This window comes from Mycoplasma crocodyli MP145, assembly GCF_000025845.1.
In the GTDB taxonomy this organism is placed as follows: Bacteria; Bacillota_I; Bacilli_A; order Mycoplasmatales; family Metamycoplasmataceae; genus Mycoplasmopsis; species Mycoplasmopsis crocodyli.
In genome coordinates this window covers 692,059-807,401 of record NC_014014.1, presented here as the reverse complement: position 1 = coordinate 807,401, position 115,343 = coordinate 692,059, and the positions used below count along the sequence as shown (strand labels likewise).

The 115,343-nt window shown below is 27.8% G+C and carries 95 protein-coding genes, 11 tRNA genes and 1 riboswitch (1 of these 107 running past the window's edge); of the genes, 55 read left to right on the top strand and 51 right to left on the bottom strand.

Going from position 1 to position 115,343, the window contains the following annotated elements; genetic code table 4:
* Nucleotides 1-3,463, top strand: partial view of a beta-N-acetylglucosaminidase domain-containing protein gene (locus MCRO_RS04000; protein WP_013054286.1) — the 3' portion only. 2,420 nt of this gene lie to the left of the window's left edge; only the last 3,463 of its 5,883 coding nucleotides appear in the window; its start codon lies beyond the left edge, outside the window; its stop codon occupies nt 3,461-3,463.
* Between the two features lie 60 nt (nt 3,464-3,523).
* Nucleotides 3,524-4,138, top strand: a complete 615-nt coding sequence (rnhB, locus tag MCRO_RS03505) for a ribonuclease HII (RefSeq protein ID WP_013054202.1) — start codon at nt 3,524-3,526, stop codon at nt 4,136-4,138.
* Nucleotides 4,139-4,151: 13 nt separating this feature from the next.
* Here the strand turns inward: rnhB and MCRO_RS03500 are convergent, their stop codons facing one another.
* Together MCRO_RS03500 and MCRO_RS03495 are read right to left on the bottom strand one after the other, a co-directional pair.
* A complete protein-coding gene (locus MCRO_RS03500; RefSeq protein ID WP_013054492.1) occupies nt 4,152-4,676 on the bottom strand; it encodes a hypothetical protein in 525 nt (174 codons plus the stop codon).
* Nucleotides 4,677-4,687: 11 nt separating this feature from the next.
* A complete protein-coding gene (locus MCRO_RS03495) occupies nt 4,688-5,587 on the bottom strand; it encodes an esterase (RefSeq protein WP_013054756.1) in 900 nt (299 codons plus the stop codon).
* A gap of 128 nt (nt 5,588-5,715) precedes the next feature.
* Between MCRO_RS03495 and MCRO_RS03490 the strand changes: the two genes are divergently transcribed.
* From MCRO_RS03490 to MCRO_RS03480, 3 genes are read left to right on the top strand one after another with little or no spacing between them, the layout of a single operon-like run.
* Nucleotides 5,716-6,513 (top strand): energy-coupling factor transporter ATPase, encoded by a 798-nt coding sequence (locus MCRO_RS03490; protein WP_013054387.1) that lies wholly within the window; start codon nt 5,716-5,718, stop codon nt 6,511-6,513.
* Nucleotides 6,504-7,415 carry an energy-coupling factor transporter ATPase gene (locus MCRO_RS03485; protein ID WP_013054176.1) on the top strand — a complete coding sequence of 304 codons (912 nt, stop codon included), beginning with the start codon at nt 6,504-6,506 and terminating at the stop codon, nt 7,413-7,415. Before MCRO_RS03490 ends, MCRO_RS03485 begins: the two co-directional genes overlap by 10 nt.
* 1 nt (nt 7,416) lies before the next feature.
* Entirely contained in the window at nt 7,417-8,322 is a 906-nt protein-coding gene (locus MCRO_RS03480) for an energy-coupling factor transporter transmembrane component T family protein (protein ID WP_013054640.1), read from the top strand.
* 88 nt (nt 8,323-8,410) lie between these two features.
* Here MCRO_RS03480 and tig read toward each other — a convergent pair whose 3' ends face one another.
* From tig to MCRO_RS03430, 10 genes are all read right to left on the bottom strand, one after another.
* Nucleotides 8,411-9,856 carry a trigger factor gene (gene tig / locus MCRO_RS03475; protein ID WP_013054682.1) on the bottom strand — a complete coding sequence of 482 codons (1,446 nt, stop codon included), beginning with the start codon at nt 9,854-9,856 and terminating at the stop codon, nt 8,411-8,413.
* 59 nt (nt 9,857-9,915) lie between these two features.
* Complete coding sequence (locus MCRO_RS03470; RefSeq protein WP_041594138.1) at nt 9,916-10,914, bottom strand: NAD(P)H-dependent glycerol-3-phosphate dehydrogenase; 999 nt, start codon at nt 10,912-10,914, stop codon at nt 9,916-9,918.
* 64 nt (nt 10,915-10,978) lie between these two features.
* Nucleotides 10,979-11,053: transfer RNA gene (locus MCRO_RS03465), tRNA-Trp, on the bottom strand.
* An 18-nt stretch (nt 11,054-11,071) separates the two neighbouring features.
* Nucleotides 11,072-11,293 (bottom strand): phosphopantetheine-binding protein, encoded by a 222-nt coding sequence (locus tag MCRO_RS03460; protein WP_013054322.1) that lies wholly within the window; start codon nt 11,291-11,293, stop codon nt 11,072-11,074.
* Between the two features lie 7 nt (nt 11,294-11,300).
* Entirely contained in the window at nt 11,301-11,705 is a 405-nt protein-coding gene (locus MCRO_RS03455) for an MHO_1590 family protein (protein ID WP_013054613.1), read from the bottom strand.
* The gene (locus tag MCRO_RS03450; protein ID WP_148207931.1) at nt 11,698-12,741 is read right to left on the bottom strand and encodes a hypothetical protein; all 1,044 of its coding nucleotides are present in this window, start codon (nt 12,739-12,741) and stop codon (nt 11,698-11,700) included. The genes MCRO_RS03455 and MCRO_RS03450 overlap by 8 nt, the downstream gene beginning before the upstream one ends.
* A 67-nt stretch (nt 12,742-12,808) precedes the next feature.
* On the bottom strand, nt 12,809-13,207 hold the full coding sequence (locus MCRO_RS03445; RefSeq protein WP_013054247.1) for an MG284/MPN403 family protein: 399 nt from the start codon (nt 13,205-13,207) through the stop codon (nt 12,809-12,811).
* A 119-nt stretch (nt 13,208-13,326) separates the two neighbouring features.
* Nucleotides 13,327-14,763 carry a proline--tRNA ligase gene (proS, locus tag MCRO_RS03440; RefSeq protein ID WP_013054353.1) on the bottom strand — a complete coding sequence of 479 codons (1,437 nt, stop codon included), beginning with the start codon at nt 14,761-14,763 and terminating at the stop codon, nt 13,327-13,329.
* A 150-nt stretch (nt 14,764-14,913) separates the two neighbouring features.
* Nucleotides 14,914-14,988: transfer RNA gene (locus tag MCRO_RS03435), tRNA-Gln, on the bottom strand.
* A gap of 5 nt (nt 14,989-14,993) precedes the next feature.
* Nucleotides 14,994-15,077: transfer RNA gene (locus MCRO_RS03430), tRNA-Tyr, on the bottom strand.
* A 446-nt stretch (nt 15,078-15,523) separates the two neighbouring features.
* On the opposite strand from MCRO_RS03430, the gene pyrH reads away from it, so the two are divergent.
* Both pyrH and frr read left to right on the top strand, forming a co-directional pair.
* Nucleotides 15,524-16,240 carry a UMP kinase gene (gene pyrH, locus MCRO_RS03425; RefSeq protein ID WP_013054744.1) on the top strand — a complete coding sequence of 239 codons (717 nt, stop codon included), beginning with the start codon at nt 15,524-15,526 and terminating at the stop codon, nt 16,238-16,240.
* Complete coding sequence (gene frr / locus MCRO_RS03420) at nt 16,240-16,791, top strand: ribosome recycling factor (protein ID WP_013054787.1); 552 nt, start codon at nt 16,240-16,242, stop codon at nt 16,789-16,791. Before pyrH ends, frr begins: the two co-directional genes overlap by 1 nt.
* Before the next feature lie 72 nt (nt 16,792-16,863).
* Here the strand turns inward: frr and MCRO_RS04245 are convergent, their stop codons facing one another.
* Both MCRO_RS04245 and tpiA read right to left on the bottom strand, forming a co-directional pair.
* Nucleotides 16,864-16,986 carry a hypothetical protein gene (locus MCRO_RS04245; RefSeq protein ID WP_013054779.1) on the bottom strand — a complete coding sequence of 41 codons (123 nt, stop codon included), beginning with the start codon at nt 16,984-16,986 and terminating at the stop codon, nt 16,864-16,866.
* A gap of 121 nt (nt 16,987-17,107) precedes the next feature.
* A complete protein-coding gene (gene tpiA, locus MCRO_RS03415; protein WP_041594083.1) occupies nt 17,108-17,842 on the bottom strand; it encodes a triose-phosphate isomerase in 735 nt (244 codons plus the stop codon).
* Nucleotides 17,843-17,975: 133 nt separating this feature from the next.
* Here tpiA and MCRO_RS03410 point away from each other — a divergent pair, with 133 nt between their 5' ends.
* The 4 genes from MCRO_RS03410 to MCRO_RS03395 all read left to right on the top strand — a co-directional run bounded on the left by MCRO_RS03410 (nt 17,976) and on the right by MCRO_RS03395 (nt 23,012).
* Nucleotides 17,976-19,241, top strand: a complete 1,266-nt coding sequence (locus tag MCRO_RS03410; protein WP_041594082.1) for a DUF2179 domain-containing protein — start codon at nt 17,976-17,978, stop codon at nt 19,239-19,241.
* A 173-nt stretch (nt 19,242-19,414) separates the two neighbouring features.
* Entirely contained in the window at nt 19,415-21,064 is a 1,650-nt protein-coding gene (locus MCRO_RS03405; protein ID WP_013054364.1) for a ribonuclease J, read from the top strand.
* An 18-nt stretch (nt 21,065-21,082) separates the two neighbouring features.
* Nucleotides 21,083-22,663, top strand: coding sequence for a hypothetical protein (locus MCRO_RS03400; protein WP_041594081.1), 1,581 nt, complete (start codon nt 21,083-21,085; stop codon nt 22,661-22,663).
* On the top strand, nt 22,656-23,012 hold the full coding sequence (locus MCRO_RS03395; RefSeq protein WP_013054502.1) for a thioredoxin family protein: 357 nt from the start codon (nt 22,656-22,658) through the stop codon (nt 23,010-23,012). The genes MCRO_RS03400 and MCRO_RS03395 overlap by 8 nt, the downstream gene beginning before the upstream one ends.
* A gap of 29 nt (nt 23,013-23,041) precedes the next feature.
* Here the strand turns inward: MCRO_RS03395 and ligA are convergent, their stop codons facing one another.
* The 6 genes from ligA to MCRO_RS03365 all read right to left on the bottom strand — a co-directional run bounded on the left by ligA (nt 23,042) and on the right by MCRO_RS03365 (nt 30,941).
* Nucleotides 23,042-25,015, bottom strand: a complete 1,974-nt coding sequence (gene ligA / locus MCRO_RS03390; protein WP_013054694.1) for an NAD-dependent DNA ligase LigA — start codon at nt 25,013-25,015, stop codon at nt 23,042-23,044.
* Between the two features lie 59 nt (nt 25,016-25,074).
* A tRNA-His gene (locus tag MCRO_RS03385) sits at nt 25,075-25,150 on the bottom strand.
* Between the two features lie 96 nt (nt 25,151-25,246).
* Complete coding sequence (locus MCRO_RS03380) at nt 25,247-27,589, bottom strand: putative immunoglobulin-blocking virulence protein (RefSeq protein WP_013054653.1); 2,343 nt, start codon at nt 27,587-27,589, stop codon at nt 25,247-25,249.
* A gap of 939 nt (nt 27,590-28,528) precedes the next feature.
* Complete coding sequence (gene der, locus MCRO_RS03375; RefSeq protein ID WP_013054295.1) at nt 28,529-29,833, bottom strand: ribosome biogenesis GTPase Der; 1,305 nt, start codon at nt 29,831-29,833, stop codon at nt 28,529-28,531.
* Nucleotides 29,823-30,506 carry a (d)CMP kinase gene (cmk, locus tag MCRO_RS03370; protein ID WP_013054541.1) on the bottom strand — a complete coding sequence of 228 codons (684 nt, stop codon included), beginning with the start codon at nt 30,504-30,506 and terminating at the stop codon, nt 29,823-29,825. Before cmk ends, der begins: the two co-directional genes overlap by 11 nt.
* A 36-nt stretch (nt 30,507-30,542) precedes the next feature.
* Nucleotides 30,543-30,941, bottom strand: a complete 399-nt coding sequence (locus tag MCRO_RS03365; RefSeq protein ID WP_041594080.1) for a hypothetical protein — start codon at nt 30,939-30,941, stop codon at nt 30,543-30,545.
* A gap of 43 nt (nt 30,942-30,984) precedes the next feature.
* Between MCRO_RS03365 and ftsY the strand changes: the two genes are divergently transcribed.
* The 4 genes from ftsY to MCRO_RS03345 all read left to right on the top strand — a co-directional run bounded on the left by ftsY (nt 30,985) and on the right by MCRO_RS03345 (nt 38,131).
* On the top strand, nt 30,985-32,037 hold the full coding sequence (ftsY, locus tag MCRO_RS03360; protein WP_013054632.1) for a signal recognition particle-docking protein FtsY: 1,053 nt from the start codon (nt 30,985-30,987) through the stop codon (nt 32,035-32,037).
* On the top strand, nt 32,027-32,260 hold the full coding sequence (locus MCRO_RS03355; RefSeq protein ID WP_013054377.1) for a sigma factor-like helix-turn-helix DNA-binding protein: 234 nt from the start codon (nt 32,027-32,029) through the stop codon (nt 32,258-32,260). Before ftsY ends, MCRO_RS03355 begins: the two co-directional genes overlap by 11 nt.
* A gap of 194 nt (nt 32,261-32,454) precedes the next feature.
* Nucleotides 32,455-36,009 carry a coiled-coil domain-containing protein gene (locus tag MCRO_RS03350; RefSeq protein ID WP_013054477.1) on the top strand — a complete coding sequence of 1,185 codons (3,555 nt, stop codon included), beginning with the start codon at nt 32,455-32,457 and terminating at the stop codon, nt 36,007-36,009.
* A 181-nt stretch (nt 36,010-36,190) separates the two neighbouring features.
* On the top strand, nt 36,191-38,131 hold the full coding sequence (locus MCRO_RS03345) for a DNA topoisomerase subunit B (RefSeq protein WP_013054194.1): 1,941 nt from the start codon (nt 36,191-36,193) through the stop codon (nt 38,129-38,131).
* A 183-nt stretch (nt 38,132-38,314) separates the two neighbouring features.
* Here MCRO_RS03345 and MCRO_RS03340 read toward each other — a convergent pair whose 3' ends face one another.
* The gene (locus MCRO_RS03340; RefSeq protein WP_013054152.1) at nt 38,315-39,070 is read right to left on the bottom strand and encodes a type I phosphomannose isomerase catalytic subunit; all 756 of its coding nucleotides are present in this window, start codon (nt 39,068-39,070) and stop codon (nt 38,315-38,317) included.
* 157 nt (nt 39,071-39,227) lie between these two features.
* On the opposite strand from MCRO_RS03340, the gene rpmB reads away from it, so the two are divergent.
* Together rpmB and MCRO_RS03330 are read left to right on the top strand one after the other, a co-directional pair.
* Nucleotides 39,228-39,419 (top strand): 50S ribosomal protein L28, encoded by a 192-nt coding sequence (rpmB, locus tag MCRO_RS03335; protein WP_013054373.1) that lies wholly within the window; start codon nt 39,228-39,230, stop codon nt 39,417-39,419.
* A gap of 274 nt (nt 39,420-39,693) precedes the next feature.
* Entirely contained in the window at nt 39,694-43,686 is a 3,993-nt protein-coding gene (locus tag MCRO_RS03330; RefSeq protein WP_013054291.1) for a discoidin domain-containing protein, read from the top strand.
* Nucleotides 43,687-43,729: 43 nt separating this feature from the next.
* On the opposite strand, the gene MCRO_RS03325 is transcribed toward MCRO_RS03330, so the two are convergent.
* The 10 genes from MCRO_RS03325 to MCRO_RS03280 all read right to left on the bottom strand — a co-directional run bounded on the left by MCRO_RS03325 (nt 43,730) and on the right by MCRO_RS03280 (nt 56,099).
* Nucleotides 43,730-44,716, bottom strand: coding sequence for a 2-hydroxyacid dehydrogenase (locus tag MCRO_RS03325; RefSeq protein ID WP_013054136.1), 987 nt, complete (start codon nt 44,714-44,716; stop codon nt 43,730-43,732).
* Nucleotides 44,717-44,738: 22 nt separating this feature from the next.
* Nucleotides 44,739-45,968, bottom strand: coding sequence for an AEC family transporter (locus MCRO_RS03320; RefSeq protein WP_238523090.1), 1,230 nt, complete (start codon nt 45,966-45,968; stop codon nt 44,739-44,741).
* A 130-nt stretch (nt 45,969-46,098) separates the two neighbouring features.
* Nucleotides 46,099-47,028, bottom strand: coding sequence for an NAD(P)/FAD-dependent oxidoreductase (locus tag MCRO_RS03315; RefSeq protein ID WP_013054189.1), 930 nt, complete (start codon nt 47,026-47,028; stop codon nt 46,099-46,101).
* Between the two features lie 10 nt (nt 47,029-47,038).
* The gene (gene lgt, locus MCRO_RS03310) at nt 47,039-48,025 is read right to left on the bottom strand and encodes a prolipoprotein diacylglyceryl transferase (protein ID WP_013054589.1); all 987 of its coding nucleotides are present in this window, start codon (nt 48,023-48,025) and stop codon (nt 47,039-47,041) included.
* The gene (hprK, locus tag MCRO_RS03305) at nt 48,025-48,951 is read right to left on the bottom strand and encodes an HPr(Ser) kinase/phosphatase (RefSeq protein WP_013054699.1); all 927 of its coding nucleotides are present in this window, start codon (nt 48,949-48,951) and stop codon (nt 48,025-48,027) included. Before hprK ends, lgt begins: the two co-directional genes overlap by 1 nt.
* 49 nt (nt 48,952-49,000) lie before the next feature.
* A complete protein-coding gene (gene uvrA, locus MCRO_RS03300; RefSeq protein ID WP_013054396.1) occupies nt 49,001-51,856 on the bottom strand; it encodes an excinuclease ABC subunit UvrA in 2,856 nt (951 codons plus the stop codon).
* 10 nt (nt 51,857-51,866) lie between these two features.
* Nucleotides 51,867-52,382 (bottom strand): hypothetical protein, encoded by a 516-nt coding sequence (locus MCRO_RS03295; RefSeq protein ID WP_013054491.1) that lies wholly within the window; start codon nt 52,380-52,382, stop codon nt 51,867-51,869.
* 73 nt (nt 52,383-52,455) lie between these two features.
* The gene (gene uvrB / locus MCRO_RS03290) at nt 52,456-54,429 is read right to left on the bottom strand and encodes an excinuclease ABC subunit UvrB (RefSeq protein WP_013054472.1); all 1,974 of its coding nucleotides are present in this window, start codon (nt 54,427-54,429) and stop codon (nt 52,456-52,458) included.
* Between the two features lie 116 nt (nt 54,430-54,545).
* A complete protein-coding gene (locus MCRO_RS03285) occupies nt 54,546-55,430 on the bottom strand; it encodes a hypothetical protein (protein WP_013054782.1) in 885 nt (294 codons plus the stop codon).
* 3 nt (nt 55,431-55,433) lie between these two features.
* Nucleotides 55,434-56,099, bottom strand: a complete 666-nt coding sequence (locus tag MCRO_RS03280) for a hypothetical protein (protein WP_013054313.1) — start codon at nt 56,097-56,099, stop codon at nt 55,434-55,436.
* A gap of 142 nt (nt 56,100-56,241) precedes the next feature.
* Here MCRO_RS03280 and MCRO_RS03275 point away from each other — a divergent pair, with 142 nt between their 5' ends.
* Both MCRO_RS03275 and MCRO_RS03270 read left to right on the top strand, forming a co-directional pair.
* Complete coding sequence (locus MCRO_RS03275; RefSeq protein ID WP_013054273.1) at nt 56,242-56,607, top strand: YigZ family protein; 366 nt, start codon at nt 56,242-56,244, stop codon at nt 56,605-56,607.
* Between the two features lies 1 nt (nt 56,608).
* Nucleotides 56,609-57,979: a M17 family metallopeptidase gene (locus MCRO_RS03270; protein WP_013054519.1), complete on the top strand. Its 1,371-nt coding sequence runs from the start codon at nt 56,609-56,611 to the stop codon at nt 57,977-57,979.
* Between the two features lie 84 nt (nt 57,980-58,063).
* Here the strand turns inward: MCRO_RS03270 and MCRO_RS03265 are convergent, their stop codons facing one another.
* The 4 genes from MCRO_RS03265 to MCRO_RS03250 all read right to left on the bottom strand — a co-directional run bounded on the left by MCRO_RS03265 (nt 58,064) and on the right by MCRO_RS03250 (nt 65,648).
* A complete protein-coding gene (locus MCRO_RS03265) occupies nt 58,064-60,778 on the bottom strand; it encodes a DUF262 domain-containing protein (RefSeq protein ID WP_041594079.1) in 2,715 nt (904 codons plus the stop codon).
* Complete coding sequence (locus tag MCRO_RS04260; protein WP_337998351.1) at nt 60,762-61,253, bottom strand: cytosine methyltransferase; 492 nt, start codon at nt 61,251-61,253, stop codon at nt 60,762-60,764. Before MCRO_RS04260 ends, MCRO_RS03265 begins: the two co-directional genes overlap by 17 nt.
* A 349-nt stretch (nt 61,254-61,602) precedes the next feature.
* A complete protein-coding gene (locus tag MCRO_RS03255; protein WP_013054602.1) occupies nt 61,603-62,910 on the bottom strand; it encodes a class I SAM-dependent RNA methyltransferase in 1,308 nt (435 codons plus the stop codon).
* The gene (locus MCRO_RS03250) at nt 62,910-65,648 is read right to left on the bottom strand and encodes a DNA topoisomerase IV subunit A (RefSeq protein ID WP_013054201.1); all 2,739 of its coding nucleotides are present in this window, start codon (nt 65,646-65,648) and stop codon (nt 62,910-62,912) included. The genes MCRO_RS03255 and MCRO_RS03250 overlap by 1 nt, the downstream gene beginning before the upstream one ends.
* A gap of 153 nt (nt 65,649-65,801) precedes the next feature.
* Between MCRO_RS03250 and MCRO_RS03245 the strand changes: the two genes are divergently transcribed.
* On the top strand, nt 65,802-66,101 hold the full coding sequence (locus MCRO_RS03245; RefSeq protein WP_337998354.1) for an HU family DNA-binding protein: 300 nt from the start codon (nt 65,802-65,804) through the stop codon (nt 66,099-66,101).
* Here the strand turns inward: MCRO_RS03245 and recU are convergent.
* From recU to MCRO_RS03230, 3 genes are all read right to left on the bottom strand, one after another.
* Nucleotides 66,091-66,594, bottom strand: a complete 504-nt coding sequence (recU, locus tag MCRO_RS03240; protein ID WP_013054768.1) for a Holliday junction resolvase RecU — start codon at nt 66,592-66,594, stop codon at nt 66,091-66,093. The genes MCRO_RS03245 and recU overlap by 11 nt on opposite strands.
* A gap of 64 nt (nt 66,595-66,658) precedes the next feature.
* Nucleotides 66,659-67,315, bottom strand: a complete 657-nt coding sequence (locus MCRO_RS03235) for a chromate transporter (RefSeq protein ID WP_013054444.1) — start codon at nt 67,313-67,315, stop codon at nt 66,659-66,661.
* Nucleotides 67,315-67,932, bottom strand: coding sequence for a chromate transporter (locus MCRO_RS03230; protein ID WP_041594136.1), 618 nt, complete (start codon nt 67,930-67,932; stop codon nt 67,315-67,317). The genes MCRO_RS03235 and MCRO_RS03230 overlap by 1 nt, the downstream gene beginning before the upstream one ends.
* A gap of 69 nt (nt 67,933-68,001) precedes the next feature.
* Here MCRO_RS03230 and MCRO_RS03995 point away from each other — a divergent pair, with 69 nt between their 5' ends.
* Complete coding sequence (locus MCRO_RS03995) at nt 68,002-68,973, top strand: DNA-methyltransferase (protein ID WP_013054288.1); 972 nt, start codon at nt 68,002-68,004, stop codon at nt 68,971-68,973.
* Nucleotides 68,974-69,047: 74 nt separating this feature from the next.
* Here the strand turns inward: MCRO_RS03995 and MCRO_RS03215 are convergent, their stop codons facing one another.
* Both MCRO_RS03215 and MCRO_RS03210 read right to left on the bottom strand, forming a co-directional pair.
* Nucleotides 69,048-69,812, bottom strand: coding sequence for a hypothetical protein (locus MCRO_RS03215; RefSeq protein WP_013054707.1), 765 nt, complete (start codon nt 69,810-69,812; stop codon nt 69,048-69,050).
* Nucleotides 69,813-69,814: 2 nt separating this feature from the next.
* On the bottom strand, nt 69,815-70,903 hold the full coding sequence (locus MCRO_RS03210; RefSeq protein WP_013054785.1) for a zinc-binding metallopeptidase family protein: 1,089 nt from the start codon (nt 70,901-70,903) through the stop codon (nt 69,815-69,817).
* Nucleotides 70,904-70,967: 64 nt separating this feature from the next.
* On the opposite strand from MCRO_RS03210, the gene MCRO_RS03205 reads away from it, so the two are divergent.
* The 5 genes from MCRO_RS03205 (at nt 70,968) to MCRO_RS03185 (ending at nt 76,068) form a co-directional block, all read left to right on the top strand.
* Nucleotides 70,968-71,044: transfer RNA gene (locus tag MCRO_RS03205), tRNA-Arg, on the top strand.
* A 111-nt stretch (nt 71,045-71,155) separates the two neighbouring features.
* Nucleotides 71,156-72,364, top strand: a complete 1,209-nt coding sequence (locus tag MCRO_RS03200; protein ID WP_013054668.1) for an arginine deiminase family protein — start codon at nt 71,156-71,158, stop codon at nt 72,362-72,364.
* A 63-nt stretch (nt 72,365-72,427) separates the two neighbouring features.
* Nucleotides 72,428-73,471, top strand: a complete 1,044-nt coding sequence (gene argF / locus MCRO_RS03195) for an ornithine carbamoyltransferase (protein ID WP_013054749.1) — start codon at nt 72,428-72,430, stop codon at nt 73,469-73,471.
* Nucleotide 73,472: 1 nt separating this feature from the next.
* Nucleotides 73,473-74,402: a carbamate kinase gene (arcC, locus tag MCRO_RS03190; RefSeq protein WP_013054496.1), complete on the top strand. Its 930-nt coding sequence runs from the start codon at nt 73,473-73,475 to the stop codon at nt 74,400-74,402.
* A 1-nt stretch (nt 74,403) separates the two neighbouring features.
* Nucleotides 74,404-76,068, top strand: a complete 1,665-nt coding sequence (locus MCRO_RS03185) for an APC family permease (protein ID WP_013054631.1) — start codon at nt 74,404-74,406, stop codon at nt 76,066-76,068.
* 59 nt (nt 76,069-76,127) lie between these two features.
* Here MCRO_RS03185 and MCRO_RS03180 read toward each other — a convergent pair whose 3' ends face one another.
* Both MCRO_RS03180 and argS read right to left on the bottom strand, forming a co-directional pair.
* On the bottom strand, nt 76,128-76,793 hold the full coding sequence (locus MCRO_RS03180) for a hypothetical protein (protein ID WP_013054458.1): 666 nt from the start codon (nt 76,791-76,793) through the stop codon (nt 76,128-76,130).
* Between the two features lie 96 nt (nt 76,794-76,889).
* Nucleotides 76,890-78,524, bottom strand: coding sequence for an arginine--tRNA ligase (gene argS / locus MCRO_RS03175; protein ID WP_013054733.1), 1,635 nt, complete (start codon nt 78,522-78,524; stop codon nt 76,890-76,892).
* A 70-nt stretch (nt 78,525-78,594) separates the two neighbouring features.
* Here argS and MCRO_RS03170 point away from each other — a divergent pair.
* The 9 genes from MCRO_RS03170 to MCRO_RS03130 all read left to right on the top strand — a co-directional run bounded on the left by MCRO_RS03170 (nt 78,595) and on the right by MCRO_RS03130 (nt 91,222).
* Nucleotides 78,595-78,671 (top strand) — tRNA-Arg (locus MCRO_RS03170).
* Between the two features lie 354 nt (nt 78,672-79,025).
* A riboswitch (Lysine riboswitch) is annotated at nt 79,026-79,194 on the top strand.
* A gap of 78 nt (nt 79,195-79,272) precedes the next feature.
* Nucleotides 79,273-81,114, top strand: a complete 1,842-nt coding sequence (pepF, locus tag MCRO_RS03165; RefSeq protein ID WP_013054465.1) for an oligoendopeptidase F — start codon at nt 79,273-79,275, stop codon at nt 81,112-81,114.
* Nucleotides 81,115-81,123: 9 nt separating this feature from the next.
* Complete coding sequence (locus MCRO_RS03160; protein ID WP_013054572.1) at nt 81,124-83,946, top strand: OppA family ABC transporter substrate-binding lipoprotein; 2,823 nt, start codon at nt 81,124-81,126, stop codon at nt 83,944-83,946.
* Nucleotides 83,947-84,035: 89 nt separating this feature from the next.
* Entirely contained in the window at nt 84,036-85,172 is a 1,137-nt protein-coding gene (locus tag MCRO_RS03155) for an ABC transporter permease (protein WP_013054260.1), read from the top strand.
* Between the two features lie 14 nt (nt 85,173-85,186).
* Entirely contained in the window at nt 85,187-86,509 is a 1,323-nt protein-coding gene (locus tag MCRO_RS03150; RefSeq protein ID WP_013054400.1) for an ABC transporter permease, read from the top strand.
* Nucleotides 86,510-86,518: 9 nt separating this feature from the next.
* Entirely contained in the window at nt 86,519-87,583 is a 1,065-nt protein-coding gene (locus MCRO_RS03145) for an ABC transporter ATP-binding protein (RefSeq protein WP_013054230.1), read from the top strand.
* Complete coding sequence (locus tag MCRO_RS04240; protein ID WP_013054151.1) at nt 87,570-90,041, top strand: ATP-binding cassette domain-containing protein; 2,472 nt, start codon at nt 87,570-87,572, stop codon at nt 90,039-90,041. The genes MCRO_RS03145 and MCRO_RS04240 overlap by 14 nt, the downstream gene beginning before the upstream one ends.
* Entirely contained in the window at nt 90,041-90,493 is a 453-nt protein-coding gene (locus MCRO_RS03135) for a hypothetical protein (RefSeq protein WP_041594077.1), read from the top strand. The genes MCRO_RS04240 and MCRO_RS03135 overlap by 1 nt, the downstream gene beginning before the upstream one ends.
* A gap of 42 nt (nt 90,494-90,535) precedes the next feature.
* Nucleotides 90,536-91,222 carry a 16S rRNA pseudouridine(516) synthase gene (locus tag MCRO_RS03130; protein WP_013054479.1) on the top strand — a complete coding sequence of 229 codons (687 nt, stop codon included), beginning with the start codon at nt 90,536-90,538 and terminating at the stop codon, nt 91,220-91,222.
* Here MCRO_RS03130 and MCRO_RS03125 read toward each other — a convergent pair.
* The 3 genes from MCRO_RS03125 to mip (MCRO_RS03115) all read right to left on the bottom strand — a co-directional run bounded on the left by MCRO_RS03125 (nt 91,219) and on the right by mip (MCRO_RS03115) (nt 96,396).
* Complete coding sequence (locus tag MCRO_RS03125; protein WP_013054571.1) at nt 91,219-91,551, bottom strand: hypothetical protein; 333 nt, start codon at nt 91,549-91,551, stop codon at nt 91,219-91,221. The two genes, MCRO_RS03130 and MCRO_RS03125, sit on opposite strands and share 4 nt — an antisense overlap.
* Before the next feature lie 113 nt (nt 91,552-91,664).
* Entirely contained in the window at nt 91,665-93,896 is a 2,232-nt protein-coding gene (mip, locus tag MCRO_RS03120; RefSeq protein WP_238523089.1) for an Ig-specific serine endopeptidase MIP, read from the bottom strand.
* A gap of 190 nt (nt 93,897-94,086) precedes the next feature.
* Nucleotides 94,087-96,396 (bottom strand): Ig-specific serine endopeptidase MIP, encoded by a 2,310-nt coding sequence (mip, locus tag MCRO_RS03115; protein WP_013054156.1) that lies wholly within the window; start codon nt 96,394-96,396, stop codon nt 94,087-94,089.
* 206 nt (nt 96,397-96,602) lie between these two features.
* On the opposite strand from mip (MCRO_RS03115), the gene MCRO_RS03110 reads away from it, so the two are divergent.
* The 5 genes from MCRO_RS03110 to MCRO_RS03090 all read left to right on the top strand — a co-directional run bounded on the left by MCRO_RS03110 (nt 96,603) and on the right by MCRO_RS03090 (nt 97,069).
* Nucleotides 96,603-96,677: transfer RNA gene (locus MCRO_RS03110), tRNA-Asn, on the top strand.
* Between the two features lie 5 nt (nt 96,678-96,682).
* Nucleotides 96,683-96,758, top strand: a tRNA-Glu gene (locus MCRO_RS03105).
* 7 nt (nt 96,759-96,765) lie between these two features.
* A tRNA-Val gene (locus tag MCRO_RS03100) sits at nt 96,766-96,841 on the top strand.
* A 1-nt stretch (nt 96,842) separates the two neighbouring features.
* Nucleotides 96,843-96,918 (top strand) — tRNA-Thr (locus MCRO_RS03095).
* A gap of 66 nt (nt 96,919-96,984) precedes the next feature.
* Nucleotides 96,985-97,069, top strand: a tRNA-Leu gene (locus MCRO_RS03090).
* A 174-nt stretch (nt 97,070-97,243) separates the two neighbouring features.
* Here MCRO_RS03090 and MCRO_RS03085 read toward each other — a convergent pair.
* The gene (locus MCRO_RS03085; protein WP_041594076.1) at nt 97,244-97,693 is read right to left on the bottom strand and encodes a hypothetical protein; all 450 of its coding nucleotides are present in this window, start codon (nt 97,691-97,693) and stop codon (nt 97,244-97,246) included.
* A gap of 4 nt (nt 97,694-97,697) precedes the next feature.
* Here MCRO_RS03085 and MCRO_RS04145 point away from each other — a divergent pair, with 4 nt between their 5' ends.
* Nucleotides 97,698-97,847 carry a hypothetical protein gene (locus MCRO_RS04145; RefSeq protein WP_158300405.1) on the top strand — a complete coding sequence of 50 codons (150 nt, stop codon included), beginning with the start codon at nt 97,698-97,700 and terminating at the stop codon, nt 97,845-97,847.
* Between the two features lie 72 nt (nt 97,848-97,919).
* On the opposite strand, the gene MCRO_RS03080 is transcribed toward MCRO_RS04145, so the two are convergent.
* The 4 genes from MCRO_RS03080 to MCRO_RS03065 form a co-directional block, all read right to left on the bottom strand.
* Nucleotides 97,920-98,555, bottom strand: coding sequence for a thermonuclease family protein (locus MCRO_RS03080; RefSeq protein ID WP_013054688.1), 636 nt, complete (start codon nt 98,553-98,555; stop codon nt 97,920-97,922).
* Between the two features lie 72 nt (nt 98,556-98,627).
* Nucleotides 98,628-99,491 (bottom strand): class II fructose-1,6-bisphosphate aldolase, encoded by an 864-nt coding sequence (gene fba, locus MCRO_RS03075; RefSeq protein WP_013054451.1) that lies wholly within the window; start codon nt 99,489-99,491, stop codon nt 98,628-98,630.
* Nucleotides 99,492-99,507: 16 nt separating this feature from the next.
* Entirely contained in the window at nt 99,508-99,765 is a 258-nt protein-coding gene (rpoE, locus tag MCRO_RS03070; protein WP_013054530.1) for a DNA-directed RNA polymerase subunit delta, read from the bottom strand.
* A 353-nt stretch (nt 99,766-100,118) separates the two neighbouring features.
* Nucleotides 100,119-101,729, bottom strand: a complete 1,611-nt coding sequence (locus MCRO_RS03065; protein WP_013054566.1) for an amino acid permease — start codon at nt 101,727-101,729, stop codon at nt 100,119-100,121.
* A gap of 195 nt (nt 101,730-101,924) precedes the next feature.
* Here MCRO_RS03065 and MCRO_RS03060 point away from each other — a divergent pair, with 195 nt between their 5' ends.
* The 11 genes from MCRO_RS03060 to rpmA all read left to right on the top strand — a co-directional run bounded on the left by MCRO_RS03060 (nt 101,925) and on the right by rpmA (nt 110,619).
* The gene (locus tag MCRO_RS03060; RefSeq protein WP_013054774.1) at nt 101,925-103,151 is read left to right on the top strand and encodes a class I tRNA ligase family protein; all 1,227 of its coding nucleotides are present in this window, start codon (nt 101,925-101,927) and stop codon (nt 103,149-103,151) included.
* Between the two features lie 74 nt (nt 103,152-103,225).
* Nucleotides 103,226-103,927 carry a 23S rRNA (guanosine(2251)-2'-O)-methyltransferase RlmB gene (rlmB, locus tag MCRO_RS03055; protein WP_013054648.1) on the top strand — a complete coding sequence of 234 codons (702 nt, stop codon included), beginning with the start codon at nt 103,226-103,228 and terminating at the stop codon, nt 103,925-103,927.
* A 3-nt stretch (nt 103,928-103,930) separates the two neighbouring features.
* Complete coding sequence (locus MCRO_RS03050; RefSeq protein WP_013054753.1) at nt 103,931-104,527, top strand: sigma-70 RNA polymerase sigma factor region 4 domain-containing protein; 597 nt, start codon at nt 103,931-103,933, stop codon at nt 104,525-104,527.
* Between the two features lie 105 nt (nt 104,528-104,632).
* A complete protein-coding gene (locus MCRO_RS03045) occupies nt 104,633-106,483 on the top strand; it encodes a ribonuclease J (protein ID WP_337998350.1) in 1,851 nt (616 codons plus the stop codon).
* A gap of 120 nt (nt 106,484-106,603) precedes the next feature.
* Nucleotides 106,604-107,197: a 50S ribosomal protein L11 gene (gene rplK / locus MCRO_RS03040; protein ID WP_013054529.1), complete on the top strand. Its 594-nt coding sequence runs from the start codon at nt 106,604-106,606 to the stop codon at nt 107,195-107,197.
* A gap of 2 nt (nt 107,198-107,199) precedes the next feature.
* Nucleotides 107,200-107,892 (top strand): 50S ribosomal protein L1, encoded by a 693-nt coding sequence (rplA, locus tag MCRO_RS03035; protein WP_013054464.1) that lies wholly within the window; start codon nt 107,200-107,202, stop codon nt 107,890-107,892.
* Nucleotides 107,893-107,939: 47 nt separating this feature from the next.
* Nucleotides 107,940-108,410: a peptide-methionine (S)-S-oxide reductase MsrA gene (msrA, locus tag MCRO_RS03030; protein ID WP_013054371.1), complete on the top strand. Its 471-nt coding sequence runs from the start codon at nt 107,940-107,942 to the stop codon at nt 108,408-108,410.
* 53 nt (nt 108,411-108,463) lie between these two features.
* Nucleotides 108,464-109,603, top strand: a complete 1,140-nt coding sequence (locus tag MCRO_RS03025; protein ID WP_013054429.1) for a YitT family protein — start codon at nt 108,464-108,466, stop codon at nt 109,601-109,603.
* A gap of 60 nt (nt 109,604-109,663) precedes the next feature.
* Nucleotides 109,664-109,906 (top strand): hypothetical protein, encoded by a 243-nt coding sequence (locus MCRO_RS03020; RefSeq protein ID WP_013054793.1) that lies wholly within the window; start codon nt 109,664-109,666, stop codon nt 109,904-109,906.
* A 135-nt stretch (nt 109,907-110,041) separates the two neighbouring features.
* Complete coding sequence (gene rplU / locus MCRO_RS03015; RefSeq protein ID WP_013054253.1) at nt 110,042-110,341, top strand: 50S ribosomal protein L21; 300 nt, start codon at nt 110,042-110,044, stop codon at nt 110,339-110,341.
* A gap of 5 nt (nt 110,342-110,346) precedes the next feature.
* The gene (gene rpmA / locus MCRO_RS03010; RefSeq protein ID WP_013054482.1) at nt 110,347-110,619 is read left to right on the top strand and encodes a 50S ribosomal protein L27; all 273 of its coding nucleotides are present in this window, start codon (nt 110,347-110,349) and stop codon (nt 110,617-110,619) included.
* Nucleotides 110,620-110,665: 46 nt separating this feature from the next.
* Here the strand turns inward: rpmA and MCRO_RS03005 are convergent, their stop codons facing one another.
* Nucleotides 110,666-111,409, bottom strand: a complete 744-nt coding sequence (locus MCRO_RS03005; protein ID WP_013054659.1) for a DNA-processing protein DprA — start codon at nt 111,407-111,409, stop codon at nt 110,666-110,668.
* 193 nt (nt 111,410-111,602) lie between these two features.
* Between MCRO_RS03005 and MCRO_RS03000 the strand changes: the two genes are divergently transcribed.
* The 3 genes from MCRO_RS03000 to MCRO_RS02990 all read left to right on the top strand — a co-directional run bounded on the left by MCRO_RS03000 (nt 111,603) and on the right by MCRO_RS02990 (nt 115,034).
* Nucleotides 111,603-112,652: a zinc-dependent alcohol dehydrogenase gene (locus MCRO_RS03000; RefSeq protein ID WP_013054676.1), complete on the top strand. Its 1,050-nt coding sequence runs from the start codon at nt 111,603-111,605 to the stop codon at nt 112,650-112,652.
* Between the two features lie 374 nt (nt 112,653-113,026).
* A complete protein-coding gene (locus MCRO_RS02995; protein WP_013054731.1) occupies nt 113,027-114,064 on the top strand; it encodes an NAD(P)-dependent oxidoreductase in 1,038 nt (345 codons plus the stop codon).
* A 19-nt stretch (nt 114,065-114,083) separates the two neighbouring features.
* Nucleotides 114,084-115,034 carry an aquaporin gene (locus MCRO_RS02990; protein WP_013054627.1) on the top strand — a complete coding sequence of 317 codons (951 nt, stop codon included), beginning with the start codon at nt 114,084-114,086 and terminating at the stop codon, nt 115,032-115,034.
* Nucleotides 115,035-115,343 lie beyond the last annotated feature (309 nt).

Genomic DNA, 115,343 nt, shown 5'->3' with positions numbered 1-115,343 from the left:
AATGACCTTACCAGAAGGTTGAACTAAATATAGTGGAGAATTAACTAATATTTATGATGATGATGAAAATTCTAGTTGTTGATTAAAGACTAAAAATGATAAGTTTTTGGAAAATGATGCAATCACTTTGGAACTTAATTCGGCATCTGCAATTGGTTTATTTAAAGTAAAACTTGGAAAAACAAACAAAGATGGAGATAGATTTAAAAAATTTGCACTGGAATACTCAACAAGCACAGAATTAGCAAATGCAAAATGAGAAACATTAAAAACTTACACAGATGGAGAAACGGAAGTAGAATTTGATGCTTCATCTAAAAAATTAACTAATGTTAAATATATAAGAGTTAGATCAACCGAAGCTGGTGTTACTTGAGTATCATTTAGAAATATATCAGTTTATAAACCACAAGAAATTAGTCCGACACCTACGATTTCATCTGTAACCACTGGTCCATCAAATGAAGTTATTCAAATTGCTGATTCAGAAAAATCAAAAGTATTTGATAAAAATAATTCTACATATGCACACTTTAAAACAGGTCAATATGCATCGGGCCACGCTGATAGAGATTGAACAACAATCGATGCAGCAATAGGCGTTGAACTTGCAAACATGTCTGAAATAGGAAAAATCGATATTCTAATGGGAAGAAATGATTCTGATGGTGATTATATGCAAGGTGCAGATTTGCAAATTTCAGAAAATAACACAACTTGAACTACATTAAAACACTTTGATAATACTAGACATATCATTTATGAATCTGATAGAAGTAAACCTAAACAAAAAGCAAAGTACATAAGAATAGTTTCAACAAAAAGACACAAGAATTGAATTGCAATTCGTGAATTTAAGGTTGAAGGATATAGTCAACAAGTATTTAACACGGTTCTAGAAACCAATAAAACACAAACTGGTTATATGGTTAGAGCAAATTACAATGTTAAAACAGGTGTTTTTGAAGCAATACCAGTTACTGGATTAGTTCTAAAACCTAATGAATATATAACGGTTGATTTATTAAGAAATTCAGAACTTAAAGAAGTATTGTTCGAAGCAACAAACAAAGAAAAACTAACAATTGAACTTTCTCAAAATAATTTAGTTTTTGACAATTTACCAACCGACTTAGCAACGACACATAAAGATGCAAGATATTTGAGAATAATAAACAAAGGTTCTGATGATGTTTCTTTTGACTTATCAAAATTAAGTGTTACAGCTCATCAATTCCAAGGTCCTAGTGTTGTTTCTACAAATATGGGAAATGAAGCTGGAGATGATAAAAAATGAAAATTATTCGATAATAATATCAACACCGGAATGAAGTTAAATAATACTCAAACAAAAGGACAATATACAATAATTGATTTAGGTAAAGAAACAAACATGAAGAACCTTAAGTTAATTATTAATGATTCAAATCCTGATTATATTCGTGATGCTGAAGTTTATATAAGTGCTACAAATTCAACAACTGATACAGATTGAGAAAAAGTAATTACTATTGGAGACGGTGTTGATAATGAACAAAGTGATAAAGATATTATGAACAGTTTTCCAGATCATGAAGTGTCATATAATACTATAAGCAAGTCAAATATAAACAAAACAGTAAGATATATAAAGATTAAAATTACTGCAAATTATGCACACAGATGAAGTCAAATTAACGAAATTATTTGAAACTATGATGAATCTAAAAAAGATTTTTTACGTGAATATACACTTGAAGATAATAATAAAGATTTCGTAAGCGATTCATTAGATTCAAGAGGTCATACTTTTGATGCATTAATTGATCAAGACTTAAATACAAACTATATTTCAGAAAAAGAAACTGGTACATTAAATTATATAGTATCAACTAAAGAACAAACTGAAGCAAACTACATAAGAATAGTTTCACAAGCAAATAAAAACGCAAAAGTTAGCGCCATTTTATACGACGAAACAACAAAAGTAAAATCAACCGTTGAACTAGGTAAATTACTACAATCTGTAAATGATTTTATTGTTCCAACAGGTAAGAAACTATTAGAAGTTAAATTTGATTGAACTGGAGAAAAATTAAATATTTCCGACCTTGTCTTATTTAAGAAAACAGGTGTTACTACACAAGATAAAAGCACTCTAACAACGTTAAAAGATTCGGTAAAAGCAAAATTGAATGAACCAAAAATCGTTCCTGAAGATAAAGCGAAAATGACAGAGCTAGTCAATGCTGCTGAAGAATTAATAGCTAACAATAATGCTGGTGAAGCTTCAATTACATCAATAACAAAAACTCTTGAATACTATAATACAATTCCAACAGACCAATTATTAGGAGATAAGAAAACATTAGAAGATTTATTAACTTCTAATTCAAGTGTTTTTACAAAAGAAGCTGATTATACAAAAGAAAGTTTTAAAAATGTTAAGAAATTAAAAGAGCAAATCGAAACAACAAAAGATGATGCTAATTTAAGAGCCAAAGATGTTGCAAAATTAGCGAGTGAATTTTCAGCTGCATTACCTAAATTAGTTGTTGATTTAACACAAAAAGATAGAGCAATTAATTCATATAATAATTTATTAGACTTAGATATGGATGCTTTATATTATGTAAAAGAAAAAACATTGCTTGAAAATAAGGCTAAAGTATTAAAAGGTTTAATTGAAACTAGTGAAGTTAAACCTTCTTCAGAATATGTGACTTTATTGAATGAAATAAAAGCTATTAAAACAAAAGAGCAATTTAAAGCTGATTTTGATGCTAACAAAAAAGAATATCCTGAAGCACTTTCAACAACACAAGAAGATATTGATAAGATTCAACAAAGTGATATAACAGTTGATAATTCAAAAATTCCTTCTATGTTTGAAATTAAAATAACAGAATTAATTAAAGATAAAGAACATAAAAAAGTAATTGTTAAATATGACCTTTTTGATAAAGAACACCAAGAACTTAAGGCATCTTATGTAAAAACAATAAATTTCGATCCTGCTGTTATTAAAAAAGAAGAAGAAATAAAAACAGAAACTAAGAAGGTTGAAATTACTCTAAATGGTGTCAATAAACCTGATTATGATAAAAAATCACCTTCTGAAATAAAGAAACAAGATATTAAATTAAGTAATGTTGATTCTTCTAAATATACAACAAAGATTTTAGATGTAACACCAGATGATATAACAGGGACATTAAAAGTTAGATATGAATTAACTTTAAAAGAAGATCCTTCTATTAAACTAGCTGAAACAGTTTCATTAGCAGGATTTAAAAAGCTAACTAGTGGTGGAGTTATAAGTCCTGTAAATCCTGATCCGGGAATTACACCTGTTCCTCAAAAACCAGAAGTTAAAAACAATAAAACAAGAAATGCTTGATTAATAAGTATTTCTATTATAACAGGATTGGGATTACTAGCGGTGGTTGCATTCTTGATATTTAGAAAGAAAAAACAAGCGTAATAAATAATTTAAAATATAATTTGTTCTAAGGAGCAAATTATATTTTAAATAAGGGGTAAAATGTTAGATTATGAAATAAAGAATTTAAAACGATTTGAAAAGATTTTAGGTATGGATGAAGCAGGTAGGGGAGCTTTAGCCGGGCCTTTAGTTGTAGCGGGTGTGATTTTTCCTGCTAATTATAAAAATGATGAGATTAATGATTCCAAAAAATTAACTTCCAAGCAAAGAGAAAATCTTTTCTTTAAAATTCAAGAAGATGCAATTGCATATGAAATTATTGAATTGAGTAATTTTGAAGTTGATGAATTAAATCCAAAAAAAGCAAGTATTGTTGGAATGGAAAAAATAGCTAATTTATTAGCTGATAAATATGATGTTGTAATTACTGATTTTGAGAAATTGAATTTACAAGACAAGAAACAAATTAATTTAGTTAAAGGTGATACAATTTCAATTTCTGTAGCAGCAGCAAGTATTTTAGCTAAGCATTATAGAGATCAAGTTATGCGTAAATTGCACTTAAAATATCCTATGTTTTCTTGGGACAAAAATAAGGGATATGGAACTAAATTACATCTTGAAGGATTAAGAAAAAACGGAGTATCTCCATTTCATAGATTATCATATAAGCCTGTTAAACAGGCTATTATGGAAAATAATGCTATTAAATAATAACTAGATAATTTTAAATTTGTTCTTCAGTAACGAATTTACAACTAAGTTTTAAGTCCTTAGGACAGGTTAAGAATTGTTGATCATCACTAAAATTAGTATAAGCCATTGTACTATATTTTCTAGTATATTCATCTTTTCCAAGAAGTTTTAAAGATAAAAGAGGAAGATTTAAAATCTTTCTTTTTTCCTTTTCCTCTTCAATGTTTACATATGGATATATCTCAATTTTAAAATTTAAAAGTATATTAGTCTTAAGCATTTCAATTTCATCAGGACTAAAAAATTCATTAATATAAGCAAAAATTAATTCACATCTTTTTAATTTTCCTTCTTCATTTTGAGATGAGTAATCCTTTTCATCTTTAAGATTATTATCTAAATATTCAAAAAATAACTTCTTATCGAAATAATTTTTTTGATCTTTTTTAAATGCTTCAAGAAAAAGAGATATTGGTTGCAATTCTTCAATAACTCCGAAATAATATTTAAACTCTTCTCCACATTCAATGCATTTAGCAGTAACTTTTGATGCCATTTTTACCTTCTTTATTTAGTAATACTATTTACTAAAAGTCCTTCTTCTTCACTTTGGTCATTAACGTTTGATTTGTATTCAGAATCTAAAGACGAAATTAAACCGTTGAATAAAAAACGTTTTTTCCCTATAATTCTTTTGTTAAAAAACAAATAGAAATCACGTGTGTTATATCAAATTGGGCTATGTCCTGTTCCAATTATATAAACAGGCGCTTCAATTTGATAAGCATATTCAACAAATTTTTCTGTATTAATCACCTTGTCAAAAGCACCCACAATTAATGTTGATTTTTTAACAAGTGAAACATAATCATCGTTCAAAGAAAGCAGTTTTTCTTGATCGAGAACATTTTCTTTAATTAAGTTTGCTCACACACTTTTTTCATCAGAAAAAGGTGCAATTCAAGGTTCTCTTTTTTGAAAAAAATCCAAACCTTTTTTGATACCTTTGTTTAATGTTGTTTTGATTTTACCTTTTGGTTCAACAGTAATGCTACTAAAAAGTTTTACCACTTTTGATTCGGCTAAGTTAGGATGTATAGTTGCTAAAAAAAAGATGTGTTCAAGTTTATTAATTTTTCCAACTTTACAAGCAACACCCCCGCTCATTGAGTGAGCAATTAGAAAATTGTGTTTTGTTTTTACTTTATTTATAACATAGTTTGTAATTTCAATTCAAAGATCCATCTTTACATCTTCATGTTTTATTTTGTTAAGTTCTAAAAAATACTTGCTACCAGGTAAATTAATTCCTATTATATTAAATTTGTTTTTATATTCTGATATAGGAACAATGAAATCAGAACTAGAATTAATTCCGTGTATAGCAATTAGAGTGGAATCAGACTTGTTATCTTGAACAAAAAGTGGTATTTTTCAATTTTTATACTTAATTATTTTTAAATTCATAATTTAATTATAAACATATTATTTTTGTATTAAATCAAATATTTAAGTTAGTTGTGCAAAAAAACAATGTGTGTATTTAATTTTATTTATTCTTTAAATATTTTAGTATTTTAAATATAATAATAAACATGGTTAAAGTAGATAATATAACATTTTCATACAATGAAAGTTCAAAACCCGCACTTAGTGAGGTTTCTTTTGAAATTGAACATGGTCAATATGTAGCTGTTTTAGGACATAATGGTTCTGGAAAAAGTACGCTTTCAAAATTGCTTGTTGCACTAGTAAAACCTAATTCAGGAACATTATCAATTGATGATGTTGTTTATTCAAAAGAAACGATAAAGGATATAAGAAAAAAAATAGGGATTATTTTTCAAAATCCTGATAACCAATTTATTGGTGCAAGTGTTGAGGATGATATTGCTTTCGGTCTTGAAAACAAATGTGTTCCAAGATCTGAAATAGGAAAAAAAATAGAAGAATATGCAACAAAAGTTGGAATGATTGATTATCTTGATAGAGAACCTGAATTCCTTAGTGGTGGTCAAAAACAACGTGTAGCTATTGCATCTGTTCTTGCTCTTGATCCACAAATTATGATTTTTGATGAAGTAACTTCTATGTTAGATCCAAAAGGAAAAGATAGAATTTTAAGTATTATAAGAGAAATTCAAAAAACAAGAACAAAGACTTTAATTTCAATTACTCACGACATGGATGAAGCGATTCTAGCTGATTATTGTTTAGTTTTTAGCGAAGGTAAACTAATAGCAAAAGGATCTCCGCTTGAAATATTGAAAAATAAAAAAATAATTGATATTGCAAAAATTGATTCACCATTCATTTACAAATTGAGTGAAAAAATAAAAGGAATTGATCCAACTTATAATGAAGATGAATTATTGGAGGCTTTATGAAAATAATTGTTAGAGAATTAAGTCATATTTTTAACAAAAAAACTCCAATGGTTTTTAAAGCTCTTAATAATGTTAATGTTACAATTGAACAAGGTGAGTATATTGGAATAATTGGACAAACAGGTTCTGGAAAGACAACTTTTATAGAGCACTTAAACGCCTTGCTTTTACCTGAAGATGGAACAATTGAGTGAATTTTTAGAAATGAAAAAACAAACAAAAAAACAAAAGAAGTCGAAGTATATCTTGATAAAATAACTGTTAAAAAATCAAGAAAAAAGAAAGTTAAAAATGTTAAAGATATAAGAAAAAGAGTTGGAACAGTTTTCCAATTCGCTGAGTATCAATTGTTTAAAGCCACTATTGAAGAAGATATTATGTTTGGTCCAATGTCTTTTGGTGTTACAAAAGCAGAAGCTAAGGAAAGAGCAAAAAAATATATTGAAATAGTTGGACTTGATGAATCATACCTTGAAAGAAGTCCGTTTGCACTAAGTGGTGGTCAAAAAAGAAGAGTAGCTTTAGCGGGGATTTTAGCCATGGAACTTGATTTTCTAGTCGTTGATGAACCAACAGCAGGACTTGATCCAGTTGGTGTTGTGGAAATTCTAGAAATATTCAAGAAACTCCATGATATGGGAAAAACAGTTATTAATGTTACTCATGATTTAGATAATATTTTAGCTTACTCAAAAAGAGTTCTTCTTTTTAAAGACGGTCAAATTATTAAAGATGGCGAAACTTATCCAATTTTAAAAGATACAAAGTTTTTACTTGATAATAATCTTCAACCCCCTAAGTTGCTACATTTTGTAAGTAAATTAGAAGAAAAAGGATTAGAAGTTCCTAAAGTTATAAACATTCAAGAACTTGCCGATTTTCTTAATCAATGAAGGGAGGGTAAATAATATGAAAAGTGTTTTTGGTAGATATCTTCCAGGTAATTCATTACTTTATAGAATGGATCCAAGACTAAAAGTGGTGATTACTTTGTTATATATAATATTCGTATTTTTAGCTCATTATTTTATTGATTTATTGATAATTATAGTTCCTCTTTGAATTGGTTATATTATTACAACTAAAAGAGTTCTTCCGCTTATAAAACTTATAAAATTTCCGTTATTTATTTCGCTTGTGATTTTATTAGTTAATATTTACTCGCTTAAATATGGTGAAAACTTAAATCCTAATGCAGCGTTTGGTTATGATAAAATAATAACAGAGTTTCCTGAATTTAGGCTCATCATTTGACCTAAATACGGATATGCTTTGACTTATGAGGCTATAAACAAGGCTATTGCACTATTTTTTAGAATATATACAATGATTCTTATAACAACTCTTTTAACAAATACTACTAAGCCAATATTACTTACAAAGGCACTTGAAGATTTAATGTTTCCATTAAAACTTCTCTTTGTACCGGTTCATATAGTCGCTATGATTATTTCGATTGCTCTTAGATTTATTCCTACATTACTTGATGAGGCAAACAGAATTATGAAGGCTCAATCTTCAAGAGGCGTTGACTTTAAAAATGGTAAAATGAAGGAAAAAATAATTGCTTTTACTACATTAATTATTCCGTTATTTGTTTCATCATTTGCTAAAGCAGAAGATTTGTCTTATGCCATGGAAACAAGAGGATATGATCCATATGCAAAAAGATCTAAATATCGTAAGTTAACTTTTGGTTTAAAAGACGTGATAATTTCTTTGTTTATTCTTCTTCTTATAACTTTCTTAATAATAAATATTTACAATGTAAATTCTTACTTGCCAAGTTGATATATAAAAACATTGGTTGTATAACAATAAAATACCAACAAGTTTGGTATTTTATTTAAACAATTTTTTAAAAGCAATAAAAAAACAAGCGTTTGAGCTTGTTTTAAAACAACTATTTTTCTGCTTTTGCCTTAGTTGTTGTAGCCTTTTTTGTTGCTGGTTTTTTATCAACAGCAGGTTCTTTTTCTGCCTTTTCTTTTGCTATTTCTTTAAGACCTTTTGCTTCAAATTCATCTAAATCTTTTGTTGCTTTTTCAATATTTTTGTGTAACTCAGGGTTAACGATTTTTAATGTTGCATCAATAAATTGTTCTTCTTGAAGAGAAGATTTAACAACTTCTTCATTAATTTGAGCTTTAACTATTTCAACAGGTAAGTTGTATTTTTTAGAAATTTTATCAAATTCCTTTTCAATATCTTCTGTTTTTGGTTCTGTTGAATACTTTTTGAATAATTCAGAAATTACATATTGAGATTTAACTTCTTTTTCAGCACTCTTTCTTAATTCGGCCATAATATCTTCTTCAGTTGCTTTTGTAACTTCTAAATATTCAGCTCTTTTAAGACCGTTTTGTTTTAATGATTCATTAAAATCTTTGTTTAATTCATCAACTCTTTTTGTATATAAAATCTCATTTAATTTAATATCAAATTTATTGATAACTTCTTCAATCAAATGATCGATAAATGATGTTTTAGCTTTTCTAATTAAGTCTCTTCTAACAGAAGCACCTAAGTAATCTTTCAATTGTTTCATTGTTGATACGCCTGGTAAATTAAATGTTGATATTATTTCTTCTTTTAATTCTGGAACATCTTTCGTTTTAACTTCGTGTATTACGATTTCAAAAATTGTTTCTTTGTTTCTATATTGTTTTACGTAATATGTATCTGGGAAAGTAACTTTAATTTCGCCTTTTCATCCGGCTTTTTTACCAACAAGTTGATCTTCAAAACCTGGTATGAATTGTTTTGAACCAAGTGTTAATTCAAATTTTTCTGCTTCACCACCTTCAAATGCTTCATTATTAATAAATCCTTTGAAGTCTATAACTACTACATCACCTAATGCAGCTGCTTCTTTTTTTGTTTTGAAAGCTGAAAATTTAGCAGCCATTTCGTGAATTTCGTTTTCAACTAATTTTTCACTAAATTTTGTGAATTCAGAATTAACTTTAATTCCTTTTACATCTAAATTGTCGAAGTTAGGAAGCATTGGAAACTCATATTCCATTTCTAATTCTTCAAAAGATAGTTTAATAACATTGATATGAGGTTCATAAAAAATATTTTTAGATTCTTTTTCTGCTAACTTATAAGCTTGTTCTCTATTCGCTCTAATTGCTTGTTGTAACCCTCTTTCCATAACATCTTGGTTTGAGATGTGTTTATCTAAAACGTGTTGTGGAATATTAGCACCAATTCTAAAACCAGGTATTTTTATTGTTTTAGCAATGTTTAGTCTTGTAGTACTTATTATTTTACTTCAGTCTTCTTTTGACACAACAACTGGAACAACAACCACTTGTTTATCTTTATCTATTCTTATTTTTGACATTATTCTCCTTAAAATAGTATATGTTCTATTTTATCAAAATAAATAAAAAAATACAATAATTAATTGTACTCTTCTATAAAATCTAAAACCTTATATGGATTCTTTTTGTTAAATAAAACATCAATTATACTTTTTAAAAAAGGAGTAATCAATTCATGTTTTTCAATAATTTTTGAAAGAATTTTAGCCGTATAATATCCTTCAATAGTTTTGCTTTCTTTCTCTAAAGCCGCCTTTAAACCATATTCTGAAATTTTGTAACCAAAGCTATAATTTCTACTTTTTGATGATGAGCAAGTTAGAAAAATATCTCCAATTCCTGCTAGTTCATAGCCAATTGAGTCTTTTGAATTGGGATAAACTTTTTTATAAACTTGATAAATTTCTTTTACTCCAATCGATAAAACTGCGGCATGCGTGTTTTTACTTGGTAAGAAAAAGTTTATCATTCCTAATCCAATAGCAAGAACGTTTTTTAAAGCAGCAAATAATTCACTTCCTTTTTCTTCCTCGTTAATAACAAGTCTAAAAGTATCGTTACTAAAAATTCTAGTTACTTTTGCCAGATAATTAACATCAATACCTATAACATTAATCATTGTTAGTAAGTTTTCAAAAACTTCAACTGCAAATGATGGACCAATTAGAGTAGCAAAATTTTTAACATTTCTTCTAAATTTTTTGATAATTAGTTCTGAAAAAAGAAGTTCACTATCTTCATCTATTCCTTTTACAACGTTGATTAAGTCAACCTTTTTTGTTTTTAATTCTTCTTGTAATTTTTTCAAAATTGATCTAATAGATTGAGATGGAACAGCTAAAACAACTACATCAGCATCTTTCAATGCTTCACTTAAATCGTTTGTAGCTTTAATATTTTCAGGATTATTAAAGAGTTTACTTCCAAAATATTTGGTATTTTTGCCTTTATTAATATCGCTAATTTCCAATTCATTTATACCGTACATGCTGACTTGGTGATTGTTTTTTGAAACCACAGTAGCCAAAGCAGATGCTCATGCCCCGGTTCCAATAAAACAAATTTTACTTTTATGCATACTCATAACTACTCCTTATTATTTATAATTATATGTATTTAATTCATTTTTTTAATAAAAAAAATGGCAGGAGTAGCAGGATTCGAACCCACAACACACGGGGTTGAAGCCCGTTGTTCTACCGTTGAACTATACTCCTAAGCCATATAATTATATATTAAGATTTTAATTTTTCAATCAATATAACTATTTCTTTTACTGACTTTATTTTGTTTAATTCTTCATCGGGAATAGATATATTAAATTCCTTTTCAGCATCTATAATTAAGTCTGCTAAATCAAGTGAATCTATATTTAAATCTTCTAACTTAGAATTTATATCAACTTTCTTTTTAGAAAGATTTTCTAATTTTTTAATAATTGTATCTTGAATTTTCATGTATTAATTATAGTTCATCAACTGAAAAATAATATTTTTTTCTTTGAATATTGCCTTCTTTAGTTTTTAACTCAACTCAAATGTTTAATATGGTTTTTGATTCATTAAATTTGTAATCATATTTTAATTGACCTTCGCCAACCCTTAAACGTTTAATTGTTTGTTGTATGAAGTATGCTATTATATTTTCATTAAAAATATTTTTATCGTTTTCGAAAACTATAAAATCATCAAACATTTCTACTTTTCAATCAGGAAAAAAGTTATCAGTCTTTTCTTTTTTGCTAATATTTTCTTCATTATCTATTGGTTTTTTTGTTTTACTTAATGACATTACAACAATAGGAGTTATAACTGCACAAAAGCCTATAGCACAGGTACTTAAGATAAAAAGTTTACTTCTTTTAGTCATTGTTTTTCTCATCTTTTTTTATTGCTGAAATGTATTTGTTTTCCAAGAAAATATTGTCTATTTTTTCTTTATTTAAAACTTTTAACCATTCTTCAGAACTGATAGAAAATCTCAAATTTTTATATTCTTCATTAACTATTTTTTTATCTTCTTCAAAACTAATTTTATATTTTTTTCTTGTTGTTATTCGTTTTTCTTTTGCCTTATATTCTTCAAAAAAAGTAAATTTATATGAGCCAAAAAATTCAAATTCAAGTGGTAATTCATATAATAATTTACCATTAAAATTCTTGTTTATAATAGCACCTTTCACATTTTTTGATTTTGTTTTAATTACTTTTTGACTTTTTTCATCAAAAATATAATCATTAGAAAACTCATATTTTTTTAATGCTTTACTATCACTTCATTCTTCACCATCTTGAAATCCATCACTTAAAATTTTAAGTTCAAAATCTTTTTGATCTCTATATTCATCATAATTTAAGATCGATAGTTTTGCAACTTTAATGTTTAAAAATTTTGTTATTTTTGAAACATCTAGGATGTCTGAGTTATTATAAAACGAACTGATTTCTAAAAATTCTTTTTGGTTTTTAGAATTTTGTGGTGTAAAAATTTTGACTAAAAAACTATAGAAATTCTTTCTAATTTTTACTTGATCATCTTTTTGATTTTTCTTATTTGAAATTTTTATTGTATAAATATAAGGAACACTAAATTTAAAGTTTTTTGACTTAAGTTCAATAATGTTGTTAATCTCTTTTGTACGTTTGACAATTTTGTATTCTTGTACAATTACATTTTGATTAATTACTCTTATATTTATTGTTTCAATTTTATTGAATTCTTCTTCAATTTCGAATATAGTATTATTTTCTTTTTCTAATTTTTTATATATTTTTGATTTACCATTCACTAATATTTCTGCACTTAAATAATATGTCTTAGTTAAATTTCTTAAATTAATAAGAATTTTATTTTCATTAAATTTTCTTATTAGTGAAACATCAAATTTGTATTCTCAATCATTCACTCTTTTTGTATTAAGAATATATGTTTGTAAGTTTATTGGGTCGGAGTATATACTTTGATATTCTTGATTATAACTGTAGTTGCTTGTAATCAAAATATAGCGCCATAAACTCGTTTATAGCTTCCTTTTTCTTCTTATAGTATGTTGTTTTTGAAAAGTATTCTTCATACCAATGACCCATTAATTGTTCATTTTTAGTCATAAATGCATTTTTTATTAATCATGAATTAAAAGGCGTCATGTTTTTAAGTACAAAGTCAATCAAATCAGTTGATTGATTTTTTGCTTGTTCAATTCTTGAAATCTCTTCTGTGTTGTTGTATGTAGCATTTATTGCTCCTTTTAATTTTTCTTTGAACATTCTAACACTAGCTAATTTTTCATTCAACAATTTAAGTTGGCAAATTTCTTGAACAACCTTGCACTGTTGTCTATAAAGATCATTTTCATTTGTTTGAGTATTCATTTCATTTCTCCTTTACTCCTCCTATATATTAATATAGGAATGAGAAAGGAGAAAAAAAGAACAAACGGCTTGTTTGTTCTATAAATTATTCAAGAATAAACGTTTTAGCAAAGCATATTTTAATATGCCTTTGCAAAAACAACATATCTATTTGTTTTTGATTTACAGGTGTCGAAAATGCAATCCATAGATTCATCTGGCTTGTCAATTGTTTTTGGAATACATCTAGATGTTGCACCAGTTTCTTCCTTTATTTTCATTTCAGCTTCATCTAAACAACAAAATGGAGCTATTACAAAATTATTCTTTTCAATTTCTTTTTTGAATTCTTCGTAATTTGATACTCATACAGTTTTGCTATCAAGTCTTTCTTTAGCCTTATTAAAAAGATTTTCATGAATTTCATCTAAAATAGTTTGAACTTTTTCTTTAACTTCTTTATAGTTCATTACAATTTTTTCTAATGTATCTCTTCTTACTAGTGTTACTTGATTATTTTCTAAGTCTCTTGGACCTATTTCTATTCTAAGAGGAACTCCTTGAATTTCGCTATTAGCAGCTTTAAAACCGGGTTGTTTATCTGATTTGTCAACTCTAACTCTTCATTTTCTTCTTAATAGTTCAAATAATTCATCACTAACTTCTTTTACTTTTGGAGATTTTGCAGCAAATAATTCAATTAAATCTATTTGGACAGGAGCTACTCTTGGAGGAATGATTACACCTCTGTTGTCTCCGTGTGTCATAATAATCGCACCTAAAAGTCTTGTTGAAACACCTCATGAAGTTTGATAAACATATTCATCTTCATTTTTTTTGTTTTTAAAAAGAATTGAATATGGTTTAGAAAAGTTCTGTGCTAAGTAATGGCTGGTACCTGCTTGAAGTGCTCTTCCGTCTTTCATCATTGCCTCAATTGTATAAGTTGAACAAGCTCCCGCGAATTTTTCATATGGTGTTTTCTTACCTATAATAGTAGGGATAGCTAAGAAATTTTTAAGGAATTTAGAATATGTTGTAATCATTCCTCTTGTAAACCTTCTGGCTTCAATTGGATCTGAGTGACATGTATGACCTTCTTGTCATAAAAATTCTCTACTTCTTAAAAATGGGTTTGTTGTTTTTTCTCATCTAACTACATTGGCTCATTGGTTATATATAATAGGTAAGTCATTGTAAGATTCAATTGAGTTTTTAAACAAATCAGCAAATAAAACTTCTGAAGTAGGTCTTATGAAATATTTTTCACTTAATTCTTTGTCTCCTACATGAGTTACTGTTGCTAATTCAGGGTTAAAACCTTCAAGATGATCTCTTTCAAGATTAAAAAGACTTTCAGGAATTAGTAAAGGTAAATAAACGTTTTCAACATCCTTTTCTTTAAAAATCTTATTAAGATTTTCTTGAATTAACTCTCAAATACCATATGAGTTTGGTTTGAAGATTAATGTACCTTTTGCTGGACCATAAGCAATTAAATTTCCTTGCTTAACGACATCTGTATATCACTTTGGAAAGTCCACTTCCAAAGGGGTTATTTTTTCTAGTTCTTTCATATTATTAATTATAATATATATTTTTTTAAGTAAAAAGTTATTTTTTATTAATTTTTTAGCCAAAAAAATGCAAATATATCATTATTTTTAAAAAAATATTTTTCAAGAATTTTTTAAAAAAATAAAAAAAATCACCTCTTACTGGTGATATGGCTGCCCCAGTTAGATTCGAACTAACGCATGGTGGAACCAAAACCCACTGCCTTACCGCTTGGCTATGGGGCAAAAAATGGTGGGGGGAGAGGGATTCGAACCCCCGAATCGTAAGAAAGTGGGTTACAGCCACCCGCATTTGGCCGCTTTGCTATCCCCCCATGGTTTGCATATCTATTATATTATAAAAATAATTTAATGTAAGCAAATTTTATTTTTTTCTATTGCATACTAAAAAAAGCTATTTATGTTAGTAAAATTTATTTTTTAATTTGGTTATCAAATTTAAAAAATCAAAAAAAATTTTAACTGAATTTCATCAAAAAATATTATTTGGTTAGCAATAACGAAAAGATAATTGATTAAATATTAAAATTAAAATATTTTTATTATTCACCTGTGGTATAGATAAATAAAGAAAATTTAAAATGTTCAAATAATAAAAATAATGTTTTATATCGTTAATTTTATTGCTATTATTTTTTTAATAAAAACCAACTATAAAATTATTTTTTAATTTTTATAAAGACTTACAAGGAAATTTTAGTCCTTTTTTTGCATACTAAATGTTTATATTTAATTTATAATATAACATATTGAGGTAAATATGAAATATAAACGAATTTTAGTTAAACTTTCTGGTGAAGGATTAGCAAATAAAACAAAACATTTATCAATTGATAATGCTCTTGTTGAGGATATTGCTCATCAACTTAAAAAAATAGTTGATATGGGCATTCAAGTGTCGGTTGTTATTGGTGGAGGTAACTTTTGGAGAGGTGCATCTGCTGAAAAAAATGGGATTCCAAGAAATAGAGCTGACTATATTGGAATGCTAGCAACAATAATGAATGGACTTGCTTTAAGAAGCGGATTTGAAAAAGTCGGTATTAAAGCTAGAGTTCAAAGTTCAATTAGTATAGATGCAAAAGTTGCAGAAAATTATGTTAATGAAAAAACACTTAAATACTTGGAAAGTGGCGAAGTTGTTATTTTTGTTGGTGGAACTGGGCGCCCATACTTTACAACCGATACAGCATCAACTTTATACGCTTCTGAAATTAAAGCTGATGTTATTTTAATGGGGAAAAATAACGTAGAAGGTGTATATGATTCAGATCCTAAAATAAACCCTAATGCAAAAAGATTTGATTTAATAACTTATGATGAAATTCTTGAGAGAAAATTACAAGTTATGGATCTAACTGCGACAAGCATGGCAAGAGATAACAACATTTCCCTAATAGTCTTCAACATACTTGAAAAAGACTCAATTTTAAGAGCCATAACAGGCGATATAACACACACAAAGGTAATTAAATAATGGAACTAGATTTATATTTATTAGAGATAGAAGATGCTGCTCAAAAAGCTATTAATCACTACAAATTTGAGCTCTCAAAAATGTCAACAGGAAGAGCCAATCCACAAATCATAAAAGGTATAAGAGTAACATACTACGATACTCCAACACCACTTGAAGAATTAAGTAATATTTCAGTACCTGAACCTCAACAATTACTTATAAAACCTTATGATATTTCTTCGGTTAGAGATATTGTTAAAGCTTTAACAAATGCAAATTTAGGTATTTTACCGGTTGATGAAGGTCATCAAATAAGAATGACTTTTCCAACTTTAACAACTGAAAGAAGAAAAGAAATTGTTAAAAGTTTATCTAAATATACCGAAGCTGCAAAGGTTACCATTAGAAATGCGCGCCAAGATGTTAATAAATCAATAAAAAATGATGAAGAATTAAGTGAAGATATTGAAAAAAGATATCTTGAAGCAATTCAAAAAGAAGTTGACAAATATACTGAAATCATCAACGATTTAACAAAAGAAAAAGAAAATGATTTAATGAAGTTATAAGAACATGATTCAAAATAAAAAACATTGGTTTTTAGCCAATGTTTTTACTTTGTTTAGATTTACTCCAAGGTATTATAATAACTTTGGATTGTTTAAATTCTCAAAACTGAATGATTCTACTTCAATTAAATCGATATCTTTTTCATCCAAAATATCAACAAATTTAAGGACATTATATACAAAGTTTAAAGGCATTTTTGTCTCTTTTAATATTTATTAAAATAACAGATTTCTGAAAAAAATTTTGTGTTTTAAAAAAAGTAAAAAAATCGCTTTTTCTTGAAATTAAAAAAAGTTGGAATAACCAACCTTAGAATTATTTTCCTAATGTTAAAAGTGAAATAAAACTATCAGCTTCTAAACTAGCGCCACCAACTAAGAAACCATCAATGTCTTTTTGACTTGATAATTCATTAATGTTTTTTGGATTAACGCTTCCACCATATTGAATTACTAACTTATCACTTGTTATACTTTTTATAAATTCACATACTTCTTGTGCTGTTTCTGCAGTTGCAACTTTACCTGTTCCTATTGCTCAAATAGGTTCATAAGCTAAAATAACCTTGTTTAAATCTAAGTCTTTTAGTGATTCTAAAACTTGTTTTTTAACAACTTCCTTTGTCTTTCCTGCTTCATATTCAGCAAGTGTTTCACCAACACAAATTACAGGAACTAATCCGTTTTCTAAAACAACTTTTGCTTTTTCATTAACTAATTGGTTAGTTTCTTGATGATATGTTCTTCTTTCTGAATGCCCCAATATAACATAATTTACATCTAGGTTTTTAAGCATAGAAATTGAAACATCACCTGTATAAGCCCCTTTTAAGTGTTGTGATACATCTTGAGCACCTAAATTTAAGTATTTAACCTTATTTGCCTTGAACGCAGCTAAATTGGTAAAAGGCAAAGCAACAGCAAATTGTATGTTTTCATGTATTTTATTTTTCTTTGCTTCATATAACTCAGCAAAATTATCCATAAAGTTTATTGTTTCATCAAATGTTTTATTCATTTTTCAGTTTCCAATAATAACTAATTTTTTCATATATCTCCTTATTGTAATAATAATAAAAATTATATAGTAAAATTAAATAGTAAAAAATATTAAAAAATGCTTTTTATATTGCTATTCAGCAATTGCTAAAAGTTATTTTTTTAATGAAAAAAAGGAGGTATTTTTGAAAAAAAATAAAAAAAATAATAACCATGAAACTCCAGAGTTTCATTTAAAAAACCCTAATAGAAAAGTTTTTAAGAAAAATACAATATATCGCCGTACAAAAATGTCAAATTTTGGTCTAAAATTTGCATCACTATATAATCCTATGTCTTTAAGGAATGCAATTTTAATTACAGTTGGAATGGCTGTTTTCTTTGGAATTATATCGGTGTTTTTTGTTAAAAACGTTGGTATCTATAACTTTGGATTAGCAGCAATTGGTCAATCAGCAGCAAGATTAATAATAACTACAATTCCCGAAACATCTGGAATAAGTGAATCAGTTAGAAACTTGATTGACCAAGCTATATTTTGAAATGCTTATATATTTTTAAGTATTCCATTGTTTATTTTTGGTTATAAAAAAATAGGTAAAAACTTTACTATCCTTACTGTTGTTTTTCTTTTTGTTTCGTCTTTTGTTTCATTTGGGATTGGACAAATACCAAATGTAAATAACATATATATTATTGGAGATTTTTCAAATCAAAGTGTAAAAGCAAGTCTTAGCGAATATAAAAAAGGACTTTCATCTATAATCCCACTTCTTTGAATAGATGGAGGAAACACAATTGCTCTTTTGATATATTCAATTTTCTACGGATTTATGCTAGCTGTTGTTTTTGCCATAATAGCTATTATTGGCGGAACAGCTGGAGTAACAGGAATTATTGGAGAATGATACTCAAATAAAACTCAAAAAAGTTTTGGAAGCATAAATGGATATATTAACATGGCAATCATTTTGGTTAGTGTTATTATAGGTTCTTATATTCCAGGATCATTATTAATTAAAGAAGCAAAGAATGCATATGTTGGTCCTATCGAAGATCTTCCTTTAGTTCTTAAAAAAGCTTGAAGTTTTGAATTATATTTATCACCAAACTTTGTGGCAACAGTTTTATCTAACATTGTTTTTGTAATGGTTTTAGGTAAACTATTTCCTAAGTTTAAACTTGTTAGAGTTGAAATTTATTCAATGTACTCTGAAGAAATTAAAGAAGCTGTTACATCTGATTCGAAAACAGTTAATGGTGTTACTTTATTTTCAGCAAAAGGCGGATTTAAAGGTGAAGAACTAAATGTTGTAACGTCTGTAGCATTATTTAAACAAGTTCCAAGAATAATTAAAAATGTTAGAAAAGTTGATAACGATGCCTTTGTTTCAATTTCAGAAATTAAAAGCATTGATGGTTATATCTATCTTCCGCAAGAAAAATTTTAAATATAAATGCAGATGTTTAATGCTGCATTTTTTATTTGTTTTTAAAGTCGTCATAAAAATTTTCTTATATGTTGAATGGATATTTAAAAATAATATAAAATTAGAATTAATACATTATGTACATTTATAAGTTTTTAATAAAACAATAATTTAATTAAATAGGAGATAAAATTATGAATCATATAAATTTATTTGCACTTGGTGGGCTTGATGAAAACGGTAAAAACATGTATGTTCTAGAATTTAATGATGAAATTTTCATCATTAATTCTGGAGCAAAAATTCCAATTTCATCAACCAACGGTGTTGATACACTTATTCCAAATTTTGAGTATTTGGAAAAAAACAAAAGCAAAATTAAAGGTATTTTTATAACGGATGTAAAAAACGAAAGTTTTAGCGCTTTACCTTGATTATTGATGTCGCTACAAGGAGTTAAAGTTTATACTTCATCTTTCAATAAGATAATTATTATTGATAGATTGAATAAATATAAAATTGAACAGTCTTCTTATGAGGTAGAAACATTAAATAAAAGAACAAAGGTTGGCTCAATTTTTGTGAATTCACTTCAATTAGCTGGTTCTATGATGGGAACAATTGGACTTGATTTTGAAACACCTGATGGTGATGTAATTTTCATTTTTAACTTTGTTGAAGGTGATTTAGGAATTTATGGAAAAACATCATATGAAGATATTAAAAAAAGTTTAATGAAAAGAAATCTTTTAGCATTAGTGGCTGACGCTGGATATTCCAATTACTCTGGAAGAGCAATTGATAAAATAGGATTACCAAAAAATATAAAAAACGTTTTCGAAACAGCAACTGAAAAAGAGAGAATTATCATTGGTGCATATGATGAAGAAATGGCTTCAATTCATGAAATTTTAGATTTAGCCAGAAAACACAATCGCCCAGTAGTTACATATGGAAAAACATATGGACAATTACTTCATTTAGTTAAATTAGTAAATCCAACATTAGAATTACCAGTAATAGTTGATTATAAAACTATTTCAAAACACCCTAATGCTGTTATTCTTGTAACTGGTGCTGTTGAAAGACTTTATTCAAGATTTTTAAGAATTACAGACAATAATGACGTTTTTTTAAAATTAAAAAAAACAGATATTGTTATAATGATTGCCCCTCCAATCAACGGACTTGAATCATTAGCTGCAGTCGCACTTGATGATGTAGCTAGAATTACTCCTAAAATTGTCGAAGTTTCTTTAGATGAATATTACAAACATAAACCAGCAAGACAAGATTTAATTAATCTAGTTAATACTCTTGATCCAAAATATTTAATTCCTGTTCAGGGATTATATAGATATTTAGTAGATGTGTCTAGATATGTAAAAAAAGCTACTAAAATAACTGACAACAGTTGCATTATTTTACAAAATGGAAAAATAGCACATTTTGTTGGAGACAAGCTTTTTTCAGTTAATGGAAAAATAAAACCGGTTGGTGATACCATAATTGACGGTTTTGGTGTTGGTGATATTTCACCTGAAGTAATTACAGAAAGAGAAAGTTTAGGTCGTGAAGGAATTATTCTAATTTCTGTTTTATATAACCCAAGAATAAAAGAAATGGTTGGTAAAATACACATTAATTTTGTTGGTGTAATAGATAAAGAAGAAAAAGTATTGATTACTGAAACGATTAATTCAATTATTATTCAAACTATTAGAGCCGAAAAATTCAATGGTTTAAGAGATTTACAAGAAAGATTAAGAAAAATAATTAGAAAAAAAGTTTTCAAAATAACAGATAAAGAACCAATGGTTGCTTTAACATTTAATTCTTTATAATATTAGATGAGGACAAAGATGATAAAAAATAAAAGAGATGTTTATTCAAAGCTTGGAGTTTCTTTTGTAGAAAAAATTCCAGAAGCTAACAGAGTTCTTACTCCAAAAACAAATTATGCTTTTGAAATTATTAAGTTCGTTGTATTTAACTTAATAGTTGTTTTTTTCATACTAATGTCTAGAAGTCAAGGAACCTGACTTGAGTCATTCTATAAGTATTCGATAGGATTGCTTTTTGGTAATTTAATTTACCTTTTTGCAGTTATAGGATATATGTATTTTTGTATCAGTTTTTTTTCTTATTTTACTAAGAACAAGTCATTTGCGCATTTTAATAGACTTAGAAAAACAAACATAAATGTCATAAAAAAGAATTATTTTATTTTATTGATGTGTTTATTCTTGGTGCTTAGTTTATCGTTGCACATTGCTTATTATTTTAAGTTTAATTCTGCTTTTTCATTCGACCCAACACCTGAGAATTTAAAGTCACTTTTTGTTAACGGTTGATATGCAAGATTTACAATCGATGGACCAAACGTTAATAACAATATAGGTTTTATGCTTGATAGTATTTACAACATTTTATATTATCCAACTCTTTCTCCAATCCTTCCTATTATTGTTATTCTATTAATTATCGCTTTTGCGATATGACAATTATTGTTTAATGGAACTAAAAACTTTTTTAAATATTATTCATTTAAATTACCTATTACAAAATTAATAAAAAATATGTCTCACAGAAATTCAACATATTATCTAACTATAGAAATTCAAATGTATTTTGAGTTCTTAATACAAAGTGGCAGAGAATTGAAAATTAAATATGAAGATATTTCATTCAAAGATTTAGAAAAACAAGTCTTTTTAAACATTGATAAATTAAACTATGATCTAACATTTGAAAAACTTAAAGGTTATACCACACAAGAAGTTGAAAGTGATATCTCTAAGTATCAAACCAAAAACATTATTCTTGAAACAATAGCTTTTGAGCGAAAAAATTCTTATATTCAAATCGATGAAGAGAATGTTAAAAATGATGCAAATTTAAAATCAAAAGATGATGTCTTTTATGATGAAGAATCTCCAACTTATATTAAATTAATTAAGAATGATTTAAAAACAAAAGATATTTCAACCTTAACAAAAGATGAACTCGAAAGTTCGCTTGTTAAGGAAGAAAAGAAGGTTGATTTTATTGAAAAACCAGCTGAAATTTTAACTAAAAATGAAGATAAAGAAAGTGATTTAAAACTGCTTGAAGAAAATGAAGATTCTTGATTTGTTGAACTTGATGATACCCAAGAAATATCAAACGAAAAAATATCTAATACAAAAGAAATTAAGCAAAGTAACTTAAAAAGCAAGAGTCAAGAAATTAAATTAACTCAAGAGACAAATAAAAATGACGTAATCGATAAACCAGTAGGTGAATTAGATGAAATTGATAATAAAATATTTGCTAAAAAAAGCGAAATAACTTTTGAACAAAATGATAATGAAGATAATACATATACCAAAAATAATATTGATCAAATGGAAAAATTCCTAGATAAAGTATTTATTGGAGATAAGAAGGATAAAAATGATTAAAGAATATGAGTGGAATGAAGTCCTAAAAAAAATTGATACTAATTCAGAGGACCACATTATTTTTCTGGAATTCACAACAAAATGATGTAATGACTGTAAAATGATGGCTCCTGTTGTTAATGAAATTTCATCAAAATATGAAAACAATAAAAATATAACATTTTTAAAAGTTGATGCAGAAGAAGCCCAATTATTTAGAAACCCGGATAACAAATGACAAATTTTAAGAGTTCCTACACATATGGTTATTAAAGGTAATGCAATTATTGAAAAAGGATATGAATATTATCCAAAAGAAATATTAGAATCTTGAATAGAAAAATCAATTCTATGAGATGATAAATTTTAAAAAAAATAGCAACACAAGCGCTATTTTTTTTAAATCATTTTTTCGAATTCATCAATAGTTATTACTTGTGTTCCTAAAATTTTTGCTTTGTTTATTTTTGCGGATCCGGGATTTTCACCAACGATTAAGTAATTTGTTTTAGAAGTAGGCAACTTATGAAATTGACCACCATTCTTCTCAATTAAATCAACAAAATAGTCTCTTGGTTTTAGTAATGTACCTGTAATCGAAAAACTTAAATTTACCAATTTATTCCCAATAGAAGAATCGTTTACTTGGATAAAATAGTTATCTAGGAAAGTAATTAATTCTTTATTTTTATCTTCACTTAAAAATTCTTTTATTGAAGCAATTGACTTAGGACCAATATCATCTATATTTTCTAATTCATCTATATTATAGGTTAATAAATCACTTAGTTTATTTATTTTTGTTGATATTAATTTTGAAGATCTTGTCCCGATATTCTTCATTCCTAGAGCTATAATTACCTTGTGTAATTGTGCTTTTTTAATTGTTTCAATAGCGTTTATAAGATTATCAACTTTCTTTTCTTTAAAGCTAGGAAGTTGCAACATTTTATCTCTTTTATTGTGCAACTCAAAGAAGTCTTTAATTTCTAAAACCAAACCATTTTCATACAATATTTTAACAACTTTATCACCCATTCCTTTTATATCTAAACAAGGTTTTGAAGCAAAATAAATAAGTGAATTAATAATTTTCTCTTGACAATTTTTGTTAAGGCAATATTGTTCTAAATTATCATCAATGTATTCCAGTTTACTTTTACATGACAAACAATTTATAAGTTTCGGAAAAACACCAATTGATTTTTTTTGTTTTAATTCTCTAACCTTAGGAATTATTTCACCCGCTTTAATAATAACAACATCATCACCGATATTTAAGTTTAACTCTTCAATATAATTGTAATTATGCAAAGTTGCTTTACTTACTATACTTTGATTTAATTCAACTGGTTCTACATGGGCTAGGTAGTTTATTTTTCCTGTTCTTCCTGTAGAAATGCTTATTTTATTAATTCTTGTAATTGCCTCTTCAACTTGATATTTATACGCAATGGCATATTTAGGAAATTTTGAGGTAAAACCAAGTAGTTTCCATTGCTCTATATCGTTATATTTTATAACTAAACCATCACAATCATAATCTAAATTGTTTTTGATTTCTCCAAATTCTTCAATATAGTTTAATATGTCATCAAGTTCATAAAGTAATTTATTATTTTTTTGAGTAGGAAAGCCTAACTGATTAATAAAACTGATGCTTTGATCTTGGCTTGTTATTTTATGAACAAGCGGATCAACCAATTCATACAAAACAATTCCTAAGTTTCTTTCTCTAACTATATTTTTATCTAATTGGCGTAACGTTCCTGAAGCAGCGTTTCTTGGATTAGCAAAACTTTTTAAACCTTGATCTTCAATTTTTTTATTAAGTTTATTGAAATTTTCTTTCGATAAATAAATTTCACCACGGATTTCAATTGGTTTTTTATATGCAATTTTGTGTTTCACTTCTTTTATTTGCAAAACATTCTCACTAACATCTTCTCCAACCAGCCCATCTCCACGTGTTACTGCTCTTTGTAAAATTCCATTTTCATAATGTAATGATATTGATAAACCATCAACCTTAGGTTCTAGAAAAAAACCTTTATTATCAGTTTTGATTACTTTAAAAATATCATTATAAAACTTTGTTATTTCGTCAAAATGAGTAGCCTTATCTAAGGATAGCATTAACTTTTGGTGAGTGTATTTGCTGAATTTGCTTGATGCAAATCCACCAATTATTTGACTCGGTGAATCTTGATTTATTATTTTAGGGTTTTGTTTTTCTATTTCAAGTAATTCCTTATACAAAGCATCGTATTCTGCATCAGAAACACTTGGTTGATCTAAGTTGTAATATTCATTATTATATTGCTTAATTTTAGCAATTAATTCTTGGTATTTATCGATAACTTTTTGGTTCATTTTTATATTATAAACTATAAGATAAACAAAAAAACAACTTTTATGTTGTTTTAATGATATGGGGCGGACGACGGGATTCGAACCCGCGCGTGACGGGACCACAACCCGCTGTGTTAACCGCTTCACCACGTCCGCCATTTGCTAATCTATTATAATATAAAAGTTTGTTTTTTAGCAAATTATTTTTTAAATAAAACAAAAAAACAGCACAAGGCCATTTTTTTGTATAAATTAGTTAAAATCTCCGAGGTCATCATCCGCTGTTCTTCAAGCAACCGTATAACCGGCTCTTTGTAGTTGATTATATAAAGCTTGATTTCCTGGATCAACAATTACCTTACTAAACATTCCTCTACCTAATTCTCTATAGAATGTTTCAAGGTTGCTTAATCCTTCTCCGTTTAATGCATTTTTACCTGTTAGGTGAATTGCATTAACGTTTTTATAACCGTTGAATTTAAGTCTTATTTCACCAGGGTTAGGAGGTCCGTCTAAATGCATAACTTTTGTAAATTGACTTTCATTCATTTCATCTGCACTAATTTTGAAGTCTTTTGTATCACTTCATAAAACAAGTCTTCTAACTTTTCTGTCAAATCTCTTACCTTCTTTAATAAATGAGAATTGAAGACCTCTAAGACTTTTAAGTTCATGAATTCTTGATAAATCAAGTCCTGTTGGATAACTATTTCCACCTTCAGAATGGTCAGGTCTTGTTCCTGGACCAAAACTTCCTTGGAAGAATGGTTCATTATTTCTAACTAAGTAGACCATTCTTAATCCAAGATTAATTTCTCTATATGCATCTTGTGAACCGTGTGTATAGTTAACTGGGTCAAATGCAATTTTATCAAAAGTAATTCTTGTATCAATCTTATCAAACTTGCTGTAAGAACTTGAAACGTTATAGTCAAGTGTATTAATGTAAGCAACTCCTCTAAGTGCAAATGGGTTAATACTTCATTCATCAGTTAAACTGTTTCTTGATGTGTACATGCTTAATTCGTCAATTTCTTTATCTTCAAGAGCAATTAAAGCTTCGGTGTTTTCATGCTCAAAGAATAGTTCAAGTTGAGGAAGTTTATCAGGTAATGCACTTAAAATTTCCTTGAATTTTTGATTGTGATCATTTAATCCCATATTAAATAAACGGTATGATGTAATCTTTTTACCTGCACTTTTTAATTGGTTTATTAATGATAGTGTTTTGTTATAAGCATCACGTTTTGACACGTCAATTTCAACAACAAATCCATTGTTATTTTTAGCAAAAGTACCATCATTATTAGTCATTTTAAAGATTTCAATTCCATCAATTCCATCAAGTCCAAAAGTTTTAAATTCCTCAGTTGAAGTAACGTTAGTTTTTTCTCAACCTTCATATTTTCCATCTCTAATGCTTTTTGGACTTCTCGTATATCATGATTTATATCCAAACGTTCTCTTGGTTGTATTATCTCTTTCCATTCTAGATGTAACTGCATTATATCCAGGAAGTGGACTAAATGCATATGAATTAAATTCACCATTAGCATCTATATAAACATTGTTTGGATCTGTGGTCATACCTTTTTCAAGGTAATCATGCATTGTTTTTGAATCTTTTATTTTGCTTCATTCTATGTTATCTAGCAATCAACCATATCATTGATATTTCTTATCTTTGAATTCTTCTTTTTTCTTGTCAAAGTCATTTTGAGCGCTATCTTTAATTCAGTTTTTAATATCAGGTCTCTTTAAAAATGGCTCAAATGCAGCAAATTTATTTCTTGCAGAAGGATTATCATTAAACCATTTTTCTGTATTAAACATTGGAGAATCACCAACGTTTAGAATGTTTGAAAGATTTTTTGCCTCTCGTGTTGTTTTTTCAATAACTTTTCCACGGTTATTTCCTACATATTCTTTTGTTAAATCAACGTGATTAATATCTGGAACAGTGTTGTTTATATAATCAACTCTATTTGCTATTCTATTATCAACGTCACTTTTGTATTTTGTACGTTCTGGTTGCTCAGTGATATTTGCATTAAGTTTTAATCCGTCATAATCAATAACAACGTCTTTAGGTTTAGGATCGGGTCTAGATTTATCAAGAGCTTTTTCTTCAACTGGTTCTTTATTAACTTCTTCTTTTTTTTCTTCAACCGGTTTTTCAACTTTTGGTTCTTCAACTGGCTTTACTTCTTCTTCAGGTTTAACTTCTTCTTTAGGAATGATGGCTACGTTTTCATCTTCCTTAGTTTTTTCTTCAACTTTTTCAGGTTCAACACTTGTTACTATTTCTTCTTTTTCAGGATCTTTTGGTTCGATCTTAGGAACAACAACCGGTACTTCTTTTTCAGGAGGTATTATTTCTAGATGATTATCAATGTTTGATAAACTGTTGGTTGGATCAACTTTACCATTTTCAATAATATTGTTGTCAGGTAAAACTCTAAACATTACATTTAGATTTACCTTGTCATTATTTTTTGAAATGTAAAATGGTGCAGCAACTACTTGTGGCAGAACCAATGCACCAGCTACTGTTGAACTAATGATAATTATTTTTTTCTTTCTTGCCTTGATCATGTGATCCTCCTAATATTTTCTTTATTATATATTAAATAATAAAAAAATAGTAATGCAAAATAAATAAAATATTTTATTCAATTTTTACTACAATGCAATCTAGTCTATTAAAGAAAAATAATCAAAATCGAAACATAATTCATGGCAATGTTGAGAAAATATCTAATGAAGACTTGATAAAATTATTTGAATTAAAAATTAGTGGATTAGATTTCTTAACAAATTTGGCTTCTTGATAATATTTTTCTTATGTGGGCAAAAGGTTAGGTTTAAATAATGTGGGATGTACATTGTTTTTTTATCGTTATGCAACTTTTTTAAAAAATAAAATCTTATGCATTTATATTTGAAAATGTTATAGTGCTAAAAACACAAGATTCTAGAAAAACTTTTGAAATAATTATGAATGTTTATGAGAACCGAGTTATCATGTAAATTATAAAATTTCAAAACACATTTGACTACGTAGTAGCACAAAAGAGCAAGAATCCAAAGTTTTCTTGATGAGTGAGAATTTATATGTTTAATTTCTTTGCAATATAAACAAATAGATAAAGTAGTACCTGTTCAATTAACTAAAGATTTGGGTTAAAAGTAAAGAAATTATTTTGAAAAAAATGTCTAAATATATTTATTCATTAAATTTTATTAATCAAGATGATTCTGAAAATCATGCCAGATTAATTATTTTAGAAAACAAAAAATGTTTAAAGTCGACAAACCTTAAAAAATAATAATAACTTAATTGATCCTATAAAACTTTCTTTGATAAGGTTGTATTTAAAAAACCATTTGAGCAATTAAAAGATGAAGAAAAAACAATATCCTAACAAAAGGATATTGTTATAGAAGAACATATGTAAATAGATAGTAATATTATAAAAGTTATTTTTAAGTTAGTTTTTATAAAATATGAAGGTTTTAATATTGATTCTTAAATTACTCTAACCCACTTTTATTCTTGAATTGAAGTCTTATAGGACATCCAGTAAAATCAAATGTTGAACGTATTTGATTTTCAAGGTGTCTTTCATATGAAAAGTGTATAAATTTTTTGTTATTTACGTAAAAAACAAATGTTGGAATTTTATCCAATGTTTTTCTTACAAAATAGATATTTAACCTACCACCATTATATGGTGCTGCAGGTTGTATCATTTGAGTTTCCATTATAAATTTAGATAAAAGAGCAGGTTTAATGTCTCTGTTTAAATTGGTTCTAACTTGTTCGATTGTTTTAATTAATTTTTCTATTCTTTGATTAAATTTAGCAGAGATAAATACAAATGGAACTCATGGAACAAAATGAAACTTAAAGCGCAAATTCTTTTCATATTCGGCCATAGTGTTTGTTTCTTTTTCAACCAAATCTCATTTATTAATTACAACTATAATTGGTTTTTGATTTTCTAAAGCATAACCAATTATTCTTGAATCGAAGTGACTGATATCACTTGTTGCATCTACGATGATTAGAGATAAATCAGCTTCATTTAAAGAATTCATCGCTCTCATTAAAGCATAATGATCAACACTTTCAACCAATCTACTTTTTCTCATTATTCCAGCTGTATCAATAATGTTATATTTTTGTCCATTAATCTGAACCGTTGATTTGACAGAATCACGAGTGGTTCCAGCTATTTCAGAAACTATCGAACGATTTTCTTTGGCTAGATTGTTAAGAAGCGAACTTTTACCGGCATTAGGTTTTCCGATAATAGAAAGTTTGAATTCTTCATCTTCTTGCTTATCTGTAAAGTCGAGATGTTTAACACATTCATCTAATACTTCTCCAACACCTTCTCCATGAAGAGCAGAAATTGCATATATTTTTTCAACCCCTAATTTATATCATGAATAATCAAAGTCCTGATTTGATTCGAGTTTATTAGCTACTGCAATTATTTGTTTATTACTCTTTCTTAAAATGTTCATTATAAACAAATCATCATTAGTAATTTCGCTTGTTCCATCGAAAATAAAAATAATAACATCAGCTTCATCAATTGCAATTTTGGCTTGGATTTGGATTTGTTCTTGGAATGGTTTATTTTCAATTTCAATTCCACCAGTATCAATCATCTTTATAACTCTACCACATCATTCAATGTTTTCATAAAGTCTATCTCTTGTAACGCCTGGTTGGTCATAAACTATTGAAATTTTCTTACCAATAAGTCTATTGAAAAAAGTGCTTTTTCCAACATTTGGCTTTCCTATTATTGCAATTTTATTTTTCATTATTTACCTTTGTAGCAGTTGTATTCACCAATTCTATTATTTTATTTACTACTTCTTCAAAGTTCATAAAAGTACAATCTATTAGTGTCGCATCTTCTGTTTTGTGAAGTGGATCAACCTTGCGGTTCATGTCTTGTTCATCGCGATGTTTTACATCAAGTAAAACTTCTTCTAAACTTGTCTGAAACCCAAGCGATTCATTTTGTAAATATCTTCTTTTTGCTCTTTCTTTAGCGTCTGCTCACAAGAAAATTTTTACTTCTGCATGTGGCATTAATTTGAATGTTGTATCTCTTCCATCCATTATAAAACCTTTAGATGTTTTGGTCATATTATGTATATAATCGACAACAAAATTACGCACTTGTTGATATTTTGCAACAATAGCTGATGAGCGAGAAATATGTTCTGCTCTTATTAAGTTAGACACATCTTTTCCATTAAGTCAGACGCTTTCATCAAGTTTTAATTCAATCATTCCTTTTTTTAATGTTTTATTAACTTCTTCTTCGATATTTAAATCAACATTATTCATAATTGCATTATAAGCTATAGCTCTGTACATGCTTCCACTATTAATAAAAGTGTAATTTAATCTCCTAGCAATCTCTTTTGAAACTGTAGATTTTCCAGCACCTGCTGGTCCATCTATAGCGATATTTACCTTATTCATACTTACCCCAAATCCTATAAAATATTATTAATTATATTAAATTTTTATTTTATTAATAACAACTCTTGTAGTTTTAGTTAAATCTATTAATTCGTTTCCGTTTTCTGCTAAATTATTATTACCTTTTAAGGTTAAAATAACATCATCGATATCGTGATTACGATATGAATAATTATCCATGAAAAAAACATGTTTTGAATTAAGTAGTTTCATTTCATGAAGAATTGACTTGATAGTTGTTAAATTTGAGACAACTAATGTGTCTCTATTGATAATATTGTTTTTGTATTTGATTTTTTTAGGAAGACTTGAAGTTCTTTTGTAATCGAAATCTTTAAAGACATTTTTTATTCATGCATATTCTTTATTAATGATTTTGCTATTTGAAATATTAAAATCTATCAATTCATCCAATGTTATATTTTTATTATCCATAAATTTAATTTTATATTATTAATTAAGTATTAAAATATATATTATGGGAATTTTTAAAAGACTAAAAGATAAGTTATTTGGAAAAAATAACAAAGACATAGAAGAGCTAACACAGCTTAATGAAGAAAAAGAAGTTAAAAAACTTCTTAAATCAAAAGAAATGGAGAAGTACGAAACAGGACTTTCTCGTTCCTCATCATTTGGTAAAAAACTTCTTGAATTACAAAATAAATATAAAAAAATTGATGATGAATATTTTGATGAACTAGAAGAAGTATTAATAATGTCAGATATTAATACTGATCTAGTATTTAAGATAATTGAAAAAATTAAAAAAGAAGTCAAAACAAATAATATTGATGATCCTAAAATGATTGGTGAGATAGTTGCTGATCAAATGTTTTTAATTTATACAAATAAAACAATAGTTAATACTAATCTTAATTTTAAGAACGAAAGACTTAATGTCTTTGTTATGGTTGGAGTTAATGGTTCAGGTAAAACTACATCTATTGCAAAATTGGCGCACAGATATAAAATGCAAGGTAAAAAAGTTGTTATTGCAGCTGCCGATACTTTTAGAGCCGGTGCTGTTGATCAACTTTCTGTGTGAGCCAATAAAATTGGTGTTGACATAGTTAAACCAGATAAGGAAGGTGCAGATCCATCTTCTGTTGTTTTTAAAGGTCTTGAATATGCAAAAAATAACTATTATGATTTATTAATAATTGATACAGCAGGAAGACTTCAAAATAAAATTAACTTAATGAAAGAGTTAGAAAAAATGTTTGGAGTAATTAGAAAATTTGTTCCTGATGCCCCGCATGAAGCATTATTGGTTTTAGATGGAACAACTGGTCAAAATGGATTGAGTCAAGCCAAAGTATTTAAAGAAGTTTGTCAATTAAGTGGAATAATTCTTACTAAAATGGATGGGACTTCTAAAGGTGGAATTGTAATATCAATAAAAGATGAATTTGATTTAAATGTTAAACTTCTTGGCCTTGGTGAAAAACTTGATGATTTACAAGAATTCGATCTTGATCTATTCATATATCAAATGACTAAGGATTTAATCGAAAATAATGGAAAATAGAAAAAGTATTGAAAGTATTGAAAAGTATACAAAACTATATGAGAAGTATTCTTCGTTTCTAACTCAGTCACAAAGTCAAGTTTTTCAGTTATTTTACTTTGAGGATCTTTCATATGGAGAAATAGCTCAAATACTTGCAACAAGTAGGACCAATGCTTATGATACGCTTGCTAAAACAATAAAAAAACTTGAAAAGATAGATGAAAAAATGAATGTTGAATAAAAGAAATTTTAAAGTAGGTAAATTCCTACTTTTTTAATTCCTAAATAACTTGAAAAAATAAATGAAAATAATAAAAAAAAAGTGCTATTTTTAAATGAATAATCCTTTAAATGAATATTTTTAATTAAATATTCTATGTTAAATTGTATGTATATAATAACAACATATTTTATTTAAATAAAGGAAAAACAAATATGAAAAAAATATTATTAATAGGAAGTAGTCTTTTAGCAACTAGTGCATTGATCGCTTCCATATCAGCAACAGATGCTACCGCTACTAACACTGATGCAACACCAACAAATGAAGCACAAAAGGTATCAAGTTTTGCAAACAATGGTAAATTTGAAATTCTTAAAAGAAGTGAATTGAGAAAAACATACATAGATAAGCTTAAGGTTGAGTTAAGTAAACTTATAACTACATTAAGTAATGTAGAAGGTGCCAACAATATTATTGCAAGAGCATCTGAACTAGAGAAAAGTGAAACTGCAACATTAACTGAATTGTTAAAGTTTTATTTTGAAAATACAATAAATATAAGTAATGGTTTTTTAGACGATAGTGGTAAGGTAAAGATTTTTTCAAATCTTAGTACAGACGAACAAAAGAAAGAGAGATGACTAAATTACTTTTCATTTTCAAGTTATTATATTAATAATAGTAATAAAACCAATGATGACCAAATTACATCAGTGGATGAAAATTTTAACTTTTCAATTTTGAATGAATTTGTAAAATTTAACTTAGAATTAGAAAAATTAAATCTTACAAATAAAAAAATAAATGGTGAAAACTATGCACAAACTCTAATATCCGAATTAAATGGTTATAGAGATTTTGATAAAAATTGAAGTAATTTTATTACATCATTAAATACATATGATAAGAATAAGAAAGAACTTTATTATTTGAATATATATTCATCGTTTTTATACAAACAATTATTTAGTGGTAAGATTATCTATAATGATCCTGAACTTTCTATTGTTAGTTCATCGAAAATTCCAAGTATGTATTTGGTTGCAAATAACAAGCAAACTATAAACAATCTTTGAAATGTTGCTTTTTATAGTTATAATTTGGATGAAATTAAAGAAAAAATAAAGTCATTGATAACTTTATTTGAAAGCGGTGAAAAACAAACATGGTTTTTCTATGAAGTTCTTAAGAGTAGACTTATTAAATATGTAACATTGATGGGTGGTTTATTTAACGATAGATTTAATCAAGATTTAGAATTTAAATATATGGATTTTTATTTTAATAAACTTTTAGAAGAATCTGGTAAAAATGATGTTCATACTAAAGTGCATCAACTAAATATGGAATTCTTTTTTGATAAAAATAATTTAGATGTTTTTGAGAATTTGTATACAAACGAGATGCTAAATAATACAAATGGCATAAAAGAAGAATTATCTAAAGTTGGTCAAAAATTCTCAGAAAATATTGTAGAAGGTGGAGATTCTGGAAGAAATGATGAATTAAAAAGATTATTGACCCGTAAAATCAGAAACGTTGTTCATCAAGCTGAAGGTAAAAACGCTCTTGATCAAGGATATTTTAAATTTTATAAAGATTTATCTGAAAGATTATTCTCTGAGTGAACAATTAACTCATTTGAGGTATACACATCAGAAAAATACGTTACTATATCAAACTTTTTTACCAATATGGGCGAAAATGATGTTTATTATTTTGTAAAACCTATTTTAATGGATATATTCTTACCTATGGCAAACAAGAGAGAAGAATTGATAAAGTTAATTAATTCAACAGAAATCGAAATAAATGTACTTGATGAAAAAATCAATGAACTTAATGTTTTTTATGAAAAAATAATGAAATATGATAATAAATTTAATGGGATAAACCCATATACTTATTTAGCTGCTGATTTACTTAAAAAATATACAGAAATTCATATAAATGAAATTCCAGTTCTTAAAAAAATTGCAAAATCAATTCATAATGATGAACAATTTGATAAGAATGATCAAGATGTTATAAAATATGTAAATTCATGGTTTAAGGATGGTGAAAAAAAATTGGCTGAACAAGGAATAAATGAAATAGAAGAAGTTTTAAAAATATGATCAAAATCAAAATCCGATATAACATCACTTACATTGGAAGAAATAAATAAGCTAGATAACAATAAAAATGATTTGGCATCTAATAAGCATGTATCACATATTATAAAACCTCTCTTAGTAAAATCATCAAACAAAAAACAACCAAAAATTGATAGTTTTAAAAAAGTTGCTGAAATTCTTGCAACATCTAATTCAAATAATGAAGATTTATCAAAACTTAAAAATTTCAACACTTCAGTGGAAGCTGAAATTGCATCCGTTTTAACTAACACAGGAAACTTATATTCAGAAGAAGAAAAAGTTAAAATACAAGAATTACTAAATAAAAAAGCAACAGAATCTAAAGAAAAAATTGATACAGTTACAACAAAACTAGCAGAAGATTTTAAAGCTAAATTCAATACCGTTACAACAGAAAATGGTAATTCTATAAATAAAGATGCTTTAGATAAATTGACCGAAGCAAAAACAGAATATGATAATTTAGATCCATTGGTTAAGGAAAAGTTAAAAGAGGTTTCTACAACAATTGAAAAAAATCTAGAAACTGCTAAAGCAGATAAAGAGAACTTTGAAACAAATAAATTATCTAATGAAGAACAAATTAAATCATTTAAAGAAAAATATCAAACTTTGGTTGATAAAACAAATGATGTTTTAAGCATAAATGATTTAGAAACAGTTGAAGCCGCCCTTAAAGAATTTGAATCTAAAACCCAAGAAGTTAAAACTGCTCTTGCTGAACAAAAACAAAAACTTGATGCACAAAAACAATATCTTCTTGACAAAAAAGATGCTGAAGCAAAAAAAGTACAAAATGATGAGCAAATTAAATTATTCAAACAAACTCATGACCAATTACTAAATAAAGCAGATAATACATTAGACTATAATGATTTAACAAGCATAGAAGCTGCTCTTAAGGATCTCGATTCTAAAAACCCTGAAGTTCAAACTGCCCTATCGAGTGAAAAACAAAAACTTGAATCTAAGAAACAATATCTTATTGATAAAAAAGCTATTGAAGAAGGTGATGCCAAGGATAAAGAACTTAAAAAACAAGCATACGATAAAGCACAAACAGATATTGATAGTATTTATGCATCAATAAAAGATTCGATTGGTAAAAACAATAAAGATAATGAAGCTTTATTAACCGACTTAAAAGAATCATATAAAACCTTTATTGATAATAAAGGTGGTGTTGAAACACATGATAAATATTTAGCAGATAAAGCAGAAGTTAATAAGAAACTTATAAATTCAATTGTAAATGATCATGCTATTAATCACAAAAATATTGATATGAATACTTTTGATTTCTTAAAAGCTAATATGAGCGATGAAGAATACCAAGAATTAAGTAAAGTAGTTGATAATTACAATAACTTTAATGATAAAGTAAATAGTTTAGATAAAGAGAATAAAAAACTTACATTAAAAGATTCTAAAGAATTAGACCCTTCATTAAAGGTTCTTAATGAAAGTCCTTCATCTAATGAACAATTGAAAAACTTAATTAGTGATAGATTATCAAAACTTAAACCAGATAGTAAACTAAAAACAGCTATGTTAATTTTAGGAATAGTACTAAGTGGATTAGCTATGTTATTAATTGTTGCATTAATTACAAAAAAAGCTAGAGCTTAATTTTACAAACACAGTTAATCTGTGTTTTTTTATTAAGTAGCAAAATCCGAAAGGAAAGAATGAAAAAAACTTTCATAATTATATTTTTCTATCATTTAATAACTATAATTTTCTTATATTTAAGTATGATGAATTTGCTTATTTAATATATAATATAAATAATATTTCAAAAGGTGGAACTATGGAAAAAAACAATAATTATGAAGCAAGTAATATCAAATTTCTAGAAGGTTTAGAACACGTTAGAAGAAGACCTGGTATGTACATTGGTACAACTTCGAAAGATGGGCTACACCATATGATTTGAGAAATTGTAGATAACTCAGTTGATGAAGCTATGGCTGGTTTTGCTAATATAATTCAAATCACAATAACTGATGATGATAGAATAATAGTTGAAGATAATGGGCGTGGAATTCCGGTTGGAATACATGAGCGTTTTGGAATAAGCGCTCTTGAAGTTGTTTTAACAAAACTTAATGCCGGAGGAAAATTTGAAAGCAATGCTTACAAGGTTTCAGGAGGACTTCACGGAGTTGGGGCTAGTGTAGTTAACGCACTTAGTGATTCAATGAAGGCTTGAGTAAAAAGAGAAGGAAAAATTCACTTTGCTGAGTTTGCTAATGGTGGTGTTACTATTAAATCAACAGAAGTTATAGGAACATATGAAGGTGATTCAAGCGGAACCAAAATTGAATTTCATCCAGATTTTACCATTATGGAAAAAGTTCCTTTTGATAAAGAACTTGTTGTCGACCATGCTAAGCAAATTGCACACCTTAACAAAGGACTTTTTGTAAGTGTTAAAGATTTAAGAGACAATACTTATGAAGAATTCAAATTTGACAATGGAATTATTGACTATGTTAATGAGTTAAATGAAGGTTATACACCAATCAACCAGGAAGTTATTTTCGCAGAAGGAACATATTTATCAGTTCACAATGGAAACGAAAGAAGTATTGGTGTTGAAATAGCGGCACAATATTTAAGTGATTTTCCTAGAAGCAATATTATTTCATATGCAAATAACATTGCTACTCATGAAGGTGGAACTCATGTTTCTGGTTTCTACGATTCAGTTATGAGAATTGTGAATAATTATGCAATTGAAAACGGAATAATTAAAAATGAAGCAGAAAAATTTTCAAGAGAAGATCTAACCGAAGGGCTTACAGCAATTATTTCGGTAAAACATCCAGATCCACAATTCGAAGGTCAAACTAAAGGTAAACTTGGTTCTAAGGATGCTAGAATGGCCGTTAATAAAGTGTTTTCAGAAGTATTCGAAAGACTGTTAAATGAAAATCCCGTTCTATCTAAAAAGATAATAGAAAATGCGGTTTATGCTCGTAAAGGAAGACTTGCTGCTAATGCAGCTAGAGATAATGCAAAAAGAAAAAGTGCATTTGACAATGGAGGTCTTCCTGGAAAATTAGCTGATTGTGCTTCAAAGAATGCAGAAGTTTCAGAATTATATTTAGTCGAAGGTAATTCAGCTGGTGGTAGTGCTAAAATGGGAAGAGATAGAAATACACAAGCTATTTTACCACTTAGAGGAAAGGTGCTTAATGTAGAAAGAGCAAGACAAGATAGGGTTGTTAATAATGAAGAAATTATGTCGCTTGTAACAGCGCTTGGTACAAGTTTAGGTGATACGTTTAATATCAATAAATTAAGGTATCATAAAATTGTTATAATGACCGATGCTGACGTTGATGGAGCTCACATTAGAACGTTGTTATTAACCTTCTTCTACCGTTATTTTAAACCACTAATTGAATATGGTTTTATCTACATTGCTCAACCACCACTTTATAAAATTCAACAAAATAAAACAGTTGAATATGCATATAACGACGCTCAAAAAGACGAAATTATTACAAAGTTAAATCCAACACAAAAAATCAATATTCAACGTTACAAAGGACTTGGAGAAATGGATCCAGAACAATTGTGAGAAACCACAATGGATCCTAAAAACAGAAAAATGCTTCAGGTTCAAATAGAAGATGCTTATAAAGCAGATTGAGCATTCTCAACTCTTATGGGTGAAAATGTTGAACCAAGAAGAGAATTTATAGAAAAGAATGCAAAATACGTAAAGAACATCGATCTATAATTTATAATCTCATCAATATAATAATGATGAGATTTTTTTATAAGTAAAATTGTGATTTTAATGTTATAAAATGCTTAAATTAACTTGATTTTTACATTTTCAAAAACAACTAATTTTTAGAAAAACATTTATTTTTAAAAAATAAAAACCACTATGCACAAGGCAAATGTGGTTTTTTGATTTCTAAATTTCTTCTACAAAAAATACTGTATCTTTATTAAGTTTTTCATCCTTTAAAATTTCTTCTGCAAAATATTCATCGTTAGAATTAATGATAGCAACACCATCACTTGGAGCAACTTTTACATCACTTAATAAGTGCAATTTGTAGTATTCTGTTTTATAAATTAATGTTTCATTTTCTATTGAAGGTTTAACTTTGTAATTAAGATCTTTAATTGATTTTAGAGCTTTATTTACATGTAAATCTCTAAAATTACCATTCTTATCTTTTCGGTTATAATCTCAAAATCTATATGTAACATCAGATGGTTGTTGAACCTCAAGAACTGTGATTCCGGAAGCGTTTGGTCTTCCTATTCCATGAACCAGGCCGGCTGGAATATCTATAAATTGTCCAATTTTTGGCTTAATAACTTTTAGGTATTTGTCTATGGTTTTATTTTGAAGAGCTTGTTCTATAACTTTTTGGTCATGATTATTAAGACCCACTACTAATTCACTTTTTTCATTACAATCTAAAACTAATCAAGATTCACTTTTTCCATTGTCTTGATTTTCTAATTCCTTAGCTAGTTCATTATCAGGATGTACTTGTATTGAAAGTGGGTCATTAGCCTTAATAATTTTTATTAAAGGACCTCTTGAAACATAACCGCTTTTATCTTCATATTGAGTAGGTGCTTCTTTTAAAGGCGAATACAATCATATTTCATAACCTCATATTTTTTCATGTTTAACTGGTATTACTTTTTTCATATTTTAATTTTAACATTTACCATAAAATATTCAATTTAAAACATAATAGATTCATAAACAATTTTTATTTAATAAATTAACAATTTTGTTCTTATGAAAAAAATATTTTAAGGTATAATCTAAAAGCAATTATTAGCTAATATGAAAGGAGCTCAAAATGTCAAGAGTAGACGTACTAACTGGTAGAGGTCCACAAACAGGAAACAAACGTTCACACGCACTGAACGCTACCAAAAGAAAATTCAATGTTAACTTACAAAAAATTAAGTTAAATTTAGATGGTCAAAGAGTTACTGTAAGAGTAAGTGCAAAGACCATTAAAACCTTAAAAACAAAAGGTTTAGTATAACAAAAAACCCGTTCTGATCAAACGCGTTTTTTTATGCATTTTTATTAAAAAAAGCAACTTTTAACTATTTATTTTTTTATCTATATATCTTTAATTATTCATTGAATTATTTGGAGATATATTTTTTTCATTATACATATGATTTCTTTATAAAAGAAAAAGTAAAAACTTATTTATTTGCACTATTTAGGACGTTAATATATTTTTTTACTTAAAAATCAACTTTGAAATAGATGATATTATTATGGTGTAATCATTTCCAAAGGAGAAAACAATGCAAAAAAATAAAAAAGTTTTTTGGTTAAATGTAGGACTTGTGAACTTATCTATTCCATTTGTAATAGCAAGTTGCAACCCTTCAAATAACAATAAAAAAGAGAATACTGTTTCAACTGATGTGGCAACAAATTCTTCTTTTAACCCTGGAGTTCATACTCTTAAAAAAGAAAGTGAATCTGTTAATTTTGATGATAGAAAACCTTCAATACCAAACGAAAATAAAGAAGTTAATACTAATAAAGTACCTGATGAAATTAATAAAAATCTAGATAATAAAATAGAAACTTCATCGCGTGAAAATGTTAATAAAGATACTAATGAGAACGATAAAAATATAGATAATCTAGATAATAAAATAGAAACTTCAAATTATACAAATAATAATGAAGATCATGAAGAGAAAATAAATGATATTATTGAGATTATAAAACCTAATATTCAAGATGAATATATTTATTTAGATGAACTTGAATTTGTAAATACACCTTTTTATAAAATTAATAAAAATATTTCTTATGGTAATCAAAAATTAGAATTAAAAATTAATGGAAAATATAAAAGCTTTATTAAAGGCATTGGGGCTCATGCAAATAATTCAGTTAATCCCAACTTTGCTATTGTGGATATTAGTAATAAAAATTATAAATATTTTGAAGCTTACTATGGGGTTAATCCTTCTTTTAGAGGGAAAGCAACTGGAATGAAATTTGAAATATCAGGTTCATATGACAATGAAAACTGAGAAGTTTTAACAAAAGATGAAGAATCTTTAACTGAAGAATCTGAAGCAAAAAAAGTTAAGTTTGATGTTGGAAGTTATAACTTTATAAAATTTAATTTTATTAATACTGGAAGTAGAAATTCTTATAATCATGGAACTATAGCTGATGGTATTTTCTACAAAGAAAACTACCATAAAGTTTTCCATGAAAACATTGAAAACTTATTAAATGTTGATGAATATAATAAATTATTAAGAAGTTTTGATTATCAAAATAAAGCACTAAATATAAAATCAATTGAGAATGAAATAATTAAAAAAGAGTTTTTAGCAAAACTTCCTAAAGAAGATGTGCTTAATGTTATTAATACTAATGAAAATTACTATGATGCAGCAAAGTGATTATTTTCTAATGATGCTGACGCTAAAAGTTTATTTAATGAATATGCACGTTTTTATGACTTAGGTTGAAGATCGCATGGTAACTTTGCTCGTACATTTAAACTTTTACTTGATTTAATCATTGAACATAAAGCTGATTTTACAACTAATTATGTAGAGAAAAAAGAATGATTAAAAACTAATGTTGAAAGAAAACATGTTTATCAAAAATTAGCTGCTGCAACAGCCATAATTTTCGCAGAAGATTTAAGAGATAATTTTAACTACCAAAGCAATAACTTTTTAACAAGATATCGAATATTTAAAGAATTAAGACAAGAAGATGATTTAGAAGATCAAAAAGAACATTTAAAGAAAATGAAAGATGCGCTTGATATGCTAAATTCTCATGAAGATAAAAATCAAAAAGAAATTACTAGACTTCAAAATATTATTGCTAAATTAGAAGAACAACTTCGTTTAAATGTTATACATCCGAAATTAAATATTGAGTTATTTGATAACTTAAGTGTTGAACATATGCGTTGAGTTGTAAACGCTAATTCTGCTGATGAAGAAATTAAATGATTAAATTGGATGTCGAGAAGAAGAAGTAATTTTGACGGAAGATTTTCAATTGGTGGATATGATTTTGTAAGTTATACGACTGGTGATGCTCATGATAAATACTATAAAAAACATGAATTGTATCAAGGAGATAAATCGGCTACAGCAATTGAAGAATGAAACAAAATGGATCTTAAATGATCACTTTCTAAGTTTGGAATTAAAAACGATGGAATACCAAGAAACTGAGTTAGGTTCGAAGTTGGACAAGTTTGCAGTGGAATTAGCTTTAATGGAGTAGCTGTTCTTTCGTCAACTGGATATCCTTCAACTGTCGTAGGACAGCCAGGACATGCAGCTTATTTAAATCTTAAATTCACAGAAGGAAACTTAAATAATTACTGAAACATCGATAATAAAGTTGGTGGATGAAATCAAGCTGAAAAAGGTGAAAGAATGATGCTTAATTGAAGAAGCAAAAGAGATGGTAATGACTATTTTGAAAATAATGTTAATTACATTCAATTAGCTGAACAAGCTTTAAATATCAAGAATAGAGATAAGTTCTACGAATCAAATCTTTATTTATCTCTTGAATTTGAAGATATGACCTTTGAGCAAAAAGAAGAACTTTACAAAAAAACTTTATCAGTTTTTTCGGGAAACTACAATGCATGAGATAAATTAGTGAGACTATATAAGTCAGATATAAGTAAAAAAACCGATGAACAAATCAAGCAATTTGCAATTGATTTAATTCTTGCTCTTAAAGGGAATGTATTTGTTTATAGAACATTATTAAAATCATTAATGGACTCTAAATCAGAAGATGCTTCATTAAAATTTACTGTTGATCACTTGGTATCTGAACAAATCAAACACGATGGTTTATTAGGTAAAGAAGATAGATTAGATTACTGAATTTTAAAAGAACAATCAAGGCAAGCACTTAATAACCAAGTTGGTGAATTAGCTTCATTTTCATTTGATGGTACTGATGATCCGCTTCTTGTTGGTACAGATACTAAACAAGCAATTGTATTTAATATAATTTACCATAATAGTGCTTCAAGATTTAGATATAGTTTAGATTGTGGTGTTACATGACATTCAACAGATCAAAGAGTTCATAAACTAACGGATGCTGAATTAGCTGAATTATTTAAAAATGAATGTGACTTGCTTGTAGGGATATATGGAACTGAAACAACTTTTAACATCAAAATTAATAAAGTTGTTTTAGAAAGAAAAAACTATAATTTTAATGAATTACAAAGAAGAGTAGTTGGTGAAAATGCTGAAAAATTAGTTTGAACATACGACAATCATTTATCTACAAGTCAATGAAAAACATTTGATCAAGAATTACCGTTAAAAAATGAAAATACAACAATTTATGTAAAAATGTTGGCTAAAATGTCTGACTTCGAAAGTAACACGATTCCTTATTTAATAACAGCTTATGACAAAGACAGTGATTTATTTATTAGAAACAATACTTACATTTTAACCGCTTCAAAATCACAAGGCGGATTAGATATTAAATTTGCAAATGATGGGCTTGAAAATAAATATTATCATTCAATTTATTCTGGTTTACCAGTAGAAGAATTAGCATTTAAATATGAATTTAATGCACCTCAAAGAGTTGACTATATTGATTACTTACCTCATAACGGAAACGGAACAATTTTAGAAGCTGATATAATGGTTTCTGATGATGATAAAACCTATGAAAAAATAGGAACATACTCAGGTAATTCGGCTCGCCAATGAAAGAAAATTAATGTTAAAATGACAAAAGCTTACAAGTATTTGAAAATCCAAGCAACCAAAGTTCATGGAGATAAATATTTAAATGCTAATGAATTAAACTTATTTGGATATTCTGCTAAGTATTCAAAAATGGAAACAAGCGAATTTGAATATAAAACAAATTCAGAAGAGAATAATTCTTATTCAAAATTATCGAATGCTTTTAATAATAATCCTTACATAATTTGACATTCAAAATATGATAGATCTCTTAAAGATTCAACTTATATTGAAATTGATTTTAAGGATAACCAAAACATTGATTCAATTAAGTTGAGTCCAAGACAAGATGTAAGTTCTGGTTTTATTACGAAAGTGAATATTCTTGTTAAGGAAGGAAATGAATGAGTTTCATTTAAAGAAAACTACACAATGGATGCTGATTCTAAAACTAAGAAAATTGCAATTAATAAAGATAACATCAAAGGAATAAAATTAGAACTTAAAGGTTCAAATGATGAACACTATGCATTAAGTAATATTGAAATTCTAAAAAAGATTTAAAAATTAAATAAAAACACGCCTATATTTAGACGTGTTTTTTTTGTTATATTTTGTTTTTGCAATTTTTGGTTTCTATATATTCTTTAAGATTCTCATAAGATGTTTCAATCATATTTAATGCTGCTTCGTCTGTGTAAGAACCAACATGTGGGGTTAAAACGAAACGAGGATATAAAGACATTAATTCTTCAATCACTGGATCTTCATATTTCTTTAATTCTTTGAAAAAGTATTTGCCTTCTTCATTTAAAACGTCAGTTGCAACAGCACTTAGTTTTCCACTTTTAAGAGCATTTAAGATTTCTTTTTCATCTTGTATTTGACCACGTGAGGTGTTAACTAGGATTGCTCCATCTTTCATTTTTGAGATAAAGTCTTTACCAATCATTTTTTCGTTAACTCCATTTATGTATGGGGTATGAACTGAAATAATGTCGCTTCTCTTAAGTAACTCATCAAGACTTACAAAATCAACAACTTCCTTAGCTTCATTGCTTGGATAAGGATCATAACCTAAAACATTTGGACTAAATGCTTTAAACATTTTAGCGGCTGCTAATCCAATCTTGCCAACGCTGACAACACCAATGGTTGAATTTTTTAATTCTTTAGAAAATCCAAATGGATCGACAACAAAGTTTTTGTTTCTTCCTTTTTCAGCAAAGTGTAATGATTTACGAGAAAGCATGTGAGCTAATGAAAAGGCTAATTCTGCGATTGCTGTTGGTGAATATGAAGGAACTCTAGCCATCATAAAACCAAGTTCATGTGCTGCATTTAAATCAATATGATTTGTTGCAACTGTTCTAGTTAATAAATATCTTACTCCATAATCTCAAATTGTTTTTAGAAGTGACGAATCAAGAGTGTCGTTTGCTCTAACAATTAAACAATCAAACCCTTTAACTAAATGAATGTTTTCTTTACTTAATCCTTCAGAATAGTATGTTAATTCATATCCGAATTTATTATTTATTTTTTCAAAAATAGGAGCTTCAACTTCTCTTACTCTAAATGTTATAATTTTCATATTTAACTATACCACAGCGTTTTTAGATTAATAACCCAAAAACAACTTCACATAATATAACTCAAACAGGTATCATAACTACAGCACATAGTGTTGATATTGCTGAACAACGTGCTGCTAAGTTTGAACATTTATTTTCACCTAAACAGAATGCAACTGCAACTGTTGCTGGTGGAGTTGCGGCGAATATTACCATTGCTATTGCAATGTTTTTAGGCATTTCTGGTGATTTAACATCGGTAGGTAATGCATTTGTTTTTAGCAGTATTGCAAAGATTGCAAATATAAATGCAGGTAATAAAATTAATTTCATTGCTGAATAAATTCAAGCTCATTTATCTGTAAATGCATCTTTTAATTTTGTACCGGCAAGAGTCATACCAATAACTATTCAAATTAATGGTGAACATAATGCACTTAGTACATCAACTGTTTTATAAATTCATGGTGCTGTTGTCCCTAATTGGAATCATCCAACCATAACTTCTTTTCCTGCAGGTCCTTGTTTTCAACTTGCTCCAGGTATTAATTGGGTTAATCATAAAACTAAACCTAATAATGTTGCAATAATAATTGGGTTTAAAAATGTAGTTTTCATTGATTGTTTAATGTTTGCTTTATCAAGTTTTAACCCTTTAATTTGCATAAAACAAACTGAATATAAGAATATTCTATATGGAATATTTCACATGTTAGCTGCTAATAATCCACCATTTTTATATAGTTGGTTAATAATAGGCATTCCAAAGAATGTTGTCGAACCAAATATAATTAACATTCATAAAACTAATGGACGGTATTTTTTATCAACATCTTCTTGAGACATTCCTGATACTTGACCCATTAGAGAATCTCCTGTTGCGTTAACAACAGTTTTTGGTAATAATCTAGGCATATATTTTACTCATAATATAGCAACTGCTAAAAGTACTATATAGAAAGCAAAAGCAATCCCTAGAACGATAGCTTGTTGTTGTAAATCAACAAGACTATTTTTTGCCATGAACCCTTTTAAGGCTAAGGCAGGCAATCCCACTTTCATAACAACAGCGGTAATAGCACCTTTTCATTCTAATTTAAACCACTTCATTTTTACAAGAATGTATCCTAGTGCAATAATTAAAATACTTGCTAGAATAGCTCCTCATAATGTTTGGTTTGTTAGAACTTTAATCAATTGTTCTGAAACACTTGATTTAGATCCTGTTGTTGATGTAGCAGAAGAAAATAACATAGTAGCGTTATTTATCATTTTACTCCTTCATGTAGTATAATTCTACATTTTAATTTTACCATTTAACTTGTTAGTTAATAATGGAATTGATAAAATGAAAAAATAAAATCAAACCACCTATTTTTTATGGTTTGATTTGGAAATGTGATTATTGTTTTTCACTTGAAAGATAATCGCTAATATTTTTAGCAGCTATAGCACCATCGCTTGCAGCTGTAACAATTTGTCTAATATTTTTAACTCTAATATCACCAGCAGCATAAATTCCGGGAACTTTTGTTTGCATTTCTTCGTTTGTAAGAATAAAGCCATTTTCTTCTAGAACACCTAGTCCAGCAGCAAATGATGCAGCAGGTTCAAGTCCGATATATGGGAAAAATGATGACACTTCAATTGTAGTTAATTTTCCATTTTTATCTTTAATTGTAGCCTTTTGAAGTCTTTGATCTCCTTCAATTTGAGTAATTTGACTTTCTCTAAAAATCTTAACATTATCTAATTTTAACAAGTCATCAACAAGTCTTTTTTCTGCTGTGAAATCTGTATCTTTAATAACCAAATTAACTTCTGATGCTATTTTTGAAAGATATACCGATTCTTCAACTGCACTATTTCCACCACCTAAAACTAAAGTTGGTGTTTTTCCATAAATAGGACCATCACATATTGCACAGAAACTAACACCTTTATCAATAAATTTGTCTATGTTTTTTATAAAGGTAGGAATTTTGTTTTTCATTCCCGAAGCAATTAAAACTGTTTTTGATAAAACTTTTGAACCATCGGCTAATTCAATTTCTTTTAAAAAATCACCTTTATTTATTATGTTTTTAACTTCTCCATAGATGTATTTGGCTCCGTATTCTTGAGCGTGCTCAAAAAATTTAGTTGCCATTTGTCAACCTTCCATATTGCCTAAACCAATTCAGTTCTCGATTTTTGAAGTAGCTGAAAGTTTTCCTCCAGGTGCAGACTTTTCAATAAAAGCAACATTTAAATTTGCTCTTGATGCATATAATGCAGCGTTTAAACCAGCAGGACCAGATCCTACTATTAATAAATCATAAATATTATTCATGTTTTTACTCCTATATTATTCTTGTTTGTTTTTCATTTATTTTCTTTTTAATTATTTTGATAATATCAGTTCTTTCTACTCATCTTAAATAGTCTTCTTCACGAGCATATTCATATTCAAAATAGTATTTTTTTCATACTTTAACATATTGAATTCTTGATAGAAACTCAAAGTAAACAAACATTAATGTTCCTAAGATTATGAAGATTAATGAAGTAATTGAATATAAAGCAAATGACTCTTGTCTCATGGGTTCCATTACTAAACGAACTATACCATATCATATTAAATAAAATCCTGAAGTTGAACCCGGTTTGAATATTCCGAATAAGTTGAATACTCAAACAATTAATAAATAACCTGCTAAGTTTGCTAAACCTTCATAAAGGAATAGTGGGTATCTATAAGCACCTTGATTTTTTCCTAAAATTGATTCTGAAACACTATCAACTATAAACATATTTTGCGCAAATGACTTTCCAAACACTAATGATGATTTTCCAGTTCAGTCAATTTTTCCATAAAGTTCATGGTTTCCATAGTTTCCTCATCTACCAATTACTTGTCCTATTAAAATTGTAGGTATAATAATGCTCATAGTTTTTCTAATGTCTATAATATCACGTTTAAAATAAACATAAATTAAATCGCATGTAGCAGCCAAGATTATTCCACCTTGAATTGATAGTCCCCCATCTCAGGCGGCATATCAATGACTATTTGCAAAAGGTTTTTCTTCATAAATTAAAGCTTCAACTACATAACCTAATCTTGCTCCAAAAATTGCCGTAGGAACTGTAATTAAAATTAAAGCCATTAAAACTTCGCTTTTGTATTTTTGTCTGGTTCAAAAGAAGGTAATCGTTAAAATTGATGCTATTATCCCAAGCATTATCATTAATGAATAAAGATAAAAATTAAAAGAGCCTATTTTAAAAAGGATAGTTGTATCTCCACCTTTAAATGCATATTCTGGTACTCAACTTGGTTGTTGCATTATTTTTCACCTCCTCTTTCAGCTATTTCTTTAAGCACATCAACACCATCATGTCTTGCTAAATATGTACTTACAGCGGCTTCAATAAGTGAAGCTGTTGAACCTCCATCTTTAACAGGTATTTGTATTTTTTTGATGTATGTATTGTTAATTGGATATTTTAAGAATTCAATCCCTATTCTATCAAGATCATCTTGATGTTGTTTTTGAACAAGTTCAACAACAAGATTTATTTCACAACTTCTAGCAACAGAAGTTATACCATAAGTATATTTAATATCAATAATTCCAATACCCCTTACTTCTAAGAAGTTTCTTGTGATTTTTGGACATGTTCCAACAAAATGACCACCAGTATCTTTTATAAGTACTGCATCATCAGYGATAAAGACGTGCCCTCTTTGAATTAAATCAAGTGTGGCTTCAGATTTTCCTGAACCAGATGGACCAACTATTAAGACACCAACTCCACCAATTAAAACTAAACAACCATGCACTTGCACTTCTTCCAAGTAAAAGTTATTTAAATAAGCACCTATTGTTGTACTTATTACAGCTGTTGATGAATTAGGAAGAATACAAACAGGAATTCTATATTTATTAGCAACTTCTATAATTCACTTGGTAGGTAATGTTGTAAGTCCCCTTGATAAAATTACAAAAGGTGGTTTGTATTGAAACACACTTTCAATAGCTTCAATACTTTTTTGTTTTCCAATTGAAGTGAATCATTTGCTTTCAGTAGTTCCTCAACAAATAACATTATGACCAATTCGATCATTTTGAATTTGTTGTGTTAATTCAAKACCCACCCTTTTAATAGCTGGTGAAAGCACATCTAAATAATTTGGATCACATTCTGGATTAGCTATTTCAAGACCGAATCTTTCAATAATTAATTTTATACTTATGGCTTTTTTAATCATTTCTTACCTCAATATTTATAATAATTATTTTACTTTATTATTTAAATATTTAAGGTAATATTTTTGCCAAAAATTGACCTGTATAACTGTTTGGATTTTGAGCTACTTGTTCAGGTGTTCCAGAAGCTACAACTCTTCCTCCATTGATTCCACCATCAGGTCCTAAATCAATAATGTGATCACAGCATTTTATAATATCGAGATTATGTTCTATTACTAATACACTATCTCCATTATCAACAATTCTATTAAGAATTTTGATTAATTTTTTAACATCATGAGTGTGTAAACCTGTTGTTGGCTCATCTAAAACAAACAGTGTTTTTCCTGTTGGTTTCTTTTGTAGGTGTGCAGCTAATTTAACTCTTTGTGCTTCACCACCTGATAATGTTGTGGAATTCTGACCTAGTTTAATATAACCTAAACCAACATCGAAAAGTGTTTGTAATTTAACCATTATTTTAGCTTTGTTTTTAAAAACATCAAGTGCTTCTTCAACAGATAAATTAAGTACATCATAAATGTTTTTGTTATGATACTTAATTTCTAATGTTTCCCTATTATAGCGCTTTCCATCACATTGATCACAATTAATATAAACGTCTGGTAAGAAGTGCATTTCAATTTTTATAAGACCATCACCCTGACATTTTTCGCAGCGTCCACCAGGAACATTGAAACTAAATCTTCCTTTCGAATATCCTCTTGTTCTTGATTCGTTTGCGGCTGCAAAAATATCTCTTATTTCATCAAAAACTCCCGTATACGTAGCCGGATTAGAACGAGGTGTTCTCCCTATTGGGCTTTGGTTAATTTGAATAACTTTATCTACATCAAAAAGACCTGAAACAGAATCATAATCAGCTTTTTTAACACTTGATTTAAACGAAATGCTAAATGGATTATTTTCAGAACCGTTTAATTCATTTACTAAAATAGTATTTACTAAAGTTGATTTTCCTGAACCGCTAACTCCAGTTACACCAACTAGTTTCCCGAGAGGAATAGTTACATCAATATCTTTTAAATTATTTTCACGTGCACCTTTAATGATTAATTTTTTTCCATTTCCACTTCTTCTAAATGAAGGAATTGGAATTTCTCATTCTTTAGATAAATATTTTCCTGTTATTGATTCAGAACTTTTACAAATATCATCCACTGTTCCTTGAGCAATAATTTGACCTCCATGAAGTCCTGCTTCAGGTCCGATATCAACTATATGATCTGCTGAAAAAATTGTTTCTTCATCATGCTCAACAACAATTAGTGTATTTCCTAAATCAACCATTTTTCTTAATGTGTCAATTAATTTTAAGTTATCTTTTTGGTGTAACCCTATTGAAGGTTCGTCCAAAACATAAAGAACTCCAGTTAGTTTTGAACCAATTTGAGTAGCTAATCTTATTCTTTGTGCTTCACCTCCGGAAAGTGTTTCAGCATTTCTTGATAGTGTTAAATATTCTAATCCAACATTTTTTAAAAAGTTTAATCTATTTACTAATTCATCTATTATCAAGTGAGATATATTCTTTTCTTGTTCACTTAATTTTGATTTTTCTAATATTAAAAGTGCATCAGAAACTGATAAATTAGAAAAATCAAAAATATTCTTTTCATCTATTTTAACAGCTAAAGCATATTTATTTAATCTTGAACCCTTGCACACTGAACAATCAAAAGTCCCCATGTATTGTTTAATATAATCTCTTACTCTTTCACTACTTGTATCGTAATATTGTCTTTCAATTTTTGTTAGAATTCCATCTAATTTTTTTGTTCTTCTTAATGTATTACCACTTGAAGTTTTAATTGCAAAATCTATTTCTTCTTCTGAACCGTGTTTTAAAATGTCGATTTGCGATTTAGTCAATTCATTAATTGGAACATCAATAGGAATGCTAAATTTATTAAGTAATAATTCAAATTCTTGCCATTCTATATTTAATGTATTAATCATATTTTTAAAATAAATTATTGCACCTTCTTTAATACTTAATTGTTTATTAGGAACTAATGTGTTAAAATCAGGTTTAAATTCTACACCAAGACCTTTGCAATTTTCGCACATCCCATAAGGAGAGTTAAATGAAAAAAGCTTAGTTTCAATTTTAGGCATTTCAAAATCTTTATATATGCAACTATAGTTTTTTGAATACATTTTTATTTCATTAGTATCAATGTTTTCAACTTTAACATTACCACCAGATTTTTCAATACATATATCAACAGCTTCAGCAATTTCTGAATATTTTTCTTCTGTTAATGCTGCTCTTATAATCATTAAATCAATACTGTGACGTTGATTTTTATCAAGATCAATTTGATCATCTAAAGTATATATTTTGTCATCAATTTTTACCCTTATATAACCTTCTTGTTTTAATTTTGAAAGTAAATTTTGATGTGTTCCTTTTTCTCCATCAACTAATGGTGCATATAAAATAAGTTTTGAATTTGGCTTATTTTGATAAATAGAATCAATAATATCTTTTGTTGTTTGACCAGATACTTGTATGTTATGTTTAGGGCAAAAAGGCTTACCAATTCTTGCAAATAAAAGTCTAAAATAATCATATATTTCAGTAACTGTTCCAACGGTTGAACGTGGATTATTATGAACTGTCTTTTGCTCAATTGATATAGCAGGAGATAATCCTTCTATACTATCTACATCAGGTTTAGAAGTTCCACCTAAAAACATTCTGGCATATGAACTTAAGCTGTCTACATATCTTCTTCTACCTTCTTCATAAATCGTATTAAATGCTAAAGATGACTTTCCCGAGCCACTTAATCCTGTAAAAACAACTAACTTATTTTTAGGTATAGTGAGTGAAACGTCTTTTAAATTATTTTCTCTAGCACCTTTTACAATTAATTTATTTTGTAGATCTTTTTCCATTTTTTACCTCTTACAACGGAGCATCACATCCATTAAATGGATGAAATTGAAAAGTTGTATTATCTAATTTTTTAATTATTTGATCATCAAATAAATTAAACTCAAGTAACACTAAAAGATCTTTTGAAGTTCCATCTAACTTAAATAAGTTAAATATTTGAGACATTAATTTCATTACATCTCTTGCTCCATATTGTAAATAAACTTCTTCATAAAATTCTTTTAAATTAGTAGTACTTTTTACTAATTCTACATATTTATTTAATTCTTGTGAAAAAGTTTTATTTGTCTTGCCATATTTAAATAATAAATATGATAAAAGAACTGAAAACCTTTCTAAATTTTCCCTAACCATGCTTGAGTTATTGTCGAGTTTAAAGTTTTTTATTTCTTCTTCTAAAGCACCTTCTTCATATTTAAAAAAACTTAACATTTTTTTTAAATCAGCAAATATATCATAAATATCAAGTGTTAAATCATTGATAATATCCTTATTTTCTTTAATTTCGCTTAATGTGTAGTACATTTTCACCTCCCTTTTAGTATAATTCTAACAAAAAGTATAAAATGTTAAGAAAAAAATAGAAAAAAAGCATTTTTTAACTTTTTTCTATTTCAATTATTAAATCTCTAAGTTCAATTGCTCTTTCATAATCAAGATCTTTGGCCGCTTGTTTCATTTGAACCTTGATTTTTTTGATCAGTTCTTCTTTATCTTGTTTGGTAATTTTTTTATCTTTTGCCAATACTGCTTCAAGCGCGTTGTCGATATCGTGTCCTTGAATAGGTTCTGCTATTTCTTTATATATTGTTTGTGGTGTAATATTGTGTTTTTTGTTATATGCAATTTGTAATTCTCGTTTTTCTTTGTTGTCTTCAAAAGTTGCTTTTAAACTTTTTGTTTCAACATCCGCATAAAAAATAACTCTACCATCTTTGTTTCTGGCTGCACGTCCAGCAATCTGGATAAGACTTGATCTATTTCTCATAAATCCTTCCTTATCAGCATCTAAAACAACAACAAGAGAAACTTCTGGTAAGTCAATTCCTTCCCTTAATAAGTTTATTCCGATAACAACATCATAAATCCCTTTTCTTAATTTTCTAAGTATTTCATTACGTTTGAATGTGTCGTATTCAGAATGAATATATGCAGATTTAATATTTCTTTTTTGCATATAAGAAGATAATTCTTCAGCGCTTCTTTTTGTAGTTGTTAAAACAATTGTTCTTTGATTTTTATCATTTTGAATTTTTATCTCATCAAAAATATCTTCAATTTGATTCTTGGTTGGTCTCATTTCTAAAATCGGATCTAATAAACCAGTTGGTCTTACATAAAGTTTTGTGACAAGTCCTTGTGATTGATCGATTTCATATTCATTAGGTGTGGCAGATATATAAATTTTTTGAAAATCAAATGCTTGTTCAAATTCATGGAATTTAAGAGGTCTATTTTCTAGAGCGCTAGGTAGTCTAAAACCATAATTAACTAAAGTTTCTTTTCTTGCTCGATCTCCTTTATACATTCCATGTAGTTGAGGAATCATCATGTGTGATTCATCAAGAAAAATTATCGTATCGTTTGGTAAATAGTCAAATAAAGTAAATGGTCTTTGATTAAAATCTCTACCATCAAGGTACATTGTGTAATTTTCTATTCCACCGCAAAAACCATATTCAGCCATTTCATCCATATCGTTTTTAACGCGTTCACTTATTCTTTGTGCTTCAAGTAGTTTATTATTTTCATTAAAATATTTAATTCTTTGATTTAATTCTTCTTGTATCATAGGAAGAATTTTGTCAAAAATACTATTTTCAACAGTATAAGCTTCACCTGGATAAATAGCATAAACTTTAAACTCTTTTATTATGTTTTTAGTAACTTTATCAACTTTATAAATTGCCTCAATAGTATCGCCAAAAAAATCAATTCTTAATAAAAACTCATCACTATCAGCTGGTGAAATAAAAACCGTATCCCCTCTTACAGCAAAAGTTGCAGGCGGGTTATCTATATCATTTCTATCATATTTTATTTTTATAAGAGTTCTTAAAAACTCTTTAAAATTAAAATCCATTCCTTTAAAAATTTCGAAAATTCCTTTTTGATATTCTTGAGGATTAAGTGCTCCATATATTGAACTTACTGAAGCAACTACAATAGTATCCCTTCTTCTTAAAAGAGAATTAATGGTTGACATTCTAAGTAGTTCTATATCTTGGTTTGTTTTTGATGTTTTTTCAATATATGTATCTGATGTAGGTATATAAGCTTCCGGTCTATAATAATCAAAATAACTAACAAAATATTCCACAGCATTATGTGGAAAAAACGATTTTAGTTCACTATATAACTGACTTGCAAGTGTTTTGTTGTGTGATAAAACTAGAACAGGACGGTCGAAATTTTGGATAACATTTGCTATTGTAAATGTTTTTCCTGAACCGGTAACCCCTTCTAAAACTTGGTGCTTCAGTCCTTCGGCTACTCCTTCACTTAGTTCTTGAATTGCTCTTGGTTGATCTCCACTTGGTTTATAATTCGCTCTTAATTGATATATTGACATAGCTTAATTATAAATTATTGAATTTAAAATATAAATATTACTTAAATATTTAAAATTGAATCAAACACAATAGAAAAGCATTTAAAATTAAGTTCTTTTCTATTGTGTTTGATTCTTTAATTTGTGTCTTTTCTAAGCATCGTGAATTGATATAAATTTATAAGTAATAAAAATCAAATAATAATTATTGAATTAATTATTACAGTCAATTCAAAGGTATAAGGTTGTTTTATTAATGATAAAACTATTAACAATAAAATAAAACTAACCACACCAAATGTAATAAAGGAGATTGCTTTTTTAATATTTTCTGATTTTGTTATTTGACTATACAAAAGGGAAATAGGAACAAATAACATAAAAATTATAAGAGTAGATATAAAATTATATCTTCCACTGTTTTGAGAGTTAAACAATGGCTTGAATACATCATCACTTGATTCTTTTAAGTTTTTGTATGAAACTAAATATATATCGTTATTAACTATTACATAAAATAAATAACCAAAAACAAAATAAATTATTAAATTAGTTATTTTGTTTACATATATAATGTGGTCTTCACGTTGCGTTCCTCTTAGCAATTCTCATATTATTAAATAAATATTTAAAAATATAAAAGTTACTATTATTACTACATGTACATAAAAACTAGGACCACTTGTTCAAATAATTGTAAGAAATATTCATATTAAATTAATAATTATTGTGATACCTAATAAAGCGATGTTTACTATTTTTCATTTACTAAAAATAGTAAACAAAATTATTGCTGTAGATATGATTAGTGATGAAATCAAAAATATTTCAATACTATTTTTCTTTATTTCAAAATATTCAGAATAGTATGATCTGTGCAAAAGTTTATTGGTTATTGGATCTTGATATAAATTTGAATTATAGAAGTTTCTACTTCCGAAAAAAACAATAATTCCAACAATTAGCAAAACAAGTGTAAAAATATTAATTATTTTTTTATTTTTTTGTAGAAGTTTAATCATGTATTACCACCTATAATATCAAAGTCTACTAGAACTTTGTAACCATAAGACAATAATTCCTTTGTTACCTTCTACTTTTAAATTACCATTATTATCTAGAAATTTATCAGATATTACATCACCTATTTTTGAAGATGAGGATGATATTTGTTCGGTTATATAATCTTTTGGTCTTGAACCATGAGTATTATCTAATAATGTGTAATTATAAAAACTAGATTCATTTTCTTTTACAATATTAATTTTTTCATTTAATTTTTCTGATAATTGATAACCTTCATTAATGGTTATAATTTTGTTAGATAACAAATGCTTAAAATGTTTAGAATCAATCTTTTTATAATATTCAAAAGGACCAAAATAATAATTTTCGTTTGAAACAAAAGGGTTTTTTGCGTCTAAAATTGTTTCTACATATCTTTTACTTTTATTGTTATAAATGCAAAAACCATTACCCATACAATTATAAATAAGTTCAAATGTATTATGATTCGATTTTATTTTTTTAATTCTAATATTTGATATATCAACACTCAGTTCATTTGATAAATATTTTTTGTGATTTTTTTCAATGTTGCTTTCATTTTGTAAAGCCATCGAAGTCATTAAAGAAGTCGTTATTAATAATGTATTGAGAAAAAAATAATTAATTAATTTATTATTTTTCATATTATCTCCTTTTTTTGTGTAAACATATACCTAATTATTATACTCTTTTAAATAGCTTTAATTTATGCGTTAAATTCAAACGAAAAATAAGATTTTTTATTAATTATTTATTTTTAAAAACTTTATAATTTTAAATTGTAATATGGATGAATTAATTATAAAAAAATCAAGATTTATTTCCTTTGTTTATCTAATAAAAAGCAAGGAACATATCAAAAAAGTGATAGACACTTTATGGCTTGAACACAAGAAAGCAAGACACATTTGTTATGCCTTTAATTTCATCGATGAAAACGGAATAATCAATGCCGGTTTCAACGATGATGGAGAACCCAAGAATACTGCGGGAAAGGCAATTTATGACATAATTTTGCTTAAAAAAATGTCGAATGTTTTAGTGGTGACTATAAGATATTTTGGTGGTATTTTGCTAGGTGCAGGTGGTTTAATAAAAGCTTATAGAAAAAGTTCTTCAAATGCAATTAATTCATTTATTGAAAGAGGTTAGAATGTTAAAAATGTATGAAACAAAAAGAGATAATAATATGCTTCTTAAAGTTGTTTATTTTGATCAACAATTTCCTGAATTTGTATCCAAAAAACAAGGATTACTAAGTGTTGATTTTAAAAATAATATAGCATATTTATATATCGATCATGAAAATAGAAAATACTATGATGTTTACGAAACAATATTAGGAGCTTTAGAAAAAAGAGAAAGAAGTTATCAATTAGACATTGCATCAATTGAAAGAAAAAAAGTAACACTTAAAGATGCTATTAGAATAGCTTATAAAGCAACTGAGTTTGCAACTTTTGAATTGTTTTCTAAGCATGAAAAGAAAGCCAAAGATGATAAAGAAGATGAAAAATTTAATGTAACATTTTATCTTGAAGATTCTTCGTTTGAAGACTTTGTTAAAGAACAAATCATTGTTAATCAAGCAATTTCAAAAGCAAGAAACTTTCAAATAATGCCTGAAAACTTTTTAAATTCAGAGCAATTAGCAGAACATATTGTTAATGATTTTCAAGGAATTAAAAATCTTAGTGTAAAAGTTTTAACAAAAGCTCAAATAAGAGAATTGGGAATGAATTTAATTCTTTCTGTAAATAAAGGAAGTACTCATGAACCAAGAGTAGTAGTAATTGAATATACAGGAAATAAAAAATTAAAAGATAAAGTAGCTTATGTAGGTAAAGGAATTACTTTTGATACAGGTGGAGTTAATACAAAAGGTTACCACATGGATGGAATGAAGTTTGATATGTCAGGTTCTGTTATAGTTGCTTATGCTTTAAAATCTATAGCACAATTAGGAATCAAAAAGAATGTTAGTGCTGTAATGTGTATAACTGATAATAGACTTGATGGTGATGCTTCATTACCTGAAAATATTTATGAATCAATGTCGGGTAAATGAGTTGAAGTAGCAGATACTGATGCAGAAGGAAGATTGGTTTTAGCTGATGGATTATACTATGCAGCAGATGTTTTAAAAGCAACAACAATCGTTGATGTTGCAACCTTAACCGGGTCAATAATGTATGCACTTGGGAAAACATATAGCGGAATATGATCAACCGATGATAAAAACTGAGAATTATTTGAAAAGTCAGCTTTCGAAGCACATGAAAAAGTTTGAAGGATGCCTATGCATAAAGATTTTCATAAATCAAATCAATCATCAAAAATTGCTGATTTAGTTAATTGATCTCCTAGATCAAAATGTGACCATAATTCAGCAGCTATGTTCTTAAAAGAATTTACAAAAAATATTCCTTACATACATTGCGATGTTGCTTCAACAGCGGAAATTGATGGTAGCCCATATGCTTCTATGGTATCGACATTAGTAGAATTTGCAAAGAATAAATAACAAAAAAATCATTGTGTTTGACCCAATGATTTTTTTATTATGTTATGGTAAATCTGATCCAAAGTTTTGATTTAATATTCTTCTTTAATTGATTTTTTTACTTTTCTTTATTAAATCTTCAACTTCTTCGTCAGTATAAAAGTATAATTTATGCATTAAAGTAAGCAATTGTTCTGATCTTTGAATAATTTGTTTATATTTATCTTTTAGAGTTTTCTCTTCAAAATTACTGTTATGTCAATCCATTAAAAATTCTTGATTTTCATTTTTATAACCATGGTATAAATATTGATATCTATTTTCATAAACAGGTTGTTTTATATTCTTGTTGCTTTTTTTAATATTATCAAATTTATTCAAAATGAATAAATTACCTATTTTTGAAACGTGTTCATTATATTCTTCTATGTTTGTTATTTCTTCGTTTTTAACTGGTTTTCTAGCCAAATAATGCTCTAACTCGTTTTTTTCAAATGGGTCAAAATAATTATTTTCAAGAATCTGTCTATTTGTATCCTTATTTATATAACCTTTCATCTTATTGTGAAAAAAAGTATTAAGTCTAATAAGTATAGTTTTGGTATTTGGTGCATTAATGGTTTTACTTTTTACGTTATCGAATAATAGGATTTGAGAATCTTCTTTAAAAGTCTCATTATTTTTTTTAAAATCTCTTCTTAAACTTGGTATCATATTAATTAATTCATATCTAAAATTTTCGATATTGTATGTTGAAAATCTACTTGTTCTAATATTATTTGCAATTTCCTTACATTTTTCCCCTATTGATTCACCACTAAATCCTGATATTGTTCAAAATATTCAAAATCTTTCAATTTCAAATAGTCATCTAGATAAATCATATATTGATTCTATTGATAATTCGCTTTTAATGAAATTACAGCTATCAATAAGTTCTCATATTATTGGTAAAAAAACAGTTTTTGTGCTTGTTGTTAAAATTTGAGATCTAATCATGTAATTTTTTATCATTTTACTACTTAAACCAACAATATTTTTTGAACCATATATGTAAGAAAATACTATAGAATCATCTTTTAGTTTATCAATTACTTGATCTATGTTATCGTTATTTTCTTGAAGATAATAGTCCAATATTTGAAAACTTAATTTTGCAACATCAATAGGTTTAGATGTTTTGCAATTTGAGGAAGTTTCTATTTGTAATTTATTAGCTAATATATCAATGAAAAGAATAAATTTTTTATTGTCATACAATTCGCCTTTTTCATTTTTGAAATTATTAAGAACTTCATCATTAAGTTTTTTCATTATTCTGTTTCTTGAATCTTTAGAAGAATATATTAAAGAGGCTGAAGAATACACCTTATTTTTAAATAAATCTATTGCTTCAAGTTGTGCTTGAACCATATTTAAGTTTGAAAAAATCTTGTCTTTTTTCTTTCCACAAAGTATTGTAATGGTAAAGTTGGTTTTAGTTAATATCCTTTCAAAAATAACATCTACTTTTTCAACTTCTTTTAGTAAAAAATTACCAATAGTTTGAATATGTTTTAATAAATTTGTATTTGTAAGTTCATCATACTTGCTTTTATCATTACCAACATTTAGTAGCAAATTGAAATCATTGTAAACCTCTATTTCTATTGAGTTGTTATAATGATTTAATTCGTAACGATTTGTTTTATGATTTTTATATTCAAACAACTCTATAAACATTAAACTAACTTCTTCACCTTTATTAACTTTATATTTGTATATAAAATATAACACCATAATCATGGTAAATATTCTTTGTTGTCCATCTATAATATCTCAACACGTTCCGTCTTGACTGATTATTATATTATTCAAATATGAATATTCAGTTCCATCATTTATATCGTCATACAATGACTCAAGAAAGTTTTCGATATATTCTTTCTTTCAAATGTATGATCTTTGAAAAATAGGAATTGAAAAGTTTTTATATAAGGACAAGAACTCGAAAAAATTCATAATTTTTGATTCGTCTTTATCTGAATTGCCTTCTTTATAATTTGGTTTATTAACTCATGGATCATTAAAATTATCAATAGTTTTTAATTTTTTATTAGTTAAAATAATATCTCTAAAATTGTTATTTTCAAGATTTAGAGATTCTGATAAAACCTTGGCTATCTCTAATACAATTTTGTTATCAAGTTTTAATTTATTATTTGTTCAATAAAGATTTTTATTTTTTTTGATTTCTGTTTTGTTATTTAATTCATAAATATGTTTTGTCAATTCTGAATATCCACTATCAATAATAGATCTTAAAGTATCATATCAAATTGAAAATGTTGGGCTTTTAGAAAAATCTTCATCTTTAAAACTAACATCATCACGAAGACATTTTAGCAATTCATTTAGTTTATTGTTTATATTGTGTGAAATATATTCAACTATTTTTTCATTGTAATCATATTCATCTTTAACATTTTCAAATTTTTTATTGAAATAATAATTAGATTCTCCATTATTTTTTTGAAATATATTGCAATAAATTAGATATCTCAAAAATTGATTTTGAAAAGTTGCTCTAGCATATTCGGAAACATCACTACCTTTATACAAAGGTGTAGTGTCTAATCTTTTATTTGATCCTTTTTTAAAAAAACCAACTTTATCATACCCATTGCCAAGATCTTCAACTTTAAGATATACGTGTGGAAATTCTTTAAAAAACTCAATGTTTGAAAACCAGTTTTTTATTTTTTCTAAATACAAACTAGTGTTTGTTCCTAGAGTTCAATATTGACTTAAAATTTCTTGGAGATTATTTTTTTCTTTCATGATTATCCTCCTTGTTTATGAATTCAATAGACTGCTCTAAAATATCCTTAATAAGTTCATCTGGAATTGAACTTCTTCTTGCATAAGAACCGTGCGACATATGTGAATTATTTGCTGTTCTTCTTTCTGTTTTTAAATTGAAGGTTAAGTTTGATTTAAAAATTGTTGGTTTTAAACTATAGTTTTCATCATATGAAGAGTAATAAGTTTTATTCAATTTTCCTGAAAAATTCCAATGTTCTTCTTGAAATTCTCATGACTTAGAAGTTGCAGGGTTTTCTATTACCCAAACCTTTGGCTTAAAGTGTTTGATTATCGATATTGAACCACCTACTGTACCTTCACCAATTAATCTTCCAGTTTCTTTTTGTTGAAAATATCTTCTTTTTACTGGATGGCATGTTTTTAAATACTCGTCATAATATTTTGAATTAGCTACTTTTCATAATCCTACGTTATCAATTCCCTTAAACATTCTTCCCGAACAATCAGCTCCGGATCACGATTCGCAAGGAGGAGACGCAAAAATAATATCGGGATTTGGTAATTCCGACAATTGCTTAATAAGGTTTGGGTTAGTTATTGACAAATCGACTTGGTGATAAAAATAAAAATCACTTTTATTAAAGGTTTTATCATTTATACCAATTGAGTGAACCTCGATAGATGTGCTGAAGTTTGATTGAAATTTTTCAATAGAAGTTTTATAGGAAGAAGTTGCGTCATCAAAGAGAGCTCATAGAATTACTCTCTCTCTCTCTCTCTCTCATTCTAATTACTTTTTTCATCTTAACTCCTTAACATATTTTATATTTTAACACATTTTATTTTTTTATCTTATGTATAAGACTTAGCATTTCAATGTGACTAGTATTTCTAAAAACATCATATCCTTTTATGAATAATAATTCATAACCAAGTTCATTAAATAACTTAATATCTCTAATCATTGTTCCTAAATCACAAGAAATATATAGAACATTTTCTGCTTCATTTTGAGCTAAAAAATTAATGAGCTTCTTGTCTAATCCAGCCCTGGGTGGATCTAAAATAATTAAATTATTTTTTAGATTGACATTTACTTTTTTAATAATGTCAAAAGCATCACCTTGATAGTATGTAGTGTTTTTTAAATTGTTTATTTCTTTATTTTGATTAGCATTTTTAATTGAAGATTCTGATATTTCAATCCCAATAAGTTTTTGTTCTTTGTTAGATAATAACATTCCTAAAGAGCCTACACCACAATACAATTCAATAATTTCTTTGAATTCATTATTTTTAATTAATTTTTTAGCATCATTAATTAAGTATGAAAATTCATCACAATTTGTTTGGAAAAACGAATTACAGTCTACTTTGAACGACATTCCACCAAGTTCTAAATGAAAATCTTGATTATGTAAGTTTATTAATTTTCCATCTTCATTTACTATTCAAAATTGTCTGATATTTTTGTTGTTTTTTATGAATTCTATGAATGTATTTTTATTAATATTATTTGACTCCTTTGAGTTATAAAATATGACTTGAAGTTCATTATATTTATTTTCTCTGACCATTATTTTTGATATATATGTAATTTTATTTTGATTTAAAAATATTATTGATTTATTAAGAAAATCATTAATATTTTTAGAAGCTAATGAGATGTATTTTACATCAACTAAATCATTTGATTTATAAGCATGCATAGCCAAAGAAATTAAATTATTTTTAACAATTAAAGGAACAACAATTTTGTTCCTTGTTGTTGTTTCGAAATGTGATTTTTCAAGTCCATTAAAAACAAAATCATTAAACTTTAATGATCATTTTAATCTTGTTTCTAACAAATTTTTTTTGAAATTATATTGCTCATTATAATCAATACCCAGAAGTGGTTGAGCGTTTGAAATTATTGAGTTTTTATCAGGGATAAATATTCTAAATTTAGATTTTATTATTAGTTCTTCTAAATATCCAAAAGCAATGTTTTTATTTAATTTAAATATCCTAACTTTTCCTTTTTCACCTTTGAACAAGCCAGATACAAAAATTTTTAATCCATTATAAAAACAAATACCCAAGCATTCATAGCTTAGGTCGTTTGCTTCTAGTTCAATAACGTCATTAACTTTTAAGGTGTTCATTATTTCTTCTTTTTCTTTGTATCTGTGTCGCCAAGAGTTCTATTTATTTTTGCTAATAATTCTTCTACATTTAAATCAAATGTGTTTATTTGATCTTCTGCATCTTTAAATCTTTGCTCTTCACTTTTCTTTGGTTTTTGAGCATCGGTCAACAAATTAATTTCTAGCGTTTTTTCTTTACTTTCTTTAGATTTTCTTGGTGGCTTACTTGCCTTTATTATTTCAATCTCAAGAGTTTTATTTATATCTTGTTCTTCCTCTTGTTGAATGATTTTTTGGTATGCTTTTGATCGATCAAATTTATATGCTTTAACTTCTTTTTTGATAAATCCAGCCATATATGAATCGGTCTTTATCTTTGTAAAGGAATCGTCGCTATTTGTAATTGAATAGTCTTTTGTAGATCTAACAGCGATCTTATTATCTTCTAATTTAATAAGGATTTTTTCATCATTTTCAGATGAATGCATATCGCTTATAAAGTAAGGATTTAGCTTTCTATTTTTAAAAATTTCTTTCCCTTTTGCGGTTTTAGGAACATAATAAATTTCTCTTGATTTCATCTTTTTAATATAACCATCATCACTGATCATAATAACTATATCGTTAAAATGTGTTGGTGTAAAACAAGCAACAAAGTCTTTGTTTACTAAGTAAACCCCTTTTGTTCCTTTTGCTTTTGGTCCATATAAACTAATCTCTGCTTCATTATATTTAGTAGCAAATCCCATTGCTGTTATAATTAAAATATCTTTTGTTCCATCACTAACTGCAACATTTATAACTTCATCTTTATTATCTATATTAATTGCTGTGTAAGTTTTATTGGTTCTAGATACTTCAAAATCTTTAATTTTTGTTCTTTTGAAAAATCCAAGTTTTGTAGCCATAACAATAAAATCTGGACTGTTTCAATCTTCAACTTCAATTACATTTATTATGTTTTCACCTGGTGCTAAATCTACAAAAGCACTTAGATGAGTTCCTAATTCTTTTCATTTGGTTTCTTGGATTTTGTAAACAGGAATAATAGCATAATTTCCTCAGTTTGTAAAAACTAGAAAATTATGCACAGTGTTTGCCTTATCTATATAAAGTAAATAATCATCTTCTTTTAAAGCAAAAGTTGAGAAGTCGTTACTATCAACAACTTTTTGACTAAGACGTTTTATATATCCTAATTTACTAAATGCAATGTTAACAATTTCTTCTTTAACAAGGTCTTTTTTATCATGATTAAATGTAAATTCTTCTTCAAAAATTTGAGTTCTTCTTGGAGTAGGCATATCTTTTATCATTTGTTTTAAAAGTAAAATTAAATAATTTACAAATTTCTTTTCATCATCTAACAACTCTTTAGTGTTTGCAATTTTCTTTTCTAAATCAGCTTGTTCAATTAAGAAAGCTTCTTTATCAGTTTTGCTTAAACGGTAAAGTCTTAATTCTGCTATTGCAGTAGCTTGATTTGTAGTAAAGTTAAATGCATTCATCAAGTTTTCAATAACAGCTGCTTTTCCACCTTCGGTAGCTCGAATAACCTTAATTACTTTGTCTGGAATTTCAGAAACTTTAATAAAACCTAACACTATTTCAAGTCTTAATAGATACTTTTCTAAATCATATGTCAGAGTTCTTGTTTTAATTATTTTGATGTGTTCAATGTATGCTTCAAGCAATTCATTAAGTCCCATCAGTTTTGGTGAATTATTATGTATTACTACATTATTATAAGAATAGTTAACTTGCATTGAAGTCTTTTGAAGTAGAAAACTTATTATGCTTTCAACATTAGCTTCTTCTGAAAGAGTGATAACTATTTTAATACCTTCACGGTCAGATTGATCTTTTATTTCTAATAAACCATCAATTGTTTCAGTGTTTATTAGAACATCAATGTCATAAACTAATTGTGATTTTACTACACCAAAAGGTATTTCGGTTATCTCGATAAATTGAAGTTTATCTTTTTTAACAACTTCATATTTACAAAAAAGCTTTATCTTTTCCTTTTCAAGTTTTCCTGATTCGAAAGCTTCAAAAACTCCTTTATTTCCATAAATTATTCCACCGGTTGGAAAATCTGGTCCTTTTATGTGTTCCATTAATCCATCTAAAGTTATTGAAGGTCTTCTTAATTTAGCAATGGTTGCTTCTAATACTTCATTTAGATTATGAGGAGGCATTTCGGTAGCCATTCCTATTGCAATTCCGGTTGTTCCATTAACTAATAAATTAGGAAAAATGGTTGGCAAAACAGATGGTTCTTTTTCAGAATCATCAAAGTTAGGAATAAAAGCAACAGTGTTTTTTTTCAAGTCTTCAAGCATATAGTTACATACTTTGGCCATTCTAACCTCTGTATAACGCATGGCTGCGGCTGGATCGTTATCTAACGAACCAACATTTCCATGCATGTCTAAAAGAGGAATTCCACTTTTTCACCATTGTGACATATTTACCATTGCATCATAAACTGATGTATCACCATGTGGGTGATACTTTCCGATAACATCTCCAACTACTCTGGCAGATTTTTTATATGGCTTATCATTTGTTAGACCTAATTCTGACATAGCATATAGAATTCTACGGTGAACTGGTTTCAATCCATCTCTAACGTCTGGTAAAGCACGTTGTTGGATGATATATTTTGAATATCTTCCGAATCTTTCGGCCATTATTTTATCAAGTGAGTTGTTAATAATTCTTTCAACTATTTCTTCTTTTTCTTTGTTCATGTTTTCCCTTATTGATATATTATAATGAAAATAAATAATCTATTATTATCATTTTAAAATATTTTTTGATTTTCTTCAAAAAAATATACAATTATTATGTAAAGAGTTTTTACTTATTATCCTATTTAATAGGTATAAAATACAAAATAACAATTAACAAAGGAGAAAAAAATGACAAAAAAAGAATTCATTATGAAAATAGCAAACAGAACAGGATACACAGTAAAAGAAGTTAATAAATTTTTTGATACATTCGTATTTTTTTTAAAAGAAGAACTTATCGGTGAAGAAAAAGTACAACTTTCATCATTGGGTACATTTTCTACACAAATCAAACACAAACGTCATACTAAAAATGCATTTACAGGTGAAGATCTGTTTATTCCAGAAAAACGTGTTGTAAAATTTACACCATCTAAATATCTTCGTGAATTAATCGATCTTAAAAAATAAATTTTATAAGTGGTAAAAAATCAATTATTCCAGGAAATGTAATTTCTACATTAATGGAATAATTTTTTATTGTTTCTTGGCTTATATATTTTTTACCATCTTTAATGATTTCTAAGTAATTTTTAATAGACAAAATATAAACTTTGTTGTCCTTACTGAAGAAAATAACAAAAAACGGAAATCCCCCATTATCATAGATAATTTTTAAATAATCTATTTGATGTTCTTTGATATTTGATAATTCAAGCTTATCAATATTAGTGCTTTTCGCTTCAAAAGCAACAAAACTTCCATTATAGCAACCTATGTAATCAACCGTAGATTTTGAACTAATAACTGCATTACCAATGCTTAATTTCCCATCTATATTTGATATAGATTTAAATGTAATTGGTATTTGCTTTTTTTCTATATAAGCTATATTGTTTGTTCAATAATAATTAATTGTTTTATTAATTAAAGTTTCTAATAACATTCCTCTATTTTTGTGCATATTAATTTATTTGTTGCTTTTTTAAAAAGGACGAAAAAAGAACAAAAATGATTTTTGTTCCTTATTATAATCAAGGCATAAAACAGATTAATGAACTCACTAAACCTAAAAGTATTATTCAAAATAATGGCGTCTTTTTATGAGATAAATAAATTGAAATTATAGTCATAGTTGGAAAATAGGCGTAAAGCATTAATCTTCTTCAACCACTGAAAAAAAGTGCTTTTTGATCATTGAAATTAAGTCCAACATATTTATTAATCCCCTCATTAAAATAAATATAAGGAAACATAATACTCAAAATTAATTGTATTGCAATACTAAAAATTATTCCAGCGACAATTGGTTTCATATATAACATAAGTTTTTTAACTATTAATTTATCCTCAAATTTATTTATATACTTCATTGTAACTAACATAACAAAAATAGCAGGTAAGCAAAAAACAAAATATGTTAAAAACATTGCAAGATATCCTCATCAACTTCCATTTGCTATAATATATCCAGTAAAGAAAGAAAATTTTGTTGATACAACTCCAGGGGTTGCGTTTGAAATTGTAAAAATTCTATTAATTGTATCTTGATTAATATCGCTTTGAAATAATTTAGCCAAGAGTTCTCAAAATCATTTAAAGATGGGCATAAAAACTTGTCCGCCACCAAAAACGGATAAACTAATTAAAATTAAAATAGGAATAGATACTAGCAATGCAATCATTATAAGTCCTCATTTCTTATGTTTTTATCATCAACTATTTCAATTACTTTTTTCGATTTTTTAATTATAATAAATTCAACAATAGCTATTAAAATAAACAAAATAGTCATAACAACAATTGGTACATTATATGGACTTGGAATAAAAAAACAAAAAGCAAAAGTTATACAAAAAAGACTTACCCACAGTGGTATTGGCATATTTTTATGAGATAGTTTTATATATCTTATTCCAAAAATTATAAGCACTCCAACTATTGCACTTAGTACTCCAACAGATACAACATATAAATATTTTATAGGTAATAAATTAACTAATAAATACAAACCAAAAGCAAAAAGGACATGTGGTAAAAGAGCCAATAACGTGACTAATGTTCCTCACATTTTACCCAAAAACTTTATTGAAATATAACCGATGGTTTGAATTACTGATGGACCAGGAAGTAAATTAGAAACAATTACAACCTTATCGAATTCTTCAATACTAAGTCATTTTTTCTTATCTACCGCCTCTGATTTTATAAGTGGCATCAATGCGTTCCCACCTCCAAAGCCAACAAAAGACACTTTTAAAACAAACAAAATCATCTCAAATATATTTTTAAATTTATGCATTTTAGTCCTTTCTTTAATTGTTTTTTGTTTATTATTCTTTCTTGCATTATATTGATATATAATAGAAACATGATTAATAATTATAATATTAAACTTCAAGATTATAAAATTTTTTTAGATGAAATTGATGAAAAATCAGTTGATTTTATTTGTATTGATCCACCCTATGGAAAGATAAACGGCATGCAATTGTCCGGTCAAAAAACCAAAATTGATTGAGATGTTAATATTGATTGAAAGGATCTTTTTAATAGATTTACGAGAGTTTTAAAACCAGGTGGTACAATTGCTGTTTTTGGACAAAATCCCACTTATTCAATGATGATAATTGATAATATTAAATATTACAAGTATGAATTAATTTGAGTAAAAAATAATGCTGCACAAGGTTTTCATGCTGATAAAATGCCGTTAACTTTTACAGAAAATATTGCTATTTTTATAGTTGGTGAAAATTCAAAAAATAAAAGAACTTTTAACAACATAGCTCAAAAAGAAGAAATTGATAAAAATAAACACTTTACAAGATGGTATGCACAATCACTATATGATTTTATTAATATTAAGAGGAGAAAGATTCATGAAATTTTAGGTCATAGAAAATCTGAGTTTTTCTTTTGTTATACTGGTAAGCAATTTGGGTTACTATCTGAAGCGATTTATAATGAATTGATTGAAAAATTTGCTATAGACAAATGAGAGTTTTTTATTCCGTACACCCAACTTAAAGAAAAATGAGTAAACGAAAAAAGCGCCACTCAATATATTAAATTAGATAGCTTTAATTATTCAAAAACCCTTCCAAATTATATTTTTGAACAAAAAGAAATTGTCTATTTGCACCCTACTCAAAAACCTGTTAAACTAATGGAAAGACTTATAAAAATGTATTCAAACGAAGGAAATGTTATTCTTGATTGTTTTATGGGATCAGGTTCTACCGGTGTTGCTGCATTAAATCTTAATAGAAAATTTTTAGGATGTGAATTGGACGAACAACATTTTCAAACCTCGAAAAACCGTATAGAAAACATAAAATAATAAGCCTTAACTTATTATTTTTTTGCCATAAGTATCAATTATTTTTTTAACATTATCTACCTGAATTTTAAATGTTATTGAAGAATCTCTGTTCGGCCTCTTCCTATTAGTGGACTTAAACCGTTATTTAATACAACACGAATTCTAAAAGGGCTTTTAGTTCCATCTTTGTAAAGTAAATTAAAACTTGTTTTACTGTTGTTGTTAATAGTAGTAAAATCTAGTTTTATTAATTCATTCCTGTATCATGAATAATTTAATAAATACAAATTTTCTTTATTAATTTCATGTTCTTTTTCATATAAATTTAACATTGTAAAATCATTTGTATTTTCTTTATATTTATTAAAAATATAAAACAAGTCTTTATTTGTTAGTTCAGAAAGAAGACTAGAACAAAAATAACTTATTCTTGTTCTTATTTCTTTAATTATTGTGTTTGTGATTTTAGTCGGATCAAACTCTTTTATTGTTTTTTTAACTTTTGAAAAAGCAAAATAAATATCAGAGAACTTTTTATTATTAACTAATATTTCATTAATGTGAGTTGTATTAATTAAATCGAATGTTCCTTTTATTTTTCCGTCTTCAATTTTCTTAGATTTTATTGAAATATTTAAATTGTTAATTGTATCATGAATATCACTTCTACTTTTTGTTCCACCTATATGTTGGAAATGAAAACTATTGAATTTTAACCCAGTGATTTCATAAAAAACATTTTTAAAGCAATTTAAATTTGCTTGTTTTTTTATGCATTCATTTAAAAAATTAGTAAGTAATTCTTCAAAAGAAACTCCGTTTTTATGCGGAGTTCCATCTATTTTATATGCGATCATAATTATTTATATTGCATCTTTTTATATTTGCTAGTGTTCATACTTTTTGCAAATTCTGTTCCTAAATCAACTACGGCTTGAATGTCAATCAATGAACAAGAACCTATTGGTGAATGTAAATATCTTTGTGGAATTGACAAGGTTAATGTTGCTACTCCACCTTTACCGAATTGTAAATTAGCTGCATCTGTTCCACCACCTTCAGCAATGTATTTATATGCAGGAATATTATTTTGTCTTGCTACTTCCATTACATTTTCAACAAGTAATGGATCCATTAATGTTCCAGAATCTTTTACTAAAACTGCAACTCCATTTCCTAACTTAGGAACTCCTGTAATACAATTTGGTGTATCATGACTAGCTCCTGTGTCAATAGCAAAAGCAATTTGAGGATCGATTAACATAATAGATGTTTTTGCTCCTCTACATCCAACCTCTTCCTGAACTGTTCCAACAATATATAAATCAACATCAAGATCTATGTTTGCTATATTGTTTGCAATAGCTACTATTGAAGTTACACCAGCTCTATTATCCATTGCTTTTCCAGCAATGATATTGTTTGGAAAATGAATTGTTTGACCAGACATATAAACTCTGTCTCCCATTTCAATACCAGCATCTTGAGCTTCTTTTTCACTTAAAAATCCTAAATCAACATATAATTCATCATTACTCATTGCTTTAGTTAACTTATCTCTTTCCATTATATGTACTGAAGTGTGTCCAAAAACCCCTATAAATTCTTTATTAGTTTTATTGGTAACAACTTTGGCTTTTGTACCAATAACTGTAGATGCTCATACTCCACCAACAGGGCTTACCATTAACATACCCTCTTTAGAAATATTTCTTACTAAATATCCAACTTCATCCATGTGTGCTGCATACATAACTTTTGGAGCACCTTTTATTTTTGATGGTTTGTGTAAAATTAATGAACCTAAATTATCACGAGAAATAATAAAATTTTTAGTGTCAACTTGTTTTAAAATTTCTTGAACAATAACCTCTTCATAACGGCTCATTGCCTCAATATTCATAAAAGTATCTAAACTTTTAGCTAGTTTTTCATATTTTTTATCCATATTTACCTCTTTATTTATTAAAGTGTATCAAAAAAATGATAATATAATGTAAAATATAACAAACGACCATGTAGCTCAAATGGATAGAGCACCAGCCTCCTAAGCTGGGTGTTGACGGTTCAAACCCGTTCTTGGTCGCCATTTTTTTATATTTTTGTGGAATAATTTCCCATTTTCATACCCGTTAAATAATTAGTAATATAATAAAGAAGATAATGTAATATTATCGAAAATTTGATCGGAGAAAAAAACATGAATAAAATTAATGTTTATAGCGAGGTGGGTAAACTAAAAGAAGTTTTAGTTCACACACCCGGAGACGAAATAAGGCGTATCTCGCCAAGTCGTTTAGAAGAATTACTCTTTTCTGCAATTCTTGAACCAGATTCAGCAATTGAAGAACATAAGAGATTTCTCAAAATTTTAGAAGATAACAATATTAAGGTCATTCAATTAGACCAACTTGTTGCCGATACTTATGAATTGGTTAATCCTTCAGTAAGAGATGCTTTTATTGAAAAATGATTAAACGAATCAGAACCAAAATTGGATAAAAAATTAAGAGAAAAAGTAAAAGAATATTTACTTCACACCCAAAAAACTGTTGGAACAAAAAGAATGGTTAGAATTATGATGGCTGGAGTTGATAGAGTTGAATTAGGAGTTGAATTAGATAGACAACTAGTTGTTGATCCAATGCCTAACTTATACTTTACAAGAGATCCATTTGCATCAGCAGGTAATGGAATTTCTTTAAATAACATGAAATATGTTACAAGAAAAAGAGAAACTATTTTTTCAGAATTTATTTTTGAAAATCACCCTGATTACAAAACTACACCACACTGATTTGATAGACTAGACAAAGGTAATATTGAAGGTGGAGACGTATTTATTTATAATAGAACAACATTGGTTATTGGAATTAGTGAAAGAACTAATAAAGATGCCTTGTTAACTATTGCAAACAATATAAAATCAAATAAAGAATCAAAATTTGAAAGAATCGTTGCGGTTAATGTACCTCCAATGCCTAACTTAATGCACTTAGATACATGATTGACAATGGTTGATCACGACAAATTCTTGTATTCACCAAATATGATGAAGACATTAAAGTTTTGAACAATAGACTTGACAAAGCCTATTAAAATGGTTGAATTAGAAGAATCCTTGTCTGATATGATAGAAACTATAATTGGTAAAAAACCAGTCTTAATTCCTATTGCAGGACATGATGCATCTCCTCTAGATGTTGACATTGAAACACACTTTGATGGTACAAATTACTTAACTATAGCACCGGGAGTTGTTGTTGGTTATTCAAGAAATAAACTAACAGAAAAAGCACTTACAAAAGCTGGGGTTAAAGTATTATCATTTGAAGGGAACCAACTTTCATTAGGTATGGGTTCAGCAAGATGTATGTCAATGCCTCTAGTAAGAGAAGATATAAAATAATAAATTAACTTTTATGATGTTGAATAAATATTCAGCAATTTTAATTGTTAGAAAGAGAGAAAAATGCCAAGAAATTTAAAAGGACGTAGTCTTGATTCTGCTCTTAACTTTACAACAGACGACATCAATTACTTAATTGATTTAGCTATTGATTTAAAGAAAAGCAAGCAACAAGGTTTACACACAGCAGTAAGACCACTAGTTGGTAAAAATATAGCAATCATGTTCCAAAAGGACTCAACAAGAACTAGATGTGCTTTTGAAGTAGCAGCTGCTGATTTAGGTGCAGGTTGCACATACATAGGGCCAGCTGGTTCTAACTTTGGAAAAAAAGAATCTATTGAAGATACTGCTATGGTATTAGGTCAATTTTATGACGGAATTGAATTTAGAGGATTTAAACAAAGTGACGTTGATGCACTTGTTAAGTATTCAGGAGTTCCTATATATAATGGATTAACTGATGATGAGCACCCAACACAAATGTTGGCTGATTACATGACAATTAAGGAACTAAAAGGTGACCTTAAAGGTAAAAAAATTGTTTTTGCCGGAGATATCAAAAATAACGTTTCACGTTCAATAATGATTGGTGCAGCATTTGTTGGTATGCATGTTGTCTTATGTGGTCCTAAAGAACAACACGATATTGTTAAAAATGGAAAAGGACACAAAGAAGTTTATCAAGCTTGTCAAGAATTATTTAAGAGAAATGGTGGTTCAGTATCGTTTAGTGACGATAAAATCAAAGCAGCTAAAGATGCCGATGTTATCTATACAGACGTATGAGTATCATTAGGTGAAGACTTTTCACTATTTGAACCAAGAATTAAAGAACTTGGAGCATTCCAAGTCGACATGGCTATGCTTAAAGCTGCTAAAGAAGATGTTTCATTCTTACACTGCTTACCAGCATTTCATGATGATCACACACAATTTTCAGCCGAAATTAAAGAAAAATTTGGTAAAAAATACCCAGTTGTAGCTACAGGTGCTATGGAAGTTACCGATGAAGTATTTCAATCAAAACATAACAAATCAATTGAACAAGCTGGAAATAGAATGCATTCAATTAAAGCGGTTATTTTAGCTACATTAGGATATTAAGATGTCTAAAATAGTAATTGCACTTGGTGGAAATGCTCTTGGAAATAATCCAGCAGAGCAAAAAGAATTGGTAAAAACACCAGCCAAAAAAATAGCTCAATTATTAAAGAAAGGTCATGAAGTTCTAGTTGGACATGGAAATGGACCACAAGTAGGTATGATTTTCAACGCTTTTGCTGATGCAAAAAAAGTTAATGAAAAAACACCTATGGTTCCATTTGCAGAAGCTGGCGGAATGTCACAGGGATACATTGGTTATCATATGCTAACTGCTTTAACGAATGAATTAATGCATGATAAAATTCAAAAAGATGTTTTATACTTTTTGACACAAACCATTGTAGACAAGTCAGATAATGCTTTTAAAAACCCAACAAAACCAGTTGGTCCTTTCTATAAAACAAAAGAAGAAGCAGATAAAAACAATCCTAATTCAGTTATTGTTGAAGATGCAGGAAGAGGATATAGAAAAGTTGTTCCTTCTCCATTACCAGTTGATTTTATTTCAATCAATGCTATTAAAAAGAATTTTGATGAAGGTAATGTTGTAATAGTTGGAGGAGGTGGAGGTATTCCCACCATCTTTGAAAACAAAGAATTTGTAGGAGTTGATGGAGTTATCGATAAAGATTTTGCTCTTTCAAAATTAGCTACAAAAGTTAATGCTGATATGTTTGTTGTGCTTACAGCTGTTGAACATGTTTATGTAAACTATAATAAACCAAATCAAAAGAAACTTGAAAATGTTTCAATAAAAGATCTTGAAACTTATATAAAAGAAGGTCAGTTTGCACCTGGTAGCATGTTACCTAAAGTTCAAGCAGCCATTGCTTTCGTTAAGGAAAAGAAAGGAAATGTTGCAATTATTGCATCATTAGATAAACTTTCAGAAGCCATTGATGGAACTAGTGGTACTCGTATAGGAGAATAAAATGTCAGATAAAGGACAAACACAAAACGTCCCTACAACAAAGAAAAAAATCTCATTCTTTTCAGCCATGCTTATAGTTATGGGTGGATCGATTGGTGCAGGTATTTTCTTTAAATCAGGTGGTGTTTTATCAAACTCTCAAGGTAGTTTGATTCTCGCAATTTTCTGTTGATTAATAGCTTCATGTGCTGTTATTGCTATGGCGTTAGCATTAATAGAAATATCTGCTGTTAGAAATGACAACTTATCATTAATTGGTTGATGTAAAGAATTTAACAGTAGAACAATTTATAAAGCCTCTAAGAATTTTATGGTCTATGTGTATTTACCAATGACCTACTTCTTTATGCCTTTATACGTTATCTTGTCAATTCAAGACGGAATTCAAAGTTTAGCAGGAAGAAATAACTTTGGAACTCCAGGAGCTGACTGAGTAATTTGAACAATCATTTCATTATGTATTTCAATTTACTTTTTAACAGTTCCAACATTATGATCAAAAATCGGTGACATTCACAACAAGGTTGTGCTTGCTATCAAATTTGTTCCTTTAGTAGTTGTAACTATTTTAGGATTTGTTCTTATTTTCACAAAAAACTCATCTCAAGTTCAAGTTGGCTTTGATGAAGCATCGAAAACAATAAAGGAAGGTGCAAGTATATTAGGAATTAAAGGAATTGGTGCTGGTCTTGGAATGTTCCTTGCTATATCAGCTATATTCTTTGCATATGATGGATTCTATGTAGCTAGTGGAATTCAATCAGAAATGAAAGAACCTAAAAAAACTCCTCTTGCTTTATTATTTGGTCTTGGAATTACAACAATTATTTATCTATTAATTTCAATTGGATTATCATTGAATGGTGGAAATGTATTCAGCATGCAAGATAATTTAGGTAAATTATTTGGTGGAACTCAAAAAGCACAAGACGCAGCAAGAATACTTATTGGTATTCTAAACTTAATGATTGGTATAGGTGTTCTTGGAATTATTAATGGATTTTCAATGTGAGCTCCACGTTTTGTAGAAGATTTACTTGCAGAAGGTGAATTACCATTCTGAAATCACAAATTGGTAAAAGGTAAATTAAATCCTAACTTTCCTAAAATCGGAGTTATATATTCATTAGTACTTTCGATACCAACAGTTTTAATATTTACGTTAATCGGTGCTCTTGGATACATCGCTTCTAATCCAGATTATGTTGGTGGTTACGATCCTGTTGACAAATATGAAATGGCTAAATTATATTCATTTGCTGATTTAATGGCAAACTGAACTGCCCTATTTACCTTCTCATTTATAGGTGCTTCAATATTTGGAGGAATAAGAAATAGAAAAACAAATCGTGTAAAAATTGAAGACAAGAAAAAATACTTTGTTGTATCAGCATGAATTGCTGTTGTACTAGTATTTTCAGCTTTACTTATTACACTAATTGTTCCATTTATTGATTTCTTTGCTATCTTCGCAATTGATAAAAATACAATGAAACCTGAAGACTACACAACTATTATTATAAGTAGACTTATGCTTGTTGTAGTATTATTCTTACAATGTGGACTTGCATTCATTCCTACAATTATAGAAGACAAAATTGCTAAGAAAAAATATGGTTCATTAGAAAAATTTGAAGAATATAAAAAACAACAATTAAGCCTATAATCAAGCTTAATAAGACAAAAAAATCAGAGATAATTTCTCTGGTTTTTCTTTACATTTAATTAGTTAAAATCAAGATCAAATACATTTGCATAAGTTGTTGTAAACGATTCATCAGTTGCTGTTTTTTTAAAGATAATAACTAGTTTATTAATTCCTTTATCATTTGTAACAAAAGCGAACGCTTCATTTTTAGTTCCGTCTAATCCAAAAATTTCAGTTGGGTATGTTCCGTGATTTTGTGGGTTTTCACTCAAAATTTTATCTTTATATAAAAACTTATATTTAGTAGTTTCTGTTTGGTATGTTAATTTGAAAACTATATTTTGTTTGATTCCGCTCAATATGCCGGCATTTATCTCATTAATTGGTAACGACATTCTTTTTTTAGTATCTGAATATTTAGTTATTAATTCATTTGATAAAGTCATTCCTTCTTTTAACTCTTCATTTCCTGCTGCTGTATTTGGTTCTGTTGGGGTTGCCGGTTGTTCTGGGGCAACTGGTTTAGTAGGTTCTGCAGGTGTATTTGGTTGTTCTGGTGTAGCTGGCTTAACAGGATTACTTGGAGTAGTTGCTGTTGTTGTTCCTTCCGGCTTTGTAGTTTCACTTTCTTTATTTGTAGTTGTATCATTTTTTTTAGTGGTGTTATCATTACATGATATAGCTATCAAAGATAGTGGTAATGTAGTTAATAAAGCACCTATTGTTATTAATTTTCTTTTCATATTTCTCCTTAAAAATTCTTTTTTATTATATGGAAATTTTTAAAAGGTGATAAAAAAAATAACAACTTTTATAAAAATTATTATTTTTAGTTTTTGTTACATTTTGTGATTAATTGTAATTCCAATTAATTTCATTCCTGTTTCTAAAACAGTGTTTGTTGCTTTAACAAGTGATAACATACTTTCTTCATTTTCGTGTCCAATTACTTTTGGTGAATTTGAGTATCATGAGTTAAAGTCTTTAGCTAATTTAATTAAGTATTGAGTCATTAAGTTTGTTAAGTATAGTTCAGCGGATCTATCAACAATTTCTGGAAATTCTAATAAAGTAGAAATAAGTTTTTTGTCAAATTCATTTGAAAATTCACTTAATTCAATTCCTTTTAAATCAAGAGTTGATTTTTCCAATAAACTAAATGCTCTTGCGTTTGCATATTGAACTAAAATTGCAGGGTTGTCATTTGTTTTGTTTGAAGCAATATCTATATCAAAATCTAATTTAGAATTATATGTTCTATCTAACAAAATAAATCTTGCGCTATCTACTCCAACAAGGTCAATAAAGTCTCTTAAGTAAAAACTTGTTCCTTTTCTTTTTGACATTTTATATTCTTCACCATTTTTAACTAATCTAACAAGTTGCATACATAACACTACTAAATCATCAGGATTTTCTCCTAAATCTTCTATAGCACACTTCATTCTTTTTATGTATCCAGAGTGATCAGCACCTCAAACATTCATAACAACAGTTCTACCTTTTTCTCTATGGAATTTTATATGGTGGTAAGCAATATCTGGAGTAAAGTAAGTTAAAGATCCATCACTTTTTATTAAAACTCTATCCTTATCATCACCATGAATTGTAGTTTTTAATCAAGTTGCACCATCTTTAACATATGAGTTTTTAAGTTTCTTTAAAGTTTCTTTAATAGCTTTTTGGTCATTTTCATATAAAGATTTTTCACTCATTCAAATATCAAATTTAATTCCACCGAATTTCTCTAAGTCTTTTTCCACTTCACCTAAGAATAGGTCAACTCCATCTTTTTTAAATGTATTGAGAACATCACCTTTACATTCATCACCCTTAAATTTTTCACCATATTTTTTAAACATTTGTTCTGCTGCTCATGTGATATCATCACCTTTGTAACACTCTTCAGGCATTTTATATTTTTTGTCAAAAATTTGTTGATATCTAGCAAATAAACTATTAGCAAGCATATCAATTTGATTTCCTGCATCGTTTATATAGTATTCTCTTGTAACCTTAATTCCAGCGAATTCACAAATATTAGAAACAGCACTCCCTATTGCTGCGTTTCTTGCGTGTCCAACGTGTAAGTAACCTGTTGGGTTAGCTGATACTCATTCAAGATTTAAAAAACCTTTTCTATTACCCTTACCATAATCACTACCTTTTTTAAGTATTTCGTTAACTGATTGTTTAAAAAACTCATCGTCTAAAAAGATGTTAATAAAACCAGGCCCAGCAACTTCAATATCTTTTAAATAAAGATTTTTACTTACTTTGTTCAGTTCATCCTTTATTTTGTTTGCTAATTGAACAGGATTTAATTCAGTAGTTTTATTAATAATTGCCATACTTGTTGAAAAGTCAGCGTTTGTTTTAGGCTCAATTAAAAAAGGTTCTTTTGCAAGTTTTAGTTTTTTGGAAATTTTTGTCAATTCTTCCAATAATTTATTTTTAATTTCTATTTTATTCATACTTATTATTATAATATTTTTTAAAAAAAATGTGCTAACTTTAATAGTTATTTTGTATAATAATATAAATGCGCCCGTAGCTCAATTGGACAGAGTGTTTGGTTACGGCCCAAAAGGTTAGGGGTTCGACTCCTCTCGGGCGCGCCATATGCTTAAATGCACCAAAAATAGTAAACATGTTACTATTTTTTATTTTTTTAATGTTTTTTGTTAAAAACTTCAGACACATTTTTTTATTATAAATATATAGATATAATAATATAAATTTTGGTTCCAAAAATATGAAAAAAATATTTTGAATTTTTTTTGAATATGTATATAATAATTACATGTTTATAAATGTTATGACTAAATGCAATATTAAGATGATTACAATTTCTTACAAAATTGTTATTTAGTCATAGCCACATATACATATTAAAAAAGTTATACTTTTAAGATATTAATTAAAGGCTACAGACTTAAAACTGTGGCTTTTATTAAAGGTTGTTAAAAGTATTCATAAACTATAGAGGAGCTTTTAACAAGAGTAAATAGTGGAGCAGACATGCTATGAAGCTATTGAAAGGGTATAAGAGCCGAAGTGCTTTTAAAGGTATTTAAAAGTATTGGTAAGAAAACATAAAAGTTTCTTATTCTTTGGACTTAGTCCATTGGTGCTATAGTATTACATTCTTATTTATATTAATAAGTTTTGTGGTGCTATACAGCAAGGGCCACAAAACTTTTTTAATTAGAAAGGAGCGAATTGAAGATTAAACAATATAAAAAATATGAAGATGTCCCAAAAGAATACAAATGAAATCTAGAGGCTATTTTACAAAATAAAACTTTGGAGGAAGCACTTGAAGATTATTCAGAACTATTCAAAAAACGGATTTTGGTTAAAGATTCAAAATATAACAACATTGAAAATTATCTAGAAGATGTAAAACTTTCTGAAGAATTAACAATGCTAGAATTTAAGATATCTAATTATATTTCGAATAATTTGAATACAGAAGTAACTAGTTCAAAATGACTTAGTTATGAGCAAAAATGACAACATCTTAATTCAGAACTTTCTAAGGAAATGGGTTCTGAAAGCAACAGATTTTTCAAACACATTGATAAAATGAAAATTTGAAAAGATGATCCAAGATTAAAAACTTATAAAATTTTAATTGAAAATAGTATTGAAGATTTCAAACATAAATTGAGCGATGAAGTTGAAGAATACATTATAAAAACAAGTATTGGCTATCCAAGTCCATCGCAAATATTTGAAATATTAACAGATAGCGAATTGGATTATGGATTTGTTAAAGATAGCAAAGGTAAGAAAATTAAACTTACTCGTGCAAATAGGTTGAAACTATTAAAGAGTGAAGATAAAGAAGTACGTAAAAATACATATCTAAATTATTCAAAAGCATATTTAAATCATAAATCTTCTCTCTCCTCAACTCTTTATCAACACTTTAATAGTTTAGTAACTGAAGCAAAAGTAAGAAAGTTTGATTCAACAGTTGCAATGCTTACTCATGAAGATAGAATTAGCGATCAAAACCTAAAATATCTTTTTGAGCAAGTTTCTAAAAAATCCTATGTGATAGGCAAATACAGAAAATTTCATAAGCTATTTTATGAAGCAAAATTTAAAGAGAAATATAACAAATGAGATTCTTTAAGAGAATTAGTAAACGTAAAAAGTGAATACACCGTTGAAGAAGCAAAAGATTTAGTTTCCAAAGCATTATTACCATTTGGTAAAGAGTATTCAGATGTTATTAATAAAGCAATGAATGAATCTTGAATTGACTTTATGTGTGTTAATTCAAAACGTAGCGGAGCTTATTCAATTGGTGGAAGTTATGGATTAGATAAGAAATATATTCTAATGAACTTCAATGGCGATTTATCATCGGTTGAAACATTGGCTCATGAACTAGGTCATTCAATGCACTCTTATTTTTCAGATACACGTCAAAACTTGGTTCAAAGTCAATATCCAATTTTCTTAGCTGAAATTGCAAGTATATTTAATGAATCAATGTTATTTGACTATATGTTGAAAAACTCAGATAACGATAGCTTAAAATTTAAAATTTTAGATACTATGATTAGTGGTTTTATAGGAACTGTTTGACGTCAAATTGAATGAGCAAATTATGAATATGATTTGTATAAAACAATTGAAGAAGGACAACCCGCAAACAACTGAGATAGTATAAGTAAAATATATTTTAATAACCAAAAAAAATATTCAACTAAACAAAGTAAAAAAGAACCTAAATATAATGAAACTGATTTGTATGGAGCTATATTTGTTCCTCACTACTATTATGGTTTCTATGTATATAAATATGCAATAGGTCAATTGTGTGCATCATACTTTTTTGAAAAATACAAACAAGAAGGTGTAAACTATTTAAATAAATATATCAATAACTTTTTAAGTGCTGGTTGTTCTGACTACCCACTTGAAATATTAAAAAATGTTGGTATCGATCTTAATGATGAAAGCTTCTATAATTATGGATTTAATTATCTAGAAGGCTTGATTGATGAATGAATAAAATTAGGAAAAAAACTTTTTACAAAAAAATAAAGGAAAATTATGACAACAAAAAGAAAAGTATTATTATACTCCACTCTGTCGATAGGTTCAACAGCATCTGTTGTTGCTGCAACTATATCATGTGGTCCAACTAGTGTAGAATCGGAAAACTTTGATTCTTCAAAAGGAAACCCAGAAAGAGAAAAAAACAAAGTATTAAACAATATTTTAAACCCAGTTAAAAAAGTAGAAAAAGGTTCTGGAACATTAAATAAACTTGCTTCAGCACATACTTTTAGAAGAAATATTAACTCTGAGTACAAAGCTTCAGGACTTCCATTTGACTTATCATATTCATACGGAGGGAACCAACTTCCTTTAGCTGATGCAACTACAGGAAGGCTAGTAACTATTGAAAATAAAGGTGAAGCTTTAATTAAAGAAGAAGTTAAAGCTACTCCAACAGGAAATGAAGAAAAAAGATATGTTCTAAGACCTGCTGTTTGAAAATACAGATTAGAATTAGCTGATGCTATAGTAGTTACTAAAAAAGATGGAACAAAAGTAACTTTTGATTCAGATGAAGTTGATGCACTTAAAGAACAACCAAATGAACAAGGATTCTTTGAATCTCCATATGTAGTTCTTACATCTCAAAATGCTAAATCAATTAACTCTAAAGCATTCGAAGAAGCTTTAAAAGATGCAAAGCAAGTTGACTTCAGAATGAGAAAAAATGTTACTTGATCTAACTATAAAGGTGAAGCAACAACTCACAAGTTAACTGCAAATGACTTCTATGTAGGTTATTTAAGAACGTATTCATATTCAACCGCATTCAGAAGAGCAAATGGTGGAAGCAAGGAAATGGATGAAAGATCTAGACAACTTGTTGCCGGAGATAACTCTTGAGCTTCAGATAAACAAACATATGGTAATGAATACTTAATGGGACTATATGGAGTTGATTCTAAATTAGTAAGAGATAAAGGAAAATTCGTTACTAAAGAAGGAGATAATGAATTCGTTTCATTCTACCAAAAAGGAACAGAAAATGTTAGATGAGATCTAATGATTAAAAACTTAACAGATTCATATGAATGAGTTCCTGCACCAAGTGAATATATTGAAAAAGGTTATGGCGACAATGCAAATGGTCTAAAAACCGTTAATACAACAGCTGACTTGAATGCAATTCATTTAGAAATTTCTAAGGCAAAAGATATTGCTAAATTAACGGGATACTACTGATATGGAACAACATTTGAAAATACATTGTACTTAGGAAAATATGTTGGTCAAAAATTTGATCCAACTCTTAAAGCAGAGTCAGTAATTTTAAACAAAAATTACTGAGATAAAACTTTTGTTAATGATCCTACTAGATTACAAGTTATTCAACAAATTTATGAACAAAAACCAGTTGATGGAAAACAATTTAACCAAACATTATTCAACTTATATAAATCAGGTGATACTTCACTTCTTCCATACTCACAATTGGAACCAGCAGTTCAAGATACAATTAAAAAAGAAGCTAAATTATTTGGACTTACTTACTCACAAGAAAAAAATACTTCTTCATTTACACTTAGAGGTATGTGATCATTATCACCAGATGCTGCTGTAGGTGGAAGAGAACAAAAACCAGCTTCATTAAATACAACAGCTGCTAAATTATTATTTGGTCAAGCAGATTTAACTAAATTAGCTAAAGGTGAAGTTGATAATGTATTTGATACAAGTGCTGCAGGAACAGGTAGAACATTTAGACAACTTCTTTCAGCTGCAGTTAACTGAAGTCATTATGCAAATGAAATTTCAACAGGAGTTCAACAAAAACCTTGAAACTGAGGATTTGCAACAGATGCTAAAATTGGTGGAAGTAATCAAGAAACAACAGCACATAAAACACTAAGAAGTGCTCTTGATGAATTGAACAAATACTTTGTTACCGGTTTAGATGGAAACAAAATTACTTTAGGTAAATATGGAACTGATTTAAATCTAAAAATTTCAGAAGATGCAGCTTTAAACGCTGGAGCAAATGATAAAATTAAATCAGCTGCTTTTGCAGAATTAAAAGCTGAAATGAAAAAATTATTAGATAAATTCTTTACAGATAATCCTACATTACCAAAAACAATTCAATTCGACGTTCCTGCAAGATATGTAAATACTGATGATAAATACTATAACACAACCGTTTTAGTATTAGATCAAGTCTTCAAACAATTAGATCCAAGAATTGATGCTAAATTTATAAAAGTTGCAAACGGTGATGAACTTAGAGATAAATGATTAAATGGAAGAGTTGCATTTAAATTAATGGGATGAGGATATGATTATGATGGTCTTGGTTCAGGACTTGATGGTATGTCATGACAACCATTAATGCTACCACTTCTTTCAAAAATTAACTCAGCACATGATAAATTTAAAGCATTCCCTGAAATGGTAAAAACAGCTAAAGAATTAGATGAATTTTTAAAAGAAGAAGGAAATAAACCTACAATTCCTTTTGCTGATTGACATACATTACAACCAAAAGATTTAGAAGAATTAGCTGAACACCTAGGTTCATATACTTATGATAAAACTAAAGGATTTGAAGAAATAAAAGATAAAACAAAATTAGGTCTTGATGGAGGATCGCTTTCAGCTAAGTTCTGAATTAACTTCCAAACAAAACATACAAATGAAGAACTATTAAAATTAGTTAATGAAATTGGAAATATGTATGGTGTATCATTTGCGGCAAGCAACAGTGTTCAAGCTGAATTGTTTAGACCAACTGTTTCTAACCCTAACTATGTTTATCCAGTTGCTTATGATAACCACTTCTCATTTGGAGATGTTACAGTTGTTCAACCCAAAAAATAAGTAAAATTATAATATAATTAATTATATTAATGATGACAATTAACCTAAAAGGTTAATTGTTTCATTTAGTAAAAATAAGAAAGGAAAAAATGATTAAGTATATATTACAGCGTATCGGTTTTGCAATATTGACTATTTTAGTAATATCACTAGTGGTTTACATATTGGTTGCTCAATTTAGTGAAAATACTTTTGCAGCCCAGTATTTAAACGCTGGCAGCAATAAACCTGAAATCGAAAAAATTTATATTCAAAGATCTATAGACTTTCATATTATTCCCGACAAGGATTTAAATTCCTATGTTGGAGGTAAGTGATTGACTGAAAAACTAAATCCCTTAGCAAGATTTGTATTTTGAATAAAAAGCGTTTTTGATTCAAAAGCCCCATTTGGAACTACTTTTGACGGTTCACTTATTTCGGCAAACGGTGCAAAAAACATTCCTGATTTCTTCTTTAAATTTTTGAGATACTCAATAATTATTACATTGCCTGCCTTTGTAATATCGGCTATTTTAGGAGTTTTACTAGGAATCTTTGCAGGATACAAGAGAGGAAGTTTATTTGATAACGTTATTAATGCATTTTCATTATTCTTTATAGCACTTCCTTCATTTGTTATAGCACCTATATTAATATCAATATTATTAACTCAAAACATACCGCCGATTTTTTATGCATGAGATCCTCAAAGAATTCAAACTGACGGTTGAAGTAGAATTATAACTTCTTGATTGCCACCTATTTTAATAATAGTTCTTGGTTCATTAAGTGGATACATAACCTATACAAGAAACCAAGTTATAACAGTTTTAACTTCAAACTATGTTCTTATTGCAAAATCAAAAGGATTAGGAACAATTGAAATATTCTTTAAATATGTTTTTAGAAACATTTCAATTCCTTTAGCAGCAAGAATTATTCCATCATATATATGATTGCTAAGTGGTGGAATAGTTATAGAAACCTATTGAAAAGTTCCTGGAACATCAAGAATAATAGCCGCTGCCTTCCCAACAGGAGAAATTAACCTTATTATGTTCAATACATTCTTCTTTACAACATTGGGTGTATTTACAGAAATCCTTGTTGATATATCATTTGCATTTTTAGATCCAAGAATCAAATACTCAGCAAGTTCAAAACGTAGTTTTATTCAACAATTTAAAGCAAACAAAATCAGAAAAAGAAAGTTTATGGAATTAGCAACTAATGCTACAACATAGGCAGAAAGGGAAATATGACAAATAAAGAATTTAACAAAAAGTATGACCTTTCTGACACACTTGTAGAAGGTTCGCTGAAAAAATATATTCCACAAAGTGATCAAAATTTTAACAACGTCGCAGGTAAACCAAAGAAAATGGCTATTGAAATTTTTAAGAGATTTGCAACCAATTGAGTAATTATGTTGTGCTTTATATTGTTTGTTGTAATATTGCTAATATCAATTATAGTTACTTCTTCTGCAAGATATAGTGCAACTAAACCAGTATCTACAACCGTTGAAATATTCTTACTCAATGGTTCAAAATATACTGGTGGTTCATCAAGTTTTGATAAAAACTTACCACCTCAATATTCATCTTTTGTATCTATTCCACTAATCACTGACCCAGTAACTTACAAAACTAATGTCGAACAATGAATCGATCCGCAATTCTATGGCGGGTACATTGGAAATACCGTACTTGGTGGAAAAGGAATTGGTTGAGATATTAACGCTCAAACTAAACAAACATTGGTAAATGCTTATAGATTTTATGATGCGAATACAATGGCAGTTTTACTAACCAATTCAGGAATTGATCCTAAAACAACCAGTGCTGCTCAAGCAGCTGAATATGTTTCACAGTTAAGAAAACTTAACCCACAAATATCACTTAAAACATTTTTAGGTACAAATTCAGCTGGCGTTGATATTTGAACTAGTTCATGAGTTGGTACATGACAAGCTATTAGATTAGCTATCATTGTTGCAACTCTTCAAACAATAATTGGAGTAGCAGTGGGTTCATATCTTGGTTTCCATGTTGGAAAATGACTTGATACAGTTATGATGCGTATTATCGATATATTCATGGCTCCACCCACACTTATTTGACTATTGCTATTTGCAACACTATTTGGAACAAGTGATTTAACACTTGGAACAGCTCTTGTATTTGTTGGTTGAACAAACAGTGTTGGAGCAACAAGAATGTTTATTATTACAGTTAAAGATGAAGAATATATTTTGGCTTCACAATCAATTGGAGCTTCTAAACCAGCGCTAATTTATAAACATGCTCTTCCTGCAATTATAGGAAAAATAGCAACAAACTATGTGCATTCAATTCCAAGTATTATAATGTCAGTTTCATCACTTGCATTCTTAGGATTCTTCAAATCAGAAGATGCAAACTTAGGAACTTTATTATCTAACGCAACAGCAGAAGCTGTAAATAACGTTTGAATATTATTACTTCCTTCACTTATATTATTATCAATTTCAGTTTCACTTCACTTTGTAGCTCTAGGAGTTCATGATGCTCTAGACCCAAAGGTTATAAGAATTAAATAGGAGATCAATATGTCAGAACAAAACAATAAATGATTATTGAATGTTAAGGACTTAAAGGTCTCATTCAAAATTAAAAAAGGTAAATTTGTTACCATAGTTAGAGGTGTAAACCTTGAAATTAAAAAAGGTGAAATAGTTGGTCTTGTTGGAGAAAGTGGATCAGGAAAATCAGTTACATCAAAAGCTTTATTAAACATTAATGATAATACCTTTATTAGTGCTAATAAAATGATGCTTGGTGATATTGAACTAGATAAATTAAAATCAAATAAAGATTGACAAGCTGTTAGAGGTCACAAAATTGGATATATTCCACAAGATCCTTTGACATCACTTAATCCTACTAGAAAAATTGGTAAGCAACTTCTTGATGCTTTAAATAAAAATTCAGATTGAAAAGATAAGAAACTTGAAGAAAAGAAAAATTATTTAGTTGGATTATTAAAACAATTCGGAATAAGAAATGCAGAATTAATTTTTGACATGTACCCTCATACATTAAGTGGTGGAATGAAGCAACGTGTAGTTATTACTATGGTTGTTGCTCTTAAACCAGATCTAATTATTGCCGATGAACCTACAACAGCGCTTGATCCAACAGTTCAAGCTTCAGTATTAGCTCTATTTGAAGAAATTAGACAAGAAATGGGAATAGCGATTATTCTTATTAGCCACAACATTTCAGTTGTTGCTAAATTCTGTGATTACATTTATGTTATGTATGCCGGAAAAATTGTTGAACGTGGAACAAAAAAAGATATTTTTACTGAACCAAGACATCCATATACATGAGCTTTAATTTCGGCTATTCCTGAAAATAAAGAAGATAGACTTTATTCAATTAAAGGAACTCCTCCAGATATGTCTAATTTACCTCTTGGAGATCCCTTTGCACCTAGAAACGATTATGCTCTTGAACTTGATTACATAAAAGAGCCGCCATTGATAGAAATTAGTAAAACACATTCAGCAGCTACATGATTATTACACCCAGATGCACCAAAAGCAAAAATGACAACCGAATTAGAAGGTAGACTAAAAACATTTAAGAAGGTATTTAATGAAGGAAAATAAAAAAGTTGTTTTAGGTATTGAAAACCTAAAAAAATATTTCATAAATAAATCAATAATTAATAAAGCTGTTGATGGTGTATCGTTTAATGTTCATGAAGGTGAAATAGTCGGTCTAATTGGTGAAAGTGGTTCTGGTAAAACTACTGTTGGTCGTTCGTTACTAAGGTTATATGATGATGTTGATGGTTTTATCACTTTAGATGGAAAAATAATTTCTGGTAAAAAAATTACTCGTGAAAGAAAAAGATTTCTTCACAAAAATATTCAAATGATCTTTCAAGATCCACATGCTTCTTTGAATGGTCAAAAAACTATTTTCTCAATACTTAAAGAACCATTAATGGTTAATGGAGTTGTAACAGAAAAAATAAAAGAAATAAAAAGTGATTGAGCTTTAATACAAGACAACTTTCATTATTCGTTTAAAGAACATGCTAAACGTTGAGAACTAGAGAACATATCTTTAATTATTGATGTTCAAGAAAAATTTATAGAAACTTGAACTAAAAAATTTGAAGACATCTCATTTAACTTAAACATGAGTAATGAAGATAATTTTAACTCTTATTATAGCTATTTAGAGGACAAAAATAACAATAACTCAATCATGATTAACAAATTGTATACAAATACTGACAAACTTGTTAAATACTTCTATAAAAAACAAAACGAATACCGTTCGAAGGTAGAACTTGATGTTGATGAATATGACTTAATAAAAGCTCATGAGGAATACGAACAAAACTTAAAACTTTCTAAACATTCAAGATTTTATAATGAATTGTCAGAGAAAATAAAGGCAAAACAAGAAGAGTTAAAAGAATTTAAAAAAGAAGAAAAAGACTTATTATATATAAATAAAAATGCCTTCAAAAGTTTTGTTGATGTTTATAAAAATGATACAAAATACAGAAGAAATAATTCTCTTTCAACTACAGAACTCGACTTCTTTTTTCACTCTAAGAAGCTTGAATTAGTTTCAAACGCTGCTAAAAAAATCACAAAAAGTTCATCATTAAAATTAAAATATTTATCATTCGAGGAAGTTAAACAATTTGCTAGTGAACTAGAAGAATATTTAAAGGTTTTTTATGATAAAAATTTAAATGTTGATGAAACTAAATATGAATCCGTTAAGAAAATGAATCAAATTACTAAGGATGAATTTCATTTTGGAATTGAAAAATTTGAGGAACTTTCTAAAAGAAAACATCAAGAGTTTAAGACAAAATTAGCCAAACTTGAAGAGGAGATTAAAAAACTTGAAGCTGAGCTAAAGGATGATACATCAGCTGCAGAAGTAAGTCAAGAACAATTAAAATTATCTTTCGAAAATCTTCAAAAAGCAGAGCATGAACATAAAATTCAATTAGATAAATTCTTATCTAAATTCCGTGAAAGAATTGCTCAATTAGATGAAGAAAAAGTTACTAAGGTTTCTAAAATACAAGAACTTTCACAAAAAATAAATGATCTAGACAAAAAATTTAAAGAAACTCATAAAAAATTTGTAGACTTTTACGAAAAAGAAATAATAGCAGTTGCCAAAAACACTTATACACAAGCTAAAAAAGAAAAAAAAGATGGGCTTAAGTCACTTTGTTTTCTTAATAAAAATCATGAAATTTTTAAAGCATACAAACAAAAAGAAGTTGAACTTGATGTATACAAAACTAATGTTGCTCAAAGAATCGAATCAATTAAATCATTTAATATTGAGAAAAAATACATTAATAATGACTTAAGCAACATAGATAAACTTTTGGGTATTCACAGCATTAATTTATTAATAAAAAATGTTAAAAATGAAAAAATTAGAAATATTTTAAACAAGTTATATAGTTTCGTAGCAATAAGATCGATTAAAAAATTATTTATTAAAAACACTATCTATAAATCTCTTGAGGATGTTGGATTGTTAAAACAATTTGCTTATCGTTATCCTCATGAGTTTTCAGGTGGTCAAAGACAAAGAATTGTTATTGCTAGAGCACTTATAACAAATCCTAAGGTAATAGTAGCTGATGAACCAATTGCTTCACTTGATATCTCTATTCAAGCACAAGTTGTTAACCTACTTAAGGATTTATGTAAACAAAAAAATATTGGTATGTTATTTATTGCTCATGACTTAAGTATGATTGAATATGTGGCTGACCAAGTTCAAATAATGCACTTAGGAAAAATTGTTGAATCTGGAAAAACAAGCAAAATTTATGAAAAAGCAATTCACCCATATACCAATAATTTATTCAAAGCAATTCCTAAAATTTCAAATGCTACTGAAAAATTCCAAAATGTTTCATTTGAACTTTCTTATTTAGATGAACAAATTTATCCAAACGTTCCTGAAATTTTTGAAGTAGAACCTGAACATTTTGTATATGGAACCAAGATACAAGTTGATAGATGATTAAAAGATGATCACTTTAAAGCCACAGGACTTAATAAGGATTAATGAAAAGGTTTAACTTTAATACATTTGTAGATTACATTCGTTTTGGGTTAAGATACAAATACACATATGTTATTATTTCTTCATTTTTACTTCTTTTTACCATTCTAATGGTCTTATCTCATTTTTATTCTAATCTTAAATTTGTTGATTATTTATTTAGTTCTTTAGCTGTTGTATTTTTACTGGATTTATTATGTTTAATGTTTAAATGAGGGTTTCTAAAAACCTCGATAGAACGTTTTAAAGAAGGTAGAAAAAATTCCAAACTAAGACGTGAAGAAGATAAAATTAAAAGAATGTCTAATTCAGAAGCTAGCGCTTACCGCTATGCGAAAGAAAAAGAAAAACAAAACGAAATAATAATGAAACAATATAAATCTAATTTGGGTTGATATTTTATATTGTTTTCGTTCTTGATAGCAATCATAATAACCCTTCCATTCTTATTTTAAATAGTTGTCAATAAGGCAACTATTTTTTGTTAAAATTATTGCATGAGAATTGAAAAATGATTATCTGATGTTACTGATTATACTCGAAGTGAAATTAAGAATTTACTTAAAAATAACCGTGTTTATATTAATGGAAGATTATACGATGAAACTATTAAATACAACGAATTTAATTCACTGAGAATTGACGGAATTGACTATGCGACAGATAAATATGTTTATATAATGTTAAATAAACCACAAGGTTATATTACTTCGAATAAGGACGAATTATACCCAAGTGTATTTAATTTAATTGATGTACCACGTAAAAATTTAATAGCTTATGGAAGACTTGATGTAGATACTGAAGGACTATTAGTTTTAAGTGATAATCACAAACTTTGCCATGAACTATTAGCCCCTAAAAAACACGTTTTTAAAAAATATTTGGTTCAAGTCGATAAACAACTTGAACCAAATTTAATTGATATTTTTAAACAAGGTTTTAGTATTGGAGAAGATAAAAATACATTGCCTTCTAAACTTGAAATAATTGATAATTTTACTTGTTATTTGACTATTAGTGAAGGTAAATTTCATCAAGTAAAAAGAATGTTTAAAACTAATGGATACAATGTAATTTTTCTAAAAAGAGTATCTTTTAAAAATATTATACTTGATGAAAAATTAAAACCTTCTCAGTGAAGGTTTCTAAGTTCTGATGAGATTAATGATTTAATAAACTAAACTTTGAGTAATCATAACGATAAGCCAATGACAATTGCAACAAAAATAATAATGAGAATAATTAGCCAAAGATATTGTTGGACTAAATACTCATTCTTCACGTGAGTGTATTCTTTTATATAATTTTTTAAGTCTTCTTGTCTATTGCACTTTTCTACAATATCTAATAATTTTGTATTTTTAGCAATTCAATCACATCTTCTTTTGTGATTGAATTTTGGATATTTCTTTTTCTTTTCATTGGTCATTTCTTCTTGTATCTGTCTAACGAAATTTAAATGAGACATGTAAAAATCTTTTTCTTGTTCTAACTTATCATCTTTATTCATAGTTTAAATTTTATCATTTTTTTGCAAAAGAAAAGGTGCATATGCACCTTATTATTTATTATTTGCTTGGATTGATTTCATAATCTTTTGTGAATTCATATCCAACAGGTATTTTATCAAGCCCTTTCTTTAAATAAGTTTGTTTTAAAGCCGGTTTCGGAAGAGTACATGTGTTTTAAAGCTTCTCTATATGATAATCTTTGGTTTTTTCCACCACCATATATTAAGTCATATTGTTCCATTTTGTATGGTCCATAATAACCACCATAATCAACACCTTCACTTCTAAAAGCTGCCACTAAAGCAGTTAGTGCAGACCAGTTTGAAACGTGTACTATTCCAACCATTTCATTTTTTTGATTTCTTACACTTGTACCACTAGCTCCACCACCCGGTGAAAAGTGTCTTAATAAGTAGTTAATTCCATAACCTAAATATCTGTTTTTAAATCCATCAGGTTTTTTTGGACTATTAATAGTTTCGGGCAATTCACTTTCTTTTCCATTGGCAACTAAATATTCGAATGGTTTTAATCCACTAAGAGGATTTCCAATCATCGAATCTTGAATACCTGGTTTATCAATGAAGGTTCTATAACCAATTTCATATGATAAGTAATTACCTGCGTTTAAAACTTTTTCATCAATTTTCTTATCACTTGTTTCTGATTCTGTTAAATTTCCATATCATTTTCTACGACCGTTTACTCATAAACTAACTGAACGTTTTGCAGCTTGTAAATCCGCTGTATCTTTATATTCATCTAAAAAGTGATCTAGAAAAGCGGCTGAATTAGTTACAGGATATCCAAGAGCAAATAAACTGTCATATGTTGCATTTGGATTGGCTTTATAGACTGGGTCTATTTCATTATTAATAAGAGGTATTCCGATTTTTGAATAATCTTTTAAGTAAGAATTTTTAAGGAATGAAATTTGAGCGTCTTTGTTATCTGCATATCCATTTGTCATATCCCTTGCAAGTTCTTCAGCACTAGTATATTTTCTTCCAGTATCTACATCTGCAGTTCTTACATTTACTGTTGATAAGTCAAATTTAGTAAAATCAACTTCAAAAACAGCAAAGTCAATCATTTCTTCTGTGTCTTTTAATTTTGAATCTGTTGGCAGATAATCTTTAGGAGATGAATTTAAGAAGTTTAACCCCATATAAACTGTTTTAAATGCGCTCTCACCTTTATTATTTCTTGTATCAAACGATCAATTTTCAAAAGTTGAACCAAAAGCTGTAGTTCTTAATGTTGTTCTAATTCCTGCATCTTTTGTTAATCTATTAAACTGAATTGTATTAGATAAGTTAGTAGTATTTCTTGTGTTATAAGTTGTTTCTTTATCTAAATTCATATACATTGCAACGTGAACGTTTGTTCCAAAGTATCATTTTGTTGGATACTTTCCATTTTCTGGAATTTTATAGTCAAGAATTCATGTGGTTCCATAATTTCCACCTATTCCAGGAGAGTTTATAAACAATGAATAAGTTTGAAGTCCAATTTTTTTGTATGTTTCATTTGGAAGAGTTCTAGCAAGACCTAATGAATATTGTTCATCAGAATAAGCATCAACTTTCGAAGGACCTTTTCCTACTTCAGTACCTTCATTAACATTTAAAGCAGTTGCTTTTCCATTTTCATCTAAAAATGGAACTGAAAAACCTTTATATTTAGCATATTCATAGTTTTCTTGCATTTTTGATCTTGCTTTGTTATTTAGTTCTGCTAAATATTTATTATCAAAATTATTAGTTGGATATACAGCTGAACTTACTCTATCCTCTCTTGGAGTAATAAAAGGAAGATAGTTAGTATTATCAAAATCAAATCTTTCTAATGTTGTTTTTTTGATGTAAGAAGTTTTATCACCAACATCTAGCCTTTTATTACCACTTATATCACCGTTTCTAAACACATCAAAAGGATTAGTTTGGAAACCACTAAAAACTTGAGTTTTTTCCAATTTATTTTTCTCATTTCCTTTTTCTATAACTTCGTAATTAACATCTAGCGTTCCGTTTTTAGCACTTGGATTTTGCATTCCGATAATTTTAACTTCTAGTTTATCGATATATTCCGCTGGAATAACAGCTTCATAATCAGTCGATAAAGTCTCGTTAGCGAATTTCATTGCTAAAGGTTCTGCACCTTTATATTTAATGCTTACTTCAATTTTATTTAAATCGATAACATTATTTTTCTCTTCTTCTTTTTTTCCGTCTTTGTTTTTATCAACATCGTTATTTGTTTTACATGCAATAAATGATGCTGCAACTAGTGGCACGTTTGCAACTAATAATAAGTTTGTTAGTATTTTTTTTCTTTTTAACATAGCTACCCCTTTTTATATTTTGTATTATAATAAAAAAATATTTTAAATATTTATAAAAATAATAAATTGAATGAATTAATCAAAGTTATGTATATATATGAAAAACAAAATAATTGTTTTACTTATTTCACTATGAACAAGCTATAAACGTAAATTTTAAATTAAAAAAATGCGTTTGCATTTTTTTATATTATTTGCTTGGATCAATTTTTTGGACATTATTAAATTTAAATTCATCAGGAATTTGTTCTTTTTCAAGACCGTTTTTAAATAAATTAGTTTTAACGTTTTTGTCTTTGTATAACTCTTTTAAAGCTTCTCTATATGATAATCTTTGGTTTTCTCCACCACCATAAATTAAGTCATATTGTTCCATTTTGTATGGTCCATAATAATCACCATAATCAACACCTTCACTTCTAAAAGCAGCTGTTAAACTAGTTAGTGCGGATCAGTTTGCAACGTGTACTATTCCAACCATTTCATTATCTTGGTTTCTTACACTTGTACCACTAGCTCCACCACCTGGTGAATAGTGTCTAAGTAAATAGTTAATTCCATAACCTAAATATCTATTTCTAAATCCTTCTGGTTTAGTTGGATTTCCAATATTTTCTGGTAATTCACCAATTTTATCTTCTCTAGCGAAGTATTCAAATGGTTTAACTCCATTTATTGGATTTCCAATCATAGCGTCTTGTATACCTGGTTTATTAACAAAGGTTCTATATCCTAATTCATATGATAAGTAATTACCTGCATTTAGAATATCTTCATTTATTTTCTTGTCACTTGTTTCTGATTCAACAAGATTTCCATATCATTTTCTACGTCCGTTTACTCATAAACTGACAGATCTTGGTCCAGCTTCTAAATCAGCTGCATCTTGATATAAATCTAGGAAGTGATCTACAAAATTACCTGATGCAGTCATTGGGTATCCCAATGCAAAAAGACTATCATATTCTGTAAGTTTTTTATTTTCTTTAAAATTAGGATCAATAGGATTATTTATTAAAGGAATATTTATTCTATCATAATCTTTTAAGTAAGAATTTCTTATAAATTTAATGTGATTTTCTGGATGCTCTGCATATCCATTTGTCATATCTCTAGCTAAATCTTCAGCTGTTTTATAATCTTTAGGAACTTTTTTATCAGCGGTTCAAACATCAACTCTACTTAAATCAAATTTTTCAAAATCAATTTCGATAACTGCAAAGTCAATCATTTCTTCTGTATCTCTTAAACTTGAACTTTCAGGTAAGTAATCTTTTGGAGATGTTTTTAAGAAATTTAAACCAGCATAAACTGTTCTAAATGGACTTTCTCCTTTTGAATTTGTTGTATCAAATGCCCAATTTTCAAAAGTTTCACCATACGCTGTTGTTCTGAATTTAGTTCTAATTCCAGCATTTGGAGTTAATCTATTAAACTGAATTGTTGTTGTTTTTTTAGTGTTACTTCTAGTATTATAAATAGGTTCATTTGGTAAATTCATGTATTGTGAAACGTGCAAGTTTGTTCCTATGTATCACTTTGTAGGGTATTTTCCGTTTTCAGGAAGTTGATAATCAAGAATTCAACTTGTTCCATAAGTAGCAACTCCCTTTTCCTCTCCTACACCAGGAGTACTAATATATATAGAAAAAGTTTGTAGAGCTATTTTTTTGTATTTTTCATTTGGGAGTGTTCTAGCTAACCCTAATGAATACTGTTCATCAGAATAGGCATCCACTAATGAAGGACCTTTTCCAACTTCTGTTCCTTCATTAACATTAAGAGCAATTGCCTTTCCATCTTTATCTAAGTAAGGAATTGAAAAACCTTTATACTTAGCATTTGTATATGTTTCTTGCATTTTACCTTTTGCTTTTTCATCAAGTGTGCTTAAAAAATTATTTGTAAAACTATTTTCAACATATTCAAAAGCTGGTTTAAAATCACCTCTTGGGGTAATTTTAGGTAGATAATTAGAATTATCAAAATTAAATCTGTCAAGATTTGATTTACTAATATAAGCTGTTTTATCACCAACATCAAGTTTATTATTTCCGCTTATATCACCGTTTCTAAATACACCAAAAGGATTGGTTAAAAACCCTTTAATAATTTGTGTTTTTTCAATTTTGTTTTTTGGATTTGTTTTATCAATTAATTCATAATGTACTTCAAGAGTTCCATTTAAAGCGTTAGGATTTTGTAATCCTACAACTTTAACATCGACTTTATCTTTATATTCTTCTGGAATTATTGCTTTATAATCTGAAGTTAAAGTTTCGTTAGCATATTTAGCTCCTACTGGTTCTGCTCCTTTATATTCAACATTAATATCTAAATTTTTAAAATCAAATTTCTTTTCTAAATTATTTTCTTTATTTTTTTTATCATCTTTTTCTAGTTTTAAATTATCGTTGTTACAAGAAACTAAACTTACTGTACCAATTCCGATATTCATTGCAACAACTAAACTTACTATAATTTTTTTCGCTTTTCTCATACTACTCCTATATTTTGTTATTATATTTAATATATTTGTTTATTATATACAAAAAATATAAATGATTAAATTATTCAATACTATTTAATTTATTTTTAATTTTAGTATTTATTTTTAAAAAACTAGTTTATCAAAACTGCAAAAAATTTAATTAAAAAAATATTTTGTTTTTATTTTTTTGTTGTTATAATAATTAAGCAAATCACGCCGATTTAGCTCAGCGGTAGAGCAGCTGGCTGTTAACCAGTTGGTCATTGGTTCAATCCCATTAATCGGCGCCATATTTGGTCTGTTGGTGAAGCGGTTAACACACATGGTTTTCATCCATGCATACACGGGTTCGATCCCCGTACAGACTGCCATTTTTTTGGAAGATTAGCTCAGTTGGGAGAGCGTCGCCCTTACAAGGCGAATGTCATGGGTTCGAGTCCCCTATCTTCTACCACGCCGTCTTAGCTCAGTTGGTAGAGCAACTGACTTGTAATCAGTAGGTCGTAGGTTCGAGTCCTATAGACGGCACCAAGACACTAGCAAAGCTAGTTTTTTTATTTGTTTTTTTAAAAAAGTATGTATAATAATACAGCACAAGCGCGAGTGGTGAAATTGGCAGACACGCTAGATTTAGGCTCTAGTGCTTCACGGCATAAGGGTTCGAGTCCCTTCCCGCGCACCAGATTAATTGAGCTAAACAGCTCTTTTTTTATTTCTTTTAAAAAAATAAAATATAGTAAAATAAATGTATGAATAATTTAAAATTTCAAAGAACAGCCATTAAGTCTTACTATGGTTTAGTAAGCTTAACTTTAGGCTTAGGATTGATGTATTTCTTTGGTTTAATGACCTTTTTTTATTGGTTATCGGCTAATCAATTAAATTCATTTATCGAAAAAAACCAAATGACTTTTTTAGTCATTTTAATAGTTGGGCTAATTTCGTTTATAGCTGTATCATGATTTGGAAGATGAATGAATACTACGTGATTAATTATCACGTTCTTATTTTCAGTTCCGTTTCTAGCATTAATGATAGCATCCTCGCTAGCGATATATTTACCTAACTTAAATTTACTAGGAACAATTGCATTGTTTACATTACCTGCTGGTTTAATGTTAATATTTGGAGTAATAGGATTTTTTGGACTAATTGATATGTCTAAAATATCAAGATTGTTTATTGTCTTATTTATAGCATTTTTCATTTGTGTAATAGTATCTTGATTTGTATATGGAAGAACATTACAATTATTAATTTCATCTTTAGGAATATTAATGATTTGTTTAGCAACAACTCTAGACATGTTTATGATGAAAAGAGAAATTCAAGCTCAATCGTTTGATCAAAACAACAAGGAATTAACAAGATTATCTATTCACTATGGTATTAGATTATTCTTCAATTACATTACAATGCTATTCTACTTAATATCATTTTTAGGTTCGTTAAAAGATTAGGAGTATAAATTAACAACGAAAATATTGGTCTGATTTCCAATATTTTTTTAATTTATATTTACATTTTAAACTTTAAAAAACAGATGAATTTCTTCCAAAATACACATCATTAAAATAAGTTTCACTTCAAATTCCTATTCTTTTAATCTTAGCTTTTTCTTGTGATTCTATTATATCTTTATAGAATTCTTTTTGAGTTTTGTTCTTAATTAAAAACTTTTTATTATTTTTGTTATTTGTTATGTAATAGACTATCCCATAGCCATTTTCAACTATTTTTTTATTAATAATATCATTATTATGATCATACAAAATACAAACTTTTCTTTTGTAATCATCATGTGTTATGAAATGAGCTTTCAGTAAATTAGAACTATTTTTTACTAAATCTGAAAGATAATTTTTTGCTCTTTGTGCATAAAAGTTTTCGTATTTTGCTAATTTGTTTTCGTTTCCTTTTTTAAGTGTCTCAGGTGTGTCTATTCCATATAATCTAACTGTGTAATGTTCACTTCCTTCTTTTGCTATTAGAGTATCACCATCTATTATGCTAACTACTTCTATATTCACAGTATTAAGATCAATATCTTTTTTTATTGGAACTTCTTCTTTTTTATTAATTGAATTATTTTTAAAATCAAAGTGTTGGCATGAGCTACCAAAAAATATTGATAAAAAAACAATTAATCCCACTAATATCTTCTTCATATAGATTAATTAATTAAATGTAAAAAGTGTACAAAAAAAGAACAAAAAAAGTTGCTTATGCAACTAATTTTATTATGCTTTATTATTTGAACCAAATTCGTGAATTTTATCTTTAACTGTTTTACACATTGCTTCATAACCATCTTTGTACAATTTACGAGGGTCAAAGTTTTTTCCTTCAAGGTCTTTGCCACTTTCAATGTATTTTCTTAAAGCTTGATGATTTGATTGTTGTAATTCAGTGTTAACATTTATTTTTGTTACTCCTAAGCTTATAGCTTTTTTAATTTGATCACTAGGGATTCCTGAACCACCATGTAAAACAATCCCTATTCCAGCAGCCTTAGAAATTTTTTCTAAAGTTTCAAAACTTAATGATTTTCATGTTGTTGGGTATGGTCCATGAATATTACCAATTCCAGCTGCTAAAACATCAATACCTAATTGAGCCATTTTCTTAGCTTGATCAGGATCGGCAAATTCACCATTTCCAACTATTCCATCTTCTTCACCACCAATTGTTCCAACTTCGGCTTCAAAAGACATATTTTTTTCTTTTGCTAATTTAACAAGTTCTGATGTTTTTTTGTAGTTTTCTTCAAAATTGTAATGACTTCCATCAAACATAATTGATGTATATCCTGAGTTAAGAGCTTTTAAAGCCCCTTCATATGAACCATGGTCTAGGTGAAGAGCAACTGGAACTGTGATGTTTAAATCTTTAATTAAACCTTTAACCATTCCTGAAACAGTTTCAAACCCTCCCATGTATTTTAATGCACCTTCACTTGTTGCTACAATAACTGGTGATTTTTCTGCTTGTGCTGTTAATAAAACAGCTTTTGCTCATTCTAAGTTATTGATATTGATATGAGGAATTGCATACTTTCCTTTTTTTGCTTCTGAAAGCATATTTTTTGCGTTTACTAATGCCATTTTTTCTCCCAATTGACTAATTAAACTTTTGTTGATTTAGTTGTCATAAACCTTCATGAGTTCTTATAAAACTTCCATCAACAGTTAATAATCTATATAACTCTCCAAGTTTTTTTGTTCTAACTTGTTCGTAGTTGTTTCTATCGCTCACAAAGTTTGCTTCTCAACTGCTTTTCAAATTTTCCTCAACATGGTTGAAAATTTGATCAAATTCATAATCTTGATCTTTGTTTTCACTTAGGAATTCAATAGCTAAATCTAACATCGTTTTCATAGTTTCTCCTTAAACATATTTATTACTATATTTTAGATTATTTTTAAAATATCTTAAACAATAATTTGATTATTTATTTACTTTCCTTCTTTTTAACTAAAAGCCATTCATCTGTCAGGAATGGCTTTGTATTTTTTACTTATTGAAAGGTTATTGAATAAACTCAAAAACTTACTAAACTAAGCACTAAAATAATTAAAATTAAATAAATGTTTTTTAATAATTTATTAAAAATCAATGGAGCTAAAGAAAAATAATAAAGCTAAAAAATGATTATTAATAAATTTAAAGCACAAAATATTCCAATGTTAAATTATTGTATCTAATAGAGTTGATTAAGGCAACGTAACAATTTAACATTGATTATTTTCTATAAAAGTTTTTTTCCTTTTTAAACCTTTAATTTTTGCAATGAATTGAGGTAAAGTTATTACTAAAATAAACCCGGTCAATACAATAAGAGACAAGATTCGACCCCTTAATGTTTGTATGTAAACATCATAGGTTAGTCTATTTTTTTCATAAATAATTAATCAAATATCAACGAAGGGTGCAATAAAATTTATTAGAACAACAGCAAGAAGAAAGATTGTTACAAATCAATTCACATACTTAAATCATTTAGGAAAATGCTTCGGATTCTTTTTACTCTCAAAAATAGCACCATAAAATGCCAAGGCAATAAAGCCAAAAGCCAGTAAAGAGATTCAATTCGACATGAGATCAGCAAAGTTATATAAATTACTCATTCCACTACCGTATAGGTCATGATATCCACTTGGATCATCATATGGAAAATATAATGTTGAACCAATAATACAGAATAATAATGTAGTTGGTTGAATTAAGATAAGCGCATATTTAACTCCAACTTTAGGAAGTGATTCGTTGGTTTTGTTAGCTAATTTTTTATAAAAAGGTATATCTTTCATTCTTATTAATTCTTCAATAAATTTAGGAATTCATAAACTAAATCCATTGATAATACCTATGACTCCAATAGATATTGAAAAGTTTGTTAGTCCATAAATTCAACCAAGTTTTCTTTGGGATAAAAATTGCGCATATTCTTTAAAATCACCTTTACCATTTATAGACATTGCTATTGCTATTATAAGATGGATTATCGTTACAACACTTAGTCCCATTAGTAAAACATAAGGTGTTTTTTTCTTATCTTTTAATTCTTCTTCAATTCCAGTTGAAACATAAAATCCGTCATATGCGAAGAAAATCCCTGCTCAAGAAATAAATAAACCACCAAATGGCGCTATTCCTAAAAATGAACTTGGTCTATTTGTTGTATCAATTTGTTTGGGTAATCAATGTATATCAAGTCCATTTCCAGATTTGCTTTGAAATGCAAATATACTAAAACCAATTATTATTGTAGAAATAATGGCAATAAATTTGAAGATTAAAGTGACATTATTTTGAATTGTAGCTCACTTTGAACTTAATCCAGAAGAGAGTATAAAATATGTATTAAATATTAATATAATTGTTGTTCAAATAGCTCAATCTGCTTTAGTATTAAAGTTATAAAAACCAAAAATCCTTGCTCCATCTTGGAAAGACATTATGGCATAAAGAGGCATAAAAAAGTAAGTTAAAGCTGCATTGATATAAAGAGAAAAATTCTTTGACATTTGATATGTCATTCATTTATTAAACCTATGATTTCAACCGACTATTGAAAGGTTTCCTTTATTTTTGGTTGAAATTTCAAGAAGGGAAACTCCCATCATTACAATTGCTAATGAAGCTATGACTCAAGATATTATGGCAAAAACTAGAGAGTAAGAATTACTTTCTAAAACTGCTTTTGATTTAAAGAAAATACCGGCTCCCATTGATGAGCCGATTACTATTAATATCCCGGTAAAAAAGTTTATATTTTTCTTTTTTGGAAGATTAGCCCGACCTAACAGTTCATATTCTGTTTCATTATTTTTATTATTCATTATTTTCTCTCCTTAAATGTAATTAATTTTCATTAAAATCAAAACACCAAGAAGGAATATAAGAAATTAAGACATATAAAAATGTTTTACATACAGCAAAAAAACTATTTTTCATTAAAAAGATATTTTTATTAATAATCATCTTAATTTCTCCTTTTTTCTCTTATAAATTTTACAACATTATATAATAATAACATGTTAAAAATATATGTTTGTGGTCCTACTGTTTATAATGATTTACATATCGGTAATATTAGACCTATTTTAAATTTCGATTTGATGTTAAGAGCTTATAGAAACACTGGAAAAGATTTTATTTTGATTCATAATATCACCGATATAGATGACAAGATAATCAATAAAGCCCTAGAAGAAAACGTTGATGAATTAGTTATATCTCAACGTTATGCTAACCAATATATTAAATTGTTGCAAGAACTAAACATTAAAACAATATCACATCTTGAGTATGTTCGAGATAATTTAGATGTAATGAAAAAATACATTGAAAATATAAGACAAAATAAAGATGCTTATTTAGATAAAGAAGGTAATGTTCTTTTTGATGTTGAAAAAAACAAAAAAGCTTATGGTACAGTCTCAAACCAAAAAATTGAACAAATGGTTTTTGAGCAAGAAAACTCAACAAAAAAACATCCAAGCGATTTTTCATTATGAAAAAAAACAAATGTTGGTGTTAAATTCAATAGCCAATTTGGTGAAGGAAGACCCGGTTGACATACAGAATGTTGCGCTATTATTGATAAGCATTTTCCAGGTCAAGGAGTTGACATTCATGGTGGTGGAATTGATTTAAAATTCCCACATCATGAAAATGAAAATATTCAACATTATTCGCTTTATAAAAAACCACTTGCTAAAAATTGAATTCACTGTGGACATATAAATTACAATGGTGAAAAAATGTCTAAATCTTTAGGGAATGTAATTTTAGCTAAGGATTTTTTAGAAGAACATGGAAGTAATACTTTTAGAATGATTCTACTGTTAGCTGATATCACTTCACCTATGAACTTGAGTGATAGTTTAATTGAAAATTCAAAAAAGATTTATGCTAAAATAAAACAAGTTGCATTTAAAAACTTTCTACTTGATGCAAATAAAATTATTGATTTAAATGAAGAGTTATATATTGAACTAAACTCACTAGTAGCGAATCTAAAAAATAGTGATTTTAATTTTAATGTTAATAATTTACTAAAACAACTTAATAAGAATTTTGATTCAAAATTAGCTACAACATTAGTGAAGGTTTTTGAAGATCTAGGCTTTAATTTTGAACAATACACTTTTAAGGATTTCAAAATTATTTATCAAAATTGACAAAATTTATTACTTAATAAAACATTTGACGAAGCAGACAAATTAAGAAAAATACTAATTAAAAACAATCTAATATAACATAAAAAAGAACAAAAAGTGGAAAAAAATAGAACAAAAAAAGAACTAAAAAAGGAAAAAACAGGGGTGCTTATATGAAACAATTAATAATGTGTGGTAAAAATTCTGTACTTGATGCTTTACAAAATAACTGACCAATTCAAAAGGTTTTACTACTACACGAAAATAACAAGCATCTTTTTAAAAATGTAAATTTTCCTGTTGAGGTAGTTAGACGTGACAAGTTTGACGAACTAACAAATGAAAACCATCAAGGTTTTATTGCATTAATTAAAGAAATTAATTATGATAATTTAAATTCTTTAATTAATGATAATCCTAAATTGGTTTTAGTTCTTGACCATATTCAAGATCCACATAATTTAGGGGCGGTTATAAGAAGTGCTAATGCTGCAGGTGTTAAGCACATAATTTTACCAAGAGATAGAAGTGCTGAGATAAATTCAACTGTTATTAAAGTTTCAAGCGGTGGATTTATAGGCATTAAGTTTATACGAGTAAATAGTATTTCAGCTACAATTACTTGATTAAAAAATAATGGCTTTTGAGTTTTTTCTTCGGCACTTGATAAGAATTCTAAGAAACACAATCAAATAAATTATCCTTATAAAAGTGTTTTGGTAGTTGGTAATGAAGGAAGTGGTGTATCTAAAAGTACACTAAATGTGTGTGATGAAACAATTTATATCGAACAATTTGGAAGTGTTCAATCATTAAATGTTTCGGTTGCAACAGGAATTTTACTTTTTGAAATGATTGAAAAAATCAAGGAGTAAATTATGTTAAAAAGAGATATAAAAAATATGAATGACGAAGTTGTTCAATATTTTAATTTAACATTTTATAAAAATATTTCAGATCAAAAATTATTAATGATCTATATAAGAAAATTTGAGCAAGTTATTAGTTATTGAACAAGAGTAAAATTCAATTATCTTTATTGTGATGAAGCAAAAGCAGATGATGTGAGACAAGTAATTTATGCAAATTTAATTAAGACAGTTGATAATTTTGATTCAAAACTTGGAATTCCGTTTGAAAATTATTTTTTTAACTCATTAAAATACCAAATTTTAAATGAATATAACAAAACAAATACAAGTCAATACAAGTTTGAAAATTCATTGACTTGATATGCTGAAGATACAATAGAAAACATATCTGTTACTTCGGGTGAAGATGATAGAACTTTACTCGAACTACTTTCTAAATATGATACCTGTAATTTTATAAACAAATTAAGTAAGAGTGAAATTAATACTTTAAAAAATATAAATGTTAATAAGAACAAAATGTTTTTTAGTTCGTTTAGAATCAACTCAATTTTAAGTGATATTAAAAACAAATATAGTGCTTTTTACACTCAAAAAAATTAAATTAATTAATAACTTTTTGCTTCTTCTATATTATAATAAGATTAATGACCGACATAATGTTGGTTGTAACATATATATTTTAAACATATTATTTATAGGAGAAAAATGATGCTACCAACAAGATTAATTCCTTTGGGTGGTGTTCAGGAAATAGGGAAATCCACCTTATTAATAGAGCATAACAACCATATTTTTATCGTTGATGCAGGTATAAAATTTGCAGATACTTTTACAACTGGAATCAAAGGAATCATACCTGATTATTCATATTTAAACGAACCAGGAAAAATAATTGAAGGGCTTTTTATTACACACGGTCATGAAGATCATATTGGAGGAGTAGTTCACCTTTTAAAGCAAGTTTTTGTTAAAAAAATATTTGCACCAAGAATAGCGATCCAATATCTAAAACTTAAATTTGAAGAACACGGTATTGTTCAAAAAAATCATGAATTTATTGAAATAGAAAAAAGTGCAATTTACAATTTTGATGAAGGTTGCAAAGTTGATTTTTGAACAGCTCAACATTCAATACCTGATGCTTTTGGAGTAAGAATCACAACTCCAAATGGTAGCGTAATGTGTACTGGAGATTTTAGATTTGATTATACTCCAATAGGAAATTACACTGATTTTTCTAGATTAGACCAAATGGGTAAAGAGGGATTGACTGTTCTTATGTCAGATTCGACAAACGCTATGCGTCCATTTCACTCTCCTTCTGAGAAGGATATAATAACCGATATTGAAAGACATTTAGTTGAAGCAAAGGGTAAAATAATATTAACTGCTTTCGCTTCAAATTTAACACGTGTTAAAGTTATTATTGATTTAGCAGCTAAACTTAAAAAGAAAGTTATTACCTTTGGAAGATCAATGATTCAAGGTGTTAAAATAGGTAGAAAACTTGGTTATATTGATGTGTCTTCTGATATTTTTGTTGATAAAAAACATCTTTCAAAAGTTAAGGATAGTGACTTAGTTATATTAACAACCGGTTCTCAAGGGGAACAGTTAGCTGCTCTTTCTAGAATGTCATATGGAAAACATGCAACTGTCAAAATAGCAAAAGGCGACACTATAATTTTTTCTTCAAGTCCAATTCCTGGAAATAGAATGGTAATAGAATTATTAATTAATAGACTTTACAAATTAGGTGCAATCATTAAGGAAAATGGACCAGATGGATATTTACATACATCAGGACATGCTTATAGATATGAACATGATAAAATTTTTCAACTTACTAAACCAAAATATTTCCTACCATATCATGGAGAATATAGAATGAGTATAGTTCACGGTCAGAGTGCTATCGAAAATGGAGTTGATGCAAAAAATGTAATCATACCACAAGCAGGCGTTGTTTACAATATGTTAGATCAAGTTGTAACCGAAACAAACGAAAAAATAAATTATGGACCAATTTATATAGATGGAAATAATGCTTTAAATCTTAATGCAAACATTATTAGAGAAAGAGCTAATCTTAGTGAATCTGGTTTCGTTTCTATAGTTTTGGTTATTAATAAAAAAACAAATTCTATTATAGGTAAGCCACATTTGATAAGCAGAGGATGTTTCTTTGTTAAAAATTCCACAGCTTTAGTAGAAGAAACAAAGCGTATTTCACATGGAACCACATTGCATTTTATCAAGAACACTCCAGACTGAAATGTTGTAGATTTAAAACAAATAATAAGCGATAGATTAAAGAATTTGTTCTATAAAGAAAAAAGAAGAAATCCTATTATTATTCCTGTGATACTTTTTAATGATGATGAAACAGACAAGAATTTACAAGGTTTAAAAATTAATTTTGGTCAAATCAAATCACAAGAAAATGATAGAACATCATCAAATCTTAAAAAACAATTGAGTGATCTTAAATCGAAATTAATTGAAGAAGACAAAGAAGATATTTATGATGATTTAGATGAGGAAGATGAAAAATAATTCATCTTTTTTGTTTCTTAAAATTTATTTTTTTTATATAATAGAAAAGCAATATTAATTGCCTCTAACTAGTGGGAGATATTATATATCATTAGTACCACAATATCGAAAGGATACCATATGGCAAAAAAAGAAATAGTTCGTGTAGCTAAACTTCAATTCAATGCTGGTCAAGCTAAACCTGGACCATCATTAGCTGGGGTAGGTATTAACATGCCTGAATTTACAAGAGCTTTCAACGACGCTACAAAAGACAGAAATGGTGAACCTGTTCCTGTTCAAATTACAGTATACAAAGATAAAACATTTGATTTTAAATTGTATACATCACCTGCATCATTTAAACTTAAACAAGTTGCGAAAGTAAAAGCAGGTTCAGCTAATTCAAAAACAACAATTGTTGCTACTATTAAAGCATCACAATTAAAAGAAATAGCAGAATATAAATTACCTGATCTAAACACAGATAGTGTTGATTCAGCTATGGCTACAATTGCTGGAACAGCAAGAAACATGGGAATTTTAGTTGAAGGATATGATGATATCTTTAAACTAAAGGCAGAAGCTAAAGCTGCATCTAAAGCTTCAGCACTTGCAAAAGCTAAGGAAGAATCGTTAGCATCAGCAGAAGCACAAATGAAGGAAACCAAAAACAAATCAATTGAAGTTAATGTTATTGGTGATGACAAAGAAGCAGAAGGAGATGTTAAATAATTATGAGAAAATTATCTAAAAACTTAAAAGCTGCTCGTGAATCATTTGACAGAAACAATGTTTACGATTTAAACGAAGCTATTGAATTAGCTAAGAAAACTTCATATGCAAAATTCGATGCTTCTATTGATTTAGCATTCAACTTAAACCTTGATGTTCGTAAAGCAGAACAACAACTAAGAGGATCGGTTTTACTTCCATTTGGAACAGGTAAAAAAATAAGAGTTTTGGTTGTTACTAACACACCTGAAAAACAAAAAGCAGCAAAAGCTGCTGGAGCTGACATTGTTGTAGATGGTCCAGCATTAGAACAAAAAATTAAGGAAGATGATTTTGATTTTGATGTTATGGTTGCGGATCCAGCAATGATGCCTCTACTTGGTAAATATGGAAAAAAACTTGGACCTAAAGGTTTAATGCCTAATCCAAAAACAGGTACAGTTACACCAACACCTGAAAAAGCAGTAGAAGAACTTAAAAAAGGGAAAGCTAACTATAGAACAGATAAAGCAGGTATTGTTCATACACTGATTGGTAAAGCAAGTATGTCAACAAGTGATTTGACAGAAAATGCTAAAACAATTATTAATTTAATTAAAAAACTTAAACCGGCTGTTGTTAAAGGAACATATATGTTAAACTTAACGGTTTCTTCAACAATGGGGCCAAGCGTTAAAATTAAAATAGAAAAATAATATACACAAAACGCGAAAGCGTTTTTTGTAATTAATAAGGAGAAAAGATGAAGAAAATTTATTTGGCAGGCGGATGTTTTTGAGGTGTTCAAGCATACTTTAAAACAATAAAGGGAATTATTAAAACAACTGTGGGATATGCTAATTCGGAAATTAAAAATCCAACTTACATACAAGTTAAAACCGGTTCTACAAATGCTGTTGAAGCAGTAGAGATATATTATGATGAGATAATTTTAAAACTTGATGAAATAGTCAAAAAACTTTTTGATGTTATCGATCCGACGCAATTAAACCACCAAGCACATGACTTTGGAAGTCAATACAGAAATGGCTTCTATTTTGAGAACGAAGAAGATGAATTAATCATTAATAATAAAATTAATGAACTTTCAAAACATATAAAAGGGAAAGTTGTAACTGAAGTTTTGAAATTAAAAAATTACTATTTAGCAGAAGAATATCACCAAGATTATTTAGATAAGCATCCAAATGCATATTGTCATATAAATTTTTAGAAATGTAAAATTGATAATAATATTTTTAAAATATATAATATATAATAATAATCATGAAAACAAATAATCAAGTAGATCAAGATCTAGCAGATACAGCTTCAATTGATAATTCTTTTGAACTTAACAAAAATCTAGAAATTAACCAACACTCAATTGATGAAGAATTAGAACTTATAAAATATAGTATGGGGAAACATCTTTTAAATAATAAAACAACAAAGTTGACATTTAGAAGATTTTTTACTAAATATTGAAGACGTATTTTGATAGTTATTTTTGCTTCATTTATATTTAACTTTGGTGTTCAATTGTTTATGGATAGAGCCCAAACAATTCCATCTGGTTTAACTGGAATTCCAACTCTTTTACAATATGCAATTCCTGCAATAAAACCATATTTTGCTCTTGTATATTTTGCAGTTAATATTCCTTTGTTTTTAACATATGGCTTAAAAATAAAGAGAAGCTTTACATGGTTAACGATTGTCTTTATGATTTCTCAAATTTTAATAAATATGGTCTTCACAAATGATGTAGTACACTCAAACTTAATTAGATGATTTGAATTAGTGCCGGGTTGGGTGAATGAACCAGGTTCTTCAATTACATGACCTATATTAATATATGGTTCAATCGGTTCATTTATTATAGCAGTAAGTATAGCATTAACATGAAAAGCAGGTGGTTCTACAGGTGGAACTGATATTATAGTTTATTATTATTCAACTAAATCTAAAAAAAATGTTGCAACAATGATGAGTTTAGTTTCTTTTTCAACAGCTACAATTTTCTTAATTATATTTAGTTTTGTTAAACCTAATGTTGATTTAGAAGGTAAAAGAATAATTTTTGGAATGAGAGAACTCTCAACATATGCGTACATATTGATTACTAATATAGTACTGAACTTTTTATATCCTAAATACAAAAAAGTAGTTCTATCAATCTCGTGCTCAGATCCTTCTAAAGTATTAGCTTATTTAAAATTAATAAAATACTGACATGGTTATGAAGTTAGCGCTCTAACAAGTGGATATACAGGTAAAACAATTTACAGAATTGAATCAGTTATGTTGCTTTTAGAAACTAAAAATATGATTAACGATTTAAAACTTGTTGATAAATCAATCTTTGTTTCAATTCAACCTGTTAAAAATGTTATAGGAAGTTTTAATACAAACTTTTTAGAATAAGGCTTTTTGCCTTTTTTTGTTCATTTTCACTTTCTTAATAATAATTAAACGGGAGGTATTATGAAAATCAACCAACTAACAAAATTGAATAATGATGAGATGGATAAAATTGAAGTTGGAGCACTTATTTCTACGCTCATGAGTGCATTACCATTAATTTTTGGTATTATAAATCCTGTGGTTGGATTATTTAAAACTGCAACAGCTGCAAAAGCAGAAATTAAATTGGGAACAACAAGTTATAAATGAGAAAACAAGAGTAATTTAACAACAAATTCTGATAGTATTTTTCTTAATTTTTAAGAACGCTAGAATTTATAGTTTTCATTTTGATATTATTTTTTTTAACTTATAATTAAGTTGTTACTTTCAGTAACCGTTCCAAAAAGGTTTTCAAGCATAGCACCTCACGGACGCGACCACATTTGGAGGTATTGCATGTTAGCAATTATCGAAACAGGTGGCAAACAATTACTTGTTAAAAAAGACCAAACAATCTTCATTGAAAAAATAGAAGGTAATGAAGGAGAAACAGTAACTTTTGATAAAGTTTTACTTGTTGATTCTAAAATTGGTAAACCATATTTAAAAAACGCTAAAGTAAGCGGAATTATCGAAAAACAAGGTAAGGCAAAGAAAATCGTTGTCTACCGTCATAACGCAAAATCTACTCACAAAAGAAAACTTGGACACCGTCAACCATATACACGTGTTAAAATCACAGAAATAAAGGGGTAATCTAAATGGCACATACGAAAGCTGGTGGTTCGACCCACAATGGACGTGATAGTCAAAGTAAGAGATTAGGTGCTAAGTTAGGTGATGGACAATTTGCAACAGCAGGATCAATTATTTATCGTCAAAGAGGAACAAAAATTTTTCCTGGAGTTAATGTAGGACGTGGTGGAGATGATACTCTATTCATGTTAATCGATGGTTATGTTAAATATGAAACAAGAAGAAACAGAAAGTTTGCTTCAGTTTACACAGAAAGAAAAGTTAGTGTAAAAAAATAAATTTCATTTGAAAACAAAAAAACAGCGGTTGCTGTTTTTTTTGTTATTAATAACATGCCACATCGCTAATTGAAGTTATTAGGTTTGCTCCTTCTTTAATAAGCAAATTATTTCCGTCATCAATTTCAATACCAGGAAAACAATTAACTTCTTTTCCTATATTTACAAAGCAACCTGCAAGGTTAAAAATTTTGCTTTCTTTCTTTGATGAAAAAACTATAAGCTCATTAGACAAAGCTGCTAATAGCAAATTTCTTTCCTTAAATCTTATTATTTTAGGGTGTGTGAGTGGTGGATATTGTGATATTCATAAATCATTGTCAACTTCATTATTCGTATTTAATTCATCATTTCAACAAAACCCATTTGCAAAAATTCTTATTATAGGTTTATTGAATTTTTTATATTCCTCAACAATTCTTTCATCAAAACCTTTGAAGTTATTTGTAATCAATTGAATATTATTGATTACAACATCTTTATTTATTATGAATTGTTCAAAAGATTTTTCATTAATAATATCACCCGTTAAACAATAAATATTTTGTTTTTTAATTAATTCATAATCACCTTTATAAAATAATATATATGGTGGGTATTTATAAATCAATAACTTTTCAGGATAGTCTGAATCCATAAATGTTACATATTTTATATCCTTTTCTTTTAAGTACTCTTTAATTTCTTTGAGTTTTTCATTATTGATTGGAAAGGTATTTTTTATAGACATAAACACCTTAAAATTGTCCCCATTATTTAATCATGAGTAGTAAAGTAAATAATCATTCATTGTTCCTCCTACTTTTTATTAATAATTTTCATTTTATGTAATAAAAAAGGAAAAAACAGCCTTTTTTCTTATGGAATTTATTCCACTTAATTTATGGAAACTGTTCCACAAAAGGTCAAAAAATCTTTAAAAAGTTATAATTACTTATGTAAGAGAAAACTCTTACTAACTATTTATATTTTACGGAGAAAAAATGGCAAAAAAAATGAAAGCGTTTGTAGTACGCGAACCTAGAAAATGAAGTGTGGAATTAGTTGATATTCCAGAACCAAAGGAAAAAGAAGTTCTAATTAAAATGGAAACCAGTGGAGTTTGTCATACAGACTTACACGCAGCTAATTTCGATTGATTAGTAACACCTAAATATCCTTTAATTCCAGGACACGAAGGAATTGGAATTGTTGAAAAATTAGGTCCAGGATGTACACACCTAAAAGTAGGTCAAAGAGTTTGTTTAGCTTGATTACATGATGCATGTGGACACTGTGAATTTTGTTTAACAGGTAAAGAAACATTATGTCCTAACCAAAATATGTCAGCATATACAAAAGATGGATCATTTGCAGAATATGCAATTGGACATGAAGATTATGTTGGTGTTGTTCCAAAAGACTTAGACATTATTACGGGAGCGCCAGTTGTTTGTGCTGGGGTTACAACATATAAAGCAGTTAAACAAGCTAAACTAAAACCAGGTGAATATGTTGCAGTTATTGGAGTTGGTGGATTAGGGCAAATGGCAGTTCAATACGCCAAAGCAATGGGTTACCGTCCAATTGGAATTGACCTAAGTGATGAAAAATGTAAATTAGCAATTAAATCAGGAGCTGAATATGCTTTCAACTCTAAAAAAGTAGATGTTGTTGCTAAAGTTCTAGAAGTAACAAATGGTGGAGTTCATGGTGTAATTAATACATCAGTAGCAACAGCAGCAGCTGTTCAAGGAATGAGTATTCTACGTAGAGGTGGTCGCCAAGTTTTAGTTGGATTACCTGCTAAAGACTCACACGGTAAAGATGAATTTCCAGTTTCAGTATTTTGAACTGTTCTATGCGAAAGAGAATTGGCTGGTTCAATAGTAGGGACACGTAAAGACCTAGCTGAAGCATTAGACTATGCAGCAAGAGGATTAGTAAAATCAGAAGTAACAAAAGTTATTAAACTTGAAGAAGTTGCAAGCATCTTTGAAAAGCTAGAAAAAGGCGAATTCTTAGGTAGAGCAGTAATTGATTACAGAAAATAATAATATTTAACTAAAATAGTTTCGGCTATTTTGGTTTTTTATATTCTTGTTTTAAATTATTAAAAAATAAATATCTCATAGAAAATTATTAACTAAATGTAAATGTTTTGTTTATTTGATTTTATTTTTAAAAACAGAATAATTTCATTTTACTTATTAAACTTTTGTATAAATATTTTGGTTAAAAACGGTGTTTTTTTATTCATTAATATTTCATAAAAATTAGCAAATATTTGCAAAATAAAATCATAGATTATTCAGTTAGTAATATTTCCATTTTACTTTAATTTTTAAAACTAAATAATGATACAAAAAATATAAATATATATAATTATAATGATTTTATTTCAAAATAAGATCCCATAGGAGTAATTATGAAGATAGCATTCTTTGATGCAAAAGAATATGATATTAAATACTTTGATAAAGTAAATAATGGAAGACATGAAATTACATATTTCAAAGAAAATTTAGGAATTAACACCATTAAATTAGCAAAAGGTTTTGATGCGGTTTGTGGTTTTGTTAATACATTTGGTGATAAGTTCATCTTAGAACTTTTAGCTAAAGAAGGAATTAAAGTTTGATTACAAAGATCAATGGGCTACAATAAAGTTGATTTAGCAAAAGCTGCTGAATTAGGAATAAGTGTATTTAGAATACCTAACTATTCAGCCGAATCAGTTGCTGAATTTGCAATGGGTTCAATGTTAGCACTTAATAGAAAAATTGTTATAGCAAATAGACGTGTAAAAAAATATAATTTCTCTCTTAATGACCTTGATGGACTTTGTGTTCACGGTTCAACAGTAGGAGTCATTGGTGGCGGAAAAATAGGTCAATCATTTGTTAAAATAGCAAAAGGAATGGGAGCAAGAGTTTTGGTGTTTGACTCATTTAATGAAACAAACTTTCCTAATTTAGCTAAAGAATTAGGTTTCGAATATGCACCTTTAACAAAGGTTCTTAAAGAAAGTGATTTTATATCACTACATGCACCTCTACTTCCTTCAACTCGTTATGTAATTGATGAAGATGCAATTAAATTAATGAAGCATGGAGTTATTATTATTAATACTGCACGTGGTGAATTAATGAATATAACTGCAGTTATTGATGGGCTTAAAAAAGGTATTATTGGTGGATTAGCAAGTGATGTTCTGGAACGTGAAGAAGGTAGATTCTATGAAGATATTTCAAACAGAGCTGAAGAATATCAAGAACTCGATCCTGAATGATATGAACTAATAAAAATGAAGAATGTTTTAATAACATCACACCAAGCATTTCTTACAAACGTTGCTTTAACACAAATAGCTTCAATTACTTTAAATAATGCAGATGATGCTCAAAAAGGTGACTTTTCTAAAGCATTGTTAATGCAACCTGATGGTAAAATAAAAAATGGATAATTTATAAACAAGGAAATAAATGGAAATTAAAAAAACGAACGAAGAAACCAATTTACAAAAATTATTTGGTTTCTTCAAACTTAGCAAATCAAAAAAAGAATTTGCACAAGAACCTAAGGATTCTAAAACATGACTTATTCATGCTATTTCAGAATTAATAGGAACAATATTTATCTCAATGGGACTTGCTGGTTTAAGCATTAAGGTTAAGGATACCCCGGTTGAACATCTCTTTTTATTGCACAACATTATAGTTGGATTCTTTGCGGGATTTATAGTAGTTGGATTATGTTTAGTAATCTTTCTGCGTTGAAGTTGTGATTTAAATCCTGCTGTTACCTTAACAAGATATTTAAATGGTACTAACACAGGAAGATATGCTTTAATGAAAATAGGTATGCAAATAATTGGAAGCGTTATTGCAGGTCTATTAATTTACGGTATTGGAACATTAACTAATAAAGGTGGATTACCTAATGCTCCAATTGATGCTGTTGCTTCGGCATATAAATCTTTTGATAATGTTAAACCAAATATTGGAAACACAAATAATATACTCGCTGTTGGTGGAACATGAATATTTTTTGTGGAAATGGTTATGACAGCTGTTCTATTGTTTCCGATATTTTCACCAAACATTAGAGATAAATATAGAGACGTAATGATTATGTTTATCATTTCATTGTCTGTATGAATGGGTATTTTAGGTGGAAGTGCTGCAATTAATCCTGCTAGAGGATTTGCACAACAATTACCATATTTAATTTTCGTGCCAATTAAATCACCTGGTTTAGATTTAAGTTCAGTTACAGTAGCGACAGTAACAATGATATTGGGTGGATTGGCTGCACCAGTATTCTTCTTATTTTGCCAAGGATTCACAAGAGCTTACTTTAATCCTTGGTTCACAAAATTAGTAAAATTTAAGAACTTTAAATCAGATAATATGCACACACCAAACAAAAAATAATACTATTAAAATAAGGTTACCAAACCTTATTTTTTTGTTTTAATATAAAATTTAAAAAAATCGTATTAGCTTATCGTATGGCATTATACGAACTTCCACAAATTTTAAATTTATAATTATATTGGATAAGAAAAATGCATTGTAGTACAAAATATGAAAAATTTTTAAGTTGTAGTTGATGTTAGTTTGTTTGTAATATATTTTTTCTATTAATATTTTGATATCAATAACAATTCAATACTTTTTTTATGGAGTTTTTCTGTCATCTAATTGTTATAACTTAAAATTATTGACAAAAAAATGCTTAAA